This window comes from Pseudomonas sp. B21-040, from assembly GCF_024748695.1.
In the GTDB taxonomy this organism is placed as follows: domain Bacteria; phylum Pseudomonadota; class Gammaproteobacteria; order Pseudomonadales; family Pseudomonadaceae; genus Aquipseudomonas.
This window is the reverse complement of the sequence record NZ_CP087176.1, coordinates 2,360,084-2,474,214: the sequence shown is the minus strand read 5'-3', so window position 1 is coordinate 2,474,214 and position 114,131 is coordinate 2,360,084. Positions and strand designations below refer to the sequence as shown.

113 protein-coding genes and 5 pseudogenes (2 of these 118 running past the window's edge) are annotated in these 114,131 nt (G+C 57.5%); 59 read left to right on the top strand and 59 right to left on the bottom strand.

The window, feature by feature from the left end:
• The 4 genes from glp to norR all read right to left on the bottom strand — a co-directional run.
• Positions 1-1,080: the 5' portion of a gephyrin-like molybdotransferase Glp gene (gene glp, locus LOY55_RS11410; protein ID WP_109787017.1), read on the bottom strand. Its footprint begins 156 nt before the window's first position; 1,080 of the gene's 1,236 nt are visible here — the first part of the coding sequence; the start codon lies at positions 1,078-1,080; its stop codon lies beyond the left edge, outside the window.
• Positions 1,077-1,631 (bottom strand): molybdenum cofactor biosynthesis protein B, encoded by a 555-nt coding sequence (gene moaB, locus LOY55_RS11405; protein ID WP_046028081.1) that lies wholly within the window; start codon positions 1,629-1,631, stop codon positions 1,077-1,079. Before moaB ends, glp begins: the two co-directional genes overlap by 4 nt.
• A 127-nt stretch (positions 1,632-1,758) precedes the next feature.
• Positions 1,759-2,406: a pyridoxamine 5'-phosphate oxidase gene (gene pdxH, locus LOY55_RS11400; protein ID WP_223523384.1), complete on the bottom strand. Its 648-nt coding sequence runs from the start codon at positions 2,404-2,406 to the stop codon at positions 1,759-1,761.
• A gap of 99 nt (positions 2,407-2,505) precedes the next feature.
• Positions 2,506-4,035, bottom strand: coding sequence for a nitric oxide reductase transcriptional regulator NorR (gene norR, locus LOY55_RS11395; protein ID WP_223523414.1), 1,530 nt, complete (start codon positions 4,033-4,035; stop codon positions 2,506-2,508).
• 155 nt (positions 4,036-4,190) lie between these two features.
• Here norR and ytfE point away from each other — a divergent pair, with 155 nt between their 5' ends.
• Positions 4,191-4,865, top strand: coding sequence for an iron-sulfur cluster repair protein YtfE (gene ytfE, locus LOY55_RS11390; protein WP_046028084.1), 675 nt, complete (start codon positions 4,191-4,193; stop codon positions 4,863-4,865).
• Positions 4,866-4,942: 77 nt separating this feature from the next.
• On the opposite strand, the gene LOY55_RS11385 is transcribed toward ytfE, so the two are convergent.
• Positions 4,943-5,377, bottom strand: coding sequence for a hypothetical protein (locus tag LOY55_RS11385; RefSeq protein ID WP_223523386.1), 435 nt, complete (start codon positions 5,375-5,377; stop codon positions 4,943-4,945).
• Between the two features lie 28 nt (positions 5,378-5,405).
• Positions 5,406-6,596 carry an NnrS family protein gene (locus LOY55_RS11380; RefSeq protein WP_223523388.1) on the bottom strand — a complete coding sequence of 397 codons (1,191 nt, stop codon included), beginning with the start codon at positions 6,594-6,596 and terminating at the stop codon, positions 5,406-5,408.
• A gap of 468 nt (positions 6,597-7,064) precedes the next feature.
• On the opposite strand from LOY55_RS11380, the gene LOY55_RS11375 reads away from it, so the two are divergent.
• On the top strand, positions 7,065-7,748 hold the full coding sequence (locus LOY55_RS11375; RefSeq protein WP_046028087.1) for a Crp/Fnr family transcriptional regulator: 684 nt from the start codon (positions 7,065-7,067) through the stop codon (positions 7,746-7,748).
• 5 nt (positions 7,749-7,753) lie between these two features.
• A complete protein-coding gene (locus LOY55_RS11370) occupies positions 7,754-7,945 on the top strand; it encodes a hypothetical protein (protein ID WP_046028089.1) in 192 nt (63 codons plus the stop codon).
• 23 nt (positions 7,946-7,968) lie between these two features.
• On the opposite strand, the gene LOY55_RS11365 is transcribed toward LOY55_RS11370, so the two are convergent.
• The 6 genes from LOY55_RS11365 to LOY55_RS11340 all read right to left on the bottom strand — a co-directional run bounded on the left by LOY55_RS11365 (position 7,969) and on the right by LOY55_RS11340 (position 13,661).
• A complete protein-coding gene (locus LOY55_RS11365) occupies positions 7,969-9,810 on the bottom strand; it encodes a nitric oxide reductase activation protein NorD (RefSeq protein ID WP_109787021.1) in 1,842 nt (613 codons plus the stop codon).
• Positions 9,811-9,888: 78 nt separating this feature from the next.
• Positions 9,889-11,316 carry a cbb3-type cytochrome c oxidase subunit I gene (locus LOY55_RS11360; protein ID WP_258667989.1) on the bottom strand — a complete coding sequence of 476 codons (1,428 nt, stop codon included), beginning with the start codon at positions 11,314-11,316 and terminating at the stop codon, positions 9,889-9,891.
• A gap of 3 nt (positions 11,317-11,319) precedes the next feature.
• Complete coding sequence (locus LOY55_RS11355) at positions 11,320-11,760, bottom strand: cytochrome c (protein WP_046028094.1); 441 nt, start codon at positions 11,758-11,760, stop codon at positions 11,320-11,322.
• A gap of 258 nt (positions 11,761-12,018) precedes the next feature.
• The gene (locus tag LOY55_RS11350) at positions 12,019-12,276 is read right to left on the bottom strand and encodes a cytochrome C oxidase subunit IV family protein (protein WP_223523390.1); all 258 of its coding nucleotides are present in this window, start codon (positions 12,274-12,276) and stop codon (positions 12,019-12,021) included.
• Positions 12,277-12,286: 10 nt separating this feature from the next.
• A complete protein-coding gene (locus LOY55_RS11345; RefSeq protein ID WP_223523392.1) occupies positions 12,287-12,874 on the bottom strand; it encodes a cytochrome c oxidase subunit 3 in 588 nt (195 codons plus the stop codon).
• Complete coding sequence (locus LOY55_RS11340; RefSeq protein ID WP_046028099.1) at positions 12,858-13,661, bottom strand: CbbQ/NirQ/NorQ/GpvN family protein; 804 nt, start codon at positions 13,659-13,661, stop codon at positions 12,858-12,860. The genes LOY55_RS11345 and LOY55_RS11340 overlap by 17 nt, the downstream gene beginning before the upstream one ends.
• A gap of 199 nt (positions 13,662-13,860) precedes the next feature.
• On the opposite strand from LOY55_RS11340, the gene LOY55_RS11335 reads away from it, so the two are divergent.
• Genes LOY55_RS11335 through LOY55_RS11285 form a run of 11 tightly spaced genes read left to right on the top strand, consistent with a single transcriptional unit; the run spans position 13,861 to position 22,894 of the window.
• Positions 13,861-15,552, top strand: coding sequence for a cytochrome D1 domain-containing protein (locus LOY55_RS11335; RefSeq protein ID WP_408980979.1), 1,692 nt, complete (start codon positions 13,861-13,863; stop codon positions 15,550-15,552).
• Between the two features lie 24 nt (positions 15,553-15,576).
• Positions 15,577-15,891, top strand: coding sequence for a c-type cytochrome (locus LOY55_RS11330; protein ID WP_046028102.1), 315 nt, complete (start codon positions 15,577-15,579; stop codon positions 15,889-15,891).
• 16 nt (positions 15,892-15,907) lie between these two features.
• A complete protein-coding gene (locus LOY55_RS11325) occupies positions 15,908-16,234 on the top strand; it encodes a cytochrome c (RefSeq protein WP_046028104.1) in 327 nt (108 codons plus the stop codon).
• On the top strand, positions 16,231-17,409 hold the full coding sequence (locus LOY55_RS11320; RefSeq protein ID WP_046028105.1) for a cytochrome D1 domain-containing protein: 1,179 nt from the start codon (positions 16,231-16,233) through the stop codon (positions 17,407-17,409). The genes LOY55_RS11325 and LOY55_RS11320 overlap by 4 nt, the downstream gene beginning before the upstream one ends.
• Before the next feature lies 1 nt (position 17,410).
• Complete coding sequence (locus LOY55_RS11315) at positions 17,411-17,881, top strand: Lrp/AsnC family transcriptional regulator (RefSeq protein WP_223523393.1); 471 nt, start codon at positions 17,411-17,413, stop codon at positions 17,879-17,881.
• Entirely contained in the window at positions 17,866-18,381 is a 516-nt protein-coding gene (locus LOY55_RS11310) for an Lrp/AsnC family transcriptional regulator (RefSeq protein ID WP_223523394.1), read from the top strand. The genes LOY55_RS11315 and LOY55_RS11310 overlap by 16 nt, the downstream gene beginning before the upstream one ends.
• On the top strand, positions 18,374-18,817 hold the full coding sequence (locus tag LOY55_RS11305; RefSeq protein WP_223523395.1) for an Lrp/AsnC family transcriptional regulator: 444 nt from the start codon (positions 18,374-18,376) through the stop codon (positions 18,815-18,817). The genes LOY55_RS11310 and LOY55_RS11305 overlap by 8 nt, the downstream gene beginning before the upstream one ends.
• Complete coding sequence (locus LOY55_RS11300) at positions 18,792-19,295, top strand: Lrp/AsnC family transcriptional regulator (protein ID WP_109787028.1); 504 nt, start codon at positions 18,792-18,794, stop codon at positions 19,293-19,295. Before LOY55_RS11305 ends, LOY55_RS11300 begins: the two co-directional genes overlap by 26 nt.
• A 26-nt stretch (positions 19,296-19,321) precedes the next feature.
• The gene (gene nirJ, locus LOY55_RS11295) at positions 19,322-20,500 is read left to right on the top strand and encodes a heme d1 biosynthesis radical SAM protein NirJ (RefSeq protein WP_223523397.1); all 1,179 of its coding nucleotides are present in this window, start codon (positions 19,322-19,324) and stop codon (positions 20,498-20,500) included.
• Between the two features lie 52 nt (positions 20,501-20,552).
• Positions 20,553-21,392 carry a uroporphyrinogen-III C-methyltransferase gene (gene cobA / locus LOY55_RS11290; protein ID WP_223523399.1) on the top strand — a complete coding sequence of 280 codons (840 nt, stop codon included), beginning with the start codon at positions 20,553-20,555 and terminating at the stop codon, positions 21,390-21,392.
• Positions 21,389-22,894 carry a cytochrome D1 domain-containing protein gene (locus LOY55_RS11285; protein WP_223523401.1) on the top strand — a complete coding sequence of 502 codons (1,506 nt, stop codon included), beginning with the start codon at positions 21,389-21,391 and terminating at the stop codon, positions 22,892-22,894. Before cobA ends, LOY55_RS11285 begins: the two co-directional genes overlap by 4 nt.
• Before the next feature lie 795 nt (positions 22,895-23,689).
• Here LOY55_RS11285 and LOY55_RS11280 read toward each other — a convergent pair.
• The 14 genes from LOY55_RS11280 to LOY55_RS11215 all read right to left on the bottom strand — a co-directional run bounded on the left by LOY55_RS11280 (position 23,690) and on the right by LOY55_RS11215 (position 37,976).
• Positions 23,690-24,433, bottom strand: coding sequence for an SDR family NAD(P)-dependent oxidoreductase (locus LOY55_RS11280; RefSeq protein WP_046028274.1), 744 nt, complete (start codon positions 24,431-24,433; stop codon positions 23,690-23,692).
• A 128-nt stretch (positions 24,434-24,561) separates the two neighbouring features.
• Positions 24,562-25,086, bottom strand: coding sequence for a nitrous oxide reductase accessory protein NosL (locus tag LOY55_RS11275; RefSeq protein ID WP_046028113.1), 525 nt, complete (start codon positions 25,084-25,086; stop codon positions 24,562-24,564).
• Between the two features lie 25 nt (positions 25,087-25,111).
• A complete protein-coding gene (locus LOY55_RS11270; RefSeq protein ID WP_046028114.1) occupies positions 25,112-25,942 on the bottom strand; it encodes an ABC transporter permease in 831 nt (276 codons plus the stop codon).
• Positions 25,939-26,862 (bottom strand): ABC transporter ATP-binding protein, encoded by a 924-nt coding sequence (locus LOY55_RS11265; protein ID WP_109787032.1) that lies wholly within the window; start codon positions 26,860-26,862, stop codon positions 25,939-25,941. The genes LOY55_RS11270 and LOY55_RS11265 overlap by 4 nt, the downstream gene beginning before the upstream one ends.
• Entirely contained in the window at positions 26,859-28,166 is a 1,308-nt protein-coding gene (locus LOY55_RS11260) for a nitrous oxide reductase family maturation protein NosD (RefSeq protein ID WP_109787033.1), read from the bottom strand. The genes LOY55_RS11265 and LOY55_RS11260 overlap by 4 nt, the downstream gene beginning before the upstream one ends.
• Positions 28,167-28,193: 27 nt before the next feature.
• A complete protein-coding gene (gene nosZ, locus LOY55_RS11255) occupies positions 28,194-30,113 on the bottom strand; it encodes a TAT-dependent nitrous-oxide reductase (protein WP_258667988.1) in 1,920 nt (639 codons plus the stop codon).
• Between the two features lie 54 nt (positions 30,114-30,167).
• Complete coding sequence (gene nosR, locus LOY55_RS11250; RefSeq protein WP_408980995.1) at positions 30,168-32,348, bottom strand: transcriptional regulator NosR; 2,181 nt, start codon at positions 32,346-32,348, stop codon at positions 30,168-30,170.
• A gap of 110 nt (positions 32,349-32,458) precedes the next feature.
• Positions 32,459-33,847 carry an oxygen-independent coproporphyrinogen III oxidase gene (gene hemN, locus LOY55_RS11245; protein WP_223523407.1) on the bottom strand — a complete coding sequence of 463 codons (1,389 nt, stop codon included), beginning with the start codon at positions 33,845-33,847 and terminating at the stop codon, positions 32,459-32,461.
• 21 nt (positions 33,848-33,868) lie between these two features.
• The gene (locus LOY55_RS11240) at positions 33,869-35,209 is read right to left on the bottom strand and encodes a coproporphyrinogen III oxidase (protein WP_223523409.1); all 1,341 of its coding nucleotides are present in this window, start codon (positions 35,207-35,209) and stop codon (positions 33,869-33,871) included.
• Positions 35,210-35,323: 114 nt separating this feature from the next.
• On the bottom strand, positions 35,324-35,767 hold the full coding sequence (locus LOY55_RS11235) for a CopD family copper resistance protein (RefSeq protein ID WP_077430438.1): 444 nt from the start codon (positions 35,765-35,767) through the stop codon (positions 35,324-35,326).
• Positions 35,768-35,800: 33 nt separating this feature from the next.
• Positions 35,801-36,262, bottom strand: coding sequence for a molybdopterin synthase catalytic subunit MoaE (moaE, locus tag LOY55_RS11230; protein WP_223523410.1), 462 nt, complete (start codon positions 36,260-36,262; stop codon positions 35,801-35,803).
• A 4-nt stretch (positions 36,263-36,266) separates the two neighbouring features.
• Entirely contained in the window at positions 36,267-36,512 is a 246-nt protein-coding gene (locus LOY55_RS11225; RefSeq protein ID WP_046028126.1) for a MoaD/ThiS family protein, read from the bottom strand.
• Positions 36,509-36,982: a cyclic pyranopterin monophosphate synthase MoaC gene (gene moaC / locus LOY55_RS11220; protein WP_046028127.1), complete on the bottom strand. Its 474-nt coding sequence runs from the start codon at positions 36,980-36,982 to the stop codon at positions 36,509-36,511. Before moaC ends, LOY55_RS11225 begins: the two co-directional genes overlap by 4 nt.
• 346 nt (positions 36,983-37,328) lie before the next feature.
• Positions 37,329-37,976, bottom strand: coding sequence for a hypothetical protein (locus tag LOY55_RS11215; protein ID WP_223523412.1), 648 nt, complete (start codon positions 37,974-37,976; stop codon positions 37,329-37,331).
• 570 nt (positions 37,977-38,546) lie between these two features.
• Here LOY55_RS11215 and LOY55_RS11210 point away from each other — a divergent pair.
• The 4 genes from LOY55_RS11210 to LOY55_RS11195 all read left to right on the top strand — a co-directional run bounded on the left by LOY55_RS11210 (position 38,547) and on the right by LOY55_RS11195 (position 40,552).
• Positions 38,547-38,753, top strand: a complete 207-nt coding sequence (locus LOY55_RS11210) for a hypothetical protein (RefSeq protein WP_046028130.1) — start codon at positions 38,547-38,549, stop codon at positions 38,751-38,753.
• Positions 38,754-38,903: 150 nt separating this feature from the next.
• A complete protein-coding gene (locus tag LOY55_RS11205) occupies positions 38,904-39,584 on the top strand; it encodes a DUF3313 domain-containing protein (protein ID WP_046028131.1) in 681 nt (226 codons plus the stop codon).
• Between the two features lie 147 nt (positions 39,585-39,731).
• Entirely contained in the window at positions 39,732-40,193 is a 462-nt protein-coding gene (locus LOY55_RS11200; protein WP_046028132.1) for a hypothetical protein, read from the top strand.
• Positions 40,194-40,210: 17 nt separating this feature from the next.
• Positions 40,211-40,552 (top strand): hypothetical protein, encoded by a 342-nt coding sequence (locus LOY55_RS11195; RefSeq protein WP_046028133.1) that lies wholly within the window; start codon positions 40,211-40,213, stop codon positions 40,550-40,552.
• A 194-nt stretch (positions 40,553-40,746) separates the two neighbouring features.
• On the opposite strand, the gene LOY55_RS11190 is transcribed toward LOY55_RS11195, so the two are convergent.
• Positions 40,747-41,927, bottom strand: a protein-coding gene (locus tag LOY55_RS11190) for an IS3 family transposase (protein ID WP_408980969.1) whose coding sequence is annotated in 2 segments (ribosomal slippage) — positions 40,747-41,660 and positions 41,660-41,927 — 1,182 coding nt in all. Because the reading frame shifts where the segments join, the coding sequence is not laid out codon by codon here.
• 757 nt (positions 41,928-42,684) lie between these two features.
• Here LOY55_RS11190 and LOY55_RS11185 point away from each other — a divergent pair.
• The 7 genes from LOY55_RS11185 (at position 42,685) to LOY55_RS11155 (ending at position 48,815) form a co-directional block, all read left to right on the top strand.
• The gene (locus LOY55_RS11185) at positions 42,685-43,506 is read left to right on the top strand and encodes a winged helix-turn-helix domain-containing protein (RefSeq protein ID WP_109787041.1); all 822 of its coding nucleotides are present in this window, start codon (positions 42,685-42,687) and stop codon (positions 43,504-43,506) included.
• Complete coding sequence (locus tag LOY55_RS11180; RefSeq protein WP_046028136.1) at positions 43,503-43,985, top strand: hypothetical protein; 483 nt, start codon at positions 43,503-43,505, stop codon at positions 43,983-43,985. Before LOY55_RS11185 ends, LOY55_RS11180 begins: the two co-directional genes overlap by 4 nt.
• A gap of 297 nt (positions 43,986-44,282) precedes the next feature.
• Positions 44,283-44,546, top strand: coding sequence for a hypothetical protein (locus tag LOY55_RS11175; RefSeq protein WP_109787042.1), 264 nt, complete (start codon positions 44,283-44,285; stop codon positions 44,544-44,546).
• A gap of 172 nt (positions 44,547-44,718) precedes the next feature.
• Positions 44,719-45,114: a hypothetical protein gene (locus tag LOY55_RS11170; protein ID WP_046028139.1), complete on the top strand. Its 396-nt coding sequence runs from the start codon at positions 44,719-44,721 to the stop codon at positions 45,112-45,114.
• Between the two features lie 199 nt (positions 45,115-45,313).
• On the top strand, positions 45,314-46,282 hold the full coding sequence (locus tag LOY55_RS11165) for a helix-turn-helix domain-containing protein (protein WP_046028140.1): 969 nt from the start codon (positions 45,314-45,316) through the stop codon (positions 46,280-46,282).
• 355 nt (positions 46,283-46,637) lie between these two features.
• Positions 46,638-48,209 (top strand): EAL domain-containing protein, encoded by a 1,572-nt coding sequence (locus LOY55_RS11160; protein WP_223523237.1) that lies wholly within the window; start codon positions 46,638-46,640, stop codon positions 48,207-48,209.
• Positions 48,210-48,314: 105 nt separating this feature from the next.
• Complete coding sequence (locus tag LOY55_RS11155) at positions 48,315-48,815, top strand: outer membrane beta-barrel protein (RefSeq protein WP_046028143.1); 501 nt, start codon at positions 48,315-48,317, stop codon at positions 48,813-48,815.
• Between the two features lie 53 nt (positions 48,816-48,868).
• Here the strand turns inward: LOY55_RS11155 and LOY55_RS11150 are convergent, their stop codons facing one another.
• The 3 genes from LOY55_RS11150 to LOY55_RS11140 all read right to left on the bottom strand — a co-directional run bounded on the left by LOY55_RS11150 (position 48,869) and on the right by LOY55_RS11140 (position 50,442).
• Positions 48,869-49,327: a MarR family winged helix-turn-helix transcriptional regulator gene (locus LOY55_RS11150; RefSeq protein ID WP_223523239.1), complete on the bottom strand. Its 459-nt coding sequence runs from the start codon at positions 49,325-49,327 to the stop codon at positions 48,869-48,871.
• Positions 49,328-49,469: 142 nt separating this feature from the next.
• The gene (locus tag LOY55_RS11145; protein ID WP_109787046.1) at positions 49,470-49,922 is read right to left on the bottom strand and encodes an Ohr family peroxiredoxin; all 453 of its coding nucleotides are present in this window, start codon (positions 49,920-49,922) and stop codon (positions 49,470-49,472) included.
• A gap of 79 nt (positions 49,923-50,001) precedes the next feature.
• The gene (locus tag LOY55_RS11140; RefSeq protein WP_258667987.1) at positions 50,002-50,442 is read right to left on the bottom strand and encodes an Ohr family peroxiredoxin; all 441 of its coding nucleotides are present in this window, start codon (positions 50,440-50,442) and stop codon (positions 50,002-50,004) included.
• A 264-nt stretch (positions 50,443-50,706) separates the two neighbouring features.
• On the opposite strand from LOY55_RS11140, the gene LOY55_RS11135 reads away from it, so the two are divergent.
• The 20 genes and pseudogenes from LOY55_RS11135 to LOY55_RS11040 form a co-directional block, all read left to right on the top strand.
• The gene (locus tag LOY55_RS11135) at positions 50,707-50,961 is read left to right on the top strand and encodes a hypothetical protein (RefSeq protein WP_223523241.1); all 255 of its coding nucleotides are present in this window, start codon (positions 50,707-50,709) and stop codon (positions 50,959-50,961) included.
• 72 nt (positions 50,962-51,033) lie between these two features.
• The gene (locus tag LOY55_RS11130; protein ID WP_177412264.1) at positions 51,034-52,317 is read left to right on the top strand and encodes an epoxide hydrolase family protein; all 1,284 of its coding nucleotides are present in this window, start codon (positions 51,034-51,036) and stop codon (positions 52,315-52,317) included.
• A 247-nt stretch (positions 52,318-52,564) separates the two neighbouring features.
• Entirely contained in the window at positions 52,565-53,341 is a 777-nt protein-coding gene (locus LOY55_RS11125; RefSeq protein WP_077430450.1) for an ABC transporter substrate-binding protein, read from the top strand.
• Positions 53,342-53,432: 91 nt separating this feature from the next.
• Positions 53,433-54,122: an ABC transporter permease gene (locus LOY55_RS11120; protein ID WP_109787048.1), complete on the top strand. Its 690-nt coding sequence runs from the start codon at positions 53,433-53,435 to the stop codon at positions 54,120-54,122.
• Positions 54,123-54,136: 14 nt separating this feature from the next.
• Positions 54,137-54,835 carry an ABC transporter permease gene (locus LOY55_RS11115; RefSeq protein ID WP_223523243.1) on the top strand — a complete coding sequence of 233 codons (699 nt, stop codon included), beginning with the start codon at positions 54,137-54,139 and terminating at the stop codon, positions 54,833-54,835.
• An 8-nt stretch (positions 54,836-54,843) separates the two neighbouring features.
• Complete coding sequence (locus tag LOY55_RS11110; RefSeq protein WP_077430451.1) at positions 54,844-55,956, top strand: succinylglutamate desuccinylase/aspartoacylase family protein; 1,113 nt, start codon at positions 54,844-54,846, stop codon at positions 55,954-55,956.
• An 18-nt stretch (positions 55,957-55,974) separates the two neighbouring features.
• A complete protein-coding gene (locus tag LOY55_RS11105; RefSeq protein ID WP_046028165.1) occupies positions 55,975-56,739 on the top strand; it encodes an ABC transporter ATP-binding protein in 765 nt (254 codons plus the stop codon).
• A 118-nt stretch (positions 56,740-56,857) separates the two neighbouring features.
• Positions 56,858-57,766, top strand: a complete 909-nt coding sequence (locus tag LOY55_RS11100) for a MurR/RpiR family transcriptional regulator (protein WP_223523245.1) — start codon at positions 56,858-56,860, stop codon at positions 57,764-57,766.
• Between the two features lie 137 nt (positions 57,767-57,903).
• On the top strand, positions 57,904-58,611 hold the full coding sequence (locus LOY55_RS11095) for a CatB-related O-acetyltransferase (protein ID WP_223523247.1): 708 nt from the start codon (positions 57,904-57,906) through the stop codon (positions 58,609-58,611).
• 1,581 nt (positions 58,612-60,192) lie between these two features.
• Positions 60,193-61,233, top strand: a complete 1,041-nt coding sequence (locus LOY55_RS11090; protein ID WP_109787054.1) for an AraC family transcriptional regulator — start codon at positions 60,193-60,195, stop codon at positions 61,231-61,233.
• A 277-nt stretch (positions 61,234-61,510) separates the two neighbouring features.
• Positions 61,511-62,788, top strand: a complete 1,278-nt coding sequence (locus LOY55_RS11085; RefSeq protein WP_223523248.1) for an OmpP1/FadL family transporter — start codon at positions 61,511-61,513, stop codon at positions 62,786-62,788.
• A 95-nt stretch (positions 62,789-62,883) separates the two neighbouring features.
• A complete protein-coding gene (locus LOY55_RS11080; RefSeq protein WP_080943011.1) occupies positions 62,884-64,362 on the top strand; it encodes a DUF1254 domain-containing protein in 1,479 nt (492 codons plus the stop codon).
• 151 nt (positions 64,363-64,513) lie between these two features.
• Entirely contained in the window at positions 64,514-65,191 is a 678-nt protein-coding gene (locus LOY55_RS11075) for a DUF3313 domain-containing protein (protein ID WP_109787056.1), read from the top strand.
• 188 nt (positions 65,192-65,379) lie between these two features.
• Complete coding sequence (locus tag LOY55_RS11070) at positions 65,380-65,838, top strand: glycine zipper 2TM domain-containing protein (protein ID WP_046028173.1); 459 nt, start codon at positions 65,380-65,382, stop codon at positions 65,836-65,838.
• Between the two features lie 494 nt (positions 65,839-66,332).
• Positions 66,333-67,145, top strand: coding sequence for a hypothetical protein (locus LOY55_RS11065; protein ID WP_109787057.1), 813 nt, complete (start codon positions 66,333-66,335; stop codon positions 67,143-67,145).
• A gap of 330 nt (positions 67,146-67,475) precedes the next feature.
• On the top strand, positions 67,476-68,864 hold the full coding sequence (locus tag LOY55_RS11060) for a DUF1254 domain-containing protein (protein WP_408980994.1): 1,389 nt from the start codon (positions 67,476-67,478) through the stop codon (positions 68,862-68,864).
• A gap of 291 nt (positions 68,865-69,155) precedes the next feature.
• Complete coding sequence (locus LOY55_RS11055) at positions 69,156-69,632, top strand: 2,4'-dihydroxyacetophenone dioxygenase family protein (RefSeq protein ID WP_046028178.1); 477 nt, start codon at positions 69,156-69,158, stop codon at positions 69,630-69,632.
• Positions 69,633-69,711: 79 nt separating this feature from the next.
• Positions 69,712-70,155, top strand: a complete 444-nt coding sequence (locus LOY55_RS11050) for a sulfatase-like hydrolase/transferase (RefSeq protein ID WP_309475403.1) — start codon at positions 69,712-69,714, stop codon at positions 70,153-70,155.
• Between the two features lie 20 nt (positions 70,156-70,175).
• The gene (locus LOY55_RS11045; protein ID WP_109787059.1) at positions 70,176-70,418 is read left to right on the top strand and encodes a hypothetical protein; all 243 of its coding nucleotides are present in this window, start codon (positions 70,176-70,178) and stop codon (positions 70,416-70,418) included.
• Positions 70,415-70,603 (top strand): annotated as a pseudogene (locus LOY55_RS11040) (hypothetical protein); the annotation flags it as partial. The gene LOY55_RS11045 and the pseudogene LOY55_RS11040, both read left to right, overlap by 4 nt.
• 14 nt (positions 70,604-70,617) lie before the next feature.
• Here LOY55_RS11040 and LOY55_RS11035 read toward each other — a convergent pair.
• From LOY55_RS11035 to LOY55_RS10975, 13 genes are all read right to left on the bottom strand, one after another.
• The gene (locus LOY55_RS11035) at positions 70,618-72,273 is read right to left on the bottom strand and encodes an arylsulfatase (protein WP_258667986.1); all 1,656 of its coding nucleotides are present in this window, start codon (positions 72,271-72,273) and stop codon (positions 70,618-70,620) included.
• Between the two features lie 62 nt (positions 72,274-72,335).
• Positions 72,336-73,130, bottom strand: coding sequence for a cyclase family protein (locus LOY55_RS11030; protein WP_109787061.1), 795 nt, complete (start codon positions 73,128-73,130; stop codon positions 72,336-72,338).
• A complete protein-coding gene (locus tag LOY55_RS11025) occupies positions 73,108-74,112 on the bottom strand; it encodes an NAD-dependent epimerase/dehydratase family protein (protein WP_223523254.1) in 1,005 nt (334 codons plus the stop codon). Before LOY55_RS11025 ends, LOY55_RS11030 begins: the two co-directional genes overlap by 23 nt.
• Before the next feature lie 10 nt (positions 74,113-74,122).
• Positions 74,123-75,106, bottom strand: coding sequence for a fumarylacetoacetate hydrolase family protein (locus tag LOY55_RS11020; RefSeq protein ID WP_223523255.1), 984 nt, complete (start codon positions 75,104-75,106; stop codon positions 74,123-74,125).
• Positions 75,103-75,684 (bottom strand): cupin domain-containing protein, encoded by a 582-nt coding sequence (locus LOY55_RS11015; protein WP_109787064.1) that lies wholly within the window; start codon positions 75,682-75,684, stop codon positions 75,103-75,105. The genes LOY55_RS11020 and LOY55_RS11015 overlap by 4 nt, the downstream gene beginning before the upstream one ends.
• A gap of 13 nt (positions 75,685-75,697) precedes the next feature.
• Positions 75,698-76,948 (bottom strand): MFS transporter, encoded by a 1,251-nt coding sequence (locus tag LOY55_RS11010; protein WP_223523257.1) that lies wholly within the window; start codon positions 76,946-76,948, stop codon positions 75,698-75,700.
• On the bottom strand, positions 76,938-79,412 hold the full coding sequence (locus tag LOY55_RS11005) for an RND family transporter (RefSeq protein ID WP_109787066.1): 2,475 nt from the start codon (positions 79,410-79,412) through the stop codon (positions 76,938-76,940). Before LOY55_RS11005 ends, LOY55_RS11010 begins: the two co-directional genes overlap by 11 nt.
• Before the next feature lie 4 nt (positions 79,413-79,416).
• Positions 79,417-80,523 carry a YCF48-related protein gene (locus tag LOY55_RS11000; RefSeq protein ID WP_258667985.1) on the bottom strand — a complete coding sequence of 369 codons (1,107 nt, stop codon included), beginning with the start codon at positions 80,521-80,523 and terminating at the stop codon, positions 79,417-79,419.
• Positions 80,524-80,585: 62 nt separating this feature from the next.
• Complete coding sequence (locus LOY55_RS10995) at positions 80,586-81,974, bottom strand: DUF1329 domain-containing protein (protein ID WP_109787068.1); 1,389 nt, start codon at positions 81,972-81,974, stop codon at positions 80,586-80,588.
• A gap of 12 nt (positions 81,975-81,986) precedes the next feature.
• Positions 81,987-83,684 (bottom strand): DUF1302 domain-containing protein, encoded by a 1,698-nt coding sequence (locus LOY55_RS10990; protein ID WP_223523260.1) that lies wholly within the window; start codon positions 83,682-83,684, stop codon positions 81,987-81,989.
• A gap of 49 nt (positions 83,685-83,733) precedes the next feature.
• Positions 83,734-84,858, bottom strand: coding sequence for an FAD-dependent oxidoreductase (locus tag LOY55_RS10985; protein ID WP_223523262.1), 1,125 nt, complete (start codon positions 84,856-84,858; stop codon positions 83,734-83,736).
• An 87-nt stretch (positions 84,859-84,945) separates the two neighbouring features.
• Entirely contained in the window at positions 84,946-85,356 is a 411-nt protein-coding gene (locus LOY55_RS10980; RefSeq protein WP_109787086.1) for a Rieske (2Fe-2S) protein, read from the bottom strand.
• 15 nt (positions 85,357-85,371) lie between these two features.
• A complete protein-coding gene (locus LOY55_RS10975) occupies positions 85,372-86,313 on the bottom strand; it encodes a VOC family protein (RefSeq protein WP_223523264.1) in 942 nt (313 codons plus the stop codon).
• Positions 86,314-86,611: 298 nt separating this feature from the next.
• Between LOY55_RS10975 and LOY55_RS10970 the strand changes: the two genes are divergently transcribed.
• Entirely contained in the window at positions 86,612-87,574 is a 963-nt protein-coding gene (locus LOY55_RS10970) for a LysR family transcriptional regulator (protein WP_109787087.1), read from the top strand.
• Positions 87,575-87,633: 59 nt separating this feature from the next.
• Positions 87,634-88,791, top strand: coding sequence for a S9 family peptidase (locus LOY55_RS10965; protein ID WP_109787072.1), 1,158 nt, complete (start codon positions 87,634-87,636; stop codon positions 88,789-88,791).
• A gap of 74 nt (positions 88,792-88,865) precedes the next feature.
• On the opposite strand, the gene LOY55_RS10960 is transcribed toward LOY55_RS10965, so the two are convergent.
• Complete coding sequence (locus LOY55_RS10960; RefSeq protein WP_223523266.1) at positions 88,866-89,252, bottom strand: nuclear transport factor 2 family protein; 387 nt, start codon at positions 89,250-89,252, stop codon at positions 88,866-88,868.
• A gap of 260 nt (positions 89,253-89,512) precedes the next feature.
• On the opposite strand from LOY55_RS10960, the gene LOY55_RS10955 reads away from it, so the two are divergent.
• Together LOY55_RS10955 and LOY55_RS10950 are read left to right on the top strand one after the other, a co-directional pair.
• Positions 89,513-90,862: an amidohydrolase family protein gene (locus LOY55_RS10955; RefSeq protein ID WP_109787074.1), complete on the top strand. Its 1,350-nt coding sequence runs from the start codon at positions 89,513-89,515 to the stop codon at positions 90,860-90,862.
• Positions 90,863-90,873: 11 nt separating this feature from the next.
• Positions 90,874-91,320 (top strand): heme-binding protein, encoded by a 447-nt coding sequence (locus LOY55_RS10950; RefSeq protein ID WP_223523268.1) that lies wholly within the window; start codon positions 90,874-90,876, stop codon positions 91,318-91,320.
• Here LOY55_RS10950 and LOY55_RS10945 read toward each other — a convergent pair.
• The 4 genes and pseudogenes from LOY55_RS10945 to LOY55_RS10935 all read right to left on the bottom strand — a co-directional run bounded on the left by LOY55_RS10945 (position 91,305) and on the right by LOY55_RS10935 (position 95,048).
• Positions 91,305-92,240, bottom strand: coding sequence for a LysR family transcriptional regulator (locus tag LOY55_RS10945; RefSeq protein WP_223523270.1), 936 nt, complete (start codon positions 92,238-92,240; stop codon positions 91,305-91,307). The two genes, LOY55_RS10950 and LOY55_RS10945, sit on opposite strands and share 16 nt — an antisense overlap.
• A gap of 50 nt (positions 92,241-92,290) precedes the next feature.
• On the bottom strand, positions 92,291-93,082 hold the full coding sequence (locus LOY55_RS31170; RefSeq protein WP_408980993.1) for a methyl-accepting chemotaxis protein: 792 nt from the start codon (positions 93,080-93,082) through the stop codon (positions 92,291-92,293).
• Between the two features lie 78 nt (positions 93,083-93,160).
• A pseudogene (locus LOY55_RS31165) lies at positions 93,161-93,322 on the bottom strand (HAMP domain-containing protein); the annotation flags it as partial.
• 1,255 nt (positions 93,323-94,577) lie between these two features.
• Positions 94,578-95,048 (bottom strand): MarR family winged helix-turn-helix transcriptional regulator, encoded by a 471-nt coding sequence (locus LOY55_RS10935; RefSeq protein ID WP_109787078.1) that lies wholly within the window; start codon positions 95,046-95,048, stop codon positions 94,578-94,580.
• A 292-nt stretch (positions 95,049-95,340) separates the two neighbouring features.
• Here LOY55_RS10935 and LOY55_RS10930 point away from each other — a divergent pair, with 292 nt between their 5' ends.
• The 5 genes from LOY55_RS10930 (at position 95,341) to LOY55_RS10910 (ending at position 101,539) form a co-directional block, all read left to right on the top strand.
• A complete protein-coding gene (locus LOY55_RS10930; protein ID WP_109787079.1) occupies positions 95,341-96,294 on the top strand; it encodes a PDR/VanB family oxidoreductase in 954 nt (317 codons plus the stop codon).
• Positions 96,295-96,323: 29 nt separating this feature from the next.
• Positions 96,324-97,400, top strand: a complete 1,077-nt coding sequence (locus LOY55_RS10925) for an aromatic ring-hydroxylating dioxygenase subunit alpha (RefSeq protein ID WP_223523274.1) — start codon at positions 96,324-96,326, stop codon at positions 97,398-97,400.
• A gap of 70 nt (positions 97,401-97,470) precedes the next feature.
• Positions 97,471-98,670 carry a formaldehyde dehydrogenase, glutathione-independent gene (gene fdhA, locus LOY55_RS10920; RefSeq protein ID WP_223523276.1) on the top strand — a complete coding sequence of 400 codons (1,200 nt, stop codon included), beginning with the start codon at positions 97,471-97,473 and terminating at the stop codon, positions 98,668-98,670.
• A 217-nt stretch (positions 98,671-98,887) separates the two neighbouring features.
• A complete protein-coding gene (locus LOY55_RS10915) occupies positions 98,888-100,222 on the top strand; it encodes an MFS transporter (RefSeq protein ID WP_223523279.1) in 1,335 nt (444 codons plus the stop codon).
• A 39-nt stretch (positions 100,223-100,261) separates the two neighbouring features.
• A complete protein-coding gene (locus LOY55_RS10910) occupies positions 100,262-101,539 on the top strand; it encodes an OprD family porin (RefSeq protein WP_223523281.1) in 1,278 nt (425 codons plus the stop codon).
• 187 nt (positions 101,540-101,726) lie between these two features.
• Here the strand turns inward: LOY55_RS10910 and LOY55_RS10905 are convergent.
• Positions 101,727-102,934, bottom strand: a pseudogene (locus LOY55_RS10905) (transposase); the annotation flags it as partial.
• Here LOY55_RS10905 and LOY55_RS10900 point away from each other — a divergent pair.
• Together LOY55_RS10900 and LOY55_RS10895 are read left to right on the top strand one after the other, a co-directional pair.
• Positions 102,933-103,118, top strand: a complete 186-nt coding sequence (locus LOY55_RS10900) for a hypothetical protein (protein WP_109787084.1) — start codon at positions 102,933-102,935, stop codon at positions 103,116-103,118. The pseudogene LOY55_RS10905 and the gene LOY55_RS10900 sit on opposite strands and share 2 nt — an antisense overlap.
• Before the next feature lie 184 nt (positions 103,119-103,302).
• The gene (locus LOY55_RS10895) at positions 103,303-103,773 is read left to right on the top strand and encodes a hypothetical protein (protein ID WP_223523283.1); all 471 of its coding nucleotides are present in this window, start codon (positions 103,303-103,305) and stop codon (positions 103,771-103,773) included.
• 331 nt (positions 103,774-104,104) lie between these two features.
• Here the strand turns inward: LOY55_RS10895 and LOY55_RS10890 are convergent, their stop codons facing one another.
• Positions 104,105-104,470: a hypothetical protein gene (locus tag LOY55_RS10890; protein ID WP_258667984.1), complete on the bottom strand. Its 366-nt coding sequence runs from the start codon at positions 104,468-104,470 to the stop codon at positions 104,105-104,107.
• 330 nt (positions 104,471-104,800) lie between these two features.
• Complete coding sequence (locus tag LOY55_RS10885; protein ID WP_046028205.1) at positions 104,801-105,961, bottom strand: radical SAM protein; 1,161 nt, start codon at positions 105,959-105,961, stop codon at positions 104,801-104,803.
• Positions 105,962-105,988: 27 nt separating this feature from the next.
• Between LOY55_RS10885 and LOY55_RS10880 the strand changes: the two genes are divergently transcribed.
• Positions 105,989-106,234, top strand: coding sequence for a hypothetical protein (locus tag LOY55_RS10880; RefSeq protein ID WP_258667983.1), 246 nt, complete (start codon positions 105,989-105,991; stop codon positions 106,232-106,234).
• 566 nt (positions 106,235-106,800) lie between these two features.
• Positions 106,801-107,070 (top strand): hypothetical protein, encoded by a 270-nt coding sequence (locus LOY55_RS10875; RefSeq protein ID WP_258667982.1) that lies wholly within the window; start codon positions 106,801-106,803, stop codon positions 107,068-107,070.
• Positions 107,071-107,130: 60 nt separating this feature from the next.
• Here the strand turns inward: LOY55_RS10875 and LOY55_RS10870 are convergent, their stop codons facing one another.
• Positions 107,131-107,679 carry a glycoside hydrolase family 19 protein gene (locus LOY55_RS10870; protein WP_258667981.1) on the bottom strand — a complete coding sequence of 183 codons (549 nt, stop codon included), beginning with the start codon at positions 107,677-107,679 and terminating at the stop codon, positions 107,131-107,133.
• Between LOY55_RS10870 and LOY55_RS10865 the strand changes: the two genes are divergently transcribed.
• Positions 107,662-108,906, top strand: coding sequence for an acyltransferase (locus LOY55_RS10865; RefSeq protein ID WP_258667980.1), 1,245 nt, complete (start codon positions 107,662-107,664; stop codon positions 108,904-108,906). The genes LOY55_RS10870 and LOY55_RS10865 overlap by 18 nt on opposite strands.
• A 6-nt stretch (positions 108,907-108,912) precedes the next feature.
• On the opposite strand, the gene LOY55_RS10860 is transcribed toward LOY55_RS10865, so the two are convergent.
• From LOY55_RS10860 to LOY55_RS10830, 7 genes and pseudogenes are all read right to left on the bottom strand, one after another.
• Positions 108,913-109,095 carry a hypothetical protein gene (locus LOY55_RS10860; protein WP_258667979.1) on the bottom strand — a complete coding sequence of 61 codons (183 nt, stop codon included), beginning with the start codon at positions 109,093-109,095 and terminating at the stop codon, positions 108,913-108,915.
• Between the two features lie 10 nt (positions 109,096-109,105).
• Complete coding sequence (locus tag LOY55_RS10855; RefSeq protein WP_258667978.1) at positions 109,106-110,062, bottom strand: hypothetical protein; 957 nt, start codon at positions 110,060-110,062, stop codon at positions 109,106-109,108.
• Positions 110,063-110,065: 3 nt separating this feature from the next.
• Positions 110,066-110,656: a YmfQ family protein gene (locus tag LOY55_RS10850; protein ID WP_223524919.1), complete on the bottom strand. Its 591-nt coding sequence runs from the start codon at positions 110,654-110,656 to the stop codon at positions 110,066-110,068.
• A gap of 8 nt (positions 110,657-110,664) precedes the next feature.
• The gene (locus LOY55_RS10845) at positions 110,665-111,723 is read right to left on the bottom strand and encodes a baseplate J/gp47 family protein (protein ID WP_223524917.1); all 1,059 of its coding nucleotides are present in this window, start codon (positions 111,721-111,723) and stop codon (positions 110,665-110,667) included.
• A pseudogene (locus tag LOY55_RS10840) lies at positions 111,723-111,977 on the bottom strand (phage GP46 family protein); the annotation flags it as partial. The pseudogene LOY55_RS10840 and the gene LOY55_RS10845, both read right to left, overlap by 1 nt.
• On the bottom strand, positions 111,878-113,938 hold the full coding sequence (locus tag LOY55_RS10835) for a prohead protease/major capsid protein fusion protein (RefSeq protein ID WP_258667977.1): 2,061 nt from the start codon (positions 113,936-113,938) through the stop codon (positions 111,878-111,880). The pseudogene LOY55_RS10840 and the gene LOY55_RS10835, both read right to left, overlap by 100 nt.
• A 7-nt stretch (positions 113,939-113,945) precedes the next feature.
• Positions 113,946-114,131, bottom strand: a pseudogene (locus LOY55_RS10830) (phage portal protein); its annotated part runs 1,119 nt beyond the window's last position; the annotation flags it as partial.

The window sequence follows — 114,131 nt, the reverse complement described above, 5'->3', positions numbered from 1 at the left end:
GGCATCGGGAACCAGTTTGGCTCGCAGGTATTGTCGGCGTTTGTTGCTTTGCAGCCAGTCGAAACCGGCCGGCAGCGCCATCGGGCGCGGCATCACCTGACTCACCCCCTGAGCCCTGAGCAGGAACGGACGCACCACCACCAACGCGGTGATCAACGCGGCCGAAGGATTGCCCGGCATGCCAATCCACGGCTTGCCGGCCACCTCGCCGAACGCCAGCGGTTTGCCCGGTTGAATCGCCAGCCGCCAGAAATCCACGCTGCCCAATTCATCGATGGCCCGCTTGAGATGGTCCTCCTCGCCGACCGACACGCCGCCCGAGGTCAGCAGCAGATCGCACTCCGACGACGCCAGGCTCAAGGCATGCCGACTGGCCGCCAACTCATCGGCCATGACCCCGTAGTCATGCACTTCGACGCCCCAGCCGCGCAACAGGGCGGACAGGCAATACCGATTGCTGTTGTAAATCTGCCCGGGCGCCAGTGATTCACCCGGTTCGCGCAACTCGTCACCGCTGCTCAACAGGCACACGCGCAACGGCCGATACACCTCGACCCGGGCAATCCCGGCACCGGCCAGTAGCCCCAGTTCCTGGGCGCGCAAGCGCTTGCCGGCCATGAGCAACAGATGCCCCTGGCGGACTTCCTCGCCCTCCTTGCGCACGTGATCGCCCACCGTTGCCGGCGGCAACCAGACCTTATCGCCCTCGACCTGACAACTCTCCTGCGGCACCACGGTGTCAGCACCCGGCGGCAGCGGCGCCCCGGTGAAAATCCGCACCGCTGTTTTCGCCGCCAAGGGCGAGAACGCCTGTTGTCCGGCGGCGATGCGTCCAGTCAACGGTAGCCAGCCCCCCGCCGCAGGCAGGTCGGCGGCCCTGAAGGCAAAACCGTCCATGGCGCTGTTGTCCCAGGCGGGCAGGTTCAGCGCAGAGTGAATGTCGACTGCCAGCACTCGCCCCAAGGCGTGTTCCAGGGGGATCGTCTGCACCGAGGGTGGCGGTGGTGCCTGGTCGAGCAGATGACTGATGGCCTCGTCCACCGGCATCAACTGGCCGCTGTCGCAGACCCGCCCCGTCATGAGCGCACCTCACAGGCCTCAAGTACCTGCTGCGCCTGAGGCTTGAGGTGAGGGGCGAAATTGCACGGGCCGGTGCGGCTGTCCAGTTGCTCCAGCAGGATCTGGTTCCAGGCGGTGCGGCAGGCGCCCGGCGAGCCGGGAACACAGCACACCAACACCCCGTTGCTCATCCCGGCCAGGGCGCGCGACTGCAGACTGGACATGCCGATTTCCGCCAGGGACACCTGACGGAACAGCTCGCCGAAACCTTCCACATGCTTGTCCAGCAGCGGCAGCACCGCTTGCGGCGTGTTGTCCCGAGCGGTGAAACCGGTGCCTCCGGTCATCAACACCACTTGCACCTCGGGGTCGGCGATCCAGTGCGAGACCTTGGCGCGGATCTGATAGATATCGTCCGGCACCAGGCCTCGGTCGATCAGCACATGACCGGCCGCTTGCAGCAAATCGGCCAGGGTCTGCCCGGAGGTGTCGGTGGCAAAAGTTCGTGTGTCGCTGATGGTCAGCACGGCAATGTTCAAGGGTTGAAACGTGCGTTGCGTCAGATGGGCCATGTTCAAGCCTTCCCGTAGATGAGGGTATGACCAAGCCTGAACCGGAATGGCCAACGAGCCTATTCCTCCAAGGAGGTACCTCGTCAGGATCAAGACGTGCGTTGCCACACGTCCTGTTCAATGCACATCAGGGCGCCAGGCGATTGCGCTGCCACAGACCGTCGACCAGGCGGTAATCCAGACGGTCGTGCAAACGATCGGCGCGCCCCTGCCAGAACTCCATGCGATCAGGGTGCAAACAGTAGCCGCCCCAATGCTCGGGCCTCGGCACGGTCTGGCCGACAAAACGTTTGATGGTGTCCGCCAGCAAGCTTTCAAGCGCTGCCCGATCGGCCAGCGGACGGCTTTGCGGCGAGGCCCAGGCCCCCAGGCGACTGCCGATGGAACGGGAATCGAAGTACGCATCCGACAGTGAGGGGGCAAGCCTGGACACCCGGCCTTCGATACGCACCTGCCGCTCCAGTCCCGGCCAGAAAAATGTCATGGCGGCAAAGGGGTTGGCCGCCAGTTGCTGCCCCTTGTCGCTGTGGTAATGGCCGAAAAAAGTGAACCCTTCATCGCTCAAGCCCTTGAGCAGCAAGACCCGGCAGTGCGGGCGCCCATCACTGTCGACCGTCGACAGCATCATGCTATTGGCTTCGACAGGAGCACACTCGGTGTCGCGGGCCTGTTGCAGCCATTGCCGAAACATCACCAGCGGGTCGTCCATCGTCGCGTCGTCTTGCAGACCATGGTGGGTGTATTGCCGGCGCATTTGTGCCAGGGAAAGAGGCATGACCGTGATCTCCTTAGGGTTTTGTCCAGTGTGCGAGGCACTGCACACGCCCACCTTGACCACCATCAACACTCAGCGTCGAAGCCACGTCGCCCTTGCCTACTTGAGCCCCAGACGCCGTGCCAGTTTGTGCAGGTTGCTGGGGTCGACTTCCAGCAGTCGCGCGGCACTGGCCCAGTTTTCCCCGGACAGGCTCAGGGCCTGGCGTATTTTTTGTCGCTGGTAATCGTCGACCGCTTCGCCCAGCGGCTGAAAAGGCAGGTCCGACGTCACTTCCGGGCCAGGCTCGACAGCCGCCCCGAGGGCACCGGTCGCACTGTCGAGGTCCAGGATTTCGGGCTCCAGCGTCATGATCAGCGTGCGACTGGTGCCGCGACTGAGTTGCTTCAACGCAGCTCGACTGATGACATGCTCCAGCTCTCGCACATTGCCCGGCCAGGTATAAGCCAGCAACGCCCGCTCGGCCGATGGTGACAATCGCAAGCCGCGCAAGCCAAGCCGCGCCCGATTGAGTTCAAGGAAATGCCCGGCCAGCATCAGCACGTCGTTACCGCGTTCGCGCAGGGCCGGAATCGGCACCGGGTACACCGAGAGCCGGTGATACAGGTCCGCGCGAAACAAGCCATCGCGGATGCTGTCGGGCAGGTGCCGGTTGGTGGCGGCGATGATTCGCACATCGACGTGCAATGGCTTGTCCGCGCCCAGGCGCTGGATCTCACCGTTCTGCAGGGTGCGCAGCAGTTTCGCTTGCACGCTCAAAGGCAACTCACCGACCTCATCGAGAAACAGCGTGCCCCCGTTGGCGGCATCGAAGCGCCCGGCACGGTCACTGGTGGCGCCGGAGAAAGCGCCTTTGACATGACCGAACAATTCGCTCTCTGCCAGCGACTCGGGCAATGCCGCGCAATTGACCTGAATCAGCGGCTTGTGGCTACGCCGTGACAGTCGATGCAAGCGCCGGGCGAACAGTTCTTTGCCAACGCCGGTCTCGCCCAGCAACAGCACCGGCAAATCGGAGTCGCCCAGGACATCCAGCTCATTGAGCAATTGGTGCAAGGCTTCGCTCTGCCCAAGAATCTCGCCTTCCTCGACGGGCACTCGCAGGTCCTGGAGATCGCTGCGCGACAAACGCAGGCTGCGGATCTCCTGCTCCAGTCGAGTCACCCGCACGGCCGCTTCGATCTGCAAGGTACAACGCTTGAGTTCCTCGTGCGCATGGCTGTCGAAGGTGCCAGCGTGCAATGCATCCAGGGTGATCGCCCCCCAGATTCGACCTTCGACATAGAGGCTCACCCCCATGCAGTCGTGCACCGGCAGTGGTTCGCCGACGTGGTTGTCGAGCAAGCCGTCGTAGGGGTCCGGCAGGCGGCTGTCAGGCTCGAACCAGACCGGCTCGCGCGACGCCATGATCGCCGCCAGTCGAGGGTGCTGAGCGATGACAAAACGACGCCCCAACGCTTCGTGAACCAGCCCCACGGTCGCCACCGGCCTGAGGCTGTCATCGTCCAGACGCAGCAACCCCACGGCACCGCTGTTGAAGTATTCACGCAGTGTCTGGACCAGTCGTTGCAACCGTACCGCATTGGGCAACTCGACGATCAAGTCGGCTGCCAGGCTTTCACGCAACATGGTAGTCATTACCCTCTATGGTTGGATTCACCCTAAAGCGTCAGGGTACTTTTCACCACAGTTAAAAATTAATTCATGGTTATCAATCAGTTAAATATGGCATGCCGGATGCAACGAGCCTGGGGAACCGTTGAAACTCAAATAAAGGAACCCTGATGAGCCAGACCCTACTGGAACAAAGCCTCGGCCAACTGGCCTGCGACATTCCCGGTGCCACCCGGATTTTTCATACCTTCAATCTGGACTTCTGCTGCGGCGGGCATAAAAGCCTGCGCGAGGCGACCCTTGGCAAGGGCCTCGATCCACTGCTGATTGCTGACGCCCTGCAGGACCTGCAAGACGCCGGCGAAACCCAGCACGATTGGCGCAACGAGCCTTCGCATGTGTTGATCGCTCACCTCCTGACCCGCTACCACGCCCGCCACCGCGAGCAACTGCCGGAACTGATCCGCCTGGCCCGCCGTGTAGAACAGGTGCACGGCGCCCGCACCAGTTGCCCCAACGGCCTGGCTGATCTGCTGGCCGACATGCAGCAGGAACTCGAAGGCCACATGCTCAAGGAAGAACAAGTACTCTTCCCGATGCTGCAACAAGGCATCGGCGCTCAAGCCGCGCCACCGATTCAGGTACTGCGCTTCGAACATGATCAACATGGCCAGGCCCTTGAGCAGATGCTCACCCTGACCCACCACATCACCCCGCCCGCCGATGCCTGCAACACCTGGCGCGCACTCTATCGCGGGCTGCTGGAATTCAAGGACGACCTGATGCAGCACATCCATCTGGAAAACAACGTGTTGTTCATTAACGCCCTGAACCCACACCACTGATCGATTGACCCGTCACACCCAACCCCGCGCCAACCCATCGGTTGACGCGGGGTTTGTCTGTGAACGACTGCGTGCAATCAACCCCAATAAAACATCGCCTTGGCCAGGATCACGATCACCACCATGTGCGCGAGAATGCTGCGACGAATCCAGCTGGCACGGAGCGTGGTCAGCCGCGCGCTTTTGAGCCAGTACGCCAGCAACAAGTAATGACCAATGATGCTCAGGGCCAGCAGAATTTTCAGGCCCAGCAACGTGCCAAAGCGGCTGTCCAGCGGGTGGCTCAACACTTCTCGGTAACGCCACGCCAGGCTGATGCCGGCGCCATACAACAGCACCACCACGCCATGCAGGACTTTGCGCGAACGCACGGCAATGGCTTGATCCGCCGTTACTTGTGCGGTGTCCGCCAACTGCTGGCGCGCGCGGTGCCAGATGACCACTTCGAAAAACAGCGTGCCGATGAAGGCGATGGCCGCCAACAGGTGGATCACCAATAGAAAGGGATACATCACCGATTACCTCCCTGCGTTTGCCTGATTATCCCGGATGGCCATCCACCCGGGCTCGCAGCAACATCGGCCCATAGCGCCAGGCGTACAGTGCGAACGCCAGCGTCCAGCACAGCCCCGCCAGCCACAACGCGGTCAGGGGCAGAAACACAATCAACACCACCCGATTCAGGCACGCCAGGTTGAGCAAAATGAACGCCAGGGTCATGCCCGACGGCGGTTCCAGTGCACGACCGGTATGCCCCAGACTCACTCGCGCAATCATCGCCAACACCAGGCCGCCCATCGCCCCTATCGTCAGGCAATGCACCGCCAGGCTCGGGCTCAACGGCGCGCCGAAATGCCACAGCGCCATTCCCAGGCACGCCACCGCCAACCAGCCGTAAGCCAGGTGCAACGACCACAACAAGGGCACGCGCCACAGTGCCCGGTCATGCCAGCGAACCAGGCGCACCAGATGCCCCGCCCCCAGCACCGCGAACAACAGGCCGACCCAGACATTGGGGTTGAGCGCCGGCCCTGCGGCATACAACAACGCCACGAGGGGCGAACCGATCAGCAGCAGCCAATCAAGCCACGGCCAGGCAACAACGCCTTCGACCCGACCCAACCCGCGCTGAGTGAAGAACGGAATGACGCGCCCGCCAATCAAACCCATCATCGCCGCCACCAGCCAGATCCCGGTCAGCACGCCTTGGCGCTGCCAGCCTTCATGGCCTTCGAGCAGTCCGAGCAGGGACAATCCGTCAGCCACGGCCAGCAACAACAGGACCACGACAATCGGGTAATTGCGCTTCTGCCGCACCTTCCACAGGGTGAACCCCATGAGTGCCGCCACTGCTAACGGAAACGCCATTTCCAGCACGGCCAGTAATGGCCACGGCGCATTGGCCAACCAGGCCACGCGCGCCAGCAACCACAACAACGCCAGAGCCGCCAGCGGTTTGCCGCTGATACCGGGGCGACTGGTCCAGGTCTGCACGGCAGTCAGCAAAAAGCCCGCGATAATCGCCAGCCCAAACCCGAACAGCAACTCATGGCGATGCCAGCCCAACCACCCACCGGCCGGCTGCCAATCAGCAATCGAACCGCTAAAGGCTGCCAGCCAGAGCGGTATGACCAGCACTGCCAAGCCGCAACCGGCGAGGAAAAATGGCCGAAAGGCCAGACGTAACAGCGGCGCGATTGCCATCGCTTTACGGCGGTCAAGCACTTGCATAAAGCCACTCCTCTACCTTGTTGCTGGCCCGCGAGGTCAATCCTGGGGGCCATCATCGGGTATCACTAATCAATTGCCTTTGTCGCAGATCAAGTGTGCAAGGGGCGTACCGTTCAAGGTCCGAACGCCGTTCCTGCGGGGACGGAGCAAGCGCCCTCACCATAAAAGGATCAGCAATAGGGTAAAAATAACCCTTAAATGGTTTTTATAACCCTAACGCTCAGGGTCATTTATACCCCGCCTCATAAAAACCCCTCTAAACCAGGGCCCGCAGAGATGGCCCGCGTCTTGCTCTAGCCCCAGCAAGTCCAAGAAACCTCGATCCCCGGGAGCCCTCATGAAAAAGATCCTCCAGCCACTGGCCTGGTTCGTGGTGTTGACCTCCGTCGTGGCCGTCGCCAGTGGCGTGTCTTTGGGTCTCGTCTGATTTTTTCGCCAACCCCTGCACAACCTTCAGGATGAATTTTTATGGTGCTTCATCGCGTCCACCACCAGATTTTGCGCAGTCATCATTTGTTCGAGCCGTTGAATGAAGAACAGCTGGATGAATTGATGAGTACCAGCCAATTGCTGAGCATCGACAAAGGCGAACCGTTGTTTCGTCAGGGCGAGCCGGCCGACTCGTTCTATTTTGTGATTGCAGGGGCGGTAAAGATCTACCGCCTGACACCTGACGGGCAGGAAAAAGTGTTTGAGGTCCTCGGCGATCGGCAGACCTTCGCCGAGGCGATGATGCTGATGGACACGCCGAATTATGTGGCCTCGGCCGAAGCGGTTTGCCCCACCCAGCTCTACCGGTTATCCAACAGCACCTACATGCGCCTGCTTCAGAGCAACAGCCGGCTAACGTTTGCGCTGCTCGGCAAGCTCTGCGTGCGCCTGCATCAACGGGTCAATGAAATCGAAACCCTGTCACTGAAGAATGCCACCCACCGGGTCGTGCGCTATCTGCTGACACAACTGGTGCGCCAGCAAACCGTTGACAGTCAATTCGAGCTGCCGATGGCCAAGCAACTGATTGCCGGTCATCTCTCGATCCAGCCAGAAACGTTTTCGCGGATTATCCGCCGCTTGATTGATGAAAACATCATTGCTCAGGACGGCCGCCATATCGCCATTCTTGATCGCCTGCGCCTGGAACAGTTCGAGTAAACGCCATGCCCGCCTGCCTGTATTGCCAACATGGCAACCCACCCCACCAGAGTGATTGCCGCCAATGTGGCATGCCTCTGCCTGCACTGGCCGAGCGTGCCGGGGAGCGGCGTCAGCGTCGATTCCTGTGGTTCTGCATCGCCCTGACACTCTTTTGCGTGACGATGTTTTTCTGGCTGCCGCGCAGCATCGTTTGATGCTGCGCTGTCCAGGCCCCCTTTCAACCCTGAGTCAGTTGGCGATACAACTGCGGTAACCGCAGCGGCAGCTGTTCGGGCTGGCGGATCAGGGTGTAGCCATTGGCACCAAACATGTACGGCAGGTAATCCCCGGCCTCGCGGTCAATCGTGATACAGAACGGCGTCAACCCTTGGCGCCGCGCCTCCATCACCGCCTCGCGGGTGTCTTCGACACCGTAGCGCCCCTCATACAAATCCAGATCATTGGGCTTGCCATCTGTCAGCAGCAGTAACAGTTTGCTGCGCCGCTTGCTGCTGCCGAGCAACTGCGTGGCCTGGCGAATCGCCGCGCCCATGCGTGTGTAGTAACCCGGTTTGAGCCCTTGAATGCGCCCCCGGCTGGTGTCGTCATAGCGTTGTGTGAAGGACTTGAGTTCCTGCATGCGCACCTGCTGACGACGCAGCGAGGAAAACCCGTACAGGGCAAAGTCATCACCCAACGCCGACAAGGTTTCGCCGAACAACAGCAGGCTGTCGCGGATCACGTCGATGACGCGATGTTCATCGTTCAAATGAGCGTCGGTCGACATCGACACATCGGCCAGTAACAGACACGCGAGGTCGCGACGGGTTTGACGGTGTTCCATGAACAGCCCCCGTTCGGCGCACTGGCCATGGGCGCGCTCAACGTGAAAATCCAGCCAGGCCTGCATGTCCAGTTCCGAGCCCTGGGGTTGCTGGCGCAACCATTGGCGATCGTTGCGCAGATGCTCGAATTGGCGCCGCAAACGATGCGCCGAGGCCTTGAGCCGTGGCGGCAGCGGTTGAGCTTCGCAGTCGCGGGGGATCATCATTTGCAGGCTGACGAAGTCGTCCTGCAGGCGTTTTTTCCGGTAGTCCCACTCCGGCAACCGGATCCCCTCGCCCAGGGGAATATCGTCGACATCGGCCGGCGGCAAATCCAGGTGCAGCTTGAGACCACCGCCCTTGCGCAGGCGTGTGCGCGACAGGGTCAATTCGTCCAGATCGTCCGCCACTCGGGCCGCATCCGGGTCTTCGCTGTCGTCCGACCAGCGATCCAGGTCAACGTGTTCGGTCCAACTGAACAGGTTCTCCAGACGGACGATCAACAGCCCGCCATCACGGGTGTTTTCATCGATTCGTGTGGCGCGCTTGCGTCCGCTTTTCTGCTCACCGGGAGGGGTCGCCAGGAACTCTTCGGATTCATCGCCCAGCTCGGCAGTCTGTGGACTGGCGAGATGCTGTGGCGGGTACAACCACAGGGGCAGCGGCCACGCGGCCCGTTCGCTGCGAGGAAAATGCTCGACACTGCCCGGCTCGCGTAGCGCCTGGCATAACGCCCGTTCCAGCGCCGCTTCGCTGCGGTTCAAGGACGCCGGATCGGGGCGCAATTGCAGGTGCGCATCGACCAGTCGCTTGTACCGGGCGCGCAACGCCGGGTAGCGCTGCAACAGCAATCGCGTCCAGCGTTGATTGTCCCGCCCCCAATGCCGCATGCGACCGGCCTGCGCCGCCAGCAACGTGAGCCAACGATAGAGTTCCTCGTTCAGTGCGGCATCCGGGAAGACAGCGAGGCTCGACGGCAGGCGAAGGTGTGTCTCATCGCACCACGCCAACGGCACTTGCTTGCAGGTGCCGGCGATCTGTTGCAGCAAGTTGCGCCGCAGCAGCAGGTCGCGGTCGCTGGCGGCCTCGACCCCCATGCCACTGGCGCCGCCCATGGCGCGAAACAACAGGGCCAGCGGGCGTTGCCGGGTATCCAGTTCTACGCGCGCTTCAGGGAAATCCGGGCTGGCGTGCCGGGTGATGAAACGGTGCCAGACACTGCCGGCCCACTCTTCCAGTTCGACGGTAAAGGCCATGATTGCTGCCCTTCTTGAACACAAAAAAAACGGCCCGCTGTATCAGCCGGGCCGACCTTTTCTAGCGATTGCCCCGGCTCATGAAGGCACGACCGCTGCTGGAGCGCGCAAAGCGGCACGGCCCCGTTGCTTGAAGCTGAGCAAGTAGCAGAGCAACCCGGCGAAGAACCCCAGACCGGCACCCAGACGTGCCCAGAACAGCACTTGCAGATGTTCGACGGTGGCCATGAATGGCAAGGCAATCCCGTCGGCCTGCCAGCGTTGCAGGTAGACCTGTACGACACCCGCTGCGGTGAGGAACAGCGTGATCATCACCATCGACAGGGTCATCAACCAGAAACCCCAGATCTCAAGTGTCTGCGAACGCTCGTCGCCCGCTTCACCCAACCCGCGCAAGCGCGGCATGGCGTAGCTGATCAAGGTCATCACAATCATGGCGTAAGCACCGTAGAAGGCCAGGTGACCGTGAGCGGCCGTCAGTTGCGAACCGTGGGTGTAGAAGTTGACCGGTGCCAGGGTGTGCAGAAAACCCCAGACGCCCGCACCGAAGAACGCCGTGACCGTGGTGCCTTTGGCCCACAACGTGGCGGCACGATTCGGGTGTTGCCGGCGACGGTTCTTCACCGTGCTGAAGGCGAAGACCACCATGGCCAGGAACGGCAGCGGTTCCATGGCGGAGAAGATTGAACCGACCCACAGCCAGACCTCGGGCGCACCAATCCAGAAGAAGTGGTGACCGGTGCCGATGATCCCGGTAATCAGCGCCATGGCGATGATCACATAGAGCCATTTCTCCACGACTTCGCGGTCGACCCCGGTGATCTTGATCAGGACAAACGCGAGCATCGATCCCATGATCAATTCCCACACACCTTCCACCCACAGATGCACCACCCACCACCAGTAGAACTTGTCGCGGGCCAGGTTACCGGGGTTGTAGAAGGAGAACAGGAAGAACACCGCGAGCCCGATCAACCCCGTCATCATGACCATGCTGACGGTGGTCTTGCGACCTTTGAGCAGGGTCATGCCGATGTTGTAGAGGAACCCCAGGCACACCACCACAATGCCCATCTTGGTGATGGTCGGTTGCTCCAGGAACTCCCGGCCCATGGTGGGCAGCAGTTCGTTGTGGGTCAGCCGGGCCAGGCCGGCATAGGGCACCAGCAGGTAGCCGAGAATCGTCAGCACACCCGCCGCCGCGAAGACCCAGAACAGAATGATCGCCAGCTTCGGACTGTGCAGCTCGCGGTCGGCCTCCTCCGGTATCAGGTAGTACGCCGCGCCCATGAAACCGAACAGCAGCCAGACGATCAGCAGGTTGGTGTGCACCATCCGCGCCACGTTGAAGGGAATGATCGGGAACAGAAAGTCCCCTACCACGTATTGCAGGCCCATGATCAAACCGAACAGCACCTGACCGAGAAACAGCATCAGGGCAAACACGAAGTACGGTTTGGCCACGGCTTGCGAGGCGAATTTCAGATGTGGATTAGCAATGCTCATCGCTTAGCCCTCCTTGTTTGGCGGCCAGCCATTGGTGTTGATTTTCGAGCTCCATTTGAGGAACTCGGCGATGTCATCCACCTCCTGCTCACTCAACTTGAACTGCGGCATCGCTCGCCGGCCCGGCACATTCAGCGGCTGCATTTTCATCCAGGCATGCAGGAAGGGTTTGAAGCCCTCCTCCCCGCCGCGTCGCTGGAACACATTGCCCAGCTCAGGCGCAAAGTAGGCGCCCTCGCCCAGCAGCGTGTGGCAGCCGATGCAGTTGTTTTGCTCCCAGACTGTCTTGCCGCGGATCACTGATTCAGTGAGTTGCGCTTCATTGCTGCGCGCTGGAAAGGTTTGTTCCGTGTGGTAGGTCAAGGCCAGGAATATCAGGAAGAAGAAAACGCTTCCCCCGAAGTAGATATTCCTGGCCATGCCTTTGGTGAAGGTCTCTGACATGGTCGCTTCCTCTTTGCTTGGCCCGTCCATTTTAGGAAGCGAGGGGTCGAAATCTGCTTGATGCCGATCAAGAAACTCCGATGGTTTTGCTCAGGTATTACGCGTGGAAGTACTTGACCCTGTAGCAGCTGGCGCAGCCTGCGTTCGGCTGCGCAGCAGTCGTGAGAGGTGACACTGCAGTGATTCAGGTTAAAGGCGGCGGGCAGGATTTACGACGGCTGCGCAGCCGAACGCAGGCTGCGCGAGCTGCTACATGAGTTACACGATGGCCAGCAAGGTCAATCCCACCAACAACGCCAGCACCAACGCCCAGCTCATCATCAATCGCCGCCACAATCGCGGCGCGTGGCGCATCTCCATGAAGCCATTCGTAATCAGCCACGCCTTGGCGACAGCCACCAGCAAAATCGCAAGGGACAGCCACCACGCCGCCGCGGACTGCGCCAGCAACACCGTGCACAGGCTTAACGCGGTCAGTGCGACCCAGCAGACAAACAACCACCTGGTAGCAGACATTGGCACCTCATCAACCCAGCACGTAGACCAGCGGAAACAGCACGACCCAGATCAGGTCGACCATGTGCCAATACAACACGCCGGATTCGAATCCGCTGCGGTTGCTGGCGTCATAGCGGCCACGACGGCACCGCTCGGCCAGCCATCCAAGGATCAACATGCCGAGCAGGACATGGAGAAAATGAAAACCGGTGAGAATCCAGTAGAGGGTAAAAAACGTGTTGTGCTCAAGGCCCAGCCCCGAGGCCAGCAAGTGCCGGTACTCGGTGACTTTCAACAGCACATAGACACTGGCGGCAAGCAACGCGGCCAGCAGATAGATCGCGCCACGGCGTGACCGCGAGTGCCGGACCTGCTCCTGTGCCAGGGCGGCGAACAACCCGGCAGTGAGCAGGCTCAGGGTCATCGCCAGACCGGTTGAGGTGTTGAGCAACAGTCGGCTTTCGCCAAACATCTGCGGCTTGATGGCTTGGGTGACGGCGAACACCAGTATCAGAATGGCGAACACCGAGAGCTCGGCGAGGATAAAAAACCACATCGCCAGATCGCCCGGCAAGTGGCCAGGCGAAGCGTTTGCGGACTCAGCCGAAGTGGACATCAACCACGCCCATCAACGCGGCCACCGTCATCGGATCATCGCTCAACGGTTCGGCCAGGCACGCCATGCAGGCCTCACGCGGGCTCATCCCGGAGCGGATCATTCGCGCGGTAAAAATCAGCAGCCGCGTCGAGGCCACCTCCTCCAGATCATGCTGATCGAGCCGGCGCAGGGCCTGCCCCAGCCTGACCACTTGCGCCGCCAGCGCACTGTCCACCTGCGCTTCCCGGGCGACAATGCGCTCTTCCTCAGCCACGGGCGGATAGCCGAAACGCATCGCCACAAAGCGCTGACGGGTGCTCGGCTTCATGCCTTTGAGCAGGTTCTGGTAACCGGGGTTGTACGACACCACCAACATGAATGATGGTGGCGCCTGCAACACTTCGCCGGTGCGTTCCAGAAACAACTCCCGACGATCATCGGCCAACGGGTGCAGGACCACCACCGTGTCCTGGCGCGCCTCGACCACTTCGTCGAGGTAACAGATGCCGCCTTCGCGCACTGCGCGGGTCAGCGGTCCGTCCTGCCACCAGGTGCCCTGCGCACCAATCAGATGACGGCCGATCAAGTCGGCGGCACTCAGGTCGTCATGGCACGCCACGGTGTGCAGCGGCAGGTTCAATCGATGGGCCATGTGCTGAACGAAACGGGTCTTGCCACAGCCCGTGGGGCCTTTGATCAGCACCGGCATGCCGTGTCGCCAGGCTTGTTCGAACAGCGCCTCCTCATTATTGAGCGGTTGGTAGAAGGGTTCGACCTTGTTTTCGCGAGACGGGATATGGTCCATGGGGCACCTGATTCAACAGCGGATTCATGGAACACGCTAAGGGTCCCTGCGACAACCTGGCAAGCGAGATGACCGGCAAACTTGATCGCCGTCAAGCAAGCATTGGCCTGCTCGGGCATAGCCTTGCAGCGCACTTAGAACCTGCGTCCTGCGCTGCGGTTTCAGCGCATCGCAAAGGTCTTGCCTGAGGAGAAATGGAATGCTGATCAGCAATAGAAAAACGTTTGCTCTGACTGTCGCCGCACTGTATTCGGCACTGGCCGCCGCGGGGACTCACGCGACCAGTGCCGAGGCACCCGCCGCCACGGCGGCCAATCCGTCCATGGTCAAAACGGCCGGCGCTCCCGACATGAGCCAGGCCGACTTCGACGCGTCCAAGGAAATTTACTTCCAGCGCTGCGCCGGTTGCCACGGTGTGTTGCGCAAAGGTGCCACCGGCAAACCGCTGACGCCGGACATCACCCAGTCTCGCGGGCAACCGTATCTGGAAGCGTTGATCACCTACGGCTCGCCCGCAGGGATGCCGAACTGGGGGACGTCCAATGCGTTGACCAAGGATCAGATCACGACCATGGCCAGGTTTATCCAGCACACACCGCCAACGCCGCCGGAATGGGGCATGGCCGAGACGCTGAAAACCTGGAAAGTGCTGGTCAAACCCGAGGATCGGCCGAAGAAACAGCTGAGCAAACTCAACCTGCCGAACCTGTTTTCGGTGACGTTGCGCGACGACGGCAAGATCGCCCTGATCGACGGTGACAGCAAGAAAATCGTCAAGCTGATCGAGACCGGTTATGCGGTGCACATCTCGCGTATTTCCGCCTCGGGCCGGTACTTGCTGGTGATTGGCCGAGACGCACGGATCGACATGATCGACCTGTGGCCGGTGGAGCCCACCAAGGTTGCTGAAGTCAAAGTGGGGATCGAAGCGCGCTCGGTGGAGACCTCCAAGTTCAAGGGCTACGAAGACAAATACACCATCGCCGGCTCCTACTGGCCGCCACAGTTCACCATCATGGATGGCGAAACCCTGGAGCCCAAACAGATCGTTTCGACCCGTGGCATGACCGTCGACAAACAGGAATATCACCCCGAGCCCCGCGTCGCGGCCATCATCGCTTCCCACGAATGGCCGGAGTTCATCGTCAACGTCAAGGAAACCGGCAAGGTCATGCTGGTCAATTACCAGGACATCAAAAACCTCTCCATCACTTATATCGATGCCGCTCCGTTCCTGCACGACGGTGGCTGGGACAGCTCCCACCGTTACTTCATGACCGCCGCCAACAACTCCAACAAAGTCGCCGTGATCGACTCCAAAGAGCGCAAATTGACCGCGCTGGTGGACGTCGGCAAAACCCCTCACCCGGGTCGCGGCGCCAACTTTGACCACCCCACCTACGGACCGGTCTGGGCCACCAGCCACCTGGGCGACGAGGGGATTTCGCTGATCGGCACCGACCCGGTCAATCACCCGCAATACGCCTGGAAACAGGTCACCTCGATCAAGGGCCAGGGCGGCGGTTCTCTGTTCATCAAAACCCACCCCAATTCCCGTCATTTGTATGTCGACACCACCCTCAACCCCGACGCGAAACTCAGTCAGTCAGTGGCGGTGTTCAACATCGACAAGCTCGACGCCGGCTACACCGTGTTGCCCATTGCCGAGTACGCGGGAATCAAGCAAGGGGCGATGCGCGTCGTGCAGCCGGAATACAACAAGGCGGGCGATGAAGTCTGGTTCTCCGTGTGGAGCGGCCAGGCAGACGAATCGGCGCTGGTGGTGATCGACGACAAAACCCTGAAGCTCAAATCGGTCATCAAGGACAAACGGCTGATCACACCCACCGGAAAATTCAACGTCTACAACACCCAACACGACATTTATTGAGCGTTATCAATGCAAGGAAACACCATGAAAAATACGCTGCTTTCACTGTTTGCCCTGACCGCTGCGCTGAGCGTGCAACCGGCCATGGCCCAAGACGCGCTGGAACTGTTCAAAAGCAAACCTTGCGCTGCCTGCCACTCCATCGACGCCAAGATTGTCGGCCCGGCACTCAAGGATGTGGCGGCCAAGAACGCGGGGGTGGCCGGGGCGGTGGACACCCTGGCCAGTCACATCAAAAACGGTACGCAAGGTAACTGGGGCCCGATGCCGATGCCGGCCAACCCGGTGACCGATGAAGAAGCCAAGACACTCGCGACCTGGGTCCTGAGTCTGAAATAGCCAATCGGAGGGCGTCATGATGGTGTATGGACACGCTGCAGTTCTGACGGCCCTCCTCCTCATTTGCGCAACGGCAGTTGCCACCCCTGACGCCAAGCGTCAGGCACAACTCGAACACCTGCTGGCCCAGGACTGTGGCGCCTGCCATGGGCTGCACATGACCGGCGGGCTGGGTCCCGAACTGACTCGCACCGCACTGGCCGGCAAGTCCCGGGACAGCCTGATTGCCACCGTCTCCCAAGGCCGACCCGGCACCGCGATGCCCGGTTGGGCCCCGCTGCTTGGCCCGGATGATATCCGTTGGCTGGTCGACCTTCTTCTCAAGGGATACCCCGCACCATGATCCGTTCAATCCTGCTGTCAGCGGCGACCGGGCTGTTGTTGTCCGCGTGTACTCAACCGCCGTTGCGCGGCACCGGTGATCTGGGCGTGGTCGTGGAGCGCGCCAGCGGCAGTGTGCAAATCATTGAAAGCGATACCCGCTCGGCACTGGCCCGACTCGATGGTCTGGGTGACCTGTCCCACGCCTCGGTGGTGTTCTCCCGCGACCAGCGTTATGCCTATGTGTTCGGTCGCGACGGCGGCCTGAGCAAGATCGACTTGCTGACCCGGCGCATCGACCATCGACTGATACAAGGCGGCAACAGCATCGGCGGCGCCATCAGCCAGGACGGCAAATTGATCGCCGTATCCAACTATGTGCCCGGCGGGGTCAAGGTCTTCGATGCCGCCACCCTGCAACTGGTGGCTGACATCCCTGCCACCCCATTGGCCGATGGCAGCAAGCGCTCGCGGGTGGTCGGCCTGGTCGACGCACCCGGCCAGCGCTTTGTGTTCAGCCTGTTCGATACCGGCGAGATCTGGACGGCCGACTTCAGCCAGGGAACGTCGCCGAAGATCAGCCGCTTCACCGCCATCGGCCAGCAACCCTACGACGCGCTGATTACCCCGGACGGTCGCTACTACATGGCCGGGTTGTTCGGCGAAGACGGCATGGCCCAACTCGACCTTTGGCACCCCGAACGCGGAGTGCGGCGAGTGCTCGGCGATTATGGACGCGGCCAGGCGAAACTGCCGGTCTACAAGATGCCGCACCTGGAGGGCTGGGCCGTCGCCGACAACCAGGCGTTCGTGCCTGCGGTTGGCCGGCACCAGGTGCTGGTGATGGATTCGCGCACCTGGGAGCAAACCGCCGTCATTCCCGTTGCCGGCCAACCGGTGTTCGTCACCTCGCGCCCGGACGGTCGGCAACTGTGGGTCAATTTCGCCTACCCGGACAATGACCGGGTTCAGGTCATCGACACCGAAACCCACGCCGTGGTCGCCGATTTGCGACCGGGGCCAGCGGTGCTGCACATGGAGTTCACCGCGCGCGGTGATCAGCTATGGCTGTCATTACGCGATGGCGATCAGGTTCAAGTCTGGGACCCGTACAGCCTGAAGCAACTGAGCACCCTTCCCGCTGCCGCGCCAAGCGGCATCTTCTTCAGCAGCCGCGCGCAAAAAATGGGCTATTGAAATGAACCTCGACCTGCTCAGCCGCCAGTTGATCGACCGCTTCCAGCACCGCATGCCGCTGTGCGCGGAACCCTATCAAGAGATGGCCCGGATCCTGGGTTGCAGCGAGCCGCAAGTGATGGCCTGTCTGCATCGCCTGCAATTGGCCGGCGCCTTGTCGCGCGTTGGCCCGGTGTTTGAACACAGCCGCGCCGGGGCCAGCACCCTCGCCGCCCTCGCCGTGCCTCCCGAGCGCCTGCATCAGGTCGCCGAACGCGTCAGCCAATACCCCGAGGTCAATCACAACTACGCGCGCGAGCATCACTACAACCTGTGGTTTGTGTTGACCGGTCCCGATCGCCAGCACATTGAGCGAGTGCTCGAAGAGCTGGAGAACGATACCGGTCTCACACCACTGGACCTGCCGATGTTGACTGCCTACCGCATTGACCTCGGTTTTGCCCTGGGAGAAAGCCCATGCAACCCGGATTGAACGCTAAACAGGCACTGGCCCTGCGTCGACACCTGGAAGGCGGCCTGCCGCGAGTACCGCGCCCCTATCAGTCCCTCGCCGAACGGATAAACGCCGACGAAAACCAGGTGCTCGCGCAAATGCATCAGTGGCACGAACAAGGGCTGTTCCGGCGCATCGGCCTGGTGCTCAACCACCGCGCACTGGGTTTTACCGCCAACGCCATGCTGGTGCTGGATGTTCCGGACGCGTTGATCGACGAAGTCGGCCAGCGCCTGGGCCGGGCGCCCGGCATCACCCTCTGCTATCAGCGACCACGACGCTTGCCGCAATGGCACTACAACCTGTTCTGCATGGTTCACGGGCGTCAACGGGATCAGGTCGAGGCGCAGATTCAGGCGCTGCTGAAGGAGCATTTGCTGGACGACCTGCCCCACGAATTGCTGTTCAGCACCCACGCCTTCAAACAATGCGGCGGGCGCTTTGCCCCACTGCCAACAGGAGTTCCCCCCCGTGGATGACCTCGACCGTCGACTGATCAATCGCTTGCAACTGGGCCTGCCGCTGGTGCGCCAACCCTGGAAAGTACTGGCCGAGGAACTGGAGAGCAGCAGCGACGAATTGCTCGATCGCCTCCACCTTTTGCTGGAAGACGGCGTGCTCACGCGCTTCGGCCCGATGTTCGACATCGAGCGCTTGGGCGGCGCGTTCACCCTCGCGGCCCTGACGGTGCCGGAAGAACGTTTCGAAGACGTCGCGGAACAACTACAGGGCCTGCCTGAAGTGGCGCACAACTATCGACGCGAACACCCCTGGAACATGTGGTTCGTGCTCGGTTGCGCCACGCAACAACGACTGAGCGACACCCTGCATCACATCGAAACCCTGACCGGCCTGTCGCTGCTCAACCTGCCCAAAGAGGAGACCTACCATGTCGGTCTGTATTTCCCGGTCTGAAGACACCCTGGCTCACCGCTTGATCGAGCTGACCCAGGCCGGCTTGCCGCTGCTGGATGACCCTTGGGCCTGGCTCGCCGAACAGCTCGACCTCAGCATCGAGTCCACCCTGGACTTGCTCAAGCGATTACAGGCAGAGGGTGCCATCCGCCGCATCGCCGCCGTCCCCAATCACTATCGCCTGGGCTACCGCCACAACGGCATGACGGTGTGGGATGTGCGTGATGCAGACATGCCCCGCCTCGGCGCGCTGATCGGTGCGCAACCCTTCGTCAGCCATTGTTATCGACGCCCGCGCCGCACCGCGTGGCGCTACAACCTGTTTGCCATGGTGCACGGTCGCAGCAGTGAGGAAATCGACAGCTACCGCGAGCACCTGCGCTACTTGCTGGGTGATGCCTGCGCCGCCGACGAGATGTTAGTGAGCAGCCGAATCCTGAAAAAAACCGGTCTGCGCCTGCCACCCGCTTCGCACTGAACACGCGCCGACTCAAGGAGAGTTGCATGTTAAGGATCAGCCAATACCTTCGCGCACTGGCCGGCCAGGCGCCCGCCCCCAAAACCGGCGCATCGGGCAGCCAACGGCCACCCGTGGTGATCTGGAATCTGCTCAGGCGTTGCAACCTGACCTGCAAACACTGTTACGCCACGTCCGCTGACAGTGTCTTTCGCGATGAACTGGATACCCCGGCCGCACTCACGGTGATCGACGACCTGCACGACGCCGGCGTGAAGGTGCTGATTCTGTCTGGCGGTGAGCCCCTGTTGCGCGACGACCTGTTTGTGCTCAGCGCCTACGCCCGCGCCAAGGGGTTCTTTGTGGCGTTGTCCACCAACGGCACGCTGATTACTGAGCACAACATCGGGCAGATCCACGCGGCGCAGTTCGACTATGTCGGTATCAGCATCGATGGCCTGCAAGCCACCCATGACGCCTTCCGCCAACTCAAGGGCAGTTTTGCCCGTTCCATGCACGCGATCCGGCTCTGTCGCGAACAGGGTATTCGTGTTGGCTTGCGCACCACGCTCACCCAGGAAAACCATGGGCAACTGCCTCAGCTGCTGACGCTGATGCGTGAGTACGACGTGCAGAAGTTTTACCTGTCGCACCTCAACTACAGCGGTCGCGGCAAACGCAGTCGCACGCTCGACGCCCGGCAACAGATGAGCCGTGAGGCGATGACGTTGATCTTCGAACAGGCCTGGGACGATATCGCGCAGGGCCGCGACAGCGACTTTGTCAGTGGCAACAACGACGCCGACGCGATTCTGCTGCTGCAGTGGGTGAGCCTTCACCTGCCCGAGCACGCCTCGCGCCTGGAACGCATGCTCCGCGCCTGGGGCGGCAACGCTTCGGGCAGCGGCATCGCCAATATCGACAACACCGGCGACGTCCACCCGGACACTTATTGGTGGCAGCACTCGGTAGGCAACGTGCGGCACACGCCATTTCGCACCCTCTGGCTGGACCGCCCGGACGCCTTATTGCAGCAACTGCGCGAGCATCCGCGCGCCGTCGGTGGCCGCTGCGGCCAATGCCGCTGGCTGGACATCTGCAACGGCAACACCCGCACTCGCGCCTGGGCCGAAGGCGATCTCTGGGGCCAGGACCCCGGTTGCCACCTCAGCGACGAAGAAATCGGTGTGCCGCCCTTATCGACAATCCCTTGCGTCATGCACTGAAGCATCCGCCTGGCCAGCCCCGGCCAACCTGATGAAGAACCAAGGACGTCCCATGCACCCCTCGATTGTTTTACCGGCTGCACTTGAGTCCACCTTCAGACCGGGCGAAGTGGCCCTGGTCGGCGCGGGTCCCGGCGATCCCCGCCTGCTGACCTTGCGCGCCTGGAGCCTGTTGATGCAGGCCGACGCCGTCGTCTATGACCGCCTGATCAGCCCCGAACTGCTGACGCTGATCCCCCTCGACTGCGCCCGGCATTACGTCGGCAAGGCCAGCGGTTGCCACAGCCTGCCCCAGGACCAGATCAACGAACTGCTCGCCGACCTCGCCGATCAAGGGCTGCGCGTGGCGCGGCTGAAGGGGGGTGACCCGTTCATTTTTGGTCGCGGTGCCGAGGAGCTGGAGTATCTGTTGCAACGCAACATTGACTGCCAGGTAGTCCCGGGCATTACCGCCGCGTCCGGGTGCAGCGCTTACGCCGGCATCCCGCTGACCCACCGCAACCTGGTCAACTCCTGTCGGTTCATCACCGGCCACCTGCAACACGACGGCGAGTTGATATTGCCCTGGCACGACCTGGCCGATACCAGCCAGACCTTGGTGTTTTACATGGGGTTATCGAACCTCGGGATTATCGCTGAGCGCTTGATTGACGCCGGGCTGGCGGCGGACACACCGGCGGCGCTGATCAGCAATGGCACGCGGCCCGACCAGCATGTCGCGCGAGGCGTGCTGAAACACTTGCCGACGCTGGCACTGGACTGCCCGCCGGGTGTTCCGACTTTGACCGTCATTGGCCAGGTCGTCGACTTGTTCGCCACCCAACGACGGGACTATCCGGCGCGTTTTTACCCCGCTCAAGCGCTGAAACGCCATGCCAGGGTGACGGTATGAGGCGCGCGGTGTTTGTCCCGTTGTTGTGGGCAGGCGCAGCTTACGCAGGCGCCGCGCTGCCGCCCGTCGGGGGGACATTGGAACAGGCCGCCGACCACTACCAACAGCATTGCCAGGGCTGTCATGGCGCCAACCGTTTCGGCGCGACGGGGCCGGCGTTGCTACCGGAGAGTCTGAGCCGGATCAAACCCGACGAAATCCGCAACGTGATCCGCGACGGTCGCCCCGCCAGCCAGATGGCCGGGTTTGCCAACGTGCTCAACCCGGCGCAGATCGATGCGCTGGCGAACTACCTTCAGCAACCGCCCGCCACCGCGCCCACCTGGAGCAACGACGACATTCGCGGCAGCCACACGGTACTCGCTGACCTCAGCACACTGCCCGACAGGCCCCAACATCATGCCGACCCACTGAATCTGTTTGTGGTGGTGGAAGCCGGCGATCACCACATCAATATCCTCGACGGCGATCGCTTTGAAGTACTGGCGCGGTTTGCTTCACACTTTGCCGTGCACGGCGGGCCGAAATTTTCGCCGGATGGGCGTTTTGTCTACGTCGCTTCGCGTGATGGCTGGGTCAGCCTGTACGACCTGCATAACCTGAAACTGATCGCCGAGGTCCGCGTCGGGCTCAACACCCGCAACCTGGCGGTGAGCAAGGACGGTCGATGGGTGCTGGTCGGCAATTATCTGCCGGGCAACCTGGTGGTGCTCGATGCCCGCGATCTGTCGCTGGTCAAAACCCTGCCGGCCATCGGCCAGGACGGCAGCGCATCACGGGTCAGTGCGGTCTATACCGCCCCGCCACGGGACAGTTTTATCGTGGCGCTCAAGGACGTGAAGGAGGTGTGGGAGTTGTCTTGCGCCGGCACACCAGACTTCGAACCACGGCGAATCCCGGCCGAGGATGTACTGGATGACTTTTCCTTTTCACCGGACTACAAGCAATTGCTGGCCACGTCGCGCAAGGCCGGGGGCGGTCAAGTGATCGACCTCGACACTGGCAGGATCGTCACCGACATCGCACTGCCGGGCATGCCCCACCTGGGGTCCGGGACCTACTGGAAACGCAACGGTCAGTGGGTGTTTGCCACGCCGAACATCAGCAAAGGGCTGATCTCGGTCATCGACTTCAAGACCTGGAAACTGATCAAGGAAATTCCGACCCTGGGACCGGGTTTCTTCATGCGCAGTCATGTCAACTCACGCTATGCCTGGTCCGACGTGTTCTTCGGGCCTGACAACGATGCTATTCACCTGATCGACAAGCAGACCCTGGAAATTGCCCATACCTTGCGCCCGATGCCCGGCAAGACTGCCGCCCACGTCGAGTTCACCCGTGATGGCCGCTACTTGCTGCTGAGCATCTGGGCCACCGATGGAGCGCTGATTGTTTACGACAGCAATACCCTCGAGGAGATCAAACGCCTGCCGATGAACAAGCCGTCCGGCAAGTACAACGTCGGCAATAAAATCGAGTTTGCCGAGGGGACTTCGCATTAGGGTTTGGGTTTGGGTTTGGGTTTGGGTTTGGGTTTGGGTGTATATCCGTTTTTGCGATAACGGCCACTAATGGTTCCGCCCTTACGGCGGGTCACTTTGGAAGAGCGCCAAAGTAACCAAAGCGCATTTGCCCCTTTCGTTCGGTGCCTCGCTTAGGCTCGGCATGCCCTCGCTCCGGTCCTGCTCCGTGGGCCCGCCGCCATCGGCCATCCATGGCCGGGGGCGGCTAACCCGGCATCCATGCCGGGTTGCCCACTGCGCAGAACCTCCACTCGGCCTCTCGAGGGGGCGGTGCGTCAACATCAAAAGCTGCAGGCGAGCTAACGCTCGGCCTGTTGAGTGGTGAAAAGCAAAGTCGTGCGCCGATACATTGTTGGGCGAACCTGCTCTCAAAGCTGTTGATTGTTCCCACCCTCCGTAGCAGCTGTCGAGCCTTGGCGAGGCTGCGTGTTTTTGATCTTGATCGTGATCTGTTGCCCCTTTCCCAGAGGCCGAACGCAGGCGTTGCGTAGGGGGCACCGCGGCAAGGATGCCGCGGTAGCCGCCCCCGGCCATGGATGGCCGATGGCGGCGGGCCCCCGGAGCAATGCCGGAGTGAGGGCATGCCGAGCCTGGGCGAGGCACCGAATGGAGGGGCAAAGCCTTTTGGTTCCTTTTCGGCGTTTGGAAAAGGGACTCGCTGTAAGAGCGAAACCGCCAGCAGCCGTTACCGCAACAACGGATATGTACACCATCAAAAAACCGCTCCAGCGATCTTGAGTGACCAGCACCAAGCCCAAGTATATGTTCGACGTTCTAGCCCAACGTGTACCCGTTGTCGACCGTCCAGTCCTGACCGTAGACGCCCCGGGCGCCTTGGGACAGCTGAAAGATAATCACGTTGGCCACCGCTGACGCATCGAGAAAGTGCCCGGGCAACATACGTTTGCCGAGGGTGTCCGCGACTTCGTCGAGTTCATCGTCGCTCAAGCCCAGGTTGTCCCACATCGGGGTGGCGGTCGGCCCCGGGGAGACCAGATTGATGCGCACATCAAAACGGGCAAACTCCACCGCCAATGTGCGTGCCTGTGCCGCCAAGGCAGCCTTGCTGGCAATGCAGGCGGCCAGGCCGGGAAAGCTCGAACCGGTCAGGAAGCTGCCGACAAACACCACCGAAGCCGGGCTCGCCAGCTCCCCGCGCAACGCCGCCAGGGTGTTCAACGCCCCGGCACCGTTGACTGCCCACTGACGCTGGAAGGCCGGCATGTCCAGGCCATCGGCCATTTCGGCGATCCCCGCGTTGGGCACCAGATAATCGATCCGGCCCAGCGTCGCAGCGTGCTCCGCCAGATTGCGCAAGTCGTCCTTGCACGTGACGTCCCCGGCGCTCCATTGCAAACGTTCGCCGTAGATCTGCTGCAAGGCCGGCAGATCACCAGCCGTACGTGACATCGCCAGCACCTTGACGCCACGCGGCAACAGCGCAGCGCACAGGGCCAGACCAATCCCGGAGCTGGCGCCGGTGATCACAGCCAAACGATCCTGAAACTCGGTTTGCATCATGTTCTCCTGGGCATCGTCGATGCCAAGCACTGGGGACATTGCGGGCCCCTATCATTGAACAAGCGCAAACAGACCGACTTGACGGCGATCAGATTTCATAAAAGATCGGGCAGCCAATCGAGCGATCAGTGAGTCGCGTGCGACATGGCCGGTTGCTGAAGCACCGACTGATCGATATCGCCGAACCGCAGCACACGACCACCCTGCTCGGTGGCCAGTTTCTGTGCCGCCTGCTCACTGGAGAAAGACGCCAGTACGATGCCCATCGCCCCCTTGAGCCCGGTGCCGACCACATAGAAGGCATCCTTGGCATCGATCAGTTGGGAATCATCCGGTGCGTTCCACGGACTGCGGCCCATGTCGTGGACATACAACCGGGCATCGCCGTGATGATTTTCCGGCTGCAACCACCAACCGATCATCTCCGCCGTGGAGCAGAATTTCTTGATGCCGCCAGGCTCGACCACTTCCCCCTTCGGCCCCGGGAACCCGTTGATGATCATGCCGCAGACATGGCATTCATCACTGGGATGGAAGGCGCTGGGAAGGTCGCTGTACGCAGCTTGCGCGGGCTTGTCACACGCTGTCAGCAGCAGACAGACCATCAGGCCCGCCATAGCGCGTAACGTCGTGTAGTAACGGTTTTTCATTGTCAGGTGCTCCAAAGGTATGAATTCAGGTCGCCCGTCGACGGAACAGCAGCCAGGCCGAACCCAACGGCGCCGCTACCCACAACAACAGACACAGCCAGAGCATCGCGCCCGGCATCGGCAGATCACTGCCGAGCGTCAGTACGCCGGCCGTACTGACGCCGGTTTCAAAACCGGAAAGATTGATCAAGCGATAGACGTCGGCAGGATTGAGCAGCAGCAACCAGGGCAATACCTGCGGGTTGAAATGCCCTTCGCTGAGCACCAGCAAGGCCAGCAGCGCCAGGTCAAACACCAGCACGAAGAAAAACCACACCCCCAGCGCGAGTCCGGCCGCCGTGGATTTTTCGGCCGACACGCTGCTCAGCACATACGCCAACCCCAGAAAGCCCCAGCCCAATAGCGTCGACGACAGCATGAAGCGTGCGAACGCCCAGAACAGCAACTGCAGTTCGACATCCTCCACGCAGACAGCGATCGCCAGCATCGCGCAGCCGAAACCGATCAGCGTGGCCAGCGCCAGGATCATCCCGTGGCCAATAAACTTGCCCAGCAGGATGTGCCCGCGCCCCAGCGGGTAGGTCAGCAACAGCAGCAACGTGCCGCTTTCGTCCTCACCGACGATGGCGTCATAGGCCAGCAGCAAAGCAATCAGCGGCATCAGGAACGTCGCGAGGCTGGCCAGGCTGGCGATGGTCGCCGGCACCGAGGTAAAGCCCAACTGACCGGAAGCCGCGGCGCCCAGCCAGGCGATGCCGGTGGCCAACACTGCGAACAACAGGCTGATCGCCAACAACCAGCGGTTACGCAAACCGTCGTTGAACTCTTTGCGGGCCATGTTCCAGATCGGATTCATGCGATCTCTCCAGTGGGGCGCGTGCCGGCCCGCCCCATGTAAAAGCGGTAGATGTCTTCCAGGGAGGGTGGGTCGATTTCCACGTCCGCCGGCTCGTCGTCATTGAGCAATTGGCGCAACAGATCGAGTTTGTTGCCATTGAGCGCCGCCACCTCCAGGCCTTCCACGCCCCAGCGCTGAGTGACGTGCCCGGCATTGTTCCAGGATGCCTGCAAAGGCCCGGCGTGCTTGAGCCCGTTGGCGCGAATCAGCGTCGGCAACCCGGCTTCCTCGCGCAGGCTGCGCAGACTGCCCAGCGCCAGCAGACGCCCCTGGGTCAAAATCGCCGCACGGTTGATGTGCGCCTCGACGCCCGGCAACACGTGGGAACAGAGAATGATGCTGGTGCCCTGGTTGCGCAGGCGGTCGAGCAACCGGTACAGGTCTTGAGTGGCGATGGGATCGAGGCCGACCGTCGGCTCGTCGAGCAGCAACAAACGCGGTGCGCCGAGCAAGGCTTGCGCCAGCCCCAGGCGTTGGCGCATGCCCTTGGAGTAAGTCTTGACCCGGCGATGCGCCGCGCCCGCCAGGCCGACTTCCTCCAGCAGCACGTCCACCTGAGCAGGCGCGGCGCCTTTGAGTCGGGCGAAATGGCGCAAGGTCTCCAGGCCACTCATCTGCGGATAAAAGGTCACGTTCTCCGGCAAATACCCCAGCAGCCGTCGAACGTGCGGGTCACTGGGCAAGCGGCCAAACACCCGGACTTGCCCTTCGCTGGCGGTCAGCAGGCCCAGCACCAGTTTCATGCTGGTGGTCTTGCCGGCACCGTTGTGCCCGAACAAACCCAGCACTTCACCTTCGGCCAGGCTCAGGTTCAACTGATGCAACACCGTGGTGTGCCCATAGCGTTGGCTGACGCCTTCCATGTCGATGACATTCATGCAACGGGCTCCTTGGTCAGGGGTTCAGTGGTGGGTTTCATCAACGGATGGCTGTCGAGTACGCCCGGCGACTTGATCACCGGAAATGCCCTTTGCACCCAGCGCAACAGCTCGATCCCGGGACTGTTCATCAACAGCCGCACTTGTGGATACAGCCACAGCAGGCGGTCGACATTGTCGTTGGGTTCGTAGGCGATATCGCCCAGGCCATCGTTGTTGCGGTCCCAGCCCAGGTAGTCGCTCCAGAAATTGCCCCGGCCATCCACCGACCATTCCTGCAAGCGAGTGGCAACGTATTTGACCTGCCGTTGGTTGCCGACAAACGCGTTGTCGGCGATGCGGTTGTCTTCGGAGCCGGCGGTGAGGTGAATGCCCACGGCGCTGTGCTCGAAATGGTTGTGTTCGATGCTGTTGAACAGCGAGTTGTAGATGAACAGCGCCTTGCCCTCGGCACCGCTGATCATGCTGTCGCCGGTCGAGCCGTCGCGCACGTCGGTGACGAAATTGTCGCGCAAGGTGGAGTAAGTGATGTAGTTCATCAGGATGCCGTAGTTCTGATCCTGTTCGGAGCGGTTGCCGATCACCGTGAGCTTGCGGCTTTGCATCAAGGCATAGCCGGTGCGGGTGCGGCGGGTGATGTTGCCGATCAGCCGGTTGTCGTTGGCGAACATGTAATGCACGCCGTAACGCAGGTCCTCCAGGGTATTGCCCTGCAGCAGGTTGCCGTTGGACGTGTCGATGTAGATGCCATCGCGGGTGTCGCGCACCTGGTTGCCAATGACTTTGGCACCATGCACCGCATACAGATGAATGCCATTGCCACGATCCTGCGATCGCAGCGTCGGGTCGCCCTGGATGCGGTTGTCGATCAGGCTGGCATCCTGCGTACCGTCGACCCAGATTCCAAATCCCTGGCCTTGCATGCGATTGCCCTTGATCACCACGCCACGGGCCTTGGGCTGGATGAACACCGCTGCATTCATGGCGGTGAGATCGTGCCCCCAATCCAAAAACGTGCAGCCCTCGATCACGACATCGGGCGCACTGATAATGATCCCGTTCCCCTGCCCTTGCGCCTGAAAGACGGCACCGGGCTCGCAAACAATCTGCATCGGTTGATCGACACTGAACGTGCCACGGTACTCGCCTGCCGGCAGGTGCCAGCGTTGTTCGGCGTCAACCCGCAACGGTAGCGTGGTGACGGGTTGAACTGCCGCCAGCGCACTGCCTGACATCAACAGGAGCAACAACGCAAAGACGTTTATCCCGCAACCACGCACTGGGGTGTCCTTGATGTCGGCCATGGGTTCGCTCCTGTCGATTGGCAACGGTCAGGCCCGCTCGACTTTCATGCGGCCGACCATTTCCATGTGCAGCGCATGGCAGAACCAGCTGCAGTAGTACCAATGCAAGCCGGCCTTGTCGGCCGTAAACGTAATCGACGAGGTTTGCTGCGGACTGATCTCCATGCTGGCGCCATGGTTGGTCATGACGAAGCCGTGGGAGACGTCTTCGATCTGGTCGATGTTGGTGATGGTCACCGTGACTTCGTTGCCCTGTTTGACGGTGAACTCGGGCAGGCCATAGGCCGGCGCCATGGACGTCATGTAGACCCGCACATGATTGCCGTCGCGGATGACCTTGTTGTCGGTCTCCAGATTGATCCCGTCTTTCTTGGCCAGTTCTACGGTGGCGGCGAAGAACGGGTCGTTACGGTCCCAGATCTTTTTGGTCTTGATCTGGTCCCGGCGCGCCAGGATGCAATCGTGAGGTTCGGCAAATGCGGGACCGTCGTGCACCAGCTTCATTTCTTCGCCGGAAATATCGATCAGTTGATCGTTTTCCGGGTGCAGCGGTCCGGTCGGCAGGAAGCGGTCCTTGGAGAATTTGCACAACACCACCAGCCACTTGCCATCGGCGTCACTGGTTTCAGTCAGCGAGGCATGGTTATGGCCAGGCTGGTACTGCACGTCGAGCTTCTGCTTGATGTAATTGACCTTCTCGCCTTTGTAGGCGCGTACCGCTTCGGCCATGTTCCACTTCACCACCTGACTGTCGATGAACAGCGTGGTGTAGGCGTTGCCGCGACCGTCGAACGTGGTGTGCAAAGGCCCCAGGCCCAGTTCCGGCTCGGCAATGATCACCTCGCGCGGGTCGCTGAACTTGTCGGCGAACAGGTCGTCCAGACGGTCAATGGCAATCATCGAGACGGTGGGCGAAAGCTTGCCGTTGGCAATGAAGTACTTGCCATCGGGAGATGTATTCAGGCCGTGCGGGTTCTTCGGAACCGGGATGTAGCGGGTGAACTCGGAATCTTTGCCATCGGTTTTTCGACCGTCGACCACGGGCACTTTCGAGCCTTCCAGGGTGATGAACTTGCCGGCCTTGATCGCGGCTTCGATGCGCGGAATGTTGTACACCACGACCCAGTCGCGCTCATTACGCATCATGCCGCCCAGGTCGTAGGCTTTTTCCGAGTTGTAGCAGGTGGAAGCGGCGTACTTGCCGGTGAAATCGGCGTCGGTGTTGTCCAGGTTGCCGTCGACGATCACCTGGAAAGCCATCTCCATCTTCTCGGCGTCAATGGCGTTGAACATCGTGAAGCTGTTCTTGTCTTGCAGATCGAAGGTGTGGCCGTCATTAGGGTGCGGAATGACAAATTCGGCATTGGCGAACACGCACTTGGTGTAAGGCACTTTTTGCAGTCGCAGGCCATGGATGGCTTGCACATTCGGCACGGTGAGCATCTTGTCGCACTTCATGATGTCCAGGCGGATGCGCGCGACACGGGAGTTGGCCTTGTCGTTGATGAACAGGTACTTGCCGTCGTACTTTCCGTCCGTCATGGAGATGTGCGGGTGATGGCAATCGCCGTTCTGGAACTTGGCGCTGTCGCCCAGGATCCGCTTGCTTTCGTTGGTCAGGCCCCACCCGGTGGCGGAGTCGACGTTGAACACCGGGATGCGCATCAACTCGCGCATCGACGGCACGCCCAACACGCGCACTTCGCCTTGATGACCGCCACTCCAGAAGCCGTAGTACTCGTCCAGTTCACCGGGGCCGACATGGATTTTCGCTTGCGCATCCTTCACCGCCGCCGCCCAGGACTCGCGGCTGAACACCGTGCCGCCGAGGGTCGCGGCCCCCGCCAGCACTGCGCCGGTGACCGCACTGCTGCCAAGAAAACCGCGACGGCTGAGCCCCGCCTGCTCTACTTCTTCACCGGGCTTTGTGGATTCTGAGTCAGTCATTTTGTCTACTCCTTGAAGGGAAAAACGGTCTCCGCGGACGTGCGCTCGCCAGGTTCATTCAGCAGCCGTCACTTCCACGACAGGGATCAATTGCGCCGCCACGGGCGCCGATTTTTCGCGTTTCCTGCGCTTGTTGATCAGCGGCGGGCATTTGTTTTCGTTGTGATAGGTCATCTGGCAATCGAGGCAGTAATGGCACTCGTTGGCATTGATCCGGCCATCCGGGTGAATCGCCTGGATCTCACATTCCTTGGCGCACAACTGGCATGGGTTGCCGCAGTCCTTGCGGCGCTTCAGCCAGTCGAACAGACGCAATTTCGTCGGTATCGCCAACGCCGCGCCCAATGGGCAGATGTAGCGGCAATAGACTTTTCGGGTGAAGAGATTGATGACCAGCAATGCCACCGCGTACAGCACGAACCACCACTGGCGGTCGAATCGCAGGGTGATGGCGGTCTTGAAGGGCTCTACCTCGGCGAACAGTTCGGCGCTGGACATCGACTCCAGGGACAGGCCGAAGAGCAGCAGCAAAATGATGTACTTGATCGCCCACAGCCGCTCATGGACCGCGAAAGGCAATTCGTATTGAGGGATCTTCAGCTTGCGCGCGGCTTCGTTGATCAGCTCTTGCAGCGCGCCAAACGGGCACAACCAGCCGCAGAACACCCCACGGCCCCACAGCAAAATGCTCGCCGCGGTGAACACCCACAGCATGAAAATCAGCGGATCGGTGAGAAACAGCTCCCAGCGGAAGTGCTCGAACAATGCATGGACAAACGTCAGGACATTGACCACCGACAGCTGCCCCAAGGCATACCAGCCCAGAAACACCACGGTAAAAAGCAAATAACCGCGACGCAGCCAGTGCATTAAACGCGGCCGGCGAGTGAGTTTGTCCTGCAGGAACAGGATCGCTGTCAGCAGCAGCAACGCGCTGGCCAGTACGCCAATCTGAAAGTACTTCTGGTACCAGATGGTCAACCACATCGGCCGTTTGGCTTCTTCGATGGCGGCCAGTTCTTCGGCGCTGGGGGCTGGTCGCTCAAGGTAGTGTTCGGGCAATTGGTAGGCCAATTCGAAACTGCTGAAGGTGCCGCTGACCGGACCGGTCTGACGCCGCACCAGCAACTCCAGGGACCAGGGCGACCCAGGATCGAAACCCGCCTGCTTGCGCACAATGAACACCGACATTTCAGTGAATTCGGGCATGTCCTGGGCAAACACGTCGGACAGCCGCTGATGGTCCATGTCGCGAAAACTTATGACATTGCCGAACTGGCGCAATTGCACCCGATCGAAAATGCCGCCGCGCACATAACCCGAGCCTTTATAGGAATACAGCCCGCGCCCCAGCACCGCGATGGCCTGCTCGCCGGGTTTGAGGTCCTGCATGAGGAAGCGATATTGGTTGTCGCCCAACAGCGCGCGGCCAATGGTCGGAGGGTTCAAGTCGGCGGTGTACAGCTCGATAAAGGTGTCATCGAGGTGCTCCGGGGTGGCGTTCTCGACGCCTTCGGCATCGGTGCCCTTGAAGGCGGCATCGACTTGCCCGCGGGTCAGGCTCAATCGGCGAATGGCCCCGTTGCCGGTCAATTGCTCCCAGGTGGCGGGTTCGAAAAAATCCTGGCGCACGATGGCGGGCTTGTTCACCCGGGCGCCCTTGTCCTCAATCAACTTGAGCGAGACGGCGACTTCATGGGCGGCCCGCATGATGACTTCGTTGACCACCATGGCGGTGACGGTTGCACCGGCGATGGCATCCACGGTGACCGCACTCGGGTCGCTGGAATGGCCGACGACCACGCGCTGATTGACGCTGATCCCTGTGTACCTGGCGCTGAAGTCATGCAGTTTTACTTCGGGAATGCCGATCAGCAGAATCGGCTCGTGGTGCTCCAGCACATAGGCATCCTTGATCACGCCGGCCGTGTCGAGGATCACCTGGGTGTTGATCGGCTTGCCCGAGTAAGCCGGAATGTCCACCACATCCAGGCTCTGGAAAACGTAACCGATGACCTTGCCGGCCGTCGACAACGTGCGCACTTTGAAGGTGCCTTGCGGGTCGGAGACCGAATCGGTTTGAGGGAAGACCTTCTCGATGCGCTGCTGCTCGATGTCACCGTATGACTTGGCCTGCACCACCGCGAACGTCGCGATCATCAGCAACAGCATCACCGCCAGCCCGACGCTCCAGACGCGCAGGTTGCCAGGTTTCGAAGGCGGGTGGGTTGTCATGGCTTCGCTGATTTCAAGGGGCCTGACGGTCATGGTAGGGAGCGTTTCGTGCCCTGCCCTTGATTGAGATCAACTTGCCGGTATTCCTTGTGCCAGAGCGTCCCGCTGCTTCAAACGGTGCGGGAAAACTGACCTTTTTGTTCGCCCCCCAGGTAGGCGTCAAATGCCATCGCGGCACTGCGCATCATCAAATGCCCTTGCGGCAACAGCACCAATTCGTCGCTGTGAATCTGCAAGAGTCCATCACGCACATGCTCGTCCAGTTGCGCCAGCGCCTCGGCAAAATACTCGGTGAAGCAGATGCCATGGCGCGCTTCGAACTTGCCGAAATCAATCCGGCCATGGCACATCAGGTCGCTGATCACTTCGCGGCGCAACAGGTCATCGGCGCTCAAGCGGTAACCCCGATGCACCGGCAACAAGCCTTGATCGATACGGGCGTAGTACTGCGAAAGCTCTTTGACGCTCTGGCTGTAGCTGTCGCCGACCTTGCCGATCGAAGACACGCCGAGGCCGATCAAGTCGCAGTCGGCATGGGTTGAGTAGCCCTGGAAATTACGTTGCAGGGTGCCATGGGTGCGGGCCAGCGCCAGTTCATCCTCCGGCAGGGCGAAGTGATCCATGCCGATGTAAACATAACCGGCCTCGGTCAGACGGCGGATGGTCAGTTCGAGCAACTCCAGCTTGCGCTCCGGTGGCGGCATGTCTGCCGGACGAATCAACCGTTGCGCCCGCACCAGTTCAGGCAAATGGGCGTAGCTGTAGGCCGCAATCCGGTCAGGGCGCAGGGCGATGATCTTTTCCAGGGTGGTGTCGAAACTCTGCACCGTTTGCAGGGGCAAGCCGTAAATCAGATCAACGCTGATCGACTTGAATTGCGCCTCACGCGCCGCCGCGACCAGCGCATAGATCTGCGCTTCGCTTTGCTGGCGATTGACCGCTGCCTGCACATCGGGATCGAAATCCTGCACGCCGAAACTCAGGCGATTGAAGCCCAGTTGACGCAATGACTGGATCTGCTCCGTGCTGATGGTGCGTGGATCGACCTCGATGGAAAACTCGTGATTATCGCTGTCGTCCATATCGAACGCCTGATGCAGGCAGTCCATCAGGTCGGCCAGTTGCTCGCTGGTCAGGTACGTCGGCGTGCCCCCGCCCAGGTGCAGCTGCGTGAGCTTGCGCGTGCCGTCGAACAAGGCCGCCTGCATGGTAATTTCGCGCTTGAGGTAGGTCAGGTATTCGACCGCACGATGGGTTTTCTGGGTGATGATTTTGTTGCAGGCGCAGTAGTAGCAAAGGCTTTTGCAGAACGGAATATGGATGTACGCCGACAGCGGTTTGGGCGACGCCGCCTGGTTGCTGTCGTGAACTGCGCGCTGGTAGTCGTCGACGGCAAATGCCTGATGAAACTGCGGCGCCGTCGGATAAGAGGTGTAGCGCGGCCCCGGACGGTCATACTTTTCGACCAGGGCTCGATTGAAATCGAATGAAGGCTTCATGATCAATCAACTCGCAAAGGGTTAATGCCTTGCACTGCCCGAATCCTTTTCAAACAGACTGCAGATGGCATCCACTTCCGGCCGGCCGGCGGGAAGAATGCTGATGAAACGGTCTGACAATTCAATCAACCCATCACGATTCAATTGCTCCAGCAACGGCCAGACCGAGGAGAAGTACTGGGGGAAACTCAATCCGTAGCGCTTCTCGATGGCACGAATATCCAGTTCCTGATCACACGACAGTCGCTCCATGACCGTGTGCCTGATCTGGTCCCCCGCCTCGAAACGCCAGCCCCGGCAGGTCGGCAATTGCTCGCTGTCGAGTTGTTGCTGATACTGTTCAATTGAATCAGTGTTTTGCGTATACACCTCGTCGATCTGACTGATGGCCCCCAGACCAAACCCGACGTGGTCGCAATAACCGTGACGGGTAAACCCCTCGCAGGTACGACGTAACCGGCCTCGCTCCTGGGCAATCGCCAGGTCATCATCGGGCCGGACAAATTGCCCCATGCCAATGTAGTGATACCCCGCGCCAAGCAATCGCTCGAAGCAGATCTGCCGCATCGCGCTCTTGTCGTCCTGGCTGCACGGGGTCCTGGTCGTATCCCCCCGCCCGGACCGATAGCGCCGAGGTGGCCGGGCGTAGTCGAACACCATGAGCCGGTCCGGCTCCAGCTCGATGATCGCCGCCAGTTTCAGCGCGAAACTGTCTGGCGTTTGCCAGGCATGACCAAAACCCAGGTCAACATTGATGGAGCGAAAGCCGAAGGTGCGCGCAGCGTCGATCAATGAATGGATGGGGGCCGGGTTCTGGTAACAGTCCATCGACAGCTCACTGTCGGCACCGATATCCGGAACACCGATGCTGACATGGCTGAACCCCTGGTCGCGCAACACCCCCATGGTCGCCCAATCAGTATGGTGCAGATCAACGTCGACGCTGTAGTCGCCACTCTCTTGCCTGAGAAAATTGAACCGACCACTTAGATGGCTCATCAAGCGCACGACATGGGACGTCGCAGGTGTTCCGCCCCCCAGGTGAAACCGCTCGACCCGCTGCCCTGCCCCCAAATGGCAACCCACCAGGTCAATCTCATGCTCCAGACGCTTAAGGTACTGCTCGATACCGCGCTCACAGGTAGCATCGTGCACACAGGACGATGGCCTGAGGGTGCAAGGCAGCCAGACACTCAAGGCCAGGGGGCGCTGCTTCTGACGACTGCCGCGCAAGGCACGCAGCAAATCCAGTGAACCGATGCCGTCATGAAATTTTTGCGTGTCGGTGGGGTAACCGGGGTCGAGAACGCCTTGGTCGCTGCGAACATTCAACTCGCCGGGGGTGTGAAATAAGTCGAGCATGCCGGTTCTCCGTGGCTGGCTGCGAACCGCTAGTGTCGGAGTTTGACGATCGACGCACCTTGATTTGCATCAAGCCCGATCGAAGCGTTCAAACCGCCCGCCGGACAACACCGGTCACCACGCCACGTAAAACATTGCCTTGGCCAGCAGGACAATGGCGACCATATGGCAGAACAGGCTGCCATGGATCAATTGCACGTATCGAGCCTTCATGCGGTCGCTGTGAAACAAGAACATGGCCACCAGAAAATGCAGCAATACACTGACGGCGAGCACTATTTTCAGCATCAGCAATGTGCCGAATGCAGAGGCCAAGGGTGCGGCCAGGACCGGCAGATAGCGCAGCCACACCATGCCCAGTCCCGCACCGAACAACACCAGCAGAACCCAGGGCATCAGGGTCCGGGCCCGGCGGCCAATACCCTGCTCGACCAGCAGCATGACCCTGGCGGGCAAGTGTTTGCGGATACTTTCTAAAAACAGGACTTCGAAGAACACCGTGCCGATAAAGATCAGCGCAGCGAATAGATGCAAGATTAAAAATGGCAGGTAGAGCATAGGATTCTCGCTCTCTTTTCAGCTGGATATGATTCAGTCAGGAATGCCGCGATCCCATCGTTGTGCCGCCTCGCGATCACTGTCACGGGCCTCGACCCACTGCGAACGATCGGCCACCTGTTCTTTTTTCCAGAACGGTGCGCGGGTTTTCAAGTAATCCATCACGAACGCACAGGCATCGAAGGCCGCCAGCCGATGAGCGCTGCTGACACCGACAAAGACGATCGGCTCGCCCGGTAGCAGTGCGCCCACCCGATGAATGAGCACCAGTCCAAGCAGCGACCAACGCTGCCGGGCTTCATCGGCAATCTTGCCAAGGGCCTTTTCGGTCATGCCGGGGTAATGCTCAAGAAACATTCCATCGACTTCGTTCCCGGCATTGAAGTCCCGCACATAGCCGACAAAGCTCACCACGGCGCCCACACTCATACTGGACGCCTGCAGCGCGTTGATTTCGGCACCGGGGTCGAAGCCTGCGGTCTGAACTCGAATCACCGCCTCACCCCCCTGTCACGGTGGGGAAAAAAGCCACTTCATCACCGTCGCTCAACGGCTCATCAAGCCCACACATGTCCTGGTTGCGAGCGCACATGAGATTGTGTTCGGCCAGTACTTGCCAGACTCCGCCACGATGAGCCAAATGTTCACGCAACTGGTTAAACGACGCGAATGCACCTTCAATGGTTTCGCCATCGACGCCCAGCGTTTCGCGATAACGCGAAAAATACAAAATAGTCAGTTTCATTGGTCCGGCGCCTGATACCGACCGCTCTTTCCGCCCTGCTTCTCCAGCAAGCGCACAGATTCGATCGTCATGCCCCGGTCCACCGCTTTGCACATGTCATACAGTGTCAGGGCCGCCACACTGACCGCCGTCAATGCTTCCATCTCGACCCCTGTTTGCCCGGCCACTTTGCACCGCGAAACAATGCGCACACGATGTTCGCCTTGAACACTCAGTTCGACGGTGACGCTACTCAAGAACAGTGGATGGCACAGCGGGATCAACTCGCTCGTGCGCTTGGACGCTTGAATACCGGCAATGCGTGCGACCGCGAAGACATCGCCTTTAGGGTGACCACCCCGGACAATCAACTGCCGTGTTTCGGTTTGCATCCGTACCCAGGCTTCGGCCACCGCCTCTCGGCAGGTCACGCTTTTATCGGTGACATCAACCATCCTCGCGTGCCCCTGCGAGTCGAGATGGGTCAGCATTCCTTCATTCATGAGCGTTAGCCTTGTACTGGGCCCCAGAGGTGCCGGACGGATTCGGGAAGCCGTCCGGTCCCTTGGATATCGGCTTATGAGCAGAATACAGAGCAGGCGAATACACGCGGTTGACACCAATCAAGAAACCCGAGAATCGGTGATGACGCAACGGCGTGCCATTGAGGGGGGACTGCTGAACGTTTTGCCCGACCGCTGAGGTGGGTCCGGCGTTCAGGTTTTCGGGGGCTCAAAAGACAGAACCTCCGGGTGCAGGCCTGATTCAGACTTGCACCCGGAGGTTCAGTGGCTTTCGGACGGGGGCTCGTGCGCAAGACTTACACGCAGAACCGACTTAGCATGCGTTTGCTACTGTCCCCAGAGGCGCAACGGCGTAGTCCTGTTGTCTTGCTCGCTGAGTCAACACCAGCATTGCCAGGAAGCCGAGTGCAATCAGTACCGGATAGGCCATCAACAGTTCGGAAAGCGAATATTTCCAGGCCAATGGGCGACCGACGCCCAACATGGCGGCATACATCCAGGACACGGCTGACAGCGAGCCGCAGAACAGCGCCATCATGCGTGCGCTGAATCCGAGATGGAGCAAGGAACCGGCCTTTTGCAGCGCTGGCAGCACCAGGCGATGCAACAAGACGCCGTTGTAAGTCAGCAGTGTGACGATAATCACTTTGGCCTGCAGCTTTGGATTCATGAAGTAATTGGCACCTTTTTCCAGGTAGTCAATACCGACGATAGCGGCACCGGTTACCCACAAAAATATCAATGCCACGACGACAGACTTCTGAAGACTTTCCATGTGAGCATTATCATGCTCGGTGAATACCTTTCGTTTTAACAGGTCTCTCACCATCGCAATATCACTGGTCAACACCAAACCAATAGCGACACAACAGGCCACCAAATGGACGTAAACAACACCTAGACGCAACAGCTCCATAAATTCTTTATTTTCGAGCAGGCTCATGATTGTATTTATCGCCACGGTATTCTCTCCAACTTATTCAGCAGTAAAGATCAACTATCCGCGGGTTATCATTTATTAATAACCCTGCACAACCTTACTGATACAAGACAAGCCAAATCATAAACTTGGCAATGTTAACCTCATTGATTCGCCTGGCAAATCAACGATCGGTTTGTGTGCTGCCTCCTGATTTTCGGATAAAAAAATCCCCATCTGCATTCAATGCATATGAGGTTCAATTTCCACTTCTTTTGTGCGGCTACACGGGCAGGTCATGGCTGACGTGCTGAAGAATCAGAGGCCAAAGACGCGACAATGTTCATTTTTTAGGCAAAAGCCCGACAAACGGTGTGGAATACGGAAACGCAGACATCGACGTTATTGGATCAACTTACCCGTCAGCCCGTATGGCAACTGGGCTGCTTGTTTACATGAACTTATAATATTGTCTCATTGGATCCATTAGTTGCTACTCCACTCACAACACCCGCAAGAGAGAGCGACTCTCATCTAGAGCCACTCTCAACTAAACAGTCATACTTTTTACATCAAAAAAACGCACTTGATAATCGACGCGAGCAGTAATGGGTGAACACCATCAGTCCGGGCACCCTTTTCACCCATCAGGCGCGGGAGAAATTGAGCGGCCCACGTGGCGAAGACACGCGGCTCATGGGCTCCGAAGGCACATTCATTACCGGCAGCGATATTTTGATGGCGCGGGGCTTCACGGCTCGCGCAGCCCCATGGCATGAGGTCGGTCACGCTTTCTCGGTGAAACTTAATAGTTTTTAAGGGTTATTGATTCGGATTATCCAGCGGCTGCAGGCAGCATCCGCCCCGCATTGACCGACGTGCAAGCATCAGCTTTGTTTCGCTCAGGTCGGTATCGGGGGGCCAGGTTGGAACCTGAATGAAAACTTTCATCACATGAGAAAAAAATACATGACCATGTCGAACAAATGGATTGCGGGTATTGCCCTGAGTTGCGTGTTTCAGGTCGGCTGTGTCTCGAAGGTCGCAGAGCAAGAACAATTTTCGGGCTTCCTGGCCAATTATCAGGGTCTGGAAGAGCAAACGACACCGAGCGAAAAGAAAGTGCTGCGCTGGATAAAGCCTGGGTTTGATCCTCACGCCTATTCCACTGTCGTGTTCAAGCAGGTAGAGCTGTACCCGGCACCGAAACCGACCGATCGCATCAATCTGCAAACCCTGCAAGACGTACAGACTATGGCCAGCAACAGCGTTCGGAACGCCTTCGCGCCCTCGTACACGATTGTTTCGGATGCACGACAAGCACCGGCCGGTTCACGAACTTTGATCTTGCAGGCGGCGATCACCGAAGTCGGCGCCAAGAACGAGGGCATGCATTGGTATGAGGCTGTACCGATCTCGGCAATCGTCGGGGCAACACAAGCCGCCACCGGGCATCGCGACCAGACTGCCGAGCTGTTTATCGAAGCCGACCTGATCGATGCCAAAACCGGTTTGCCGGTCGCCAAGGTGGTACGCAAAGTGTTCGGCGAGACCTTGGATAATGAGAGCCAACCCATTGCCTCCAAGGACTTCAAAGCCGCGCTCAAAGACATGACGAGCGACATGCAGGCACTGCTTTCCAAGCAGTAACAATCGCGGGATACCCCATCGCACACGCTGAATCGCGGCCATTCATTGTCATGAATTGCATTGCGAGCAGACATGCATGGGGTTTTTTGCGTCTGGCCTGATCAAACCGTCAGGCCATGTAACGACGACTAACGAGAGTCCGACTTGATGAAAATACTGACCTCAACCTTATCGGCCTTTGTATTGCTCGCCAGTTCTGCTGCTTCGGCGGTGACGGTGGTGCCACTCAAAAGCCAGACGTCCCAGACAATCCAGCAAGACACCAGCGCCTGCCAATCCCAGGCCAACGCTCAATTCCCGATACAAAACACAGTGCCATCCGGTGGCCGGGTAAAAGGCGCTGCCACCGCCGCAGTCGCCGGAGCCACTGCAGCGCAGGTTCGGGGCAACCAACATGACAACGTCTATGACCAGATCGACGACGATATCAAGCAAGACTATCGCCAGAACCGTGCCGGAAGCGCCGCAGCTGCCGGCGTGGTGATCGGAGGATCAAGACAACGTCAGGAACGCAGACAAAACGCTGGAACCACCGACCAAAGCATCGCCGCCAACAACTCCGTGTACAGCAGTTGCCTGCAACAGCGTGGCTACAACGTTTTGCCTTGAACTTGAGGACCCTGTCGATGCGTCTTTTATTTATCCCAGTAATGACCTTTAGCGCCCTGCTATTGGGCGGTTGTACTAACGCTCCGAATGACCCGACCTCAACGTTGCTAACAGACAAGTCGCCCGAACAATATGTCGATTGCGTCGTCCCGAAGCTGGAGAACCATGAACTCGATCCTGCCGTGTCCCACAGCGAGCGCAGTTCCAGGGTCGTGGTGTCGAGTAAAGTAGCCGTAGACAAAGTGCTTGAGACTTACAAGACACAAAAGGGTGGCAAGGTTTATCTGTACGAGCGTCAACTGCTCGTCTCAACCTTCATGCCCTCCAGCTTCGAGCGCGCCGCACTGGAATGCCTGTAGTCCTGAAAGACACCTTGGTGTCCTGGGTGCACACGCAAAGTGGCAGGTTAACGCTACAGCGTCACAGATGAGTCGATGTAATTACCCGGTCATGAGCGCCCCCCCACGTTTCTCCCTCCCTCTGAAATCGTTTTCTCCCTTCCCTACACCTGCCCTGCCCTCACCTGCACTCACTCAACTATCCGCTGCAGTGGTCAATTAATTCCGGACACCTCGATAGGTGGTTTCGACGCCATTGCCCGTTCGTAAACGGTCGGTGGCAGATATCCCAGTTTTGAGTGCAGCCGCTCGTTGTTGTAATACCCAACGATGTATTCAGTGATGTCACGTATCGCTTCGGCGTGGTTGGCGTAATCGCGCCGCCATACCCGCTCCATTTTCAAACTCAGGAAGAAGCGCTCCATCACTGAGTTGTCCCAACAGTTACCTTTACGGCTCATGCTTTGCTGCATGTTATTTCTTGTCAGCAGCGCCCTGTAGCTCGCGCTGGCGTACTGGCTACCGCGATCCGAGTGAGCGATCAGACCAAGTGGCGGTTGACGCTGAGCAACTGCCAGTTGCATGGCACTACACACCAGCTCGGCAGGCATGTTCGGGGCCATGGACCAACCCACGATCTTGCGTGAGAACAAGTCCAGTACCACGGCCAGGTACAGCCAGCCGCTACGGGTCCGGATATAGGTAATGTCCGCCACCCAAGCCTTGTTCACCGCCGCGGGTTCGAATTGACGATTCAACACATTTTCAGCGATCGGCAGGTCGTGGTTGCTATCGGTCGTGTGCACAAACTTGCGCTTCCAGGCCGAACGCAGACCGTTGGCGCGCATCAAGCGACGAATTTTATAAACGCCTATTTCCATACCCTTAGCGCGCAACGCTTTACGCAACGGGCGACTGCCATAGCTGCCGCCACTCGCAGCAAACGACGCCTTGAGTTGCACAGTCACGGGACAAATCGAGGCTGGCGCTCCAGCACGCTTGTTGGCCTCGTAGAAACCGGATCGGCTGATACCCAGCAGCCGACAGACATACGCCACCGAATAAGCCTTCTGTTGCAGCTGACGAACCAGGCGATACGTTACTTCAGCTCGCGGGCAAAGAAGGCGGTGGCTTTTTTTAATACATCGTTATCCATCTTGAGCTGGCGGTTTTCCTGCTCCAGCTGCCGGATGCGCTGTTGCTCAGCCGTCAACGGTTTGCCGATTCCGGCCTCTCCCAGCTGTTCAGCCTCGTACTGCTGTACCCAGCGCCGGACGGCGGTCTCACCAATATTCAGGTCGCGACAGACCTGCGGAACGGCCAGTCCTTGGTCCTTGATCATCTTTACGACTTGCAGCTTGAAGCTGTCGTCGAATGCCCTGCGTTTGCCAGTCATGAAAAACTCCTCGATAGATGCATTCTCCACCTATCGAGGTGTCCGGGGAAATTAGACCACTACACCGCCTCCAATGGCCTGGAGGCGCGTCTTCAACCTCCCGGGCCTGGGAGCGCTGGTTCAGGCTCCGTCACCCTCATGGGGCTCTATACGCGGCGCAACAAGACATAAAAAAACCCCACGTCCGCAATGAAGGGACGTGGGGCAAAGGGATATGAAACGAGAGGTGAGGATCGTTTGCGCCACGACAAACAAACCACGAAAGCAGTTTGCGTCCACGCTCCTCAAAAACCATTTAAAACTGCCGTGAACCTGATGCAAAGTTAATAAGTATCAAAAATGATTGTTAGCCATTTGAGGCGCGCCAATCCGTTGTCATTGATAATTTGCAAGCGCAATCAAGCGCGTAAAGTGACAATCAAAGCCTGTCGCGCAAATGGGAATCAGTTCAGCCGAAGTGTAACATTAGGTTAAAATTGTAGGCCGTCCCGCCCCCGGCCTCGCACTTTTCGGATAGCGCGAATGACGCGTACCCAGCATCATCATTGCCCCCGATTGAAACCCCGTGGATTACCCTTGCTTGATTCCAGTGATATTTTTGATGGGCTTTTCCAGCACTGTCTAGTGGCTCACTCTGCACCTTCTGCGCTTGCCCGCTCATAGCCTTTCATCTCTCCGGCAAGACTGTAACGCGTCAAATCCAGCCTATCAAAACCGTCTCTATACTCAGCCAGAACCACCTGAACGGAGGACCCCCATGCACTACGCCTTCAAGTTGAAAAATGGTGCCATGGCTCTTTTCGACCCAGACACCGCCTTGCTTTCCATCACGACACCCTATGGAGATGTACAAAACTCCACGATAGGTAGAGCTGAATCCCGTCTACTGGACCTGCTGCTCAAGGAACCCGGTCAGACCAAAAGCCGTGAAGAGATCATCGACTACACCTGGAATGACCGCGTCGTTGCATCGGGCAGTTTGAATCAGGCTGTTTTCTCCCTTAGAAACATTCTCAACGACAGTCGGGACCATGAGATTTTGATGACGGTTCCTCGAAGAGGATATTGCTTCAACCGTCACTATGTCGTCGATGCACAGGCAGACTTGCCGACGCCCGCAGAAGAAGCCGGGCAACCTGTTGCGCCTGCCATTGAAGAGCCTGCGCCAACAAAAACCGATGAAATTCTGGTGCGCCCAGCGGAAACTAAAAAATCAACTTACATTACAAAAATCCAGTCAGTCGGCTATGTATTGACCTTGGGGGTATGCGCCTTCACTGGTTTCCACTCTGGATTCGACACACCCAAAATAGAAATCTCCAGCGTTAAACAGAACGAATTAGTCATCCATGCCGTTGGCCACAGTGTCGCGGAAGCTGAAACACTGAGGGATCTGTCAGCTAAGCAGGTACAACAGTTTTCACCTAATTTGAAAGGGCAGGTCTGGTTGAATTTGTTTAAATCAAACTATTCCGTTTCATGTGTTCGCCCGGACCTAAGCACTGCAAACTTACAATTGAACAGCAACCAAAAAGACCTCGCATTGATTATCCAGCAATGTTTGGAGGCAACCCTATGAAGCCAAAAATACCTGCAATTTCACACTGGATAGTGCTTGGCATCATCAACGCCGCCTGTATTTTTTCGTTGAACTATTCGCCGTCCTACTACATGGAAAATATCAGTTATCAAACCATTACCCGTCAATGGCTTGAAGATTCCAACCAACTCAACACTGAAGAATATCTAACCATTGGCCACGGTCGGCTGACACAAACCACTCTGGAAAGCCTGAACGGAAAAATTCGTAATGCAACTATCTCCGCGGATGTCATCCGGGAAAGCAATCATCACGTTCAGATAAAAATCAGCAGCGTCAAACTTAGCCAGGACAACGAACTGTTCGCCATTGAGAAGACGCCGGATCTTTTTTTCAGACGCCAATATGTGTTGCAGGAAGGGGCCGTTTTAAATTACGAGCTTATCCCTACCGCCGAAAAAAACGCCGTCTGTTTCTATGTGCATGAACTTGGCCGTTTGCGTTGCATGAACCACTAATCCATCTCCAGAAAGGCCTTCGCGTCAATTTGACCTGACACAGGCATTGATGTACCTGAGTCCAATGAAGTTGGTTCAAACAAAAAATAATAATTACTAATTTGAATCAAACGCCCTCCCCCGTCAAAGTCGCCCCTCTAAAATTCCAAGCGCCGTGCCTTCTGCCACTCAGCAGATAGCCGGCTCTGCACTTCTCCAAACAAGCCTCATGACATTCGGTCAAGTTATGTTTCGTTTAAAACACCTTCCCCTGAGATACCAGGGGAAAACATACACTTTTTGCGAGCCGTCAATTCGATGATAACCAAGATCCTGGCAGCTCTGTCTCTGGCTGCAATACCCCTGCATTCGCTGGCTCACGATGAGTACTCTACCGGCAGCACGGAAATTGAATTCTATGAAATAGAAGTCAGTCCGAACGAAAAGCTGAAACTGTCGCACTTGAAAATCCACGCTGAGAATGAATTCCATGGCGACGAGGGAGAAGCTGATAATCCACTCCCTCCTCCCACACAAAACTTTACCAATGAGCGACAAGCGTTTTCGCTCACCCCGCTTTGATAAGTGCTCGGGCCGCCATCTGCGAATAGAGCGGCTACTTGAGCATCCCAAATATGAGTTTTTGACTTTGATAAGTCGCCTGGGAGCACGACTATCCACAGGCCAAGCCGTGGCGGTGATGCGGCTGACACTCTGCTCTGCCTGAAAAATCATTAATAAGGAAAGCACGTCAATGCAGCTAAAAAACTTCGCAACCGCATCGTTCGGTGTACTGCTTTCTCTCAAGGCCATGGCCTATGACGAGGAACCTTGCAGCGCCGACCAGATACGCATCGAAAGCAATCAAAAAATGCTGAACGATGAAAAATCTCGTTACAAGATTTGCACAGACTATCGTGCTGATGATTTTTTTGCCTTTGATGCAGCTGCCCTCGGCCCAACAAGTGAAAAAACGGCCATCTTTGGTTCGAAAATAGCGCCGGGCAAACTTCAAAGCCTGCTGGATTTACCAATAAGCGATGCGTACGTATTTTCAGCGGCGTTGGAGCTCATACCCGAGTCATTGACATCGATGCCTAAAACAAATGATAACGACATCGAAATCGATTCAAGTGTCGTTGCCTCATAGCCCATACCCCGAATGAGAGGATTTGGGAGTAACAAGATTGTTAAATCTCAGCGTCTGGTTTTCCGGGCGTCGCTGTCAAGGAGCGGTCAAATGGATCACTCGTCAAACTCTCTCGATCGGGTTTCTTTAGCTACTGACACCGCCGCCCCTGACAGCCATTGCCTGGCACAATCCATTTAGTTGAAGAGCGTTAAATTCCATGAGCATCCCTGATGAAGTCTTTCATATAACCTCTACTCCTGCGGACAACTCCAATAGAACGATTGGTCGCTGGGAGATGAGCCTCACCCCATCAGAGCATCAAGCAAGCATTCGGCAGCATAAGCTCATTCATAGCCCGAGACTCCAATGCAGCAGACTGGAATTTGATTCAGCGATCACGCTCATTAGCTCTGTTCCTGATGGCTTTGTAACCTTTGCCATTTCACAGGCTTCTGTAGGTCGGCCAACTGTAAACAATCATGAATTGCGCCCTAACGAAATCATCGTGCTGTATAGCGGTGAACCCGTGCATTACACCTGCGAACCGAATGAAACTCTTTTTACCCTGACCACGACTTTGGAACATTACGAGCAGTGCCTCGAAAATCACTCAACTATCGACGTTCTTGCCTATCGAAAGGAACACCGCTTTCAGGCTGCCAATTTCAAATTAATGCAATCTGCCATTCAGGCCATCAACGCCTACTGCGTGAACGTCAATGACCCGCCTTTAAAACAACGTGGCTGCTCAGAAATTTCAGCCATTGAAAGTGCGCTATTGATTTCGCTACTTCAGGCGCTGACACCTGTTGGCACCTTGGCGCTTAAAGTTCCGACGAGAAGAACGGTCGCAATAAAAGCAATAGAATACATTCACAAAAACACGAAAAAGGCGCTTAGCATGAAGGCGCTGGTAAAACAGCTTGAAACGACAACTCGCACTTTGCATCATGGCTTCGTCGAAACATTCGGTATTTCGCCGATCGCCTATGTAAGAAACTTAAGACTCGCCAATGTCCGCCGAGACTTGATCCGTAAAACCTGGCCAACGGTTACCGAAACCGCAATGTATTGGAACTTCCATCATTTAAGCCGTTTTTCCAAGGCGTATCATGACGCTTACGGTGAAACCCCTTCAGTAACGGCCAGGCGCAACTCTGCAAAACTGGCATCCTCCAGCCGCTGAATATTTAAAGCCACGGCGGCACAACTCTTGATCGAGAAAAATCTGACTCATGCGGATCGCTGCAGGACTTTTCATGCCCTGCAGCTGACGCACCTTTGAGCAACAGAAACATCAAAAATAACGATCAATAATTTTCATTCATCCCTCTTAATTGCCACTATTTCTTATTTCTAACTCAAGGGGATAAGTATGCGCTATCGATTAAACTCACTGCCGCTCAAACAGAAAATCATCTTTTGTCTTGCTGCCTACTTGTGTGGTGTCGCGTTAGCCTGGTTGATTGACGGTTAATCTCCCCGACTGCTACTTCCCAAGTCAGGTCTCGCCAAGTCAAATAATGTTTTCCGGAGTTTTTATGATCGCAGCGTATAAAGCCTCGTTTAGAAAATACACCTTAGCTTTATGCGCAATGGCTGCAGCGGGTTCAATCGCATGGTTTTGTTCCGGGCAGCTTGCAGAGAATATTTTTGAGCAGCGCTTGAATAACGTTCACGACGATTTCAGTGCCGCTCAAGTCGAACCCAACACGCAAATCGATAAAGCACTGGAAGCCCTCGGCCGTTTTGATCGTTCAAGCCAGGAATGCTCCGGTGAGCAGTACTCACAAATAGCGGACACGGTGAAGAACTTTCGATTTATTTATCAAGCGGCAGTCCAACTTGAGAATGGCAGGATCTGCTCATCCTACGGGCAAAAAATCACATCGGTGTCAGCGGGAAACGAAAGCAACCGGATCCTGGTTAAAGGGCGAACCTATGAGATCAGTTCCGACCAGGCCACCTCCGCGGATACAGACTTCATCATTATTTCGCAGCAATCAGCTTACGTTTGGGTCAACAAGGAAATACTTCTGGACAATATGAACCTTCCGGAAGAGGTGCAATTGGACCTGCGCGGTCCAGGCGGTATGGCGTCCATTACCTCTATGAACCGCCAGCCCCTGAAGTTGCAAGAGCCGTTCCCCCTTGAAGAACTAGTTACCACGACAGACAAAGCCTATGTCGCCTTTCCCAACAACCGTAACGAACTGATCTCAGTCCTCTCAGTTGCGCTGAGTGACCTGACAGCGCTCAGATGGAAGTTGTTCGTTGTTCTGGCGTTCATGCTGGAAGCGTTGGTCTACATCGCATGGCGGATTCACAACTATTACACCTCCACCGTCGTTCAGTTACGCAAGGCCACAAGGGCGAACAAACTGAACGTTCACTACCAGCCTATCGTTAATTTGAGAACAGGACATCTGGTCGGCGCCGAGGCGCTGTCTCGCTGGAGCCTCAAAGGAGCCGCTATTCCGGCGGATGTATTCATCGCGGCGGCAGAGAAGTCCGATTTGATTTGCGAGCTTACGCGCTCGGTCATGCGCCAGGTCGCGGAGGATTACAGCACCTATTTTTGGGCATGCAAGGATTTCTACATTGCGGTGAATCTTTCCGCTCAAGACATTCTCGATTCAACCTTTCCAAACTTTGTCGCCAGCATCATGGCTACGTACAACCTACCGGCGTCTGCCATCGCCTTTGAAGTCACGGAAAGAGCCCTGTTAGACCATGAAAGTGCATCCATTCAACTGCAACGGCTTCGGGCGTGCGGGCACCGGATTGCCATCGATGATTTTGGCACCGGCTATTCCAGCCTCTCGTTCATCGAGTCAGTGCCTGTCGACATGCTGAAGATAGATCGTTCATTCATCACGCAGGACAAAATCGCCGCCAAGGACGCCCTGTGGCGACACATCACCCACATTGCCAAGGCGCTAAAGCTCGAGGTCGTCGCTGAGGGCGTCGAAGCTCAACAACAACTACCGCACCTCGCTTCAGAAGGCATGTTATTGGCTCAAGGCTGGTTATTTTCTAAAGAACTCCCCGCACATGCGTTGGCAAGACGTTTCTTTCAATGCCCTGCGAGCCTCAATCCTCAGACTGATTGAAGTAACCCAGAAATATAAATCAATGACTTCTATCAATCTGCGCAGTCACCCAAATTCTTGGCGAACACCTCACAATCGACAACCTGTAGAAGGACTCCACCTCACATGCTATTTCGCAACCTTGCCTGCGCTACTCTGCTTTCGTTGCTGTCTTTTCAGGCACTCGCGGACGACAAAGGTTTGTATCTTGGAGCTGGCGTAACCAACATTGAAACCGACAAATCTCACCTGAGCGATGAAGACAACAGCTATAAGGTTTTTGCCGGCTATCGTCTCAACGGTTATCTGGCCTTTGAAGGTGCCTTCGTTGATCTCGGCCAATTCGAGGACAAGGATCTTGATTTCGATGGCAAATCTGTTCAGGCCGCCGCCCATATCGGTTTTCCGCTGGGAGACCGGCTGCGAGTTTTCGGTAGCGTCGGTGCTCACGCCTGGGATGCTGATGGCAATGCCAGCGATGATGACACTGGCGTGGATCTGACCTACGGTGCGGGCATTGAGTTTGATGTATTCCGCAACATTGGCATCCGCGCGGAATATGAAGTACTGGAGGTCGGCGATATCGACCTGAATCAAACAACGGCATCTGCCTACGTTCTTTTTTAACGCCAACTTGAATTTGAGCGACCCTGCTGGTCGCTCAATGCACTCCCTGCCACTTACTCCCTGTCTTTCGTCGTGCGGATGAGATTGTTCCGCAGTTTCACAATAGCCTTCTTCATTTGTACGAAGTCTTCGGGATCAAGTCCGGTTTGCGGAAAGCCATCTTCGGTCAGGCCTTCACGCAGTTGTCGCCCCTCTTTTGTGAGTCTGATCCGCACTTGCCGCTCATCTTCCGGGTCGCGCTGGCGCAGCAAATAACCCATCGCCTCCAACTTCTTCAGGATTGGCGTGAGGGTATTGGATTCCAGGAACAGCTTTTCGCCAAGGCTGCCAACGGTCTGGTTGTCTTCCTCCCACAGCGCAACAAGAGTGATGTATTGCGTGTAAGTCAGGCCGAGCCGTTCGAGCATAGGCTTGTAAGCCTTGCCAAAGGCGAGGTTGGAGGAATAGACCGCAAAACAGAGGAAGTCAGAAAGCTTGAGATCGAGGGCGGAAGTCTTCTTAGCGGGTTTCATGATCATTCTCTGTGGCCAAAGACGTTTGGGGTTGTATGGCTCGACTATACATCGCATGCGATGGTATCGGAAGTGCCAACCCTTCTGCCGTTATCTGACCGGCTCACCAGGGATGCCCCTGGTGAGCCGGCTGTTTGGTGCTTCAAGCGGTAAGGACGTTAATGGCAACATCAATGTTGCCGCGTGTTGCCTTGGAGTAAGGGCAGATTGCATCGGCGTTGTGCGCCAGTTCGGTCGCTACCCCCTCTTCCAGACCCGGCACACGCAGAGTCAGTCGGGCCTGGAGGAAGTAGGCCGCGCCGGTCTGACCCAGATCGACTTCGATGTCGACGGCCGTATCGGCCGGCAATGTCACCTTCATCTGCTGGGCCGCCAGCCCCACTGCTGCGATGTAGCAGGCCGACCACGCTCCGGCGAACAGTTGCTCGGCTTTCGGGTGCGGCTGAACGCCCGTAAACACGTGTGCCGGTGCGGTGCCGCCGGGCGATGACAGTTCGATGTCCACGTTGCCGTTATGCCCGCGCGAGGTGCTGCCTGCACTGCTCAGGGTTGTGTGGGTTTTACCGCTGGCGAGTACTTTCTCGATCTTGCTCATGATGATTTCCTTCAGGTTTATAGTTTGCGCTGTTCGCATGCGCTTGTATCGCACGCGATATTAGTGACACATCCAGGATTCACGCCGTAATAACGTTCAGGGCAACGTCGATATTGCCGCGTGTTGCTTTGGAGTAAGGGCAGATGGAATCGGCGATGTGCGCCAGTTCGGTCGCAACATCGTGTGCCAGCCCCGGCACGCGCAGGGTCAGTCGGGCCTGAAGGAAATAGGCCGTCCCAGTCTGGCCCAGGTCGACTTCGATGTCGACGGACAGATCCGCTGGCAACACGATATTTCGCTCCTGGGCCACTAGCCCTACTGCCGCGGTGTAGCAGGCCGACCACGCACCGGCGAACAGTTGTTCGGCTTGCGGGTGCGGCTGGGTGGCGGTAAACAGGTGGGTCGGTTGGGCGGAACCGGGGGACGACAATACGATATCGAGGTTGCCGTTATGGCCACCGACACCGCTGTGGGTGGTGTGGGTTTTGCCGGTAGCCAGTACTTTTTCGATTTTGCTCATGGATGTTTCCTCGGGATTTCATATTTGCGCGATAAAATCGCATGCGATGCGTATAAGTAAAAAAAATGCCTTTTATCAATCAGCGGAGGCAGTGATCCAGTTGTTGCCATTGTGACCATGGGAAGCGTGATCGTTGAAGTGAGAGGTGGTGTGGCGGCTTCCGGTGTTCATGGCTGAATCTCCAACGGCAAAGGTTGTGGTTGATTGTTATCGCTTTCGATCTGATCGCATACGATGTATTAATACTCAGCCAAAGCCCCAATCATGTCAAAGATTATTTTACGACTCGGCGATGAGCGGTACATGCGGCTCATCGCCGGGGCCGAACCGCTGGTTGCGCGATTCGGATCGCTTTCACGATCGCTGCTGGAAATCCTGCACATCAGTTCCGAGACGGATTACCTGACCATCGAGCCCGGCATGCTTCCCGGCATGAACCCGGGAGTGCATGAGAAAGTGTTTGGGTCATTCCATAAAAACACTGTTGCGCGACCTCAAGATCAAGAGCAGCCTCAGTGACAGGTTCTACCTCGATTCGCCTCTCATGATGAAGGTTGTCGGACACACTCATCATGGCCCTCAAGTGAGGAAATGATGATCAAGCATTCATCCGTACTCGCCGCCATTGCGACGGCTATCGTACTTGCTGTTTCGCCCTTCATCAGCGCCGCTGACGCCGACAGCAGCAAATCCATCCGCGCCTTCCACGTCGATGTTCCGCAACAGGAGCTTGTCGATCTGCGCAATCGAATTGCAGCGACACGTTGGCCGGACAAAGAAACGGTGACCGATCGCTCTCAAGGCGCACAACTGGCCAAGCTACAAGAGCTGGTTCGCTATTGGGGCACAGACTACGACTGGCGCAAGGTCGAAGCGCAGCTCAATGCCTTGCCGCAGTACACAACCACCCTCAATGGCGTAGACATCCACTTCATCTGGGTTCGCTCGCCAAACCCGAACGCGATGCCGCTGCTCATGACCCACGGTTGGCCAGGTTCTGTGCTCGAGTTCCTCAAAGTCATCGGGCCGCTCACTGATCCGACAGCGCACGGGGGCAATGCCACCGATGCATTCGACGTCGTGATTCCGTCGATTCCAGGCTACGGTTTCTCCGGCAAGCCGAATGGCACCGGTTGGGACCCGGACGCTATCGCGCAGGTTTGGGCGCAACTGATGCAACGTCTTGAGTACACCCATTACGTCGCCCAGGGTGGCGACTGGGGTGCTCCGATTACCAGCGCAATGGCGCGCCAGGCTCCGCCCGGCTTGCTTGGCATTCACCTTAACTTGCCAGCCACAGTACCGCCGGAAGCGGTCGCGGCGCTCGCTGCCGGAGGTCCCGCGCCAGCGGAATTTTCCGAGAAGGAGCGCGCGACCTTCGACGCCCTCGCCACGCTCGTCAAACAGGGCAATCTGGCTTACAGCGCGATGATGGCCGCGCGGCCACAAATGATGGGCTACGGCGTATCCGACTCCCCGGTATTCCTGGCGGCGCTTATGCTCGTGCACCCAGGTTTCGCCCAGTGGACATACGGCGCCGACCCTCAACAGTCACCGACGAAAGATGAGGTGTTGGACGACATCACACTGTACTGGCTCACGAACAGCGCTGCCTCCGCAGGACGGCTCTACTGGGAGAACATGGGACGCAGCCCGCTTTTTTCGGCAGCCCAGAAGACTGCTGACATTTCATTGCCGGTGGCCGTCACGGTGTTTCCACAGGACGTCTACTGCCCTCCCGAGTCGTGGGCCCGGCGCGCCTATCGCAACTTGATCTACTTCCACCAAGCCGCCAAGGGCGGTCATTTCGCGGCCTGGGAACAGCCGCAGCTGTTCACCGAAGAACTTCGTGCGGCGTTCCGAACGATACGCTAGCCGACCTGAAGAACCTGAAAAAACGGGCGCCTTATCGGCGCCCGTTTTCGTTCAAGGGGTCGGTGATACATCGCTGTAATTACCCTCTCCCCCGGACTGCCACTTGTCGCCCATTCTGATATGTTTTTTTTCACTATATTGATTTATGAAATATTATGTGCCAATCATAGTCTCGCAAACCGGCCCACCTCGCCAGATCGGTCGGCCGTTCGTATCACCCAAACGCCCCCTCCAAGGAGTCAACAATATGAACAAGACAGAACTTCTAGGTGCTCTGGCACTGTGCGCCGCAAGCTTGCTGGCACACGCCGACGAAAGCAGCTTGCGTATCGGTATCGAAGCCGCCTACCCACCCTTCTCCTTCAAGACGCCAGAGGGCAACGTCAGTGGTTTCGACTACGACATTGGCAACGCGCTGTGCGAAGAGATGAAGGTCAAATGCGAGTGGGTCATCCAGGAATTCGACGGCATGATCCCGTCGCTGAAAGTGCGCAAGATCGATGCGGTGCTGTCGTCGATGTCGATCACTGAAGACCGCATGAAGTCGGTCGACTTCAGCAAAAAGTACTACCACACGCCGGGCAAGTTCGCGATGAAGGCCGGCAACGTGATCAACGACCCGCTGGTCGATCTCAAAGGCAAGAAGCTCGGCGTGCAACGCTCCTCGACCTATGACCGTTTCGCCACCGAGCAGCTTGAGAAAGTCGGCGTCGAGGTGGTGCGCTACTCCTCACAAAATGAAGCCTTCCTCGATCTGGCTGCAGGTCGCCTGGACGCCACGCTGGCAGACATCGTCAACACCGATGAGAGCTTTATCAAAACACCATTGGGTAAAGATTTCGCACTGGTAGGGCCGGACATCAACGACCCGAAATACTTCGGCAGAGGCGCCGGGATCGCGGTACGCAAAGGCGACAGTGCGAACGTTGCGCGCTTGAGTGCGGCGATTGACGCGATCCGCGCCAATGGCAAGTACCAGCAAGTGATGGGCAAGTACTTCGCCTTCGATATCTACGGCGAATAAGCCCTACCCGAAACCCCGGCGCCGGCCCCTTGCGGGCGCCGCTTTTGGCTTGTCTCGTGCGCCTCCCGGCGCTCGCTTGAGGAACTTCATCATGCTTCACGGCTACGGATCGAGCATTCTCGATGGCGCCTGGCTGACCATTAATCTGGCCCTGACTTCCATGACCCTGGCCATTTCCCTGGGACTGATCGGCGCGGCCTTTCGTTTGTCGCCGTTTAAATGGCTGGCGGTGTTGGGCGAAGGCTATACAACCCTGATTCGCGGCATTCCTGACCTGGTGTTGATCCTGCTGATCTTCTACGGCGGCCAGGATCTGATGAACCGCATGGCCCTCGCACTCGGTTACACCCAGTACATCGACATCAACCCCTTCATCGCCGGCGTCTGCACCATGGGCTTCATTTTTGGTGCCTATCTTTCGGAAACCTTTCGCGGCGCCTTTATGGCGATCCCCAAAGGTCAAGGCGAGGCCGGCGCGGCTTATGGCATGAGTGGCGCTCAGGTGTTCTGGCGGATTCTGGTGCCACAGATGATTCGTTTCGCCATTCCCGGGTTCACCAACAACTGGTTGGTGCTGACCAAATCCACCGCGCTGATCTCGGTGATCGGTTTGCAGGACATGATGTTCAAAGCCAAAAACGCAGCGGACGCCACCCATGAGCCGTTCACGTTTTTCCTCGCGGTTGCCGCGCTCTATTTGATGCTGACCAGCGTGTCATTGCTGGTGCTGCGCTATCTGGAAAAACACTACTCGGTCGGCATCAAAGCCGCCGAACTGTGACTGGGAGCACACCCATGATTCTCGACTACAACCTGATTTGGGAAAACCTGCCGCTGTATTTCAATGGCGTGTTGGTGACCTTGAAAGTGCTGCTGATTTCCCTGGCCGTTGGCCTGGTGCTTGCGGTTCCTTTGGCGCTGATGCGCGTCTCCCGCTCACCGCTGATCAACTTCCCGGCCTGGCTCTACACCTACGTGATTCGCGGCACCCCAATGCTGGTGCAATTGTTCCTGATCTATTACGGGCTGGCGCAGTTCGAAGCGGTACGTCAAAGCGCGCTCTGGCCTTACCTGTCCAGCGCGACCTTTTGTGCGTGCCTGGCCTTCGCGATCAATACCAGCGCCTATAGCGCGGAACTCCTGGCTGGCAGTCTGAAGTCCACGGCCCATGGCGAGATCGAAGCCGCCAAAGCCATGGGCATGTCGCGCCTGACTTTGTACCGCCGCATCCTCCTGCCATCGGCCTTGCGCCGGGCGCTGCCGCAGTACAGCAACGAGGTATTGATGATGCTGCAAACCACCAGCCTGGCGTCCATTGTCACGCTGGTGGACATCACTGGCGCCGCGCGAACCGTCAGTTCGCGCTTCTATCTGCCGTTCGAGGCGTTCATCACGGCCGGCCTCCTCTACCTGGTCCTGACCTTCATCCTGGTTCGTCTGTTCAAACTGGCCGAGCGCCGCTGGCTGGCCTATCTGGCACCGCGCAAGCACTAAGGAGCGTTATGAAGCACATTCAATACCTTTTGCCGTGGAGTGCCTCGGGCACAGAGCGAAAGTTGTCGCTGTTTCGTTTTGGCAGCGGACCGCGCAAGGCCTACATCCAGGCCTCCTTGCATGCCGACGAGCTACCGGGGATGCGCGTCGCTGTTGAGCTCAAGCGCCGTCTGCAGGAACTGGAAGAGCAAGGTCGCCTGAACGGGATAATCGAGTTGGTGCCGATGGCAAATCCGATTGGTATTGCCCAGATGTTCCAGGCCACCCATCAGGGGCGCTTTGAGTTCTCCAGCGGGAAGAATTTCAATCGCGACTTCCCGGAACTGACTGAGTCCGTAGCGCAGCAAGTGGAAGGTCAGTTGGGCGAGGATGCCAACGCCAACATCGCACTGATCCGTAGCGCCATGCGCGACGCACTCACCCACCTGCCGGCAGCGACATCGGAGCTCGATGGTTTGCGGCGACTGTTGATGCAGCATGCTTGTGATGCCGATGTGGTGCTGGACCTGCACTGCGACTTCGAGTCGATCATGCTGCTGTATGCAATGCCGCAAAACTGGCCGCGCTTGAGTTCATTGGCCGCCCGCCTGGACGCTGAGGTGGCCCTGCTGGCCGAGGCGGCGGGAGGTAACGCTTTCGATGAAGCCTGCGCGATTCCCTGGCTGCACCTGGCCGAGCGCTTTGCGCACGCCAATATTCCACTGGCATGCGTGGCCACCACCATCGAATTGCGCGGCATGGCTGACACCGAACGAGAGCAATGCGTCGACAGTGCGCAGGCCATTCTTGGCTATCTCGCCGACCAAGGCCTGATTAGCGGAGTCTGGCCCGCCGCGCCACCGAGCCGTTGTGAAGCGACACCGTTCGCCGGTGCGCAGTACGCCTATGCGCCGCATCCGGGGGTGGTGAGTTATCTGCAACCGTTGGGCGCCCACGTCAAGGTCGGCGATCCGCTGTTCGAAGTGCTAGATCCGCTGACCGATCAACACAGCGTGGTGCACGCCAGCACCGACGGCATCCTGTATGCCCGCGAACGCCTGCGCTTTGCCCAGCCCGGTTTGTGGCTGGCCAAAGTGGCCGGCAAGTCCCCTATTCGCCAAGGCCGTTTGCTCAGCGATTGATTCCAGAGAGTTGAAACCATGTACAAACTTGAAATTCAGGATCTTCACAAAAGCTACGGCGCCCATGAAGTGCTCAAGGGTGTTTCCCTGGAAGCGAAGGCCGGTGATGTCATCAGCATCATCGGCTCCAGCGGTTCCGGCAAAAGCACCTTCCTGCGTTGCATCAACCTGCTGGAGCAGCCCAACGCCGGCAACATCGTGCTCAATGGCGAACAGCTCAAACTGGTGACCAATAAACTCGGCGGGCTCAAGGCTGCTGAACCCAAGCAGCTGCAACGCATGCGTTCGCGACTATCGATGGTGTTTCAGCACTTCAACCTCTGGTCGCACATGAGCGCCCTTGAAAACGTCATGGAAGCCCCGGTACATGTGCTGGGCATGAACAAGAAAGAGGCCCGGGAAAAAGCCGAGCACTACTTGAACAAAGTCGGCGTGGCGCACCGCATGGACGCCTGGCCCGCGCATATGTCGGGTGGTGAGCAGCAGCGCGTGGCGATTGCCCGTGCACTGGCCATGGAACCTGAAGTAATGCTGTTCGATGAACCGACGTCGGCACTCGACCCGGAACTGGTCGGCGAAGTGCTTAAAGTCATGCAGGATCTGGCACTCGAAGGACGCACCATGGTGGTCGTGACCCACGAAATGGGCTTTGCCCGCGAGGTCTCCAATCAACTGGTGTTCTTGCACAAGGGCCAGGCCGAAGAGCGTGGCAACCCGCGCGAAGTGCTGGTCAATCCTCAGTCCGAGCGTCTCCAGCAGTTTCTGGCCGGCAGCCTGAAATAATCACCGGCTCGCTCACCACTCCTTGGCCTGGCGATGCACAACGAGGTTCGGCTTCGGATACACTCCAGCCAACCTTATGCCAGGCCTTCCCTAACCCTTTGGAATTGTTGAGCCGGATATGCCGACCCCTTCGAAAAACACCACGGTCTATGCCGCGCCGGTGATGCGCAAACTGGCGGAAATCGTTTCCGATTTACCGCCGTCACTGCGCAAGGTGGCGGATTTTATCCTGCGTCACCCGCTGAGGGCCGCGACGCTGACCATCGAAGAAATGGCCCATGAAACGTCCACCTCACCCGCAGCGGTCAACCGTTTGGCCAAGGCGCTGAACCTGGGTGGCTATACCGGCATGAAGTCCGAACTGGTCGCGACGCTGCAGCAGATGGTGTCGCCGGTCGACAAACTGCGCAACGAACTGGCGCATCGTCCTGGCGGCGCGTTTGGCTTGCATGAACAAATCCAGAGCGCCACCAGCAACCTTGCCGCGGCGGCGACCAACAACCATGCAGACACCTTTGAGGCGTTCGTCACTCGCCTGACCAAAGCCCGCAAAATTTACATCCTGGGTTTTGGCAACAGTGTCTACTTCGCCGGTCTCGCGGCCTCAACCCTGATGCCCTTTTGTGCCGACGCCACCGCCATCAGCATGGAGGGCGGCAACGAAAACGCCGCTTACCGCCTGGCTGCAATTACCGATCAGGACGTGCTGCTGGCTATTTCCCTGCCGCGTTATTCCCTCGACACCTTGCAACTCGCCCGTTTTGCCAATGAGCGCGGGGCTTCGGTGCTGGCAATCACTGACTCCCCCGCGTCACCTCTCACCGGCGTTGCCGAACATGTTTTATTTGCCCCTGCCGACCATCCGGTAATGACCAGCTCCAACATCGCTGTGCTCGCTTTAATCGAAGGGTTGGTGGCGGGTGTGATGGCGCGCAACAAAGAAGCCGTCAAACTGGCGACCGAACTGACTGAAAGCGTCATGTCATACCTGCATATCCCTTCCAGAAGCAAATCGCCGAAAAAGTGATATCGCTAGGGGACAGTCATCATGAGCGCCTGGAGTAGCGTCAAAACATTTCATCTCCTCTGCCGATTCATTTAGACTTTGCGATTGGCTCATAGGGCCATGCCATGCCCTATAACGGATATCCAAGTTAAATCCTTATGAAAAAAATAATTGATGCCGTTCGAAATCATTATTGGAAAAAATGGATTCGCAGGCATAAATGCAAAGTGGCAGGCGGCCTATTGTCATTGCACAAGAGGTCGACACTGACACTAGAAGAGGAAGTATCTCTAGGGCATGTTGTTATAGAAGCGAAAAATTTAAAGATCGGCGCTCATACCTATATCAGAAGTGATTGCGTGCTTTCGGCGGTATCCTCTATCGGCAGGTTCTGCTCTATTGGAAGCGGCTGTTTTATCGGACAGCAAAAAAGCTCACATCCGTCAGACTGGCTCAGTTCACATCCTTTTCAATATACCGATACGCATTTGTCTTTCGACCCCGACGTTGCTGATATAACGATTGGGCATGACGTTTGGGTGGGGCACAGTGCGATGATCCTTGAAGGGGTTACCGTAGGCACAGGTGCGATTATCGCAACCCGCGCCCTGGTTGCCCACGACGTGCCGCCCTACGCGATAGTTGCTGGGGTCCCTGCAAAAATCATCAAGTATCGACACGCGCCCGAGGTCATTGAAGAATTGCTCGCCAGTCAGTGGTGGGAGTGTGATGTCGGGTTCCTCCAGACGTTACCGTTGAACGACCCTAAAACCACTTTGCCTCTATTGGCTGTCCAGCATAAAGAAAAACGTGCTGACTATAAGTCCATCCAGATAACACGCAAAAAGTGCAGCGTTCTGTCCTGAACAAACCGCCTGGAAAAACCGGGCGGTAGCAGACGTATCTCTGACAAGACCCCCTCGCCAAATCACCCTTCGGACATCGACAGCAAGCCATTATCCAGTCAAACGATCGTGCTTCTGATTCCGCCAGGGTTTGGCGGTCAGCATGACAAGGCGGGCTGGCGTAGCGTCTGATCGCGTCTTGCGCCGTCATAAATCTATTTTTGATAATTATTAATTTCCCGTCCCCTTCCCATCAGTTTGAAATGCGCTTCGATGAGGTTAGTCATACCTGTCACGTGTGGGTTTTGATGGATGCCTCGAATGCAGTCAAACCTGCATTTTGGAGAGATTGTCCTCCTCACAATTTGTGTTGTTTCTCCCTGCGTCTTCACCCAAGACACGCAGACGAAAGAACACATGCAGCACTTCGATTGTTCCAGATTCGAGACTGCGCCAAGCCACTACATGGAGGGATTCCAGAATGCTGATAAAAATCGAGAAAGCGAGCACGCCGGAAGGCTGGAATGTATGGATGAACGAGTGGTGCGTTAAGTTTCACAGCTATGCACAAGCGTTGGCGTTCGTGAACAGATTGGAAGGCAGGATAAATGCATCACACACCTTGCCTGTTAGCGTAGACGCCCTTGAGTTGGAACCGTCTTAACCTGAGGCCACCCTGACTTCGGTGAACTTGAAGTATAAAAAAGCCCCGCGCTCTGGCGGGGCTCTCAATATGCACGCATTAGCGGGCATCCGACGTTAGCTTGCACTCAGGCGCAATCTGTAGCCTCAATCGAAACCGACGAACCTTGGAAAACGGCGAGCTCGCCCCGCATAACTTCGTAAAGATGTTGCGAAATAGGGGTGAAATCGTTGCCAGTGAAGTCAGCGGGACCATTTGCAGCTGAGTGACTGATTACCGTTAACTCGCCATTCTGTTCATTAACCGTAAAGCTGGGAAGCAGGCGTGAATGGAGAGAAACCACCGTCTATGGCCGGGCATCGAGCGTTTTGAGGTTGAAATAGGCGTAAACCTATTTCAGGACTAGACATTTTTGACCAAGTGCATGTTCGCGTCGCCCGACCAGGCTATTGTATTTACACACCGTCCGAGTGGGAGGCAGCCGGTCACCAACGTATCGCATGTATACAATTAAAACCAACAATTTTCATGAGTGAATACAAGCATACTTTTTAGCGAATGAGATTCAATGAAGCTTCGAGCACCTCACGCGGCAATGGCACGTCACTAGTCAAGACCTGTTTATCCTGAGTATATCGGAACGAAAACACCAGAAGAATGCCCTCTAACCTAGCTTCGTCGATGTATGGAAACGGCTATTAGGGTGGAGCATAGTCTCTATGCACCATTTGAAAAAAAGCGCATCCATGCTAAAACCAATGTATTCAATATTAAGTATTTTCGGATTCAATTAATGCGCACGACTCGTGTAATCGATGATTCGGCCAAGGACTGGCGGCGCAGAACGGCCGCGAGGTGCCAGGCGCTGGCTCATGGGCGCTACGCTCTTTTGCTCGTCATGTGTCAGATGTTCGCCAGCGTAGCCAATGCGCCAGCTTCAGGAACGATAGCGAGCTAATATGCCCTCCAAAAAATCATCGTTAAGAATGGGCGGGCCTGGAGAAATTAGCACAAGCCCATTCCGTCGATTCCCGGAAGTAGTTGACGCGATAGGGGGTTCCTCGCGAGGCGTTTTCAAAGACGCTGGTATCAGCCTTGAGCAATTTGCATATGAAGACAACCATCTCGCCTACATGGACGTTGCTCGCCTGTTCAACACGGCATTCGAACACACTCAGTGCCCCCATATTGGCCTGTTGATCGGTGAGCGCTTTTCGCTGGATCATTTGGGTCCGGTGGGTCAGCTTATGCGTCTTGCGACTACACCAGGCGATGCATTGAACGACCTGGTCGGGCATGCCAATCTCTATGATCGTGGCGCGACCCCACTCCTTCTTCCCTTGGCGGGCCAACACAGTTTGTTGGGATATGTCATTTATCGCCACGACCTGCCCAATCAATCATTACTTGTTGACACTGCCGTCATGGTTGGCCTCCAAATGCTGCGGGCCTTATTAGGCGCTAACTGGACGCCCGCTCGCGTGCAGTTTTCATATCGCAAGCCATCAGACATCACCCCGTACGTCAGAAAATTTCGCTGTAACATTCAGTTCAATGCAAGCATTTCCGGACTTGTAATAAACAATCAGAAACTCCGACAAATTCAATGTACGGCGAATCCACGCTTACACCATCTGCTTAAACTGGCTATTTCGACCGCCACGTCACATTTGACGATTTCAGAACAAATAAAGAGCCAGACATACGCTTTATTATTGAAAGGCCAGGCGAATTCCAAGCACATCGCCAGTCAATTCTCATTGAATGAAAGAACGCTGCGACGCCGGCTGGATGCAGAAGGTTCTCACCTCAAAGAACTGATCACCGACTCCAGAAGCAACTTCGCGCGGCAGCTCTTGAAAGATACCAATTTGCCGATATCCACAATCTCTCAGACCCTTCAATACCAGGATCCAAACGCCTTCTCCCGTGCATTCAAAACGTGGACAAATACGTCACCACAGCATTGGAGAGATGGACTGGAGGTCGCATCCATTTAAGGGTGATCCCACTGTTTCCACGCACCCGTAATACCGCGCGTCGGTGTCCGAAAATGCAAGATGCCTTTCTGATGATTGCCGTAAAGTGAACGCGACAACAGGCTAACTGCAAAGCTGATCTTCGGCTTTTTTGTGCTGTTCATGAGGCTGGCGATTAGTTGCACCTGCGGTTGGAGTTCCGCGCAGACACTCAAAAAAGCCGCACGAGTAAAAGACGGCGCCCTGGACTTGGGGCGATCTAAAGATATCGATTGAGTCATCTGCTGAGAGGGATTTCATGCCATTAAATAAAAGTGTGTTGTCGATTACTGTCCTTGGTGCGCTGACACTCTTTACCAGTGGCCGCAGTGTTGCCGGTGGCCTGATGTTGTACGAAATCGCCACCGACAACGTCGGGCTGGCCAATGCCGGTGCAGCGGCTCGGGCACAAGGCCCTTCAACCATCGCCAGCAACCCCGCTGGCTTGAGTTACCTCAGCGGAACACAGATCTCCGCTGGTGCTCAGGTTCTTTTTGGGGACTTATCGTTCGATAGGAACAGTGAAACCAATACGCCGGGCGCTGGCAGCGGTAACGCGCTCGACCCCATACCGGGCGGCAGTTTCTTCATCAGCCATCAACTGGATGATCGGTGGTCCGTCGGTTTCGGCTCCTATGGCGATTTCGGCCTCACTGAAAACTACGACAACGACTGGTCCGGCCGTTATTTCGTGCAGAACGCGAGCATTGCGGGACTGTCACTGGTACCCAGTGTCGCCTATCGCTTCAACGATCAATGGTCCGTCGGCGTCGGACTGAAAGCCATGTACGGGATGCTGAAGAGCGAAGCCGCCATCGATCAGGCGCCGCTCGGACTGACACAAAGGGGCGACGGCCAATACAAATACCGGGACAGCACATGGGGTTACGGCGCCAACGCAGGCGTCATTTATGCACCAAAACCAGGTACCCGGATTGGCCTGGCCTACACCAGTCAGGTTGACCTCGACTTCGAGGATCGCCTGGATGTGGAGAGCAGTGCTCCGCTGGTGAGCCGCCTCAACAGCGTCAACACCAAGATCGACCTGAAAGTACCGCAAACGGCGACCCTCAGCCTGTACCAGCAACTGGACACGCAATGGGCTGTCCTGGCCTCGGTCAATTGGCAGGACTGGTCGAAATTCGGTGACATCGGCATTGACGTAGACACGTCCCGAACCGGTTCCCGGTCTACCTCGATCGATGCGCATTACAAGGACACGTATCAATTGGCGCTTGGCGCTCAATACCAGATGAACCGGGACTGGCTCTGGGACTTCGGCGTTGCCTATGACACGTCCGCCGTGTCCGACGCAAATCGTACGCCCACCGTGCCCATGGGCGCCGCCTGGCGCTTCGCCACAGGCTTTACTTATTCACTGAATAAAGAGACAGACGTGAATTTCAGTTGGGTCACGGTGTGGATGGGGGACATGTCCGTCGATCAGCAAAAAAAGCTGTCAGGCAATCGTGTCTCAGGCGAGTTCGACAACGCCTGGATTCAAGCCCTGACGGCCAACATGACTTGGCGCTACTGAGAAAAATCCAGGATCGTTTCAGGTGTCATGCCTAGTATCTAACCGTGGGCATGAACGCTCACGACACCGGTTTGTACAAAACTAACGAGGTGAAAATGAACAGGAAGTCTCACAGTGGCTGGACATTGGCTGCGGCGGTCGTCGTAGGTTCAACGCTTTTCACCGGGTGCACGAGCAAGCTCGATCCGATCACACAGGCCGACAAGGCGGATGTGGCCAAGGGCGTTCTCGCGCCGAGCCTGGAGCAAACCAAGGCGATCGCCGAGGAAGGCTTTATCTACGGCTTGCCGCTGGTCATGAACTACGCCGTGATGAACGAATTCGCAGTGAATTCCAAGTCCAGCCAGTTCAAGGCGCCCTTCAACCAACTGCACAACGATCATCAGGTCGCGACACCGGCTGACACGGCCATCATTACACCCAACAGCGACACGCCGTACTCCTTCCTCTGGGCCGACCTGCGCGCCGAGCCGCTCGTGATCACCGTGCCGGCCGTTTCCAAAAAACGCTACTACGCGGTTCAAATGATCGACGGCAACACCTATAACTACGGCTACATTGGGAGTCGGGCAACTGCCAGCGCGCCCGGGAACTATCTGATTGCAGGTCCTGACTGGAAGGGGGTGACACCTCCAGGCATCGAGAAAGTGTTCAGCTCCACGACCCCCTTCGCGCTGACACTGATCCGGACCCAGTTGTTCAATCCGGCCGACATGCCAAATGTCGAGAAGGTGCAGGTGGGCTACAAGATCCAGCCGCTGTCCGCCTTCCTCCATCAACCTGCGCCGCCCGCCTCGCCGAAGATTGCTTTCGTGCCGGCCACGACGGGGGGCATCAAGGCCAACTTCTTCGAGTACCTGTCAGCCGCGTTGGAGTATGTGCCGCCATCGGCAGACGACAAGGAGATCCGGTCCAAGCTGGCCAGCATCGGCGTAGGCCCCGGCCGTAGCTTCGAATTCAAGGACCTCTCGCTCGAGCACAAGGCCGTGGTCCTGCTCGGGATGAAGGCCGGCGATGAGCAGGTCGACAAGTTCCTCTCGAGCGGCATGAAAAACATCAACGGCTGGAGCGTCGGCGCGTTTTTCGGCGACCAGGCGTTCTACAAAGGCGACTGGCTGATGCGGGCTAGCGCTGCGAAGGCGGGTCTGTACGGCAATGACGCTGCCGAGGCGATGTACCCCATTACGCGTACCGATGGCAACGGCCAGACGTTGAATACCGGCAAGCACAACTACACGCTGACGTTCCCTGCCGGAAAACTGCCACCCGTAAATGCCTTCTGGTCGGTGACCATGTACGACGGCAAGAGCCAGTTGCTGATCAAGAATCCGATCAACCGCTACCTGATCAATTCGCCGATGTTGTCGGCGATGAAGAAGAACGCGGATGGTTCACTGACCCTGTACATCCAGAAGCATTCGCCGGGCAAAACCAAGGAGTCCAACTGGTTGCCGGCGCCTGACGATACGGCCTATCTGGTGATGCGCCTCTATTGGCCGAAGACCACGCCGCCTTCAATTCTTCCCGCTGGCGCGGGCAACTGGCAGCCGCCGGCAGTGGTGGCATCGAAGTAACGCGACGCTTGCGACTGCTTGCAGTTGGCAAGCAGTCGTTCGATTGCTCAGGCTGAGATCCAGTGGGCCCTATTCCGAAAGGGCTGAGGCCACAGGGTCTGACCTTGAATAAAAGACATTCAGGAACACATCCCTCAAGGAGTACCGTTATATGAACTTCGCGCACAAATGGATAACGGGTGCCGCACTGAGCAGTTTGTTATTGACCGGCTGCGTATCGAAAGTCACTGAAGCCGAGCAATACTCGGGCTACCTGTCCAACTACAACAACTTGCAGGAAGTCAAAACGGCAAGCGGCGGCACAACAATGCGTTGGGTCAGTCCGTCGTGGAACCCGAATGCCTATGACACGGTGGTGTTCAACAAGCTGGAGCTCTATCCCGCGCCCAAGCCCGATGAGCGGGTCAACCAGCAAACGCTGACCGACATCCAGAACTACATGACCGGTAAGGTCAAAGGCACCCTGGGTCAGAAATACCGTGTGGTTTCCAATACCAGCGCCGCGCCGGTGGGTTCCAACACCCTGCTGATGCGTGCGGCGATCACCGGGGTGAATGCCGAAAACGAAGGGATGAAATGGTACGAAGTGGTGCCGATCGCCGCCGTGGTCGGAGCAACACAGGCCGCCACCGGCCACCGTGATCAGGACAGCACTTTGTTCATCGAGGCCGAGATTATCGATGCGAGAACCAACCAGACGGTAGCCAAGATTGTACGCAAGGTGTTTGGTACAACGCTGGAAAACGAGAGCCAGAAGATCACCGCCCAAGACTTCAAAGCGGCGATAGACAAGTTGAACGTCGATCTCTGGGCGTTCATTCGCAGTTAAGCCTTGATTGAACTGCCAACAGACGTTGGCTCAATACACGTCCAGCAGAGGATGCTGACATGTCTTCCTCTTCATCGCTTCCGTCGCGGCCTATGTCACAGGTCCTCTGTGAAGCCGGGACATAGAAACGATTCAAGGACGCAGCTGAAAGGCATTGCAATCAAATACCAATAACGAGGTGCACCGCAATGAAAGTAATCCTGTCCTGGCTGTCAGTCACATTGATGACGGTGCTGATAAGTGCCTGCTCCGCCGTCGGGTCAACCGATGGCGGCGCCGGTGAAATCGAAATTCGCTCAGGGAAGATCGAGCAGATATCGCTGACGCAGATGCAAACCAGCCACGACAGTGGTGTCGGCGCCGTACTCGGTGGTCTTGGCGGCCTGGCGGTTGGCAGCTTGATCGGGGGCGGCACCGGGCGTGACGTCGCCATGGTTGCCGGCGCGCTCGCCGGTGCTGCTGGCGGTAACTACGCCGAGAAGAAAAAGTATGACCAACCGGTCGAGGCGCAACAGATCATCGTGCGGGTCAACAGTGGCGTGCTGGTATCGGTGACCCAACCGATCAATCCGTCCCTGACTAAAGGCTCGAAGGTGTATATCCAGGGCTCAGGCAATGATGCCCGCGTTGTGTCGCAAGGCAGTTAAGGCTGACTGTTCGGATTCGTAAAACACCGTACCTGCCTTCTTAATAAATTTTGTAGGAGCGAGCTTGCTCGTGATGGACTCAAGAGCGCTGCGTTTATTCTGTAAACACGCGATTTCGTTAACGACCATCGCGAGCAAGCTCGCTCCTGCAAAACCTCCCACCGGCAAAAAAAGCAAAATGGCCAAATGACCATTAGAGGCATGACCAGCGAGAGGCAGAGGCTACTCATGTAGTAGTCACTGCAACGGTAAACTTTACGCCCCTCTTACCTGGACCCGACAAATACTTGACTGATTGGAGAAGTTAAACTTGTAACGCAAGTAACCTCAGCATGAAACAAGACGTGTCAACAACAGAATGGGGGGCTGTTCGCTGCGCTTCAGTTAATTACGACCCACTGCGATTGAGGTATTCAAGTAACTTCTGCTAGTCGTTAGCAGGCTCCCGTTGATAATCGAGGGGCCCGCGGCGATCGGTATCCAGGGAATTCGACATGAACAAGTACATTGAACGACTTTTGCTATCGTCTTTGGTTTTCGGTATTTCCGTTTCCAGTCAGGCCGACGATCAGGCGGAGCTGGCTAAACAGTCATTAAATCCAGTCGCGGCGCTGTACAGCTTGCCCATCCAATACAACTGGAATCAGAAAATGGGGCCCTCCGGCGATGGAATCCAGAGTGTCACCAATATCCAGCCGGTTTTACCCTTCACACTTAATGACGATTGGAATCTGATCTCTCGCACGATCCTCCCGATCATTGATCAGCATGGGCTGGCACCGAGGGGTATCGCCGATAAAAGCGGAGTGGGCGACACCTCGCAAAGCTTCTTTTTCTCTCCCAAAAAGCCGACCGAGGACGGCTGGATCTGGGGTGTAGGCCCCGCGTTGTTGTTACCGACCGGTAGTGATGAGCTACTGAGTAGCGAACAATGGGGGATTGGACCGACAGCGGTGGCGTTGAAGCAGGCCAACGGTTGGACGAACGGTATTCTGGCGAACCACATCTGGTCGCTGGACAACAACCCGGCCAATGACAAGGAGAAGGTCAATCAGACATATCTGCAACCCTTTCTGGTCTATACCACAGCGTCGTACACCAGTTTTGGCATTAATACAGAATCCACTTACGACTGGGAAGCCAGGGAGTGGAATGTGCCGATCAACCTGTTCGTGACGCAATTGTTCAAAGTCGGCAAGCAGCCCATGAGCCTTCAGGTAGGGCCGCGATACTGGGCGGACAGTCCTGAAGATGGTGCGCACGGCTGGGGCTTTCGGGTGGCGTACACGCTACTCTTTCCTAAGTAAAACTATCCGTAAGATTTATTTTTAGCATCAGAGGACACGTTGCTGTCATGTCAGCAGCGTTGTTTGATTTGCTGCTTATACTGACCGAGCAGTCTGAGCTTGCTATCCGTCGTGTTTCTCCTCGATCAGTGTTGCGCTCGCGCCCACCCACATCATGTAAAACAAAGACTTATAGCAAGACAAGGAGCGTTATGAGATATCAAGTCGTGAGCAAACGCGACATTGAATATCGCCTGATTAGTAGTTAGCTGGCCGACTCAATCATCTAATGAAAAAAAATGGAGTTTCAGGTTCATGATAACCACACTACCGAGAACATTTGGCTGCGCGATGGTATTGCTCGCATCCTTTGGATTTACGCTCGCCCAAGCAGCGGACATCACTCCCGCCGAAACGAAAGCCATCGCCGAGGAAGGCTACATCTACGGTCTGCCCATCGTGATGAATTACGCGACCATGTACGACTATGCCGTGGACAAGAACTCCGGCCAGTACAAGGCGCCGTTCAACCACATCCACAGCATGCACAATGTCTTTAGCTACAAGGACACGGCCATCGTCTCGCCGAACAGCGACACGCCGTATTCCTTGATGTTCATGGACCTGCGTAGCGAACCGATCGTACTCTCGGTACCGACGGTGGAGAAACCGCGGTACTACTCGGTGCAGCTAATCGATAACAACACCAACAACTTCGGTTACATCGGCAGCCGTACCACCGGCAGCGAAGCCGGCGATTACATGCTGGTCGGCCCAGACTGGAAGGGCGTGACCCCGCCAGGAATCAAGAAGGTGTTTCGTTCCAGTACACAACTCCTCTTCGTGATCTTTCGCACCCAGCTCTTCAATCCGGCGGACATGCCAAACGTCGAAAAGATCCAGTCCGGTTATGCGGCTCAGCCGTTATCGGCTTATCTCAAGCAGCCCGCGCCGCCTGCGGCGCCGGCGATCAACTTTCCGAAGTTCGACAAGGCCATGGCGAAGACCGACTTCTTCAAGTACCTGGGCTTTGCCTTGCAGTTTGCCCCGGCCACACCGGATGAAGTTGCGATCCGCGCGAAGCTGGCCCGTATGGGCATTGGCGCCGGCAAAGACTTCAACTTCCAGGATCTCTCCGCCGAGCAAAAGGCCGCCGTGGTTGAAGGCATGCAGGCTGGGCATACGAAGGTCCAGAATGCAGTCAATCATCTCGGCACGCAGGTCAATGGCTGGAACATCGTGAGTTCCGGCGGTGATGCCGCGTTCTACAAGGGTGATTGGCTAAAGCGTGCCGCCATCGCACAAGCGGGCATCTACGCCAACGACGCCGAAGAGGCCACCTATCCGATGGCCAAGATCCTGTCCGATGGTACGCCGCTTGACGGCAGCAAACACAACTACACCATCACCTTTCCCGCTGAACAGCTCCCGCCGGTCAATGCCTTCTGGTCGGTGACGATGTACGACGGCAAGTCGCAACTGCTGATCAAGAATCCGATCAATCGCTACCTCATCAACTCGCCGATGCTACCCGACATGAAGAAGAATGCAGACGGCTCGTTGACGCTCTACGTCCAGAAGGACTCACCCGGCGCGGACAAGGAAAGCAACTGGCTGCCCGCACCGAATGATCTGATCTACATGGTGATGCGCCTGTATTGGCCGAAGACGGAAAACCCTTCCGTCCTGCCTCCTGGCAAAGGAACGTGGAGTCCGCCCCAGATCGTTAAAATCAATTGAGCACCTAACGACCGGTTGCAGCGGACCGCGCTGGCGCGCCGCTGCTGAACCGGGGCGTCAGGGTTTCGCAGAGGCCTTGACCGTCCGCTGTCATTACCCAAAGACCAGAGGTGGCCGCAAACCGTATACATTGATGTTTGGACGTTATTTGCACGGCACTCCGTATGCCGCGATTCAACGCAATTGGGTGGATACCCCTCCTCAAGAGGGGGGCGGTGTGAGCACAGCCTGTTCACGATGCTCTCAACGCACCGTGTAAATCCTTCCACCGTCCAACAGAGAACAACAAGCATGTTTTATGAAAACATCGACACCTCCTCCATCAACGACGAGGACCTACCGTGGGTTCCGTTCGCACCTTACAGCGATGAAGTCTTCATCAAATACATCAAATGCGACCCGGTTCGCGGGGAAACCATCACCCTGCTCAAGGCCCCGGCCGGGTCTGCTCTGCCCAAGCACTATCACTCCGGCACGGTCATCGTTTACACCATCAAGGGTGGCTGGAAATACCTGGAGCACGACTGGATCTCGACACAGGGCGGCGTGGTGTTCGAAACCGCAGGTTCCAGCCATACGCCTATCGCGCTGACTGAATACGGCGATGAGCTGATCACCTTGAACATCACCCAGGGCGACCTGCTGTATTACGACGATAACAACAACGTCGTTGCCATCGAGAACTGGAAATCCAGCGTGGATCGTTACCTGGCGTTCTGCAAAGCCAATGATATCGAGCCCAAAGACATCACCAGCTTTGCGGTCTGACCAGCCCTCCAATCTCTCAGCCGTCCGGTGTTCGAGCGGGCGGCTGCGCCGTTGTAATGAATAAAAAACGGAGACACCCATGTCCCAGAAGCTGCAACCCGCCGGGCGTTTCACCCTGAAACTCTGCGCACTGTTGGCCAGCTCGGTCGCATCCGCACAAGACTCGCTGCCCTTCCCGCCGACGCCTTCGGCCAGTGACGCCAAACCGACGCTGCAAGAATCGAAGCACCAGAAACGTCAGTATCAATCTCACCTTCCTGCCGAGGCCCCCAATATTCTGGTGATCATGCTTGATGACGCCGGCTTCGCGCAGTCCGACACCGTCGGCGGCGCAGTCCATACGCCGACCCTGAGTCGAGTCGCCGACAGCGGTGTGCGCTACAACGCTTTTCATACCGCTGCCATCAGCTCCGCAACTCGCGCCGCTTTGCTTACCGGACGCAACCATCACCGAGTTGGCAACGGCGTCATCGCAGAACTGGCCACTGACTGGGATGGCTACACCGGCAAGATAAGCGCCTGATAACTAATGAGGTGGCCAGCATGATCAGCAATCTGAAATATGACATCGAGTTCCGGCGCGAGAAAGCGCTGGAGCTTTCCAGCCAAGTCGAACAGCACCTGGCCACGGGCGGACGCTTCTCCAGAGCAGAGCCAGCTCAGATCAATCCACCACCGGCGGAGCGCTCGGCGAAGATCGATCCCGACACCATCCTCAAGCGTCGGCGGCCCGCCATCACCGCGGCTGAGCGCAAGGCGCTGCGGAAGCTCTCGGAGGAGTCATGAGCAAGCGCAAAGCAAACAACGGCTTCGCCCGGGCCGAACGAAGCTGCCGGGCACTGCTCCGAACCAACCACGTCGCGGTCGTGAACATAGACCCCTGCGGCGCCCAGATCATGGCGAACTGGAAAAGCCGCCGGCAGATCCGAAGTCTTGCGATTGCCAACGCTCTGTTCGACTTCGCCTCGCGGCGCATGCAATCAGGTTAATGCGTTGCAAACACCACACCTACCTCCTCGGCATATTTCAACCATGCTGCCTTGAGCCGCTGTACCGTCTCTGGTCGAGCGGCAGCCAGGTCTGTGGTTTCGCCGCGGTCCTGCGCCACATCGAATAATTGCCATTGCGGTGGCTGCGCGTCGCAGCCAAACCCTGTTTGCGGGCGGATGCCCAACAGTTTCAGGTTTCCCTCTCGGTAATAAGCATTGCCGAACAGTTCACCGGCCAGACTGTCATGACTGTGCGGGCTACCTTCTCCGGCGAGCATTGGCCGCATTGATTTACCTGTAATGGGGTGTTTGCTCTCGTCTGTTGGCACCTCGCTCGGCACAGCGATTCCCGCCAGATCGAGGAAGGTTGGCGCCAAGTCATCAACCCGCGCTATATCACGCTCTACACCCTGACGTCGCAACGCCTTGGGCAGTTGGATGATCGCCGGTACGCTGATGCCACCTTCGGCCGTGGTGCCTTTGAACAAATGGAACGGCGCGGCGCTGACCTCTGCCCAACGCAGTCCGTAATCGATTTGGGACCCTGCCTGACCGAGGTTGGTGTAACTGTTATCCGTGTGCGGGCCTGGCGGATAGAACTGGGTGTGGCTTTCTCCTGCCGCGCCGTTGTCCGACATAAATACGATCAACGTATTGTCGTATTGGCCGCTCTGGCGCAGGTATTCCACCACTCGGCCAACGTTATGGTCGAGGTTATCGATCATGGCCGCGTAGATTTCCATCTTCCGCGCTTCATTACGTTGCTGTTCCGGGGTCAGCTGTTGCCAGCCCGGCAGTTTTGGATTCACCGGGAGCGGATTCGCCGGCTGGGCGTCGCTCGCCATAAGGCCAAGACTTTTCATCCGTTCGATACGCGCCAAACGAACGCTGTCATATCCCTGATCAAACCGCCCTTTGTACTTATCCAGGTATTCCTTGGGTGCCTGCAAGGGCCAGTGCGGAGAGGTGTAAGCGGCGTAGGCAAAAAACGGCTTGCCGTCTTTTTGGCTGTTCTGCAGGTAGCTGATCAGCTTGTCGGTATAAAAGTCCGTGGAGTAGAAATTCTCCGGCAACTCCACCGCTTTACCGTTTTCGCGGTAGTGCACCTGTTCGATTTTTGCCGGGTCAACGCTCGAAGGTTTGAAGTGCGCAGCCCCGCCCTCCAACAGGGTAAAAGACTGCTCAAACCCGCGTTGATCCGGCCCCTGATCCGCTTCCAGCCCCAGGTGCCATTTACCGACCATAAGGGTGTTGTAACCTCCCTCTTTCAACAACTCGGCAATCGAGTAAGAACGTTGATTCAGGTACCCTTCATACCCCGGCTTACCCCGCTGGAACGGCTGCAAGGCTTCAGCCATGGTGCCGAGTCCGGCGAGGTGATTGTCGGTGCCTGACATCAGCATGGAACGTGTTATCGAGCAAGTGGGTGCAGCGTACATGCTGGTGAACTGCAAGCCTTGATGGGCGAGCTCATCCAGCGTAGGTGTGTTGATTTCACCGCCAAAACTACCCAGGTCGGAATAACCCAGGTCGTCGGCCACAATCAGCAAGATATTCGGTTGCTTCGCATCAGCCTTGGCGGCCATGGCCAGGCTGCTACTGAGTGTCAGTGCACCCAACAATAACGTCAGGGGCATGCGCAATAGAGGCATGTTGTCTCTCTTATTGTGATTAATCGAAGACCATGGATTTTGATAGGTGCCCGGCGCGGTGCTTATTCTTCGAATATCGCCACCGCCCGAACAAACCCCGCCGACGCGTGCTTGATCTTGTAGGGGAAACACGACACCACGAACCCGCTGGCAGGCAAGGTTTCAAGGTTGGCGAGCTTTTCCATTTGCCCATAACCGATATCGCGACCGGCTTTGTGCCCCTCCCAAATAATGGAAGCATCTCCGTCAGCGGCAAAACGCTCGCGGGTGTACTTGAACGGTGCGTCCCAACTCCAGGCATCGGTGCCCACAACACGCACACCGCGCTCCAGTAAATACAAGGTGGCTTCACGGCCAATTCCGACACCCGCATCGAGGTAACCCGGTTGACCAAATATTGCGCCGGCACGGGTGTTGATCAGCACAATGTCCAGCGGCTGCAATTCATGGCCAATTCGGGCCAGCTCGGCTTCGATCTCATCGGCGGTCACCACATGCCCGTCCGCCATGTGCCGAAAGTCCAGCTTCACCCCCGGTTGCAGGCACCAATCCAGCGGCAACTCGTCGATGCCAAACGCAGGCTGACCGCCATCAGTGGTCGAGGCGTAATGCCAGGGCGCATCCATGTGCGTTCCACTGTGGGTGGTGATGTGCAGCCGTTCGGCTGCCCAGGATTCATTGCCTGGCATCTGATCGAGTTGCAACCCCGGGAACATTGCCGCCATCTCCGGCCAACCTTGCTGGTGATCCATGTAGTCAATTTTCGGCAACAACGGTGGTGGGTCCGTGTAGGGGTTGTTGTCGAGGGTGACCGAGAGGTCCACAAGACGACGTTTAGGCTTGATTGGCTGCGACATGAATCGTGTCTCCAGTGAGCGACAAGTGGCGTGGGGTGGCGGGATTCAGGGCGTTGCGGATCAGCGTGGCAGCGTTGCCGTCATGGCTGAAACCGGCGGCACGCGCTTGCGGAGTTTTCAGTGGCGGCATGCGCCCGAACAGCGCTTCCAGCTGGATGTCGGCGACATAGCTGATCAGGCTGCGACGTTCCTGCCCATAACTCGCCGCCAATGCGTCCACCACCTGGGCAATCGACAAATGCAATACCGGTAACTGCCACACCCGTTGCGCCCCATGCAAGCCGCTATCCAGTTCTGCAGCGTGGATCAGGTTGTTCACGCAACAACGGGCTGACATCCACCATGCCGTCGCCTCTGGAGATACCGGGCAGCAATAGAATTCACCTTCGGCAAATGCCCGCAACAAATCGCTCATGAATGCCGAGCGCAAGCCATTGGGTTCACGCGGGCGGGCAACGATGCCCGGCAGGCGTAGCACGCGGCCGTCCACTTCCCCACGCCGGCCCAGGTCGATAATGGCGCTTTCGACCATGGCTTTGTGCGTGCCATAAGACAATTGCGGACGCAGCTCGGCCAGCTCGGTCATTTTCGCCGGCAAATGGCCGCCGTACACCGCCACACTGCTGGCGTACACCAGCACCGGCGGCAACGCTTTATTGCGCAATTGGTTGAGCAATTCCAGGCTGGCCAACAGGTTGACCTGGTAACCCAGTTCGAATTTCTCTTCGGCGGCGCCACCAGGGATACTGACCAGATGGAACACCACATCAATGCCGTCGGCCAACACCCGGCGCATCAAGGCCACATCGGTAATGCTGCCGTAATGACGGCGCAAACGCGGGTCCTCCGGCAAGCCTTGCAGGTCGGTATCGAGCACCAACAATGAGTCGATGACCCGACTGCGCAAGCTGCCCCGCGCCAGCAGGCAACGCACCAATTCACGCCCCACAAAACCATTGGCACCGGTAATCAATACTCGCATGTGCCGCTCCTCAGTCCTGAGCCTGAACAACACGTTGATCGATAGCACCGAACAACGACTGGCCGTCGCTACCCTGAACATCCATGTGCACGCGGTCACCAAAACGCATGAAGCCGGTTTGCGCGACACCCTGCTCGATCATTTCAATCGCTCGACGCTCGGCGATGCAGGCTGAACCCACACTGCGTTCGGCATTGGAGACCGTGCCGGAGCCAATCAGCGTGCCCGCGCCCAACCTGCGGGTCAGAGCAGCATGGGCGATCAACTGGCCAAAACTGAAGTTCATCTGCCCGCCGTGAGGATGACCAAACCATTGACCATTCCAGTGCACCTGCAGTGGCAAATGCACACGTCCGTCACGCCAGGCATCACCCAGTTCGTCCGGCGTGATCGCCAGCGGGGCAAAGCTGGATGAGGGTTTGGCCTGCAAAAATCCAAACCCTGTGTGCATTTCCCGTGGGGCCAGGGCGCGCAAACTGACGTCATTGATTTGCAAAATCAACTTGATGTGTTGCAGCGCCTGTTCGGCGGCGCACCCCATGGGCACGTCATCCACCAGCACCACAAACTCGCCTTCAAAGTCGATGCCCTGGCTTTCGCTTGGCAGCGCGATATCGTCGCGGGCGCCAATGAAGTCGTCGCCGGCCCCCTGGTACATCAGCGGCGTGTGTTCGACGCCATCAATGGGGTCAAGGTTGAACGCTTTCTGCATCAGCGCACCATGGCTGAGGAATGCCGAGCCGTCGCACCACTGATAAGCACGCGGCAATGGCGCCATGGCCTGAGCGGGGTCAAAGGCAAAGGCATCCACCGCTTCGCCCGCATTCAGTTTGCTGGCAAAGGCCTGCAAACGCGGTTCCACGCCGCACCAGTTCTCAATCGCCTGTTGCAAGGTGGGCGCCACTGAACCGGCATCCACTGCCCACGCCAAATCCCGCGAAACCACCACGAGTCTGCCATCACGGCTACCATCTTTCAGAGTGGCAAGTTTCATGCGGAGGCTCCTTGTTCACGGTTCAACTCGTCAGCGAAGCGCCCGTCGAGGAGGATGAACACCATGCGCGCCATCGCTTCGGTGCGGTTGCTCCAGGCGTGGTTGGTACCGCGTTGCACCACCACATCGCCGCGTTTGAGGTGCACCTCTTCCTCATCCAGCACCAGCCACACTTCACCCTCGGTGACGATGCCGTAGTCGAGGGTTTCAGTGCGGTGCATCAACTTGTGCCTAGTACTGCCAAGCCCGGTACCCGCGTGGGATTGGCCAATTTCGGCGAATACTGCTGCGGCGTTTTCATCGCTGACCTGGTTCTGAGCACTGTCCGGCGGAATGTCCACCACACGAATGACGCTGCCCTGTGGTCCGGGGCTGAGTTGCAATGGTTTGCTGCTGGGATCACGGGCATTGTCGAGTAACGCCGGGCTGGTGCTGCTGTTCCACAGTTCATGAAACACCGTGCCCGGCACGGCCAGCAGCGGAAACACGTTCGGCGTCGGCCCATTGCTGGCGACGATGGCCTGACCCTGTTGATCGTGACCGGTGACTACTCGTTTGAATTCAGGAAGCGCTTGCATGGAGAATCCTCGTTCAATTTCCGTCGCCGATGGTAGTGCCACCGACAACAATGTTCGCGTCGCCCAACAGACCGCCGAGTCGGGGCACGGCCAGACACAACACCGCCACTAACAGTTGCACCCCACCCACAATGGCCAAGGCACGCGGCAGCGCCGTGGCGGTACCTTGGGTCATGCCCAGAACCACCAGGGGGCTGATAAATTCGCCGGCGAAGATGGCGGCGGTAAAACACCCCGCCGCCCGCCCGCGTTGATGGAAATTGACTTGCGCCATGATCCAGGTGATCAGCGTCGGCAACATCAAGCCAATGCCCAGGCCGTTGATCGTCACAGCGACCACGACTTGCACATGGCTTAAGGCGTCAGACATCAACAATCCGCCGATGCCCGCCAGTACATAGGCGATCAGCAGCATGTGCTGCCCGCGCATCCCACTGAACAAACGAAAACTCAGTGCACCGACGAGCACGCCCAGTTGATTGGCGCCCATGGTCATACCGATTTGTTGCGGGGCATCCACCTGCAGCAGGTTGAGGAGATAACCGACCTGCACCGGCACGATAAACAGGCTTAAACCTGCCAACAGCGCGAGCACGTACATGGGTGTGAGCGCGCGCCATGGAAATTTGCCTGTCGGCACCGCCTGTGTTGCTTGCTCCGGATGTGGGCGTGCCTGCGGCTCCCACAACTGCCAGGCCATCAGCGGCAGGAAAATCAAACCCACTGCGTACAACGCAAACGGCGTACGCCAGTCGTTTTGCCCAAGGAAGCCACCCAGCGCGATAAAAACCGCAGCGGACAATGAGGTGGCGACCATCTGCAAGGCGAACAAACGTTCACGTTTGGCGCCGCTGTAATAGTCGCCCATCAGCGTGGTGCAGCAGGTCATGATGCCCGCCTCGGCCAAACCGATACCCGCACGGCTGAGCACGATCCCCTGCAGGGAGTCGAGCCAAAGCGGCAGCACGCCGCAGAGGACGTACAGCAACATACTGGCCAGCAGCAATGGTTTGCGCCCCAGCCTGTCGGCGATCAGCCCGGCGAACGGCGCCAGCACCGCAATCACCAATGCCGGCAGGGTCAGCACGATGGGGACCAGCACGGCGGTGCCGGCCACATCGGCAAAATGCGCCTGCATCCGTGGCAACACCGGGGCGAGCAATACGGCGCCAAGCACAGGCAAACAGCTTCCCAGCAACAGCAACAGCGATTGCGGCAACCCGGCTTGTCGGGTGGGGGTTTCTACGAAAGGATTAGCGACCATGGCAGTGATCCTTGATGCGCAGGTGGTGTACGTTCGCAACAACTGGCGTGTCAGAACCCGCCACGTTGGTCGCACTCCCCGGTACAACCGCTTCGGCCGGAGCGCCGCGTGCAGGTAACAGGAAGTACGCCAATGCCGGCAGCAACACCAAGGCACCGACCATGTTCCAGATGAACATGAAGGCCAGCAGCACACCCATATCGGCCTGGAACTTGATGGGTGAAAACGTCCAGGTCGCCACGCCAATGGCCAGGGTAATACCTGTCAGCATCACCACTTTGCCGGTGGACACCAGGGCGCGATAATACGCTTCGGACAGGCTCGCCCCCTGGCGCAAATGCCCCAGTAGAATGCTCATCACGTACAACGCATAGTCGACACCGATACCGACACCCAAGGCGATGACGGGCAGCGTGGCGACTTTCACCCCCATGTTCAGCCAGACCATCAACGCTTCGCAGAGAATGGACGTCAGCATCAGAGGAATGACCGCGCAGAGCGTCGCGCGCCAGGAACGGAAGGTGATCAGGCACAGCACAATCACCGCGCCGTAGACCCAGACGAGCATCTCGCGGTTGGCTTGTTTGACCACGATATTGGTCGCCGCTTCGATACCGGCGTTACCGGCGGCCAGAAGGAACTGCACCTCGTCGGTATTGTTCTCGGCGGCAAATTTTTCCACGTGGTCGACCAAGCGGGTCAGCGTCTCGGCCTTGTGGTCGGTGAGGTAGGCGTACAGGGTCAACAGACTGCAGTCTTCGTTGTACAAACCACGCGGCGCACTGGCGGTGATCATGTTGAGCATCGCCTGGTTGTTCTGTAGCTCGTACCACTTCGGGTTGCCTTCACTGAGGCCGACCAGCATGCGACGGTTCAGCAACGCCAGTGAGTTGGTCGAATCCACACCCGGCAAAGCGCGCAACTGCCAGTCCAGGGCATCGACCTTGGCGAGGATGTCGTAGCGCGCACAACTGCTGGCTGGCGTTTTCACCATCACCGCAAACAGGTCGCTACTGGCACCGTAGTGACGGGTCAGAAAGGCATCGTCCTGGTTGTAGCGCGAGTCCGCACGCAGCTCCGGCGCACCGACGTCGAGGTCGCCGATTTTCAATTGCAGGCCCACTAGAAAGCCGACAACCGCCAACGCAAGGCTGATGGCGATGCACAAGCTGGCCCAACGACGATGGGTGAACAGATCAAGAAAGCGCCAGAACCCATGGCGCGCCTGACCCGATTGTTCGGCCTGTTCGCTCTTGAGGCTCAGTTGTGCCGCACGGGGAGAAACGCCGACATACGAGAGCAACACCGGCAGCAGAATCAGGTTGGTGAAGATCAGCACCGCGACGCCAATGCTGGCGATCACCGCGAGGTCTTGAATGACCTGGATCTTGATCAGCATCAGCACTGCAAAACCTACGGCATCACACAGCAACGCCGTCAGCCCGGCGAGGAACAAACGCCGAAAGGTGAAGCGCGCAGCCACCACCCGGTGCATGCCACGACCGATGTCTTGCATGATGCCGTTCATCTTCTGCGCCCCGTGGCTCATGCCAATCGCAAACACCAGAAACGGTACCAGCACGGAATACGGGTCCAGTTGGTAGTCCAGCAAGGGCAGCAAACCGAGTTGCCAGACCACCGCGACCAGCGAGCACAACACCACCAGCACGGTGCTGCGCAGGCAACGGGTGTACCAAAACAGCACGGCGGTGGTGATCAGGATCGCGACGGCAAAGAACAGCAGAATCTGTTTCAGACCGGCAATCAGGTCGCCGACTTTTTTCGCGAAGCCGGTGATGTGAATGTCGATTTTTGCGCTTTGATGGGTGCTGCGCAGCGTCTCCAGCTGTTCGGACAGGACCGCGTAATCAAGTACCTTGCCGTCAGAGGTGGTTGCCAATAACGGCACGTAAATAATGCTGGAGGTCTGGTCGAACGCCACCAGCTGACCGAGTTCATTTGAGCGTTGCACATTGCGGCGCAACGCATCGAGGTTGGCTGCGGTGCCGCTGTAGTCATCCGGTATCACCGGACCGCCATCAAGGCCGTCTTCGGTCACCGCGACCCAACGGGTGGCAGGTGTCCATAACGACTTCATGTAAGCCCGGTCGACACCCGGCAGCAGGTAGAGTTGGTCGCTCATGGCCTGCAGGGTTTTCAGGTACTCGGCGTCGTAGATGCTGCCTTGCCGGTTGGCCACCACAATGCGCAGGGCATTGCCTAGACCGGTGAGCTGTTTCTGGTGCTCAAGGTAGTTGGCAATGTACGGCTGTTGTGTGGGGATCATCTTTTCGAAGCTGGCATTGAGTTCAATGCGGGTGGCTTGGTAACCCAATACCAGGGTTGTCAGCACACACACCAGCAGCACCCACAGGCGGTGATTGAACAGCGTGCGTTCCACCACCGAACCGGAGCGTGGATCGAAATTCGCCAGGCTTTGCGTGGCGTTGTCGAAAGACTTCATAACCTCACTCCGAAGCGGTAACGATTGACGGCGAAAGGCGCGTCAACCCAGTGAAACCCGCCAGCACCAGGCTGCCATCGGCGGCCTGAACAACACTGGAAACGGGCTTGCCGAGCGGTTTGCCATAAGGTTGGAGCAGTGCACCGGGCTGGCTGTTGGTGCGGAACAAGGCGCCGGTTTGATTGACCAGCAACAACTGGCCATCATCGGTGCGGATTGCATCGCTGAACGACACCGGCATCGACACGGGCGCTGGCTGGAAGCTCTCGCCCAGGTCGCGGGAGGAAAACGCATTGCCCTTCAGGCCGGCCACCAACAAGGTGCCGTCATCGCGCAATTGCAGGGTGAAAAAGCTGCCCGCGTAGGGGCTTTCCAGCTGAGTGAATGACTTGCCGGCATCGTCCGAGCGCGCGAGGTAACCCTGCTCGCCGGCCAAAAACCAGTGTTCTCCCTGTTGAGCGATAGCGGACAAGTGCGCGCCCATCGGGTTGTCGATTTGCCCCATGATCGAATGCCAGGTGGTGCCGCCATCGTCGGTGTGAAAGGCCAAGCCGTACGCCCCGACAATCGCGCCGTGTTGGTCATCCACGAACTGCAGGGCAAGAAACGGCTTGTCAGCGCCCTCCCCGACATAGCGTTCAGCTGTTTGCACACGTGCGGCGGCTGCATCCTGGTCGTTGGCGGCAGGCAATTGCTCCCTGGCAGCGGCCAGCTCAAGTTGCGCCGCACGCAAGCCATCCAGTTGCACGCCCCAGTGTTCGCCCCCGTCGCGAGTGGCCAATACTGCACCGCCATGCCCCACGGCCCAGCCCGTGCTGGCGTTGACGAACTGCACCGCCGTAAGGCTGACCGAAACCGGCACGGCGACCTGACGCCAGCTTGCGCCGTTGTCATCGGAAAGCAGCACGATGCCCCGCTCCCCCACCGCTACCAGTCGCTTCCCCGCCCGGGTCAGATCCAACAGCACCGAGGAGGTTGCTTGCGGCACCAGCATCGCCGGGGTGTTCAGTACTTCGCCCACCGCTGCGGCCTGCGCCAGGCTCAACGGCATCGCCAGAGGCAATGCCATAAACCACATCAGCCGACCAACCACCTGACAGATTCTGTTCATTACCGACCTCGAAAAACCCGTAAAAACCGGATCGCGCTCCGCAAACCACGATCCGGTCTGACTCAACGAACCCCGGCACCCGCCATCGCTGCAGGCGAAAACTCCGAAGCCTTGTAGCGATCCACCAAGCCGTACTGCTCTGGCAAACCGGTGTAGACGTTCTGGATAAACCAGGCACCTGAGGTCAGGTCATAAAAGCCCGAGGACAATTGCGCTTGAGCCGGCAGGTCCGGCATGACTGCCGGCAACGACCACAGGGTCTTGGCCAGTTGGCCGTTGGCGTCCCAGCGGTCGCCCAGCATCGCTTGCCAGGTGTCTTCATCGAGGTAGTAACGGCCCTTCGGCAACTGGTGACGTTTGCCCGGCGCCAAGTCCGCCTCCACGACCCAGACCCGGTGCAGTTCCCAACGCACGTAATCGGGGTTCATGTGGTGTGCGAGGAACAGGTCCTCAGGTTTGCTGGCGGTTTGCACCTTGTTGGTGTTGTAGGGGATGTACATCTCCTGCTTGCCCACCAGTTTCCAGTCGAAGCGGTCCATGCGGCCCTGGAATACGCTCAACTCGTCGAACGACATCACGCCGGCAGTGGCGGGTGTCGGGGTATCGCAGCAGGCATTCGGCAGCTTGCGTACCCGGCGTTGACCGGTCAGGTAAACGTGCGCCTGGGACAGGTCGCCATTGATGTTGGTGCGGCCCATGATCTGCTCGCCGGCGCGCAACGGTGGCCCGACGTTGAGCAGACGGAACAGCCAGTAATCACCGGCAAACGTCTCCGGCGACCCTTCCTGGTAGTAATACGGCATTTCCTGAATGGCCTTGCCATCGGTGGTCATCACCTGTTTGCCATCGGCGGTCATCAGGTAGTGACGAAAGTGCATCGCCACCGAGGTGCCGCGCCAGTTCAGTACGTGGTTCCACATGGCTTCGGCGCCATTGCTTGGCACCGGGAACGGGATGCCGCCAAACGCGCCTTGCGGTACGGGACCGGCGCTGCTGTCGACCAGTTTGGCGCGGGTAGCGTTTTTCAGGGTGTTGTCATACACCCACTGCGGTGCGGCGGCCGTGCGCCGGGTCGGGTAAACATCAATGCGGTAGGTGTCCGGGAAACGCTTGAACATTTCCTTGGTGCCATCGCTGAGCTTGCCGGCGTATTGCGCGAGATTTTTCGAGGTGATGCTGAACAACGGTTTGTCCGCGACAAACGGATCCGAGCGTTTTCCGCCTTCCTTGTAGGAGGGATCGACCTTGGTGTAACCACCGTCCCAGGCGGGAATGGAACCGTCAGCGTTGCCGGCACGTTCAGCACCGAAAGGCGTCAGGCTTTTCGAGAGTTTCGCCGCGTCTTCAGCCGTCGCTGCCACGCTCATCTGACTGCAAATGGCCAGGCTGCCCAGCAGCGCGAAGCAAAGGGCTTTGAGCTTGAACGCTCCGGTCTTTTTGTTGTGGGTCATGCGCAAGTCCTCTTAAAACGTGGTCTTGACGGAGAAAGACAAGTAGTCCCGGTCTTTCAGCGATTGCTTGAAATTGAACTGGTTGGCGCCATTGAGGTTGGTGTCCTCGGGGCCGTAGTAGTGTGTGTAAGTCAGGCCCGCGGTCACGCGGTCCAGGTAGGTGGCGGTAATGCCGATGTTCATATCGCCACCGTTGTCCGGACCGAACGAGCTGACCACCGCGGATTTGCCCAGGGGGAAGTAGCTGAGGCCGACCGGGATGCCGATATCGACGCCCGAGAAAAACTGGCGGTAGGTCGGGGTGTAAACCACCTTGAAACCGAGACCGTCATCGGTGGCATTGGGGTCAAGCGCTGCACGGTTTTTAGTGACGCTGAGCAGACGGTTCCAGGCCACCTCACCGACGAGTCCCGACTCATTAGCAATGAAGTTCGGCCCGAACGAAGCCAGCACGTTGAGGTTGATGTGGGCGGTACGGCCGACGGCATAAAGCGGGTTGTTATCGTTATCAGCGTCAACGCCAGGCAACACGGTTTGACCGTTGGAAACCAGCGGCATGTTCCAGCGCATCGAGGCTTCACCGGCGAAACTGTATTCATCCACAGTGGTGGAAAAACTGGCGCCCAGGGCGCGGATGTCTTCCGGGTACACCCAGTAATACTCACCGACTTGTCCGGTACTGAAGTTCGGCGCCCCCGCGGAAGGTTTGAGATACAGCTTGGGGGTTTTGTCGTTGTACTGGATAGCGTAAAGGCCGTATTCGACGGTCTCCGCGCTGTATTTCAACTGCAGGCCACCCTGCCCTGAGCTTTTCGCTTCCTTGTCATTGCCATGGAAGAACGCCGCCGGGCTGTTGGCATTACCACCGAGGAATGCTGGAAAAGGTGCCCCGACGATCAAGCGTTCGTTGCCTTCGCCGATGGTGTCGCTGGTGGAGAAATAACTGCCCGCACCCGGCAGGCGCGTCTCTTCCCATTCGAGTTGGTAGAAGGCGCCGAGCGACACGGCGTCGGTCAGTTGAAAAGTCCCCGACAGCTGATTGACCGGACGGGTGATTTCCTTGAACTGGGTGTTAGGGACGGACTGCGCTTTGACCACGTCGACCGGCCCCATGCCACCGGCAATGCCGTTGGCACCGAAGAACAGGCTCTCACCCCAGATCAACCCGTGGCGACCGGCACGCACTGACGTGGCGTGATCACCCAGCTCGCCGTTCCAGTACACGAATGCATCAAGCAATTCGCCGTCACCGCCGTGCAAGTGGCGAGTGTCATCGGTAAATTCGTCATAGGCCACGGAACGGGCGTTGGCGCGTGCCGGATCAGTGTTGTCGTTATCTTGCTGATATTCGGTGTCGTACCAGGCGGCGCCACTGAGGCGGGCGCCGACGTTTTTGAAGGACATATCCAGTTCGGAAAGGATGTCCGTGCGGTTGGAGATCAGGCCTTTTTTAAAGGCACGATCACCGTCATCCTGGTTGAGTGACACCTGCCCTTCAGTCAGTTTGCTGCTGGGATTCTGGGCGCGCCATGCGGCGCTGTACTTAAACGTGTTATCCCAACGCAGGCTGAAATCCGGATTGCCGGTATCCACTTGAAAGGCATGGGCAGCCTGGCTGCACAGCACCAACGCCGCCGCCAAACTGAAACCAAAGGGTGCAGACGTGCAGACCGAGCGACGCGCGAGCGTCGCAGTCGTGGAATTGACCATCGCGTTAACCTCTTGTTTTTATAGTGGTAACTGCTGTGGATGCGTTGAATCAGATAGGCTCGGCCGTGCGAGCGAGCATCTGCTTGACCAAGCCAATGCGGTCGAAGTCGCGGTCGTGCTGCATCTCTTTGTCGCCGGCCAACACCGAGCTTTCGCTGATGTATTTGCAGCGCTCGAAACGGCGGTCCATGAAGCGCTTGAGCTGTTGCTCAATACTGCCTTCACCGGTCAGTTCTTCACTGAGCACGATGGCATCTTCGATCGCCATGCCGGCCCCCTGCCCGAGGTGCGGCGTGGTGGCATGGGCCGCATCCCCGATCAACAGAACGCGGCCGCGATACCAAGGCTCGTCGACGAAAACCACTTCCATTGGCTTGTAAACCACTTGGCTGCTGTCGGTGATTTGTTCACGCAGTTCGCCGATCAGGCCGGTAAAGCCTTGCAAGCGCTGACGCATTTGCTCGGCCAGGGTGGCCGGGTCCATCCAGGGGTTGGTGGGTTCGTGGGAGGTGAGGAACAGGTACATCAGGTCACCGGCCAACGGCACCAGCCCGGCATTGCCGTCGGCGCTCTGGTAGTTGGCGAGGTGATCGATGTGCGGATCGCGTGGGAAGTTGTAGCGCCACACAGCCTGGCCCGTGAACCTGGGTGTGTACGTATCGCCAAGCAGCAGGTCGCGAACCTTTGAGAACAAACCATCGGCACCCACCACCAGGTCGTAACCGCCGCTGCTGCCATCGGTGAACAGCACTTCAACGCTGTCGCCAAGGTCCTTCAGGGATTCGACACTGAGCCCCAGGCGTACGTTGGCGCCCAGTTCGAGGGCGGTTTCGCTGAGCACTTTATGCAGCGCCAAACGGGAGATGCCAACGTTCGCCGGATAGGCAGGTCCTGCCAGACGCTGACCCGGGATGCGCGCCAGTTGCTGACCGGCCGGGCCATAGATGGCGACGTCTTCAAAGGCATACGCGGCATCGAGATAACCATCGAGCACGCCCAGCTTGGCCATCTCGCGAACCACATTGCTCTGCTGGATGATGCCGACACCGTAAACCGTCCACTCTGACTTGAGCTCGATCAGGTCGACCTCAATGCCCTTGCGCCGCAGTGCGATGGCCGCACACAAGCCACCAATCCCACCACCCACGATCAGAACTTTGTTCACTGCACTCATGGCTTACTCACTTTTTATTCTTGTGATTCGATGCAGCGCCGGGCGCTGCGTCGTTAGGTCCAGCTTCCGGTCAAAGCAGGGATTTGACTAATCGCGAGTAGGGATGCGATGTATCGCCAAACGCGATACCTCAACCGACCCCGACAACGCGGTAGATCCAGGCATTTCCAGCACCAGCCAGCCCTCCTCCAGACGCCATGGCAACGCGTCCAGACGCTGGCCCAGACACGGGCCGTAGACACATTCGCCAGTGCTCGGGAGAAACTGCGCACCGTGGGCGTAACAGACAATCAACTGGCCGTCGGCCGACAAAAACCGGTCCTTTCGGTACTCCAGGCGCACGTCCAGATGTGGGCAGCTGTTGCGATAAATCCGCACTTGCCCCTCGTGCACCAAGGCAAAAATACTGTCCTTGCCACGCTGCAACGGGTCGAAACCGCGCGCCTGCCCTTCTGCCAACTCGTCCATCCGGCACAGAAAAAAATCGCTGTGGCTCATGGTCAACACCCGCACTCAGCCGTGCTTGGGTGGCGGGCCGCCCGGTGCCCATTTTTCTTTCGAGTTGAACAGGAACAGCTGCGAGTTATCCGCCGACAGTGGCGCACGGCGCGCCTCCCAGGCGTCATCGTGCTTGTCCATGTCGGCGTCGTATTCGATGTGGCAGCCCAGCGGACTGTTGAAATACCAGAACCAGTTGGAGCCAAAGAGGTGGCGGCCAGGGCCCCAGAAACTGGTCCAGCCTTTTTGCTCGAAGCGCGTACCGGCCAACAACACTTCGGTGCCGCTGCCCATGTGGAAGGTGAAGTGTTCGCAGCCCTTCATGTGCGGTGGAGTCTGGATCATGAACAGGCAATGGTGATCATCGGAACCCGCCGGGCGCATGAACGGCCCGGCGCCGATAAAGGTGTCTGTGGTTCTGAAGCCCAGGCGTTCGGCATAGAAAGCTTCGGCCTTGGCCGCGTCGGGGACGAAATACACCACGTGCGACAAGGTGCGCGGGGTGGCATTCATTTCGAGGGTGATACCTGGTTGATTAAGCGGACGCTGTGGCGCATGGCCGGCGGCGTTGGTCAGGTCGTCCGGAGCGCTATACGCCTTGCGGACAGTGACCTGGAAAGCAATCGCAAAACCCATGTCGTCGACACTGTGCAACACGCCGTTGCCGTCACGGGTGACCTGGCGATCTCGCGCCAGTTCATCTTCGATGGCATCGAGGTCGGCAGCGCTGGCGACGCCATAAACGGTTTCGCGAATCGACGGCGCTGGACCAATGGCCGCCGGCAAGTCGGGATCGTCCGACCGTCGAATGATCACGGCGGTACCGTCCAGTGCTTCGAAACGCCCGCCGTTGCTGTCGACAGCGACAGGGGCCAGGCCGTAGTCACGCAGGCAATCGGTACAGGCTTGGATGTCATCGACGCCAAAGATTAGGGCATCAAGGCCAAGGATGTTCATGGCTACCACTCCATTGAAATTAGTATCCGGACGAAGCTGCCGCAGGCTCGATAGGCCCGTCAGTGATGCAAGGCGTCCGGTGGTGGTGTCGGCAAGGGCGCCGACTGCCACGAAGATTGCCGGGCGGTTTGGCAACTGACTAATCGTGTGTCGGGATGCGACCTATCAGAAAACGCGATACCAGAAAATCTGGGGGCGCAGGTTTTTGGGGAGAGGAAAAGAAACAGCGGGAGGTTGACGCGCTGATGTATTCATCCGAATGTATCGCCAAAATAAATACAAAAAACGGACATGCCTGATGCGTTTTAACCACCTGGATTTGAACCTGTTGGTCGCACTCGATGTGCTGCTCGAAGAACAGAACATCACCCGCGCCGCCGAACGCCTGCACATGACGCAGTCTGCCACCAGCGGTGTATTGGGACGCCTGCGTACCTATTTCGAAGACGAACTGCTGGTGCAGGTCGGCCGAAAAATGCAGCTCACGCCCTATGCCAGGGAGCTCGCCACGCCCATCCGCGAGGTGCTGTTGACGATCAAGTCATCGATCACCGCCAAGCCCGTGTTCGACCCCACCACCAGCAAACGTCACTTCCGCCTGGTGACCTCGGATTACCTGATCAGCGTGCTGTTTGCCCAGGTCATACAAAAGATCCACCAGGAAGCGCCCAACATCACCTTCGAGATGCTCGGCCCCAGCGACAATTCCGGTGAGTTGCTGATTCGCGGTGAGGTTGACCTGATGATCGTGCCCGAGCGCTACATCATCGACGGCCACCCCCACAAGCTGCTGTTCGAAGAGGAACACGTCTGCGTGGTGTGGGACGGCAATACCCAGGTCGGCGACAGCCTGACCCTGGAGCAGTACATGGACATGGGCCATGTTTCCGTCGGTTTTGGTCGCAGCCGGCACTTGAGCATCGAAGAGTGGTTCATGAACCAGTACGGTTTCAACCGCCGTCTCGAAGTCATTACCAACGACTTCAACACCCTGCCGCAGCTGGTGGTAGGCACCCAGCGCATCGCCACCATGCACCAGCGTCTGGCACGGCTATACGCCCAGCACCTGCCGCTGCGCATCCTCAATCCACCGGTGAAGATCCCTGTCATGCGCGAGGTCATGCTCTGGCACCGCAGTGTCGAAGGCGACCCGATGCACCGCTGGCTGCGCGAACGCATCAGCGAATTTATCCAGCACCTGGAAAACCCTTCTATCGCCGGTCGCGATACCTCCCATCCCGAGGCACGATTGGCCAAATAGTCGGAGCGTCCTTAACGTGCCTTGTGAACGTCAAGACAATCACAAGGACAACAACCATCATGTTCCGTTACTTTCCAACCAATTATGTGTGGAATCTTTCTGTCGACTTGGCCATAGAGATGGGCGCCCGCATGGGCGAAATCGAAGAGATGTGCGCGCCATTACAGGAAGCCGCGCAGCAGCCCGACGCCGCGGGAACCAAAGCGTTCCGCGAAACCTGGGCGAAGATGGCTGACAAACTATGTGGCCTGGCTGAGGAAGATGAAGGTAATGGCCGGCTGCTGTCCGCAGGCGAAAAGTACAACCGCGCCGCCACTTATTACCTCACTTGCGAACGTTTGCAGGCCCATGGCGCGCCGGGCCGGACTGAGTTGTACCAACGCTTTTTGCAGACCTTCAAACGCGGTATCGAGTTGTCACGCGAGAACTGCGAACGCGTTGAAATCCCCTACGAGGGCAAACATATTTCCGGCCTGCTGGTGCGTGCCGAAGGCGTGACCGGTCCGGCTCCGATTCTGGTGCAGGTCAACGGACTGGATTCAACCAAAGAAATGAAATACCGCGTCGGCCTGCCGGCCTGGTTGGCGAAACGCGGTATTTCATCGTTGATCATCGACCAGCCTGGAACAGGTGAAGCCCTGCGCCTGCATAACCTGATTGCCCGTTTCGACAGCGAGCATTGGGCTAGCCGCGTGGTCGACTGGCTGGAAACCCGAAGCGACGTGGATGCCAAACGTATTGGCCTGGAAGGCGTCTCTCTCGGAGGCTATTACTGCCCGCGTGCGGTGGCGTTTGAACCACGGTTTGCCTGCGGCGTGGTGTGGGGCGCAAACCATGACTGGCGCGATGTGCAAAAACGTCGCCTAGAAAAAGAAGGCAGCTTCCCTGTACCGCACTATTGGGCGCACGTGTGCTGGGTGTGGGGTGCAAAAGATATGGATGAATTCATGGCCATCGCCGAAAACGTGCATCTGGATGGTGTACTCGATCGCATAAAGGTGCCGTTCCTGGTGACCCATGGCGAGAAGGACTCGCAGATACCACTGAAGTGGGCACAGCGTACTTATGAGCAACTGATCAACAGCCCTAAACGAGAGCTGAAGATCTTCACCGAACGCGAAGGTGGCGTGCAGCATTCCAGCTTCGATAACAGCATCAACGCGGGTCACTACATCGCTGACTGGATTGCCGAAACGCTGGGTGGACACACCGCCTGATAAGCTTCGCGAAGCATAAAAAACGCCGGATAACCCTAGGGTTTCCGGCGTTTTGCGTTGACTGGTATACGAATTCAGTTGGGCGCACGTGTGCCATGGAACGAGCTGATCTGCCAGCCTTCGGCTCCGAGCGACCAGACCTGCGTGGCAAAGCCTTCACCGCGAATCGACTGGTCACCGCCCCGTTTACGCAAAGTGTTGCACTGCGTACCGGTCATGACCGCCAGATGGTCGCCGTAGAAGCGAATCAGCAATTCGCCACGTTCAATGTCCAGATACTCCACGGCGCTTTTTGCGTATTCCAGGTAGTCCGCCTTGTCTTGCACCAATCCTGTGGTGTGCACATACACCAGGTCATCGGCGAACAGTTCGGCGACGCGCGAATAATCTTCCTCAACCAGGGCCCGGCGGCGTTCTTGCTCAAGTGCCAGGAGTTCGGATTTTACAGTGGCGGTGGTCATATGAATGGCTCTCTGTGGATGACGAGCGCGCACCATAGACGCCCGACCCGGCTGATAAAAAATCGCCGATCATGATGCCTGCCATCGAGACTCGCGATACTCGCACCTTGAGGTCACTCATTGTTGCAAAAGCCCCGGTACTGCTGACGTACCGCAGCTATTGATGCCATCAATACGCGCGCATTGATGCAAGTTGCTGGTGGTGACGAGGGCCCCGCCCTAGCCTCGCTTCGCATAACAATCCGCAAAGTGAAAACGCCATGAACGCCCTGCACCTGAAATGCCAGACCTTGTTTGACGGTACTGGCCTGGAAACCCGTCAACAGCAAACACTGGTCGTAGAAAACGGTCTGCTGTCGTATGTCGGCCCAACAGCCCTGGCGCCACAACCGCAACCGGGAGACACCCTGCTGGAGGCCGGGGATAATTTTGTCATGCCAGGCCTGGTCGATGTGCATACCCATCTGGCCTTCGGAAACGCGCAGAGCGAAGAAGACATCGATATCTGGACCAGTGACGAGTTCCGCGCTCTGCGGGGCATGTTCTTCGCCCAACATGTGCTGGCCGCGGGTGTGACCAGCATGGTCTGCCCGGGCGATAGCGGCCAGCTCAGCATCGCTGTGCGCAATGCAATCGGCGCCGGTTTGTTCGAGGGCCCGCGCATTGCAGCCAGCAGTCGGGTCATTACTAATCGGCAGAGCCTAAACGACTGGTTCCCAAGCCGTGTGGGGGCTCCGGAGTATTTCACCGCGCGCCTGGTCACCAGCCGCAGCGAGGCATTGGCGGAAATCCGCAAACAGGCCAAGGATGGCGTCGACCTGATCAAGATCGCCATGGATGGCACCCACCGCCGCCCGAATGGCGAAATCATTGCTGCCTTCACCGCTGAAGAAACCTATGAGATGGTTGAAGAGGCACACCGCCTGGGCTGCAAAGTGGCGACTCACGCCTATGGCCGCGAAGCGGTGATGTACGCCGCCCGCGCAGGCGTTGATCTGGTGTTCCATGCCTTTTACATGGACGATGCGTGCATCGAAGCCTTGCTCGAAGCCGGCACCATCCTCGCGCCGACCATGACGTTCCCTCAAAACACCGTGGACTTCTGCCAACCCCACGATCCGGCCATTAGTACCGGCTACGCCGGCTACTGCGCACGGACCCTGGAAGTGGGTTCGGCCGTGCTCAAACGGGCCAAGGCTGCAGGAGTGCCTTTCGCGTGTGGCAGCGACAGCGGTTTTGCGGTGACGCCTTACGGCGAGTGGCACGCTCGTGAGTTGGAACTATTGGTCACCCGTCTCGGCTTCACCCCGGCAGAAGCGTTGTATGCCGCCACGGCTGTCGGCGCACGCTGCATGCCGCGTGGCGAGACCCTCGGCTCCCTCGAAGTGGGCAAGCAAGCGGACTTCCTGTTGCTCGACGGTTCACCGTTGCACGACATCCGCATTCTACAAGACCGCTCGCGCCTTAACGCCGTGTACAAGGCCGGCCAGCCCGTGCGCATGGAGCGCAGCCCCTACAACCCAAAACAGGTGTCTGATTTCAACTCGCTGAAATGGACAGACCTTTACACCCGCGACCGTGTTGCCCAGTTGGGCAAGTGGGCTCAATGAGGACCAACGCCATGCAGCAACTCGACTTATTGACCGCCACCCACATCGCCAGCAGCGCTATCCGCATCGCCCGAGAATCGGGGGTTAAACCCTTGGCTGTCGCCGTGCTGGATGCCGCCGGGCATCCGCTGGCCGTCTTGCGCGATGAGCTCGCCAGTTTTCTTCGGCCACAAATCGCCACCGGCAAGGCCCGTGGCTGTCTGGGAATGGGTTTTGGTGGGCGCGAACTGGCGCGGCGCGCTCAAGCGATGCCGGCGTTTTTCGACGCTATAAACAGCCTGACTGGCGGCGAAGTTATTCCCGTAGCGGGCGGTGTGCTGATTCGCAATGTTGAGGGGCTGGTTCTCGGGGCCATTGGTATCAGCGGCGACACTTCGGACAATGACGAACGATGCGCCTTACAGGCTATCGACCAGGTTGGACTGGTGGCGGATAACGGCGATCAGCTGCCCTGCTGATCAAGCAACGCGGCCTGTTCCAGCAAGAGGCCGCGAAACCACAGCATGGCCGGGTCATGGTCTTGATACGGATGCCATTGCAACACCTGAACGGCCTCGGGAAAAGCCAGCGGTGTTGGGTGAATACGCAGTGGATAATGCTGAGCGAAGCGCTGCGCCTGTCGACGGAATACGGTGGCGATTCGCGCGGTACCAACGATAAATTCGGGCATCAGTACGAAGCTTTCAAGGGCCACCGCCACTCGCCGTTGAACACCCAGCTCATGCAGGTGCACGGCATCCATCGCCAAATTTCGGCCATCGGCAAACTCGCGAACCACGTGCTCCGCGTCGCAATAGTTGGACAGGCTCAAACCGTCGGCGAACGGCGACTGCCGAGCGCAGACAATGCAACAGAGCTGATCACTCATGAGCGGTATGTGGGGATAAGCCGGGTTCACCCTGCGCTGCGGCACAACCACGCAATCACTGCGACGATAATCGAGCGCTTCGCTGACCACATCACCGTCACGCGGTACAGGCAAATCCCGCAGGCTCAAGCGCACGCCAGGTGCAACGCGGGCCAATTCAAGACTGACCGCTGGCAGCAGCACACCAGCCACGTAGTCAGAAGCCACCAACGTGAAATGCCGAGTGCAATGGGTCGGTTCAAAATTGACCGGCGCATCGACAATCTCCCGCGTCAGTGCCAGCGCTAGACGCACTTTGGGCAGCAACTCCAAACCCAATGCCGTGGGTTCCAGGCGCCGCCCTACCTGAACCAGTAACGGGTCATTGAAATGCTCACGCAAACGCCCGAGCGCCGAGCTGGTTGCCGACTGGCCCAGGCACAAACGTTCGGCGGCCCTGCTGACGCTGCATTCGCTCAACAAGGCATCCAAGGCCACCAACAGGTTCAGGTCAAGACGTCGATAACGCATGCAGAATCCATTTTAGATTGGAAGAATAAGCGATCATCACTGATGGACACTCAATCTACAGGGTCACTTTGAAACGCTCCAACCGCTTCACCTAGGCTGACACTCAGGCGCTGCAAGTTGCCATTAGCCAATTCCAATCGAACGCACTCCTCGGCATTTTGCTCTACCACCCAATCAACCTGACCAAGGGCTACATCGACTCGGCAGACAATGTCGTGTTGAGTCGCGGCGGCGTGGGCAATGCTCTTCCCGGTGTGTTCAACACGCGAAATGGCCTCGGTAATCGCATCCAGAACCAGGCTCGCGCGCACTGTCAGATCAACGCCTTCGGCGGTCAGACGCTGACTGTCGCAAAGACTGGCAGCAGTCTCGCCAGTCACCTGCCCGAGACGTCGAATCATGCTGTCGATCTCGCCCGTCGACGCTCGCGTTCGACTGGCGAGCGCCCTCACTTCGTCCGCCACTACTGCAAATCCGCGACCATGTTCACCGGCGCGTGCGGCTTCGATGGCGGCGTTCAAGGCTAGTAGATTCGTCTGTTCGGCGATGGCGCTGATCACGTCCAGCACGCTGGTAATCGCCTGGCTCTCGGCCTGCAACAGTTGCATGGAACTCGCACTACTCGTCATTTCCCGCGAAAGCCGCTGCAGGCTTTGACTCGCCAGTCGTACCAGATCGTCCCCCTGATGGATCAGCACGCAGGCTTCGCCCAAGGTAGCCTGGCTACCTCCGACTTGTTGGTTGACCTGCGCAGCCGCTTGGGTCATATGCTGCATGGCCTCAACCACCTCAGCGGTTTTTTCGCGCTGTGCACGCACCCCCTGCCCTGTGCGCTCTACCATTGCGCCCAACGTGGCGGCGGCAGAGTCAAGCTGTTGCACATCACTGCCGATCCGTCCCACAAGACTGCGCAGCGCCTGCAACATCAGCTCGATAGCGCGGCTGAGCTGGCCCAATTCATCCTGCCGACCGAGCCGCGCGGGACGATCCTTCAGATCACCTGCGGCTACACGTTGCGCCAGACCCAGCATCAACTTCAAGGGGAAGACAATAGAGCGTCGGATCACAAGGCACGCCACCATACTCAGGACCACCGCCAGCAGCACCATTGCTCCAAGTTGCAGATCCAGGCGTTGCCGTAGTAATTCATAAGATTGCGCGGCCCTGACGCGCTCTTCTTCCAACAGCGCCATCACGTTCTCTGCCGAAATCGACATGTTCGCCTGTTGCGCCATGGCCTGCTCACCGCTTTCGGCATAAGCCAAAAATGCCTGGCGATATTCGGTCAACGCTGCGCTGGCCTCATCCAGTGCACGACGACGATCCCCGTCGAGTTGCGAATTCAGACTGTTTATCGCGGTACCCAGCTCATTTACCCGGTTTACCCAGTCGTCCCGGTAACGCTGCTGCGGATCCAGGGAAAAATACAGCTCGCTGTCGCGCAGATTGGCCAAGCGTTCGCGCAACGAAACCGCCTCCTCCAACTGCTGCATTGACTGCGTGTCAGGCAGGTTATGCTGCTCAAGATCCAGGTTGATATCGTCCAGTTGGTCGAGGAACACTTCGCTGAAACGCTGCCCCGTCGTTTCCGCTAGCACTTGCATGCGCATCCTCGCCTGTAACGCCTGTTGGCGGGCCTCAGCATATTCTTGAAATGCCTTCAGGTAACGGTCGGATGAGTCCGAGAGCGTACGCCCGAAGTCTTCGCCCGGACGCGCAAGCGGCGAACCGATTTGAAGCTGACGCAGAGAGTCCTCGACTTGCCTGGCCGTCTCCAGTGACGGCTGCAAACCGAAATCCTTCTCTGCGACTCGCGCTTGGGCGAGGTTACCTTTCTGGCGATCCAGCACGAGTAACTGTGTGGCGCTCGATTGAGTTACCTGCACTGAATACCAAGCGGTGAATGCCATGCCCATAGTGCAGATCAGCACTAGACCGAAGCCGAGCGACAACTTTCCGCCAACGCTGAGGCGGCTGAGCACAGAGCGAATAGCCATCGAACGAGCCTTCTTTTATTGTTTTGTTGGCAATATCACCTGCAACCTCCGGCCGGGAATGTTGGCTCGAACCGTTGCGAGTCACCTGGCGGGATAGACCGAGCGACGGATATAGGTTGCCGTGACACAGCCGCGCCGACTAATCGCTTGTTGGGATGTGACCTATCGGCAAACGCGATATCTGAAACGTAGGCGAGCGAGTTGCCAAGGGTGCAGATGGGACGAACGCAAGGCGGCGTTCGAGGTACGCAGACAAGCAAGTCAGAGGTAATTCAGCATTAAGAGACGTGGTGTCACGAAGCGACACCACTCAAAGGAAGTCAGGTATTCAAGCGTAGGGTCAAGCGTCTACCGGATCGTAATCGTTCACGTTGGAGACCTGGGCATGCATGCGGCCCAACAACTCGATAAGGGTGTCCACTTCTTTGGCAGAGAGCCCGCTCAGCAGGCGTCGCTCGCGTTCCAGTGCGACCTTCAACACTCGACCATGTAACGCTTTTCCGCTGTCAGTCAGGCTGACGGTGTATCGCCGCGCATCCTTAGAATCAACCTGGCTGCAAATGTGCCCTGCCACTTCCAAGGACTGCAGTGAACGGCTGACCGCGCTCTTGTCGAGACCGATCGTCTGACAAATCCGATTGGCGGTAATGTCATTTTCCACGGCGAGCATCGAGAGCATTCGCCACTCGACTACACCTATGCCGAAATGCTTTCGATAGCACTGTGAGGCCCCGGCAGAGAGCTTATTAGACAGGAAATTCAGGAGGGCCGGTACGTAACGAGTCAGATTCAGTTGGGATTCTGCGGGCATTGAGCGAACACCTTGGATCGGCGGGTCGTTGAATATTGGTTGACACCGCAACTAAATAATCGGAGGATTTCTCTACCGAACGTCACGGTCGATGACCTGCATGATAGGCCGTCGTCCTACTACATAAAAATAATTATCGGGTTTTGGTCATGGACTCTTTCAATTTCATCCCCTTCGCCTTGCTCAAGCAAACAATCGTCTCCCACGTGCCAGCGACCGGCTGACCCGTCCCCAGCTAACGCTCTAACTCATGCTTTTTTTCAGCAGCCACTTCAGTGTGGAGGGACAAGTCATGCTTCAAGTCAACGTCACCCGCAAAGCATACGAAGCCGAAGGCATCTGCAGTTTCGAATTATGTGCAGCAGACGGCGGTGCGCTACCGGCGTTCGAGGCCGGTGCCCACATCGACATCCACATTGCCGAGGGTCTCACCCGGCAATACTCCTTGTGCAACGACCCCAAGGAGCGTCATCGCTACCTGATCAGCGTGCTCAAGGACCCGAGTTCCCGTGGCGGCTCCAAGGCTATGCACGAGCAGATTCGGTCAGGACAAACGCTGACCATCAGCACTCCGCGCAACCTTTTCCCGCTTGATCGCTCAGCCAACCGACACCTGCTGTTTGGCGGTGGTATCGGTATCACGCCCATGCTGGCCATGGCCTATGAGCTTTCACATCAAGGGGCTGACTTCGAATTGCACTACTGCTTTCGATCCAGCGAACGCGCGGCGTTCGTTGCGATGCTTGCGCAAACTCCTTTTGCTGGTCGCATAAAGTTGCATGACGACAGTGGCGCTCAAATGCAGAAGCTAGATGCATCGGCCTTGCTGGCAGAACCGGACGCTGGCACCCATCTCTATGTCTGTGGGCCAGCCGGTTTCATGAACTACATCCTCGATTCAGCGCAGAACGCTGGCTGGTCGCAGAACCAGGTACACAAAGAGTTTTTCGCCGCAGACCCGATCGATCAAAGCGCCAATGCGCCCTTCGAAGTTGAATTGGCAAGCACTGGACAGGTTTTTCAGATTCCTGCCGAACGCACCGTGTTCGAAGTGCTCGACGAAGCCGGCATAGCGATCGAGTCATCCTGCGAGCAAGGCGTCTGTGGCACCTGCGTAACCCGTGTATTCAAGGGCATCCCGGAACACCGGGACAAGTTCCTGACAGTGGCTGAACAAGCCGCAAACGACCGCTTTACCCCCTGCTGCTCGCGCGCCAGATCATCACGCCTGGTTCTTGATCTTTGAACCCAAACAACAACTTCAAGGAGACCGCCATGAACACATCCACTCTCCAAACGCTTGCCGAAGAAATACCGGCGCCTGCCTTACCAGACTTCCCCCTCAACCAGTGGTACGTCGCTGCCCTGGGATGGGAGTTGAACGACAAACCCGTGGGCCGGACATTACTCAACAAGCCTGTCGTACTGTTTCGCAAAGCCAACGGCGAGGTCGCTGCGCTGGAAGATCGCTGCTGTCATAGAGCGCTGCCACTGTCGAACGGTACGCTCGAAGAATCCGGTATTCGATGTGGCTACCATGGCCTGCTTTTCGATGAGCGTGGGAAGTGCGTCGAAATCCCGGGCCAGGACAAGATCCCGAGCAAGGCTAAAGTGCCCGCGTATCACGTGCGTGAGCAGGACCAGATCGTCTGGATATGGTTTGGCAGCGAGGCGCAACCGGAGCCGAACTGTGAGCCACCGACCTACCCAGTTCACAGCAGTGGCAAGTACTTGTTCGACGGCAACGTGTACCACTACAACGCGCCTTATCAGTTAATCCACGACAACCTCATGGACTTGAGTCATCTGGGTTATGTCCACCTGCGCACCATCGGTGGTAACGCCAGCATCCACATGAATGCCCGGATGAGTGTCGAAAGTGAAGGCAACGTGGTGCGGGTCGTGCGCCATATGCCGGACTCTGTTCCACCACCCACCTACACGGCCGCCTACCCATTCAAAGGCACTGTAGACCGTTGGCAGGAAATCGAATTTCACGTCAATCATCTGCGTATCTGGACCGGAGCAGTGGATGCCGGCACCGATGCCCTGGATGACCCTGAGCGTGGTGGTTTCCATATGCGCGGATTCCATGGGGTAACGCCAGAAACCGCAACCACCAGTCACTATTTTTGGACCATTGCCACCAATCCCGAAAGCGACCCCGAAGCCATCAAGGCCAAGGTTGTTGAGCAAACGATAATGACCTTCGATGAAGACAAGGTAATTATCGAAGCGCAGTACCAGAACATGTGCCGGTTCGGCACGCGCCCGATGATCGACATCCACGTCGATGTCGGTGCCAATCGCGCCCGGCGAATCATCGAGCAGCTTCGCCAATCCACTGTTTGAGCACTGGGCGCACGCGTACTCAACTCAGTGTGCACCTTTACATAACAACAACTTCTTTAAGGGAAAAAGCATGTCTGGCAATCGTGGTGTGGTGTATCTGGGCTCCGGGAAAGTAGAAGTACAAAAAATCGACTATCCGAAAATGCAGGACCCGCGGGGTCGCAAGATCGAGCATGCGGTCATTCTCAAGGTGATCTCCACCAACATCTGTGGCTCCGATCAGCACATGGTGCGCGGCCGTACCACCGCCCAGACCGGTCTGGTGCTCGGCCACGAGATCACCGGCGAAGTCATCGAAAAAGGCAGCGACGTCGAGAACCTGCAAATCGGCGATCTGGTGTCTGTACCGTTCAACGTCGCTTGCGGGCGCTGCCGTTCCTGTAAGGAAATGCACACCGGTGTCTGCCTGAGCGTTAACCCGGCCCGTCCGGGCGGTGCTTATGGCTATGTCGATATGGGCGACTGGACCGGTGGCCAGGCCGAATACGCGATGGTGCCGTACGCCGACTTCAACCTGCTGAAACTGCCTGATCGCGACCGCGCGATGGAAAAAATCCGCGACCTGACCTGCCTCTCCGACATCCTGCCGACCGGTTACCACGGCGCAGTGACCGCCGGCGTTGGCCCAGGCAGCACCGTATACATCGCCGGTGCCGGCCCGGTCGGCCTGGCCGCGGCTGCGTCCGCTCGCCTGTTGGGCGCAGCGGTGGTGATCATCGGTGACGTCAACACCGTTCGCCTGGCGCACGCCAAGGCGCAGGGTTTTGAAATCGCCAACCTGTCCCTGGACACGCCGCTGCACGAACAGATCGCCGCTCTGCTCGGCGATCCGGAAGTGGATTGCGCCGTCGACGCCGTAGGCTTCGAAGCACGCGGTCACGGGCATGCCGGCGTGCAACATGAAGCGCCCGCCACCGTGCTGAACTCGTTGATGGGCGTGGTTCGTGTGGCCGGCAAAATCGGTATCCCGGGCCTGTACGTGACGGAAGACCCGGGTGCGGTGGACGCCGCCGCGAAAATGGGCAGCCTGAGCATTCGCTTCGGTCTCGGCTGGGCCAAATCCCACAGCTTCCACACTGGCCAAACGCCGGTCATGAAGTACAACCGCCAACTGATGCAAGCCATCATGTGGGACCGTATCAACATCGCCGAAGTGGTGGGTGTACAGGTGATCAGCCTGGACCAGGCACCGCACGGGTATGGCGAGTTCGATGCCGGGGTGCCGAAAAAATTCGTCATCGACCCACACAAGACCTTCAGCGCGTCCTGAACGCGGAGTTTTCCGGCTGACTCAGGCGTTACCTCGACCTGAGCACCCTGCCGCCCCGGAGTCGAGTCCCCGGCTCCCGGGCATCTTGCATGCTCCACAGACCAACAAAAACAAGAAGGTAACGACATGTACACCCTGCACCCCCTGCATAGCGAGGCGACTTCGGCTGCCCGTTGTTCACACCCATTCCCTACCTACAGCCTCGGAGCCTGATCCCATGAACCAGTCGATTGGGCAACAGCTGGATGAAAAACCGATGGTCACCTTCCAGTGGGGCGTGATTGCGCTCTGCTTTCTGATCAACATGCTGGATGGCTTCGATGTATTGGTGATGGCTTTCACCGCCGCTTCCATTGCTACCGATTGGGGCCTGAGCGGCATTCACCTCGGCTACTTGCTCAGCGCAGGACTTGTCGGAATGGCGATCGGCTCATTGTTTATCGCTCCCTGGGCCGACCGCTTCGGGCGACGCCCACTCATCCTGCTCTGTGTCGGTATCGCGGGGCTCGGCATGTTGGCGTCATCCAGGGCGTCGTCCCCCGAGATGCTGGGTGTGTTGCGTCTGATCACCGGACTCGGCATCGGTGGCATCCTGGCCAGCAGCTACGTTGTCGCTGGTGAGTATGCAAACAAGAAGTGGCGCGGTCTGGCCATCAGTCTGCAATCCACGGCCTACGCACTGGGGGCAACGATAGGGGGCATCATCGCGGCGCAGATCATCCCTTCCATGGGGTGGCGTTCGGTGTTCTTTTACGGTGGCGTAACAACGTTGCTGATCCTTCCGATCCTCGCTCTCTGGTTGCCCGAGTCCCTGGCATTCCTGCTGTCTCGCCAACCCCGGAACGCGCTGAAACGTATCAATACTCTGCTGCAACGCGTCGCGGTCACTTCCGTCGATCAGTTACCCGAGGCGCGGCAGGACGCCCGCAAACCTCTAAGAGAGACGTTCGCCGAGCTATTCTCGCCAGCCTTGCTCCGTTCAACCTTGCTCATCTGGATGGCCTTCTTCCTGGTGATGTTCGGTTTCTACTTCGTCATGAGCTGGACGCCAAGGCTGCTGGTTTCAGCGGGCCTATCGAACCAACAAGGCATCACCGGTGGTGTAATGCTGAACATCGGCGGCATCCTCGGCACGTCGCTGATCGGCTTGCTGGCATCGCGCTTTCGTCTGTCTCGGGTGCTGATGGCCTACCTTCTGATCAACGCGGTACTCCTTGCAGTGTTCGTGCAGTTCACGACCATCCCGAACCTGGCCTTCGCCCTAGTGCTGCTGATCGGAATTTTTGTTAACGGTTGCGTTGCCGGACTCTATGCCCTGACCCCGACCATCTACAACGCCACCCAGCGCGTAACCGGCCTGGGTTGGGGGATTGGCATCGGCCGCACCGGGGCGATTCTCTCGCCATTGGTGGCTGGCCGGTTGATCGATGCTCAGTGGCAGCCCGCTGACCTTTACCTGCTGTTTGCCCTGTCGTTTGTCTTCGCGGCTCTCGTCATCTGGCTTTTGAAGCCGCAGCGCCTACTGCACCTGAGCACCACCTCCAACGCCTGATCCGGCGCCCCCTATAAGAACAAGATCTGGACACATCACATGCAAAACAGAATTGAATGCCCATGGCTCTATGGCCTGGGCATGGTGACAGCCTGCGCCTCTTCCAGCGTCTACGCAGGGTTTGTGGACGACAGCAGCTTTAACCTGACTGCTCGCAATTATTATCTGGATCGGGATTACAAAAATGACACGCCTTATTCGGCTGCTCGCGAATGGGCCCAGGGCTTCATCCTCAAGGCCAATTCCGGCTTCACTGAAGGCACCGTAGGCTTCGGCCTAGACCTCACGGGCGTGCTAGGACTCAAGCTGGACTCATCGCCCGATCGCACCGGTACCCAGCTCCTGCCCTACAACCCACAGACCCGTGAAGCCGCAGACGAATATTCAGAGTTGGGAGTGGCGCTCAAGACGAAGATATCGAAGACCCGGCTATCCGTGGGGACGCAGTTCCCTACTCTGCCGGTGATCACAGCGAGCCCTGCACGTTTACTTCCGCAATCCTTTCGCGGCGCCTATGCAGTTTCCGATGATATCGGCGACCTGACGCTGCACACAGGACGCATGGATCGAGTGAACCTGCGGGACTCCACCGACTATCAGGCAATATCGGTGGCATCACCCAACGGTCGGTTCAAGAAGGGAGCCAGCTCCGAGCGTTTTGACTTCATCGGTGGCGACTATCATTGGTCCGACGCATTGACGGTTCGCTATTTTCACGCCGAACTGAAGGATATATACACTCAAGACTTTGCAGTAGGCATCCACCTGCTCCCCCTCGGCCCTGGCAAACTGAAAACAGATGTGCGGGTCTTCAACAGTCGGGAGAACGGCCGGGCAGAAGCTGGCAAAGTAGACAACCTGAACGCCGGCGCCATGTTCAGCTACCAGATCGCAACCCACACTGTAGGCTTGGGTTACATGTACCAGACAGGCGACACGGCATTGCCTTACATTGCTGGCGGGGAGCCGGCAGTGCTCAGCGATGGCACTTTAAGTGCAGACTTCGTGAATCCGAAAGAGCGGACCTGGGTGGCACGCTACGATTACAACTTCGCCGCTGTTGGTCTACCGGGGCTAACCGGCATGGTCCGCTACTTGCGAGGAACCAACATCGACCTGCCGCAACTAGGGGGCAGCGACTTGACGGAATCGTCAAAAGACCTGGAGTTGGCCTACGTCATTCAGTCAGGCCCGGCAAAGGGCCTCGCGCTGCGCTTGCGCAATGCGTTCTATCGAAATGAACAGAGCTCAGCCTCGACATTCCGAAGTGACAACGAAACCCGGGTCAACATCGACTACACGCTCAAAATCTGGTAGCTGACGGACGCAAACCCAACGTTCCGGTCAAGGAAACTAAGCCCATCCGCAAGGAAGTGAATTAGCTGCTGGCGGACAGGAACGTTTGTCGCATCGTTCGGAATGCACTGAGGGTTTGCGCCTCTGGTCAATACGGAAAAGTGTCTGCCCTCATGTATCCTACCCCGTGTATGAGGGCAACCAAAAAGCAACGCAGCTTAGCGGGCGTTTCTGCGATACGCCAAGCCACATCACGAGCGGCTTCATGGACGCTGGGAGCGATCTTGCGGAACGCAGTGTTCGGGCAGCACTTGGCTTTCATCGGAAACGTAGCGCAGTCGGTCTGCCGGGATCGGAATATGATGGTGTTGGCTTTGTGAACGCTCATTTTTGAAGGCTCACCATTCGCTGCGCAATGCGTTGCCAGATGGGCAGCGGTATTCCTCAGCCACTTCATTCCAGTGGAAATCATTGCTCAAGAAACTGTCGTTCTTGCGCTCGGTTTTGTCCCACACAGGCACATGCGGCTCGATGTCTTTTCCCTCCACCATCCAGGGCGACATCGGTGCGGTTCCATAAGCGGTGTCACCAATAAGGCGTTCCGGCTTGATGTCGAACTGAGCTTCGACCCGGTCGATCATCGTCTTGGTGCTCTCGACTTCTGCGGTTCGATGAGCCGGTGTGGGTGCCACATCCATGATCACGCAGTGCTCGGTATCGATCAGATAATTCGTGGAGTAAGCGTAGAACGCTGGGCCACCTGGAGCTGCGGTCCAGCGGGCTTGAGGATCAGTCAGCGATAGGCGCTTCGGTAGCGTTTCGGCCAGAGCCTCTTCATCGAGTGCCTCAAGATACTCACGCACGGCGCGGGTGCTCAGGGCCGGATCGCTCCAGTTGACCTGTTCATCACCCGGTACACCGCGCTGCCGGCTGGCATCCGCTTTGAAGATGCTGGCGTCAACGGCAAAGCCTTCACCCTTGACCAGACCTGCCTCCATGCAACGACGCAGCACTTCATTAAACAACCAGCGAAACAGATCGCTGTCCCGAAAGCGGCCGTGTCGATTTTTGGAAAAGGTCGAGTGGTTGGGGACTTCATCTTCAAGGCTCAACCGGCAGAACCAGCGATAAGCCAGGTTCAAATGGGCCTCTTCGCACAACCGCCGTTCGGAGCGGATGCCATAGCAATTGCCGACGATCAGCATGCGAATCATCAGTTCGGGATCAATCGACGGACGCCCAATCGGGCTACAGAAATCGGCGAGATAATGGCGCAGGTCGCTCAGATCAAGACACTGATCAATACTGCGCAGAAGGTGACTGGCTGGAATGTGATCTTCAAGGTTGAACGAGTAAATCTTCAAGGTCGAACGAGTAAAACAGCCGCTCCTGCCCACTCGATAACTGTCCCATCATGCTGCGTGCTTCCCTGCTGGCCAATGCAGAGATTTTGCCGCAGGCAAGACAGGGGAGCTACTTTTTCAACAGAATCGGCCGATTTCTGCCCATCACAGTGGAATTGAACATGTTTGGTCCAATGCAAAATTGTTCAGCATTGGGCGATGGGCTGGTCAGCAGCAATGAATGGCAGTGTGGCTGATGGACGTACCTGCTTCGGTGCGTCGTAGAGTCAGACGTCTCTCCCCTCAAGGCCTAGACTGATGGTTAGCCGATTGAAAGGATGTGGATCATGGAGGGGGGTTATGCTTTGAAAAGGCGACAAAGCACCAAGCGGCCACTGTGCCCTTTCTCAATACTGATTAGAGTGATTTCGAGGCCCAAAAATGGCCAGACGTCAAACAGAAACCCGGAAGGAGCCTGATACCTCGATTACTTCCAAAGTCGAGTCGATGCAGAACACGCATTTAGTTTTAACTCCAACACGTGAGCTTGAGCCCCGCGCGCGGCAAATTTTCGAGATGATTATGAGTATGCGGCCATCGACTATGTGGGGAGCGTATGACCTGCAATTGGCTACAGATTTGGCCGAGATCAATGCCCAGATCGAATGGACTCAAGAGGTGTTAGCGGTCGAGGGTGACGTGCTGACCACTCGGCTTGGTACGCCAATCATCAACCCTCGGGCGACCCATTGTGGCAACCTCAAGCGCCAAGCGGTGACCTTTGTGCGGGCGCTAGGACTGTCAGCAGGGCAACGGCACTTGGGTGATGAGCCAAATCGCAAACGTGCGAACAAGCAACAAGAACTACAAAAAGCCTTCCGAGATGCAGAAGACAACCCACTGCTGGCATAAACGACGCGATGCCACGGGACAGTAATGGACTGGTGGGGGTATAAGTGGGGGTATTTTCAGACATGAAAAAGGCCAATGCTGTGAACATTGGCCTAAGTCATTGAATAATATGGTCGGGACGGAGTGATTCGAACACTCGACCCCTAGCACCCCATGCTGGGGACTATAGCAACACAACCTGTTGTTTTATAACGGATACATACACTTTTAAGCGCGGAAAAACACCCGTTTTTTTGTGCTTATGCAAACAGAAATATGCGGCCCCCAGAGGAGGTTTTGCGCACAACTCTCCCTGCGTTTGAGGACCAGAAGACTGCAAAAAAATCTGTTGTTAGTCGAGGTATTTGATAACGGCGAACTTAGAGCTGGCACGGTCGCCATGTCGATTTGACTCGCCGCTCCAGATGACTGCATCGCCGCCGGCTTGCTTGGCCTTTAGAGCAACCGCCCCTTTCAAACTGTTCATGGTTATCGGGTTGTTTACTCGGTCATCGTCGATAACTCCGAGCATCTGAAATTTCCGAGGCGGTTCACCGCTTGTCCAAAAGTCGACACCATCGATGGTCTCTTTTGCACCGCCCTGCCCTACAAATGTTCCATTTTTTGTTTCGTAGGGCTGAAAATTTGTACTCGCATAAAGCGCGCATCCAGAGAGCAATGCAGTGGCAAATATAACGGTAGGAAATAGCTTTTTCATAAGACAGCCTTTAGGCAGATGGCTCGGCGTTCCCCCCATTATGGCCAATAAATGCTTGGATGTTTTGTGTCGGGTCGACCAGGGGACCCTTCGACACATTTGAAGAAGGCACCACCATGTCAAGGTGACCCTGAAACCCATGCAAGCATATGATCTATAAAGGAAAATAGGTGTTTTGCAGCAGGTACAAAACCGCGACATCACTCTATAAAAAACAATAACTTAGCGTTGTATATTCCTACAGTAGTTCCCGTCCCGGCGTCCTGACTGCAGGTAGTGCCTCTCACCCCTGCAATCGGATTTCAATATTTTCCAACAATCGTAATTTTCTCAATGCTCCGAAGGAGTGCCTGCTCCAGGTCTACCTTCAAAGCGGCCGAAAAGCAGGTAGTGCTGGTAGGCGCTGGAGAAGGCACCGCTTATGACCGCGCTCAGCACGTCTGGATTTGATTGAAAGTACTGAGTTTCATCAAAATTTTCGGCACTGACTTCGTTGTACCGGCCAAGTTTTTCGCTATCGATGGGGAGTTCAAGTAGGCTGCGATGCTGAAAATCAATAATGCGATTGACAGCATGTCGTGCCATAGGCCCTACGTCCGGTGATGCGGTGTAGGAATGCAGGCCATTTTTCATGCACCGGTTGCAGATGTCGACGCAATTTTTCTGAGTTGATTTTAAATTCGAGATTTGCTCTAGAGGCAACTCTAGAAACTTGCCAACTTGGTACTCGGACTGGTCAAAAATAGCACAACAAAGAATAGTATTTCCGTTACAGTCGAGCACCACCAAATCATCCTTTACAGAGCAAGAGTGTTTTGGGTAATGTTTTATCATATTAATAAGATCATCAAAAGGCGGCAATGAGAGCCTCTCAAGCGTCTCACGATCTTTTTCTGTGACGGAAGGATCACGTTCGATAATAGCAAGGTTTTTTTCCAACGGCATCATTACAGAGTTACCAGTAGAAAACACGAAGCCTAAGCGCTCACTAAACTCGCGCATTAACCCCTCATCCTCAAAATTATCTAAATAGCGATGATAGAAGATTTCGACCTGCGTATTAAGGTTGTGCTGTCGCTTTAAATCATGCAATTTAATCATGTTTTGCTTAACTACTTCGATATCACCTCCAGCATGCCCCTGCTCGTAGGTTTTCTGATGGAAGCCAGAAAGCGAAACACGAAAACACGAAGGCTCAGCCATCATCGCTTTTTCTAAATTTTTTCCGATATTTAAGTTAGAGCTAATACCGCTTCGCAGGCCAGCGGCATTCACTATTTGAATGAACTCGCCAACGCGCGGATGAACCAATGGCTCGGTCCAGTTATATAGATGAATCGAGTAAATTCCTTCTTGCTTAGCTTTTTCAACAATCTTGCTGAACATCTCAAGCGGCATGGCTTTTTTGAAATTATTATTCTCAGAGTTCCCCATCGGGCATGACGGGCAGCTTAAATTGCAAGCTCCAACTATATCTATAAACATATTCATTTTGTGGAACGCTCCATGTTAGGCAGAATGCAACTCAAGTTGGGGAACTTTAAATCACTTCGATTTTTTCACTGCCAAAATATTGTTAATTTTCATCGCAACACCAAAAATAACGCAATTTTTAAGCCAGATGCCATCATGGAGTTTAGGCCTTGGCCTGAGCGGCGTGGAGCGGTCGAGGTGGGCGGCAAAATCCGCGGCGCCCTTCAAACGGTCGACAAGAACGAAGAGTTCATCAAAATCACACTCGCTGCGCTGATGACGTCGGAATGACTTTGCTGTGTCAAAGCCTGGGATGCCGCATAGGAATCGCCAAATGCCTTTATAATCAAGGCCTTGAGCTACAAATCAGCTCCGAAAACCAGCACCTTTTGCGACTCTTTAGAACCCAATAAACATTGGTCCAAACGGTTGCGTTTTGGGGAAGAATTTCCCACGGAAAACCCCACCTACGGCGTCCTGCCGAACGACAAACCACCAACACGCCACTGATGCAGCAGTACTAACGGAAGTGGCCTACAGGCCTTGTATTTCAACGGTATGCATTGACGGCTGTCTAAAACCATAACCCGATGTAAGCGCCTTTCGGACCAATGAAACCGAGCAAGGCCGAGGTAGTTTTAGACAGCGTTTTCAACCCTTCTCCGGCGTCCTGCCGAGCTAACCTCCTCCAAAATTTTACTACTCGTCACCCTCCACTCGCTCAATCGCTGCGCCTCGATTACTGTATATACAAACAGTATCGATAAGGCCTAACCGTGGATCCGTAAGAAATCGATGACACCAGCGACTGGCTCGACTGCCCGACACCGCTCGAGACTTGCAGGCACCAGCTCCAAATGTATGAAAACGAGTTTGAAGAACTCACGCTCCAGTTGGCCAGAGCCCTTGAGAACGTCCGTGGCTTGGTGCAGATGAATGATGAGTTGTCCGCCAGCAAAGCCCAATTGGTTGCGGAGTTGAAAAAATGCGCCGCCACCGAGGCCCGTCTCGAGGCGGAAAACACAGAGCTATCAGGTCAGGTTCGCAGCCTCCTGCTGGTGTCCGACCAAAGGGCTCACCTGTTTAGAGAAAACCAGCGACTGCTCAAGGAGATGAGGGAGCGGTAGTTGCCTTGGCATACGCCTGGTACACCACCAGCGCGACAGCCATAAAGACCAGCAACTTGTTCATGTCAGCACCTTCAGCGCAACGTTGTAGAAGGCCTGGCGCTCGGCTGCACCGTTTGGTGTTCGCCCCTTTCCGCCGGTATTAATGATGCTGCCGATGTTTCGGTTGTCGCCGGAATCAGCCAAAGCGTTCAGTCCATGGGTGGACCAGAACCATGCCGCCGACATCGCCGCATGCTGCGGCTGCTCCAACAGCTCCGGATGATTGATCAGGTCCAGGCCAAGTGCTTCACTGCACGTTTTGTAGTTCGCACGGCCTGTTACCTGGATCAAGCCTCGGCCTCGATACCTTAAGCCATCGCCAGCCACGGTATTGCCCAAGTCCTTGCGACCTTCATACCGAGACTGCGCAGGTGTCGGCCCCCAAAGCTCGCGGACGTAGATCAACTGACCAGACTCGTGGCCGATCTGAGCGACGAACGCCGCCATGCGAAGCCGTGTGTTGATCTGGTACCGATCCATGGCCAAGTTTAGTGCAGACGCAAAAACGCCGGCTTGTTGGCCGGCGTTCGGGAGGATCTGCAGCAGCTGTTGCGCGGTGATTGGCATGGCGATCTCCTGAAAAAAATGATTGCCAAAGGCAGGCAAGAATGTGACGACAAAGCGATTGATGTAGAATTGCGCGCAAATTTAGAGGAAGGCACGATGCCAAATTCAGTGGACAGGACAGGCGCTATACCCGCCCTGACCGGGATTCGTTTTTTTGCAGCACTGATGGTTTTCTTTTCACACTACGTCGTGCCTGGATCGAGCGGATTCCTGCTTACAGCCCAGAACTCCGGATATGCGGGCGTTACTTTCTTTTTTATCCTGTCTGGATTTATTCTTGCCTATAACTACTTTGCAAAATTTGAGAGAGAACCAACATCTTCAGTTGGTTCGTTCTACTTCGCTAGATTTTCACGTGTCTATCCGTTATATGCCTTCGTATTACTTTATTTCTGGCTAACATCTACGAACAGTTACAGCGTCATTCCGCATGTACTTGCAATCCAGGCATGGTACGACGATGCCTTTTTCGCCATGGGTTTTAACTCGGTCGCTTGGAGCATCAGTGTTGAAGCATTTTTGTACCTGATGTTCCCCCTGATTATTCCGGTTTTGACACTGCTTGGCGTTACGACCTCTTGCAAGCGCTTAGTGGCTTTGATCGTCCTGCTGGTCGTAGCTGCATTCGTGGCCGCGTCCTACTTTTGGCTGTCCGGAAAGGGCGCGCTGACAAACATCGATCCTGACTCGGCGCATCGCTGGCTGTACCGCACGCCATTGACGCGACTGTTCGATTTCACTTTAGGGATATGCGCTGCGATTTATTACGTGCGCTTTTGGAAGGGAGCACTTGCCAGCCTGAAGGTCTGGTCGCTGCTCACCCCCGCATCAATCCTCGTCCTGATTGTCATCATGAGCAGCGACAGAGTTTATCTATCCTCATTCAGCTGGGACGCAGCCTACATAATCCCTTTCACTCTAATAATTTTTGGCGTCGCTGCTACGCCAGCCAGCGCCTTGAGCAGATTTTTATCTCTGCCGTCAGTTGTGCTATTGGGCGAGGCTTCGTTTGCTTTTTATATGATTCATTTGGCAATGAAGCCATTGTTCGCTTTGAGGGTTAGCGCAAACATGTTCGAAGGGATGGCCATGCAACTTGTGTTGCTGTCCATAGTAGTAGCCACTTCAATCGGATTGCATTTATTGATTGAAAAGCCGGCGCAGAGTTTCCTGCGCTCGACCATCAAATCAAGAAATAAATCACTTCTCCGCACAAAGCAACTGTAGCGACCATTACGTTGGAGTCGGCAGGAATCCTTGAATAAACTCTGGCTGCTGATTGTAAAACACTGACCACCGTGGGTCGTCTGATTCAACCACCCCCTGATTTGGCCAATAATCAGGGTCTTGAATTGAGGTGAAATAGGCGGTAATAGTTATATGCTCTGGCTCTGAAAAGTTGACGTACATGGACATGCCCCACTCCTTAAATGTAGTACGACGAAATGAATGGAGTAAACGATTGCCCTGCTATAGATGAGCTATTTTTAAAGAACAAAGTCTGCGCAGTTAGAACTGTTAGGTCCTCAAAAGCCATGTTGTAACCGCCAGATGCTACTGAGTTGGTGGCTGAAAACGCTTTCTCTCCCACCCCAGTTGCCGCTCCAGACAAGAAAGACGCCAGGAGAGAGCCAGACGAACCTCCGCTGTGCACTACATAGCCGCCTATTTTCCTGGCGTTCTTTGGGACGAATGAGGCGATTGATTGAGAAGTATAGGTCGCGTTATTTGTGCCCTGCGTGAACGTCAATGCCGCCAAGATTGACACCTTTCGGCCCTCAACCAGACTTACCGAGAACTGCCCCGACGCGTTGGTCGGCAATACCGTGAGCAACGCAGATGCTGCGTAGCCCGCCGGCATGTTGGCGCCGCTATAAACCTCTGAGGCAATAACAGCTGTAGCATTAACACCCAGCAGCGCCGGGTTTGTTGTGGAAAGTGGGAGGCTCGGGTTATAGATGGCATATAGCGCAACGAATCCACTAACAGGGGCCGCTCCAGTGTCCATGGCGCCGACGCCGGTGGTCGCAAGGTTGATGGTCTTGTTAAACCCATTCAACCGATAGGTTTTACCGCTTAAAGATTCCGCTACAACTACTTGGTCCGCTGTCAAAGTACCGGAGGCACTGGCGGCGGCCACGGACATCTTTATATTGCGAGCTTCGCCCGCCATCATGGTAGAAATTCCGCGGATGGAGTCAAGCAAGTCAGCAGCACGCCCCTTGGTCGGTGAGACGCCGGCGGCCAGCAGGACCGCCATGATGTTTTCCTGAACATCGTTCGCCCAGTCGTCTGTGACCATCGTGGCCTGGATGCCGGCGACCGGATCTCCGTCTGTAAACTTGTTGTCTACCGTTGCTCCCGGACCGTCAATTCTGTGCATTCGTCATTCTCCGTAAGCGAAGATCGCGATCGTGTGCGCGGGCTTCAACTGATTTAATTTACATTCGAGGGTGTCGTTACCCCATATGCGAAGCCGCTCACCAACCGCCGACTGGCCGACGCGAAAGCTAGTAACAGATACTTCTGGAGCCCTGACTAACCAGGTGAAAGCCCAAGGCCCATTGGGCAGTGAGTCGCCTACGGTCGAGCGTCCAACCCTGAATGGTTTGAACGTCTCGATCGTTACCGTGTATCCCAGTGCTGCAGCTACCTCGATAAAATAGGCGGCGGATTGCCCACCGGTGCTGGTGAGCTTCGCCAGCAATGCGCTGCGGCGCCCCTGAAGGGTTTGCTCTAGCAATCCGGAGCACTTGTCGGGAAGCCCGGCGACCCTCTCCCAATCGGGCAGTAGTTCTGCCGTAGTGCCTGGGTTTGCCTCCCGGGGCATCACGCCGGCGCGGCCATCCAGCCGCGAGAGCTCAATTGACATTCCGTCGAGTAAGTCATGGAGCGTGGTGCCGGGGTCTCGTGGAAATGCCTGGCCAGGCGGCAGCAGCGCTTTGAGCTGCTCCCTGTATTCAGCGGCTGTTGGCATTGCGCCTCCTACAGGCTGGAAAAGGTGGGTGTCCCGAGCGTGGCCATGTGCCCGGCAGCGTGCGCGACGTCCGCTGTTGGCGAGACGATTTGGTTATTGCTCTCCCCAGCAGCCAAGGACACGGCTTCACGCAGCCGGCTGATGAAGATCGTTCCACCCGGCGCGGAATCCCGATCAATAAGATCTGCAAGCTCCGCGCGAACCGCGCTCTGAACGACCGTGGTGTTCGGTGTCAGCTTGATATTCATGTTCAACGGATCGGCGACGGGGGCCGCTACGAAGACTTCAGCTGTCACCGGAGCTCTGGCATCGATATAGGCCTGCACCTCGGCGACCTTCGCAGGACTTGGGATGATGCTGACCTCTTCATCGCAGACGAAAAGGACTGTGACGGTGCCAGGCCCCATCTGGATCGGGTACACCCAAACCCTGGTGACGCCCGCAACTTCGAGAGCCCATTGCTCATAATCAAACGAAGCGCCGCCATGGGGAGGCTGTTGGATTCGGGCAAGCAAGCGCGCGAGAAGACGTTCGTCAGTTTCGACGTCGACCCCGTTTTCAAGCTTGGTCGCCGTGGTGCCTGTGGACTGAACGCCAGCGATCGGCGAAAGCAGGAAAATGGGCAGGCCCGCATCAAAGTTGCCAGCCTCCCCCGCCTCAACCGCCAGAGCCGGAATGATGAGCGGACCGGAACTGAATACGGCGTCGCCTTGGGTTTTGTACTGAACACCGTCCTGTCTCTGCAATATCGTTCCGTTGACCACCACGGCTCCAGCAGTGCCGGCGAGCGCCACCTGACCGCTGGCAAATCCAGCGGTTTTTCGAGTGACTTTCCAAATTGCCGCCCAGCGCTCGAGGTATTCCTTTTCGGCAGTGTCGATAATCGATTGTTTGGCAATCCAGTCCAGGTAGCCGTACAGCATGTGGACCGCGCCAGCCTCTGACTGGCCGACAATCCCGAGCAGCGATCGGCGAAGCACCGCACTATCAACACCGGTGACACGGCTGCTGATGTCGGTGATCACTCGTTCGATTAACTCGGTCAGTGTTGGTCGAGCAAATGGCATCAGGCAGCCCTCTTCGCGGCTTGAGCCGCCCATTCGTAGTTGTATTGATAGCGAACCGGCGAGCCGGTCGGCCGGTAGATATCGACGAGGATCAACATCCAGCCCCTGGCTACAAACTCGGCGGTGACCTCGACGCGCGTGGCGACCAGGTCCTCTACCATCCAGGCCAAGGCTTCCCGGCAATATTGCTGGGCCCGGCCAAGGACTTGCGGAAGTTGCTTTTCGCGGGCGAGCAGCCACAACAGCGAACCGGTTTGGTCCGATGGCGTGGCGTTTGCGATGTCCCCCCAGTAGCCGCGCAGGTCTCCATACCGTCGACTTCGAAACCTTCGCGAGTTTCGGTGAACACGCCCTGCTCGCCTTCGAGGTAGGCGTATTCGAACGTGTCGACCGCGCCCGGTGCGGCGTACAGGTACCACTGGTTACCGGTGATGCGAGCATCGACAATCACGGTCAGCGAAGCGTTGCGGACATCGTTGATGTCGGCATTCTTCGCTGGCACATAGACCGAACTGGTGAACTGAAAGGCTTCCAGTTCTTTGTCAGGACCGACAACGAGGTATTCAGGCGCCAAGTTCAGAAACTCGCCAGCCTTGGTCTTCTGCTTGCGCATGGCAGAGCGAGCGGCGGCCAGAGTGGTGGTATTGATCGCACCACCGCCACCAGCAACGTTGCCGTGAGAGGCATCGAAGATCGGGTTGCTGTCGATGTAGTTCGGGTTACCCAGTAACAGAGCCCAGACTACGTTCGATTCGGTCGACGCAGCCGCGACGCCAAACGCAGCCGGGATACGCGTCAAAGCCCCGAGATCGTCGTTCACGATGGTTTCCCAGGTGATAGCGATGATGTTGCCGTATTTGGCGACCTTGATTGGAGAGCCGTCTTCAGCCAGCGTACGGTACTTGTACTCGCCGTGCTCCTTGACTTGATCCAAGGCGGAAATATCGCCAAGTGCTGCACGGGTCACCGCGCGGAAGTCCGGAACCGTGGTTTGACGACCCAGTGGGCGCCAGGTTTGCGGGGCGGTGGTGTAAGCATCACGCAAGGTTCGGTTGACGGTGCTACCCAGCAGCAACGGAAAATCGCTGGTGGTATGCATCCCCGCAGCCCGGACGGCTTGACGGTCACAGCCCAAAGCCGCGCGAGCCAGTTCCTGCGGAGTCATCCCACGGGAGTTACCTCCGGCCATCTCGACGAACTCACGAGCCATATCAACCAGGCGCATTCCACGGAACTCACGACCAGCTTCTTCAAGCACCACTTTGGTATCGCAACGGTGCAGCAGCGCATTCTGCATAGCCGAGCGCTTGGCGTTCAGGACAGTGACGTCCAGACCGCCGGTGACCATAGTCTGTTGACTGTTGCGGGACTGACCCTGATTTTGGGTTTGGGTTTCGGCGAGCTTGTCGATCAGTGCAGTGCTGGCATCCGCAACCGATACGCCTCGCTCGACAAGATCGTCGATGAAGGCATCGTCGTTGAGATTCACCTTCCGAGCCATGGTACGGATGCTCAGGCTGCGCTTGCGCTCAGCTTCAGCGGATTCACGGCGAATGGTTTCTTCGCCAGCGCGTTTCGCTTCTTCCGCCGCGCGCTTCTCTTCTTCGGTCATTGCATCTTCCTCTTGGGTCGTAGGCACGGCGGCCGTTTTTCCGGATGGCGTAGTTGCCTCCCGAACTTCGAAAATGGTGTTGAATCGCTGCCCTTTGTAATCTTCGGCAGTCTTGGCGCCTCGGAACTTTCCACCGTCGTCAAAGCCGATCGGCACTAGGGACAACTCCATGGGCTCCCAATCGACAGCTCGGTAGGTCGGTAGCTTGTCGTCGGAGTTTTCAGTCACCTCATATCGGTGAACCGCATAGCCGACGCTGATGTTGCGAAGGATCCCGTCCTGGACGTCCTTGAAGATTTTCTCAACGTCGTCGCGCTTGCTGAATCGGACCAGAGCGCGACCTTCAGATCCCTCTATCCAAGCCTTCTCGACGACGCCAATCACGTCGTCCAACTCGTAGGAGTTATGGGCATTTAGGAATGGAGCGCCGTTGTTGAGGCGATCCAGCCGGACAGCGTCTTCGCTGACTTCAAGCTCTTCCATGTAACTGCCGACATCCCAAGACCAGCGGCGACCTTTTGCGCCGGTAGTCCAGGTCAGTTCAACAGTTCGCGCCTCGACGTCTACCGACCCAGCCCGCACGGCAGCGCGCAGGCTAAGCATCGGCGTCTCATGCGTCTTGTTTGTCGTCGACTGGTTCTGAGTTGCCATCGTCGGTTTTCTCTTCAGTAATTGGCGGCTGACTGGCCGCGCCGGCAGCCGCAACCATGCGAGGGTCGCAGTCGAAGACAAGGCCCAGGCTGTCGATCAAAGCGTTGGAATCGGCGATGTCTTGCGCGTGTTGTTTTGGATCGGT

Coding starts and splice junctions, on each gene's coding strand:
- nosR (WP_408980995.1), bottom strand. CDS start 32,348: ATGACAACCCACCCGCCTTCGAAACCTGGCAACCTGCGCGTCTGGAGC.
- LOY55_RS10885 (WP_046028205.1), bottom strand. CDS start 105,961: ATGAATATGTTTATAGATATAGTTGGAGCTTGCAATTTAAGCTGCCCG.
- hemN (WP_223523407.1), bottom strand. CDS start 33,847: ATGAAGCCTTCATTCGATTTCAATCGAGCCCTGGTCGAAAAGTATGAC.
- LOY55_RS11100 (WP_223523245.1), top strand. CDS start 56,858: ATGCCGACCCCTTCGAAAAACACCACGGTCTATGCCGCGCCGGTGATG.
- nirJ (WP_223523397.1), top strand. CDS start 19,322: ATGTTAAGGATCAGCCAATACCTTCGCGCACTGGCCGGCCAGGCGCCC.
- LOY55_RS11055 (WP_046028178.1), top strand. CDS start 69,156: ATGTTTTATGAAAACATCGACACCTCCTCCATCAACGACGAGGACCTA.
- LOY55_RS11205 (WP_046028131.1), top strand. CDS start 38,904: ATGACCATGTCGAACAAATGGATTGCGGGTATTGCCCTGAGTTGCGTG.
- LOY55_RS11110 (WP_077430451.1), top strand. CDS start 54,844: ATGAAGCACATTCAATACCTTTTGCCGTGGAGTGCCTCGGGCACAGAG.
- LOY55_RS11160 (WP_223523237.1), top strand. CDS start 46,638: ATGATCGCAGCGTATAAAGCCTCGTTTAGAAAATACACCTTAGCTTTA.
- LOY55_RS10850 (WP_223524919.1), bottom strand. CDS start 110,656: ATGCCAACAGCCGCTGAATACAGGGAGCAGCTCAAAGCGCTGCTGCCG.
- LOY55_RS11360 (WP_258667989.1), bottom strand. CDS start 11,316: ATGAGCATTGCTAATCCACATCTGAAATTCGCCTCGCAAGCCGTGGCC.
- LOY55_RS11200 (WP_046028132.1), top strand. CDS start 39,732: ATGAAAATACTGACCTCAACCTTATCGGCCTTTGTATTGCTCGCCAGT.
- LOY55_RS11380 (WP_223523388.1), bottom strand. CDS start 6,596: ATGCAAGTGCTTGACCGCCGTAAAGCGATGGCAATCGCGCCGCTGTTA.
- LOY55_RS11370 (WP_046028089.1), top strand. CDS start 7,754: ATGCCCGCCTGCCTGTATTGCCAACATGGCAACCCACCCCACCAGAGT.
- LOY55_RS10975 (WP_223523264.1), bottom strand. CDS start 86,313: ATGAACATCCTTGGCCTTGATGCCCTAATCTTTGGCGTCGATGACATC.
- LOY55_RS10960 (WP_223523266.1), bottom strand. CDS start 89,252: ATGACCACCGCCACTGTAAAATCCGAACTCCTGGCACTTGAGCAAGAA.
- LOY55_RS11005 (WP_109787066.1), bottom strand. CDS start 79,412: ATGAAGTCTTTCGACAACGCCACGCAAAGCCTGGCGAATTTCGATCCA.
- LOY55_RS11165 (WP_046028140.1), top strand. CDS start 45,314: ATGAGCATCCCTGATGAAGTCTTTCATATAACCTCTACTCCTGCGGAC.
- LOY55_RS10880 (WP_258667983.1), top strand. CDS start 105,989: ATGCAACTCAAGTTGGGGAACTTTAAATCACTTCGATTTTTTCACTGC.
- LOY55_RS10875 (WP_258667982.1), top strand. CDS start 106,801: ATGTATGAAAACGAGTTTGAAGAACTCACGCTCCAGTTGGCCAGAGCC.
- LOY55_RS11095 (WP_223523247.1), top strand. CDS start 57,904: ATGAAAAAAATAATTGATGCCGTTCGAAATCATTATTGGAAAAAATGG.
- LOY55_RS10990 (WP_223523260.1), bottom strand. CDS start 83,684: ATGGTCAATTCCACGACTGCGACGCTCGCGCGTCGCTCGGTCTGCACG.
- LOY55_RS10835 (WP_258667977.1), bottom strand. CDS start 113,938: ATGCTTAGCCTGCGCGCTGCCGTGCGGGCTGGGTCGGTAGACGTCGAG.
- LOY55_RS11070 (WP_046028173.1), top strand. CDS start 65,380: ATGAAAGTAATCCTGTCCTGGCTGTCAGTCACATTGATGACGGTGCTG.
- LOY55_RS10995 (WP_109787068.1), bottom strand. CDS start 81,974: ATGACCCACAACAAAAAGACCGGAGCGTTCAAGCTCAAAGCCCTTTGC.
- LOY55_RS11345 (WP_223523392.1), bottom strand. CDS start 12,874: ATGTCCACTTCGGCTGAGTCCGCAAACGCTTCGCCTGGCCACTTGCCG.
- LOY55_RS11090 (WP_109787054.1), top strand. CDS start 60,193: ATGCCCTCCAAAAAATCATCGTTAAGAATGGGCGGGCCTGGAGAAATT.
- LOY55_RS11365 (WP_109787021.1), bottom strand. CDS start 9,810: ATGGCCTTTACCGTCGAACTGGAAGAGTGGGCCGGCAGTGTCTGGCAC.
- fdhA (WP_223523276.1), top strand. CDS start 97,471: ATGTCTGGCAATCGTGGTGTGGTGTATCTGGGCTCCGGGAAAGTAGAA.
- LOY55_RS11335 (WP_408980979.1), top strand. CDS start 13,861: ATGCTGATCAGCAATAGAAAAACGTTTGCTCTGACTGTCGCCGCACTG.
- LOY55_RS10955 (WP_109787074.1), top strand. CDS start 89,513: ATGAACGCCCTGCACCTGAAATGCCAGACCTTGTTTGACGGTACTGGC.
- LOY55_RS31170 (WP_408980993.1), bottom strand. CDS start 93,082: ATGGTAGAGCGCACAGGGCAGGGGGTGCGTGCACAGCGCGAAAAAACC.
- cobA (WP_223523399.1), top strand. CDS start 20,553: ATGCACCCCTCGATTGTTTTACCGGCTGCACTTGAGTCCACCTTCAGA.
- LOY55_RS11115 (WP_223523243.1), top strand. CDS start 54,137: ATGATTCTCGACTACAACCTGATTTGGGAAAACCTGCCGCTGTATTTC.
- LOY55_RS10930 (WP_109787079.1), top strand. CDS start 95,341: ATGCTTCAAGTCAACGTCACCCGCAAAGCATACGAAGCCGAAGGCATC.
- LOY55_RS11235 (WP_077430438.1), bottom strand. CDS start 35,767: ATGCTCTACCTGCCATTTTTAATCTTGCATCTATTCGCTGCGCTGATC.
- LOY55_RS10900 (WP_109787084.1), top strand. CDS start 102,933: ATGCTGCGTGCTTCCCTGCTGGCCAATGCAGAGATTTTGCCGCAGGCA.
- LOY55_RS10910 (WP_223523281.1), top strand. CDS start 100,262: ATGCAAAACAGAATTGAATGCCCATGGCTCTATGGCCTGGGCATGGTG.
- LOY55_RS11325 (WP_046028104.1), top strand. CDS start 15,908: ATGATGGTGTATGGACACGCTGCAGTTCTGACGGCCCTCCTCCTCATT.
- LOY55_RS11105 (WP_046028165.1), top strand. CDS start 55,975: ATGTACAAACTTGAAATTCAGGATCTTCACAAAAGCTACGGCGCCCAT.
- LOY55_RS11020 (WP_223523255.1), bottom strand. CDS start 75,106: ATGAAACTTGCCACTCTGAAAGATGGTAGCCGTGATGGCAGACTCGTG.
- LOY55_RS11195 (WP_046028133.1), top strand. CDS start 40,211: ATGCGTCTTTTATTTATCCCAGTAATGACCTTTAGCGCCCTGCTATTG.
- LOY55_RS10965 (WP_109787072.1), top strand. CDS start 87,634: ATGTTCCGTTACTTTCCAACCAATTATGTGTGGAATCTTTCTGTCGAC.
- LOY55_RS11185 (WP_109787041.1), top strand. CDS start 42,685: ATGCACTACGCCTTCAAGTTGAAAAATGGTGCCATGGCTCTTTTCGAC.
- LOY55_RS11035 (WP_258667986.1), bottom strand. CDS start 72,273: ATGCCTCTATTGCGCATGCCCCTGACGTTATTGTTGGGTGCACTGACA.
- LOY55_RS11010 (WP_223523257.1), bottom strand. CDS start 76,948: ATGGTCGCTAATCCTTTCGTAGAAACCCCCACCCGACAAGCCGGGTTG.
- LOY55_RS10980 (WP_109787086.1), bottom strand. CDS start 85,356: ATGAGCCACAGCGATTTTTTTCTGTGCCGGATGGACGAGTTGGCAGAA.
- LOY55_RS11075 (WP_109787056.1), top strand. CDS start 64,514: ATGAACTTCGCGCACAAATGGATAACGGGTGCCGCACTGAGCAGTTTG.
- LOY55_RS11150 (WP_223523239.1), bottom strand. CDS start 49,327: ATGAAACCCGCTAAGAAGACTTCCGCCCTCGATCTCAAGCTTTCTGAC.
- moaC (WP_046028127.1), bottom strand. CDS start 36,982: ATGCTGACCCATCTCGACTCGCAGGGGCACGCGAGGATGGTTGATGTC.
- LOY55_RS11240 (WP_223523409.1), bottom strand. CDS start 35,209: ATGCTCGACTTATTTCACACCCCCGGCGAGTTGAATGTTCGCAGCGAC.
- LOY55_RS11260 (WP_109787033.1), bottom strand. CDS start 28,166: ATGGCCGACATCAAGGACACCCCAGTGCGTGGTTGCGGGATAAACGTC.
- LOY55_RS11180 (WP_046028136.1), top strand. CDS start 43,503: ATGAAGCCAAAAATACCTGCAATTTCACACTGGATAGTGCTTGGCATC.
- LOY55_RS10915 (WP_223523279.1), top strand. CDS start 98,888: ATGAACCAGTCGATTGGGCAACAGCTGGATGAAAAACCGATGGTCACC.
- LOY55_RS11320 (WP_046028105.1), top strand. CDS start 16,231: ATGATCCGTTCAATCCTGCTGTCAGCGGCGACCGGGCTGTTGTTGTCC.
- LOY55_RS11285 (WP_223523401.1), top strand. CDS start 21,389: ATGAGGCGCGCGGTGTTTGTCCCGTTGTTGTGGGCAGGCGCAGCTTAC.
- LOY55_RS10950 (WP_223523268.1), top strand. CDS start 90,874: ATGCAGCAACTCGACTTATTGACCGCCACCCACATCGCCAGCAGCGCT.
- LOY55_RS11340 (WP_046028099.1), bottom strand. CDS start 13,661: ATGGACCATATCCCGTCTCGCGAAAACAAGGTCGAACCCTTCTACCAA.
- norR (WP_223523414.1), bottom strand. CDS start 4,035: ATGTTGCGTGAAAGCCTGGCAGCCGACTTGATCGTCGAGTTGCCCAAT.
- LOY55_RS10845 (WP_223524917.1), bottom strand. CDS start 111,723: ATGCCATTTGCTCGACCAACACTGACCGAGTTAATCGAACGAGTGATC.
- LOY55_RS11275 (WP_046028113.1), bottom strand. CDS start 25,086: ATGAAAAACCGTTACTACACGACGTTACGCGCTATGGCGGGCCTGATG.
- LOY55_RS11080 (WP_080943011.1), top strand. CDS start 62,884: ATGAACAGGAAGTCTCACAGTGGCTGGACATTGGCTGCGGCGGTCGTC.
- LOY55_RS10935 (WP_109787078.1), bottom strand. CDS start 95,048: ATGCCCGCAGAATCCCAACTGAATCTGACTCGTTACGTACCGGCCCTC.
- LOY55_RS11125 (WP_077430450.1), top strand. CDS start 52,565: ATGAACAAGACAGAACTTCTAGGTGCTCTGGCACTGTGCGCCGCAAGC.
- LOY55_RS11265 (WP_109787032.1), bottom strand. CDS start 26,862: ATGAATGTCATCGACATGGAAGGCGTCAGCCAACGCTATGGGCACACC.
- LOY55_RS11015 (WP_109787064.1), bottom strand. CDS start 75,684: ATGCAAGCGCTTCCTGAATTCAAACGAGTAGTCACCGGTCACGATCAA.
- LOY55_RS10895 (WP_223523283.1), top strand. CDS start 103,303: ATGGCCAGACGTCAAACAGAAACCCGGAAGGAGCCTGATACCTCGATT.
- LOY55_RS10870 (WP_258667981.1), bottom strand. CDS start 107,679: ATGCCAATCACCGCGCAACAGCTGCTGCAGATCCTCCCGAACGCCGGC.
- LOY55_RS10860 (WP_258667979.1), bottom strand. CDS start 109,095: ATGTCCATGTACGTCAACTTTTCAGAGCCAGAGCATATAACTATTACC.
- LOY55_RS10985 (WP_223523262.1), bottom strand. CDS start 84,858: ATGAGTGCAGTGAACAAAGTTCTGATCGTGGGTGGTGGGATTGGTGGC.
- LOY55_RS11270 (WP_046028114.1), bottom strand. CDS start 25,942: ATGAATCCGATCTGGAACATGGCCCGCAAAGAGTTCAACGACGGTTTG.
- LOY55_RS11350 (WP_223523390.1), bottom strand. CDS start 12,276: ATGTCTGCTACCAGGTGGTTGTTTGTCTGCTGGGTCGCACTGACCGCG.
- pdxH (WP_223523384.1), bottom strand. CDS start 2,406: ATGCCTCTTTCCCTGGCACAAATGCGCCGGCAATACACCCACCATGGT.
- nosZ (WP_258667988.1), bottom strand. CDS start 30,113: ATGACTGACTCAGAATCCACAAAGCCCGGTGAAGAAGTAGAGCAGGCG.
- LOY55_RS11025 (WP_223523254.1), bottom strand. CDS start 74,112: ATGCGAGTATTGATTACCGGTGCCAATGGTTTTGTGGGGCGTGAATTG.
- LOY55_RS11030 (WP_109787061.1), bottom strand. CDS start 73,130: ATGTCGCAGCCAATCAAGCCTAAACGTCGTCTTGTGGACCTCTCGGTC.
- LOY55_RS11280 (WP_046028274.1), bottom strand. CDS start 24,433: ATGCAAACCGAGTTTCAGGATCGTTTGGCTGTGATCACCGGCGCCAGC.
- LOY55_RS10925 (WP_223523274.1), top strand. CDS start 96,324: ATGAACACATCCACTCTCCAAACGCTTGCCGAAGAAATACCGGCGCCT.
- LOY55_RS11145 (WP_109787046.1), bottom strand. CDS start 49,922: ATGAGCAAGATCGAGAAAGTACTCGCCAGCGGTAAAACCCACACAACC.
- LOY55_RS11065 (WP_109787057.1), top strand. CDS start 66,333: ATGAACAAGTACATTGAACGACTTTTGCTATCGTCTTTGGTTTTCGGT.
- LOY55_RS11155 (WP_046028143.1), top strand. CDS start 48,315: ATGCTATTTCGCAACCTTGCCTGCGCTACTCTGCTTTCGTTGCTGTCT.
- LOY55_RS10970 (WP_109787087.1), top strand. CDS start 86,612: ATGCGTTTTAACCACCTGGATTTGAACCTGTTGGTCGCACTCGATGTG.
- LOY55_RS11085 (WP_223523248.1), top strand. CDS start 61,511: ATGCCATTAAATAAAAGTGTGTTGTCGATTACTGTCCTTGGTGCGCTG.
- LOY55_RS11120 (WP_109787048.1), top strand. CDS start 53,433: ATGCTTCACGGCTACGGATCGAGCATTCTCGATGGCGCCTGGCTGACC.
- LOY55_RS11045 (WP_109787059.1), top strand. CDS start 70,176: ATGATCAGCAATCTGAAATATGACATCGAGTTCCGGCGCGAGAAAGCG.
- LOY55_RS10890 (WP_258667984.1), bottom strand. CDS start 104,470: ATGAAAAAGCTATTTCCTACCGTTATATTTGCCACTGCATTGCTCTCT.
- LOY55_RS11140 (WP_258667987.1), bottom strand. CDS start 50,442: ATGAGCAAAATCGAAAAAGTACTGGCTACCGGCAAAACCCACACCACC.
- LOY55_RS10855 (WP_258667978.1), bottom strand. CDS start 110,062: ATGCACAGAATTGACGGTCCGGGAGCAACGGTAGACAACAAGTTTACA.
- LOY55_RS11310 (WP_223523394.1), top strand. CDS start 17,866: ATGCAACCCGGATTGAACGCTAAACAGGCACTGGCCCTGCGTCGACAC.
- LOY55_RS11050 (WP_309475403.1), top strand. CDS start 69,712: ATGTCCCAGAAGCTGCAACCCGCCGGGCGTTTCACCCTGAAACTCTGC.
- LOY55_RS11375 (WP_046028087.1), top strand. CDS start 7,065: ATGGTGCTTCATCGCGTCCACCACCAGATTTTGCGCAGTCATCATTTG.
- LOY55_RS11385 (WP_223523386.1), bottom strand. CDS start 5,377: ATGTATCCCTTTCTATTGGTGATCCACCTGTTGGCGGCCATCGCCTTC.
- LOY55_RS11000 (WP_258667985.1), bottom strand. CDS start 80,523: ATGAACAGAATCTGTCAGGTGGTTGGTCGGCTGATGTGGTTTATGGCA.
- ytfE (WP_046028084.1), top strand. CDS start 4,191: ATGAGCCAGACCCTACTGGAACAAAGCCTCGGCCAACTGGCCTGCGAC.
- LOY55_RS11060 (WP_408980994.1), top strand. CDS start 67,476: ATGGTATTGCTCGCATCCTTTGGATTTACGCTCGCCCAAGCAGCGGAC.
- LOY55_RS11175 (WP_109787042.1), top strand. CDS start 44,283: ATGATAACCAAGATCCTGGCAGCTCTGTCTCTGGCTGCAATACCCCTG.
- LOY55_RS11300 (WP_109787028.1), top strand. CDS start 18,792: ATGTCGGTCTGTATTTCCCGGTCTGAAGACACCCTGGCTCACCGCTTG.
- LOY55_RS11170 (WP_046028139.1), top strand. CDS start 44,719: ATGCAGCTAAAAAACTTCGCAACCGCATCGTTCGGTGTACTGCTTTCT.
- LOY55_RS11315 (WP_223523393.1), top strand. CDS start 17,411: ATGAACCTCGACCTGCTCAGCCGCCAGTTGATCGACCGCTTCCAGCAC.
- LOY55_RS10945 (WP_223523270.1), bottom strand. CDS start 92,240: ATGCGTTATCGACGTCTTGACCTGAACCTGTTGGTGGCCTTGGATGCC.
- LOY55_RS11130 (WP_177412264.1), top strand. CDS start 51,034: ATGATGATCAAGCATTCATCCGTACTCGCCGCCATTGCGACGGCTATC.
- LOY55_RS11355 (WP_046028094.1), bottom strand. CDS start 11,760: ATGTCAGAGACCTTCACCAAAGGCATGGCCAGGAATATCTACTTCGGG.
- LOY55_RS11330 (WP_046028102.1), top strand. CDS start 15,577: ATGAAAAATACGCTGCTTTCACTGTTTGCCCTGACCGCTGCGCTGAGC.
- LOY55_RS11225 (WP_046028126.1), bottom strand. CDS start 36,512: ATGAAACTGACTATTTTGTATTTTTCGCGTTATCGCGAAACGCTGGGC.
- LOY55_RS11135 (WP_223523241.1), top strand. CDS start 50,707: ATGTCAAAGATTATTTTACGACTCGGCGATGAGCGGTACATGCGGCTC.
- moaB (WP_046028081.1), bottom strand. CDS start 1,631: ATGGCCCATCTGACGCAACGCACGTTTCAACCCTTGAACATTGCCGTG.